Source organism: Brevibacterium sp. CFH 10365 (assembly GCF_009299785.1).
GTDB classification, from domain to species: Bacteria; Actinomycetota; Actinomycetes; order Actinomycetales; family Brevibacteriaceae; genus Brevibacterium; species Brevibacterium limosum.
Map to the genome: position 1 here is coordinate 342640 of NZ_VIGO01000002.1, position 110589 is coordinate 453228.

Sequence of the window (110589 nt, forward strand, 5' to 3'; positions counted from 1 at the left end):
TCGATGCTGCCGACGATCTCGACGAGGTGTGGACCGGCCTGACGCCGATGGCCCGGTGGGAATGGGTGCGATGGATCAAGTCGACGAAGAATGCCGATACGCGTGCGCGCCGAGTGGAAGTGGCGATCTCGAAGCTCGAAGCCGGCAAACGACGTCCCTGCTGCTTCGACCTGTCTTCATGCACGGATCCCGAACTGTCGAAGAGCGGCAAGCTCCTCGGACTGACCTGACCGAAGCCCAGCCTGACCGAAGCCCAGCCCTCGCCGGTGAGCCGGAATCCGTCATTCCGGTTGCGGTGCGCGCAGCACCGCACGTGCAGGGTGAACCGTGAGCGTGAGTCCGGCACCGAGCACAGAGACGACTGAGGCCGCCGCGAAGAGCAGCCAGAACCCGCCGACCAGCGCAACGAGCCCGGCGCCCAGGAGCGGACCGACCAGCTGCCCGAGATTCGCTGAGCTGTTGACGAGGCTGAGATCGCGGGCGTGATCATCAGGGTCGAGCAGCAGATCGGTGGCCAGAGCAAGACTGACCGCCATATACGCCCCGTACCCGGCACCCATGACTCCGGCGGCCACGGCCGTGGTGGTGAAGTTCGGGCTGATGAGGATGATGACCCCGGAACAGGCTTGGACGAGCGCAGACACGACCGTCCAGAGTCGCCGGTTGCCGCGTCTGTCCGTGACCAGACCGACGAGGATCGAGGCGGCCACGACGAAGACCGTGTAGATGACGATGAGGATGAGCAGACGGTTCTCGGCCTCGACGGCGGGGATCATGATTCCATAGAGCAGGAAGAACAGCAGCAGCGAAGTGCCGAAGGCGTTGCCGACGTTGACGATGAATCGGCTGATGAGCAGCCGAGTGAAGCTCGGGTCGACCAGCGAGGACATCCGTGGCCGGATGAGCTCCCGACGGGCGTGGAAATCGAGCACGGCTGCGTGCGGCAGCGGCGGATCCGGCAGCAGGATCGCGGTGACCGTGCCGACGACGAGGATGAAGCCGGCCAGCACAGTGTAGGACGCACCCGTGCTCAGGCCCAGCAGCACGATGGCGGCGACACCGACGACGACTCCGACCGCTTGAGCGGAGCTGGCCGCTGCCGAGGCAGCACCACGCTGGGCATCGAGCTGGTCGGCGATGAGCGCGGTCAGTGCCGCCGATGCCACGGACACGCCGACCGAGGTGACCACCCAGGCAGCGCCGACCAGCAGCGGTCCCTCAGCACTGCCGGTGAGCACGAGCCCGAGCGCGGCGAGCACCGATCCCCCGATCGCCCAGGGACGCCTCCTGCCGTAACGGCACCGGGTGCGGTCGGAGAACCGTCCGGCCAGAGGCGCTGCGATGATTCCGGCCAGGCCTCCGGTCGAGAGCACGAGCCCGGACCAGACGACGCCGTCGATCCAGTGCCCGCTCTGGGTGTCGAGCTGAAGCGGCAGGAGGAGTTGGATCGGTGTCAGCTGCACCGTCCAGATCGCCAACCAGGCGAGCGTGAACCACACCATCCACCCAGGCGAGACTCGTGAGCGAGAAGCGGAGCCGCCTCGGTGAGGTGGAGGGCCGAACGCGCTCATGACCGGGCCGCGGCGATGAGATCCCGGTACCAGCGGTAGGAGGCCTTCGGAGTCCGCGTCCCCGTGTGCATGTCGACGTGGACGAGGCCGAAGCGCTGGCTCCACCCGTCTGCCCATTCGAAGTTGTCCAGCAGCGACCACACGGTATAGCCGTCGATGCGCACGCCGGCCGACTTCGCGTCGATCACCGCGCCGAGGTGATCATTGAGGTAGTCGATGCGGTCGGAATAGTCGATCTCGGTGGTCGTGGTCTCCGGTTCGGGGAACGAGGCCCCGTTCTCGGTGATGACGATCGGAGGCAAGGCGGACCCATAGCGATGGGCCATGTCAATGAGGAAGTCGCGCATCGTATCCGGTCGGATCGGCCACATGGGGCCGAACCCGGTGACGGGTGCTCCGGGCGTGGGCACCATCTCGAACGGCACGGGTCCTGCAGAGGGTCGGACCGTGATCGGGTTGTAGTAGTTGAAGCCGTAGACCTCATTCGGTGCCGAGATGAGGTCCATGTCCCCGTCGACGATGGGCATCTGCACTCCGAAGGCGCTGAGATCGGGGTACCGTCCGGACAGCAGCGGATCGGCGAAGAGCCGGTTCATGATCGTGTCGAGCAGTCCGGCTGCGCCGAGGTCCTCCTCCGCCTCGGTCGCGGGGAGGATGAGGCTGTGATTGAGAGTCGGGGCAGCCTGGACAGCACCATGGTCACGCAGCATCGGAGCGACCAGACCGTGCGCCAGCAGCTGGTGGTGGACCGTGGGCAGCGCTTCGAAGAGCAGACTCCGGCCCGGAGCCAGCTCCCCCAACGCGTAGCCCTGCAGTGAGGTCGAAGCCGGTTCATTGATCGTGTACCAGTGCCGGACACGATCGCCGAGGCGGTCGGCCACCACCTCTGCGTAGTCACCGAAGCGGTGCGCGGTGTCGCGATTGAGCCAACCGCCGGCGGCTTCGAGGGCGACCGGCAGATCCCAGTGATAGAGCGTCGGCTCAGGGGTGACGCCTGCGGCGAGGAGGCCGTCGACGAGGCGTTCGTAGCAGTCGAGGCCGGCCTCGTTGACCGATCCGTTCATGCCGGCTTCGGGAATGACCCGTGTCCAGGAGATCGAGAACCGATATCGGTCGACGCCGAGTCCGGCAAGCAGGGCGATGTCCTCGTCGACGCGGTGGAAGCTGTCGGGTCCGGGTTCGGCTGTGCTGCCGTCGATCACGTTGCGCGGGGTGTCGACGAAGTCGTCCCAGATGCTGCGTCCGCGCCCATCGGCGGTGCGTGCGCCCTCGATCTGGAAGGCGGACGTCGCCGCGGAGAAGTGCAGACTCCGCGCAGTCTCGGCCGTCAACGGCTCCGCCCCATCCATAGTGAGAATATGTCACGGAAAGTGAACCGCCGCAAGGTTCCCACCAGGGTGGATGATACGTCAGTCAGTGTCAGCGGCAATCGCGGCCGAGGCCCACACGAGCGGGATCTGCAGCGGCAGCCTCGCCAAGGCGATGGCCCGGCCCCTGGGATCGTCCCAGTGCTTGATCACTGTGTAGATGTTGGCAGGGAAGACGCCGACCATGAGCGCGGCGGATGCGGCGCCTCCGAGACGACGTGTGCCCGTGTTGGCCAACAGTCCCGCGCAACCGAGTTCAGCGATGCCGCTGGCGTAGGTCCAGAACCGCGGGCTGCCCAACCGAGGCGGGACGATGGAGTCGAAGAGGACGGGCCGGGAGAAGTGGGCAACGCCGGCGAGGCCCAGGATGCCGGTCATGATCGCCGTCTTCGTCTTCATTGCGAGTCCGTCCTGACTGTCCTCACCTCGGCTCATCCCCTGCCGCCGAGTCTGGTTCCGATTGCCTGAGGACCTCATCGCCGCACTCGGCATCGCCCGAGGTGACGGGGAGATGTGTGGAGCTTAGGGGAATCGAACCCCTGACCTTTTCATTGCGAATGGTAGTGGTGGTGCCTAAACCCGCTAGTTATCAAGGGTTACGGTGTGCATCCTGTGCATGACATGCCCACTTTCCTGGCGTGGGGGACCACATGGGGACCACGCCAGGTAGACTCTGTACGACACATCACAACTGAATGAAAGGGGCGGGAGCCTTGACTACTTCCAAAAAGACTCCGGCCATCGACGAGCTCGAGAGGCTTCGCGAGGAGCTGGGTTCGATCAATGCAGTAGCGAAGCACCTGGGCCTTCCACGGTCCACAGTGTATAACGCCTTCTACAAAGAGCAGGACCGCAAGCGCGGGGTCTCTCGCCCGGGCAATGAGTTCATGCCCTGGGCTGTGGAGCGACATCACCTCGACGGGCAGACTGCCCGGATGCTGCGACTCCACAATCGCTTCACCGAGCATGGTGCTGAGGTGCCGGAAGCCATCCGGCCCACCTTCGAGACGAACTTCCTCACGCTGGAATATAACAATTTCGTCGTGTGCTACCACAAGGACAGTCCACCCTACAGGCTCGTACCCGAGGGCGGATTCTTCTTCCGCCCGCGCCGTCCTGACGACAATCTCGGGCTTCTTCAGCAGCCGGCAGACGGTCAGACACCGCCGACTCTGGAGCTACTAGAGGAGTGGGCGTCACAGCTACGATAACGATCGGTTGCGGACTGATAACAACAGATTGCGTGACTGCCCAACAACTCTTATTGTTGATCCGAGCCCTCCGGGACTTTACACCCGGGGGGCCATTTTTATGCCAGAAAAGGATAAGTAAATATGGAGCATGATTTCGTCTTGGCTGATGAGTGCCAGCCAATTGTCGAAGCTGAAGGCATCACGATCTTCGTCGACCCGGAAGGGGTCGACAGGGCCGTGTTCCGCATTGACCAGAACCAGGATCCCCTGCCTGGGTGCGATCCGAGCGAGTACGGGTACGCGCTACTGATGGTCAATTTCATAGACTCCCATGAAGGTGTCGCGATCTGCGAAGTTCTTCATGTGCAGCGATTGGTCGAGTACGGCCGCGACTTCAGCGCGGAGGTGGTACGCAATCTCTGATGTCATTGAGTTGGGACCGACCGTGAAACATCGGTCGGTCTCCCAGCTGACTACATACGCACAGTGTGGGGAATCTTACAGACTCTCCAAGGTAGCAAAAGCTCCAGAGCGGCCCACCGCCTGGAGCATTCATGGTTCTGCGGTCCATTACGGCATCGAGGAGTACGAGCTCTCCCACCGAGACATGACTGTCGAGCAGGTTCAGGAGCTGGCCCTCAGCTATTACGACAAGGGCATCGCCGAAGAGCTTGAGCAGAGCCCCGACTATGCACGCTGGCTCACCGGCGGCAACAAGAAGGGCGAGACGGACATTGCCGATCGCCGCAAGCTCGTCTCTGATCAGACGAAGATCTACATTGACTACGCCGAGGCGCACGACGACGAGTGGCGCGTCTGGCCGGTCGGCCCGAAGGGCATGGCGTGCGAGCTCGAGTTCACAATCGACATCGGCGGCGTCAGGGTCCTCGGATACATCGACCAGATCAGAGAGTACCGCGACGGGCGCATCGCGCCCATCGACATTAAGACCGGCACGAAGGATCCAGGCTCTGCGATGCAGCTAGGCGTGTATGCCAAGGCGATCGAGGAGAACATGGGAGTCCGCCCCGAGTCAGGGGCATTCTTCTTCCCTCGGATCCAGCGCAACGGCACCCTGAAGGGTGAAGTCTGGCACGATCTGACCCTCTGGGACGACGATCTGCTTGCTCGGGAGTTCTCGAACTTCGACAAGGCTGAACGCGCCGGCATCTACATCGCATCTCCGTCCGACTACTGCAGAGTCTGCTCACAGCAGGACAATTGCAGGGTCAAGGGCGTCCCGGGTATCAAGGAACGCTACGCGGAGATCACCGAAAGACCTCAGCGAGCAAGCTAGAGGCACGCACCACCCCATATACGAGACCAGGCAGACCGCTTGGTCTTTTTTGTTGCAAGAAAACGACAGAGAGGGACACACTTGTCCAACGCAACTGAAGCCAACTTCTCGTTCACTACGAAGATCGACGGCGACTTGTTCACCATCCGAGGCAACTCCATCCAGGAGTTCCAGCAGAACCTCGAGGCCGCGAACCAGTCCGGCATCGGTGCAAACATCAAGGCGATGGTCACGTCGGTCAACAACACCGGCGCACTCAACTCCGTCCTCGGCGCCACGCCTGTCGATCCCGCGCAGAACTCGGCTCCGGTACATCAGGAGCAGCAGCAGCAGCCTCAGCAGCAGGGCAACCCCTGGGAGCAGCAGGGACAGCAGCCGCAGGGACAGTGGGGACAGCCGCAGCAGCAGGCTCCCCAGCAGCAGGGCGGATGGGGTGCGCCCCCACAGCAGCAGGGCGGATGGGGTAACGCTCCCCAGGGAGGCGGCGGGGCACCCGCCGGCATGACTCCCCCGACCAACCCGATCACCGGCCAGCCGATGATGTTCAAGGAAGGCGTGAGCAAGAAGACCGGCAAGCCCTACAAGATGTGGGTCGATGAGCGTCCGTGGTCGCAGATCAAGGACCTGCCGGATCACATGAAGGCTCAGTCTCAGTTCATCCGATGATCCACACAGACACTGCGGGGCCGGCCTTCGGGCTGGCCCCCTTCGCGTTAGGCGAGGAGGGAGGTTGACGGCCTAGATGATGACTCTCGGCCAAGGGTTGAGGAGCAATGAGGGGGCTGGCGAGCCCATCCCCTGCCCCTGGCCTCAGATGATCCAGGCGGGGGCGGTCCCCCGCCGAGGGCAGCTCACCCTTATCACGGCAGCGCCCGGTCAGGGCAAGTCCGCAGTCGCTCAGGCGCTCACGCAGCGCGGCAATGACGACGGCGACGTGCTCCCGACGCTGTATTTCAGCGCGGACTCGGACGCATCCACCATGTTCAAGCGTGCCGGCGCTATGGCGACCGGCTATCAGATGCAGGACATCGACAACATGGTGCTCAGCGGCAATGTAGACGGCGTTGCAGCGTCCGTAGCGAACCACGCGGCGCACGTCAGGCTCGACTTCTCTTCGAGCCCGTCCGATCAGGACGTTCTAGACAACATCGACGCATTCGCAGAGGTCTACGGGGCCTACCCGTCGATCATCGTGGTCGACAACCTCTCGAACCTCCACATGGAGGGCTCCGAGGGGGAGTTCGGGCAGCTTGCGGATGCCTGTTCATTCCTGCACGACATCGCCCGGGACTCGGGCGCTGCAGTTATTGCCCTGCATCACACAGTCGGAGAGTACGAGGCCGGCGACAAGCCGATTCCACTCTCCGGGCTGCGCGGGAAGGTGAGCAAGATCCCAGAAATCGTCTGGACCTTGTATCGCTCGGGCGAATACATGCACATCTCGATCCCGAAGAACCGAAACGGGGTGGCCTACGCAGACGGAAGCCACCCCATCAGCATTTACGCAGACCTCAGCCGAATGCGGCTGGGCTAACGAAAGGGAACGCATTGGCCGAAATCATTAAGAGCGAATGGGGCGACCGCACGGTCGCCGGTGCCACTGAAGTCTTCTCCTACATGGACGGCGGATATGAGTGGGACTTCTTCGGAGCCTGGTACGACCCCGAGGCTCGCATCTTCTACTGGATCGAAGACTCAGGGTGCTCGTGCAACTCCCCAATGGATTGGGTCGACTCGACATCCGAGTTGTCGGTCGGATCAAAGGACGAGCTGATCCGTGCATACAAGGAGTTCGCGAAGGGCTCCCACTTCATGTCTTCCGACGACAGGGTTACGGCGGAACGCGACATCAAGCAGGCCATCAAGGAGGCAACCAAGTGACACTCGCAACAGCAATCGTCGTGGGACTGCTCACGATCATCGCCGGCGCAGCACTCACGTCGCTGCTCGGCTTCTTCTTCATCGGCTACGGCAACCACCTCGCCAAGCCGGCCAAGGTCAAGAAGGCGAAAGCCTTCGGCGCCGGGGCGCTACACGTCCTCGGCGTCCTGTTCCTGGCAGCTGGACCGCTCGCTTCGTTGTGGGCTGGCATCAGCCTCGGCGTACTGATTGCGGGGGCCTGAGCATGAACGACAGCTTCATCTTCGTATGGTTCATCGCCATGCTCGTCCTGTTCCTGGTGCTCCTATGAGCGTGACATTCATCGCAGGGATCGCCCTGCTTGTCGGGTTCTTCGTTCTGATGAGAGGACCGCGTGGCCGTCGCTAAACGCTGCAAGGACTGCCTGGAAGAAGGCGTCGAGACAAAGAGGCCGGCCCCGCACCCGGGGCCCCGCTGCGCAACGCACCATCGAGCGCGGCGGCGCCAGACCTCGGAAGGCGCATGGGCCAAGCGCATCGAAGAGACCTACGGCATCACCGCCGAGGAGTACTGGGAGATCTACAAGGCCCAGGGCGGTCGCTGCTACATCTGCCAACGCGCCACTGGCGCGGCGAAGCGATTGAGCGTCGACCACGACCACGCCAACGGACTCGTTCGCGGGTTGCTCTGCACCCGCTGCAACAAGCACACCCTCGGCAATGCCCGAGACGAGATCGAGTACTTCGAGCGTGCGATTGCGTATCTGCAATCACCACCTGCGCAGCAGGTCATCGGTGAGCGGGTCGCACCTATCCACGGCACGGATGCCGAGAAGAGCAAGCCGCGGAAGCGGCGGACACGGAGGAAGAAATCATGAGCGAACGCATCACTACCGCCAACGACAGGTACGCCTACGAGATCGGCGCCGACTATGCACTGGCAGGATCCATTACCCAGGCTGCGTTATTGAACGGCCTCGCGGCTGGACTCTCGAAGGTCACGAGCAGATTCAGGGATGACCTGCAGCTGTGCTTCATTGAGCGCGATCTCACGCCATCGGCTCGACAGCTGGTGATCGAGCTTGCCGAGTTCGCGAAACTCGAGGAGGGTCAGTGATCTTCAGCAGGAAGAAGACTGAGCCGGCGCCGGCCAAGAAGGCCGAGTCGGGCATCGAGTACGACAAGGACACCGGCCTGCCGGTGTTGCCGGACGGCTACACCTGGAAGGTCGAGAAGGCCACCTACACGAAGTACGACCGGTGGGGCTATGACTATCTCACTCGCGGCTACCAGGTGCTGATCGTCAACAAGAAGAAGTCCACGAGGTATCACCGATCGTTCAGCGAACTCACTGACGCGAACGTGAAGCGCGTGGCGTGTGCGGTGTATCGAGATTTCCAGCGGGACCTCGAACTCAAGGACGCCGAAGCTCGACTGCTGGGTGAGTATCCACCGAAGAGTCTGGGGGGAATCTGATGTTCGACAGAGATTGGGTTGAGCCCAATGACCCCGACCTTCCCGCCTGGCCCCTCTACCAGCTCGGGGTGCATCACGACGAGGCATACCGCTGCGACGTAGCCATCGCAAGCACTCGACTCGGCGGGCGTGTGCTCTATGCGGCATCAAAGGTGGGGCCAGCCCTGAGCCTGGACGAGACAAGGGTTCGCTGCGTCACGACGCTACGCGAGGTCGTTGCGGAGTTTGAGGCAGCGGGTTACGGACCGGATGTTTACAGCGAAAAGGACCTGAATAAGTGAGCAGCATCATCATTGACACGACAACAGGGTTGCCTGAACTTCCCGAGGGCGAGGTCTGGCAGGTTGAAGAGAGCCCGGGCTTCACCCTAGATCGCAGTGAGGGCTGGTACGTCAGCATCCTCGGGCCCGAGCGCAAGCCTGAGTGGTCCGACTGGGAAGAGGACTGGCTGCAGGACTACCCAAGCGCAGTACGGCACGAGTCCTCCACTACCCAGGTCCGGCATGTGCCGATCGGCCGTACCTGGTACGGGAGGAAGAAGGCCCGTCGCGAGGTTCGCTACCTGCGCCAGCCCGTATCCCGCACCCGCTGGGTGCAGAGGATCAGGTTTGAGGGCGAGTACCCAACAACTAGGGATGTGAAGGTCGCCGCGATCAAGGCAGTCAGGGATCGGGCGAAGCGAGCCGAGGCGAGTCAACTCATCGGCCTCTACCCACCGAACACAATTGGAGAATCGAATGACTGACATCATCAACCACCCCGCACACTACGCGGATGGCCGTGACCACGAACCGATCGACGTGATCATCGACTGGGATCTCGGCTACCTCGACGGGCAGGTTGTGAAGTACCTGTCCCGCCTGGGCCGCAAGGACAGCGCCCTGCAGGATGCCAAGAAAGCTCAGTTCTACATGAACCGATTGGTCGAGGAGCTGGAGAAGAAGAGCGACGGGCTCGTGATCACCGGCGCAGACATCAAGGCGGGGAGCATCACGATCAACAACTTCAGCGACAAGGCAATGACAGAAGGATCAGGCTGGTCCTGATGAGCGACGAGAAGCCACCCATCTGGCCGATCCTCGAGCACTACGGGCTCGACGGCATCGAGCCGGCAGCGGGCAGGGTCAAGGTGCTCTGCCCATTCCACGACGAGCAAAGGCCCTCGGCATCTGTCGATGTCGACAAGCAGTACTTCAAGTGCTTCGGATGCGAAGCATCGGGCGACGGATACGCCATAGTCATGCGGCAGGAAGGAGTCGACTTTGTTGGTGCCAAGCAATGGATCGAAGAGAATGTTGGCTTCGTCGGCGATTCGGTTCCATCGAGAACTACTCGAGAACCAAGACGGACCAGCCTTCGCATATCTCAACGAGGAACGCGGGCTAAGCCTCGAAACGATCGAGCAGTTCAAGCTCGGCGTCGTAAGCGAATCGGATGATGAGTACGGGCACCTCGCGGGCTACCTCTCCATCCCCTACATAACCCCCACCAGCACCACCGAGTGGTGGCAGAACTACGTGGACCTGCGCTTCAGGCGCGGCCCGGAGATGCCAGACACCGCTCCGAAGTACCGAACACTGCCGGGTCATCCGACCCGGCTCTTTGCTACCACGACGCTGGCGAACCCCAGCGATTACATCGTGATCGTCGAGGGCGAGGTCGACGCCATGACTCTGATCCAGTGCGGGATCCCCGCTGTCGGAGTCCCTGGCGTGAAGTCGTGGAAGCCGTACTACAAGAACATCTTCGCCGGGTTCGGGAGGGTCTACATCCTCGCGGACAAGGACGAGGCGAAGGATGACGCCGAGGTCGGCGTCGGCGAGAGGTTCGCCGAAGAAGTAGCGAGGGCAGTGCCCAACCCCAAAGTCATTGTCGTGCCAGATGGCGGCGACACGAACGGATTCTTTTTGAAACACGGCGCCGCAGAACTGCGGGGCCTGATTGGAGTTTAGATGTACCTGAAGAACGGCGATGCCGTCACATTGCGGCTGGGCCGCGACGAATACGTGGAGGGTGAGGTCATCGAGACGAACTACCCGGATGTCTTCTCTGTTGGGTGGACAATCCTCTGCATCATCACCGAGGGCGGGCATCCCCGCTACGGACAGGTTGCGCCGTTCGCGGCGAGTGAAGTCAGCTACATGGAAGAGGTCAACGTTTGAGCGAGTTGCAGAATATCTTGTCGGAGCCAGAGGACACTCGCTCGATGGTCGAGCAGGCGCTCGACCTGCTGGGCAGCGAAGACCGAGACGCATTCGAGTCCGCCCTCAACTCATCACAGTTCCCCAGCGCACAGTTGGTCGCCGCACTGGCGACAGACGCCGCCGTCCGTGACGCCGGCAAGGTCCCATCCGTGGACACCATGACCAAGTACCGCAAGCGACGGGGGATCCTGTGAGCAACCTTCAGAACATACTGAACCAGGGAGCAATCCCAAACCCACCCAAGAACTGGCGTGCCGGCCTCGAGTTCGACGGCACCGGTGGCGAGGCCACCTCGAAGCCGCTCCTGGCTGACGCCGAGTATGACCCCAATGAGACCCTGCGGGACGCAGGGCTGGATCCGAGCCGGTTCGAGGTATCGAACTTCCGGTTCTCCACCTGGGATGCTCAGACGCGCGAGGGCATCGAGACCTTCCGATCCTACAAGTTCAGCTTCAGAGAGAAGACTGACGAGGTGGACCACGCCGACATCGACGAGCTGGTCGATGTGATCAGCGGATACTTCCGCGGTGGCCTGCCCGACGAGAGCACCGGCAAGTACGGGCCGGCAGTCTTCGCGGTCGGAGACCTGCAGCTCGGCAAGGGAGACGGGGACGGATCCGAAGGGATCGTCCGCCGCTACATGTCATCCCTCGAGGCTGGCGTCAAGCGCTGGTCTGAGTCCGACGCTGACTCCGAGGAGGTGCTGATCGCATTCCTCGGTGACTGCATCGAGGGCGTCGTCTCCCAGGGCGGGAAGAACATCGGCAACAACGACCTGACTCTCACCGAGCAGCTGCGGGTTCTGCGACACCTGATGACGCAGACGATCGCACGCTTCGCCGATGCCGGCGCGGTCGTGACCGTCGCCTCGGTGCCTGGCAATCACGACGAGACGTACCGCTCCCCCGTCAACTCGAAGCCGCACGACTCGTTCGCTGTCGACAGCCTCCGCGCTGTCGAGGAAGCCTTCAACCTCGCAGGCCGGGATGATGTGACGTTCCTGTACCCGAAGGAATCAGAGCTCGCCATCGCCGCAACGGTCGGCGGCGTCGGATTCCTCATGGCTCACGGCCATCAGTGGCGCACCGGCAAGCACTACGCATGGTGGCAGGGGCAGTCCTTCAGCGGCCAGACCGGACACGATGCCGACTGGCTCCTGGCCGGGCACCGCCATCACCTGTTCATCGACACCGAATCGGATCGGTACTTCCTGCAGGTCCCGGCGCTCGAGCAGCGCAGCGACTGGTGGAGGAACAAGACCGGCCAGGTCGGCAACCCCGGCGCCGTCTACCTCGAAGTCGAGCCCAGCGGGGCTCCTCGAGTCATCACCCTCGTTCAGTAAGGAAAGAATTGGAACACGAATACCCGGCTATCGACAACGCCAAGTTGAGCAGCGTCATCAAGAACGTCGCGAAAAAGCAGGCCACCGACGTGATGGATCCCGAAGACCTGGAGCAAGAGCTCTGGGTCTTTTACCTTGAGCACGTCGCCCACCGCGACTACCCCGAGGGTGCGATCGTCGACCTCATCAAGAAGCAGGGGGTTAAGGTCGCCCGAGACGAGCGCATCGACTACATGCAGTTCCGTGGAGCGTTCGTCTACTCCCCCGCCGTCGTTCGCACCATCCTCGAGGATGCCGTGTGGGTTGACTCGGAGGATTGCCCTGACATCGAGGGCCGCATTGACGTGTCACGAGCACTCGGGGAATTGAATGACGATGAACGCCGCGTCCTTCACCAGCGATTTGCGGTGAACCCGGACACTCGACCGCACTTCACCACGCTCGAGACCAGCCGCATCGAACGCGCCATCGACAAGATCAGCATGATCCTCAACCGCGGAGCATCCCGCTCAGAACTCGACATCGACACCGCCAGCGAAGAGCTGGCCTACCCGGCATACGCCTGATCGGAGATCCATTGACCATCACAGTCTTCAGCAAACCAGCCTGCACCCAATGCACCATGACGAAGAAGGCCCTTGGAAACAAGGGCTTTACTTATGTCGAGAAGGAGATCTACGAGCAGCCCGACGAGTGGCTTGACGAGATCAAGTCCGAGAACTTGTTGTCTGCTCCTATCGTCCAGGTCGACTATGCCTCGGGCGGTCAGATCAGGTGGGCCGGCTTCCGGCCCGACCTCATCAACGACCTGCGGGGAGATGATGCAGCTTGATCAAAGCACGCTACGCCAAGCAGATCCGCGCCGGCATCATCTTCTACGAGCTCTGCCAGGAGAACGCGCTGCTCATCGAGTACGCTCGCATGGCGCTGGCGCCGCTCGGCTATGAGGCATTCCTTCATCACATGATCAGGGACGGGCACCGGCCCGTTACCTCCACGCCGATCCTGTAGCACAAACACAAAAGGCCCCCTCGGGAGCACCTTGGCATTACGCCTTGGCGCCCTCGAGGGGGCTTCTTTTTTTGTCTCTGACATATGCACGAATGCTAATATGTCATCAGGTGACTGGGGATTCCCAGATCTTCTTCCAGGTCTTGAGGCCAACGAGGCCGTCGGGCTTCAGGCCCTTTTCCTTCTGGAACGCGACGACGATGCTCTTCGTCTTCGCGCCGAACCGGCCATCAACGGCGATGGTCCAGCCGCGCTTCTTCAGCTGCTTCTGCAGCTTCTTGATGCCAGCGCGATCCTTGGCGTAATGGCCGGAGTGGTTCTTCGCGTTGCGCGACTCAACCCCGTACCAGTGCCCCTTCTTCAGCGGGAACTTCGGGGCCTTCTGCGACTTGCGAGGCTTCTTCGCCTTCACCTTCTTGCCGGCGTTGATCTTCGCCCAGGTCTTGCTGCCGACGATGCCGTCGACACCGAGCTTGTACTTCCGCTGGAAGTCCATGACCGCTGCCTTTGTGGCAGCGCCGAAGTAGCCATCAACCTTGACGCCGACGGCCTTCTGAATCCGCTTGACAGGCTCACCCTTGTTGCCCTGTCGGACAGTCGGGGTCTTGCCGCTCACGGCAGTCCAAGGGGATCCGCCACCACCGCTCGAGGTGGCACCGCCACTCGGGCCGGGCTTCTTGCCTGCGCGAATCTTGTCAGCGAGGGCCGCAACCGCGGCCGTGCCCTTGTCGATCTCGACATGCATCTCGTCCTTGCGGCCGGAGTAGTTCTTGCCGTGACGAAGGACGCCATCGCAATCCGCGAGGATTCGGTTGATGGCAGCAACCTGCTTCGAGGAGAAGGTGCCGACCTTGCCGAGGGGGTGCTGCGGAGCATTGAGGTCGAGGGCGGTGCCCGAGGCGTGGTTCGACAAGGTGGTCGAGTTGCCGCGGATCGTCCGCTCGGCGTACCCCCAGTTGCCGGGCCACTTCAGGGGCTCGACCTCGGAGTGGAATCGCTTCGCGAAATACACAAGGACTGTTGCGACATCGCCCTTGCGGAGGGCGACCTTGCCGCCAGGGATTTCGTAGGACGCGATCAGCGATCGGTCGTTGGCGCGGTATCCGTTCTGAGAGGTAGCCATGCTCAGACCACCTCAGCCAGGTCGAACTCATTCGGGTCCGGGATCTCGGGGTCGTCCTCGATGCCGGCCTCCACGGCCGGGTCGTACATGTCCTCCTCGACAGGCTCCTCGGTCTGCACATAGGTGCCGGACTTGGCCGGCATGAGCCATGCGACGAGGAAGGTGGCGATGTTGCCCAGAAGGCCACCGAGGACAGCCGCGGTTGCAGCATCCATGTCGATGCCGAACAGGGCCAGGGCCCAGACGATGAGCGGGGCGAGGCCCACGCCAGATGCGGTGCCGATCGCACCGGTTGCTCCGGTCTTGCCGGAAATGTTCTTGACCAAGGTTTCTCCTTGTGAATAGGGAGAACCCCTGGCGCCGATGCGCCAGGGGTTCGTGGGGTTGGGTTGTTACAGTCGGTACTCAGGGGGAGGCTCGGGAACGTCTGCTTCGGTATCAAGCTCGCCCGCCTCGAAGCGGCGATTGATCCACTCGAGCACCGAGGCGATGTAGCCCCGGAACGAGAAGAGGGTGGCTTCGAGCTTGGCCGTCTCGGCCAGGTGGTCGCGGCGAACCTTTGCCATCTCTTCGCGCAGGTTCAGGACTTCGGTAGTGCGCTCGATGTTCTCGCGCGTCAGGCGAGAGATGTCCTCTGACTGCTCGTCCAGCTTCTCGTCGATGCGATCAATCTCTGACCTGTACCGATCCACGAGCCCGAGTTCGTTCTGCTCCTTCTGCTGCTCGTTCTGCACCCGGGTCGATCGCCTTGAAACGAGCCAGGTAACTACGGCCGTGATGATCACGCCGAGCAGAGACAGGGCCGGCTGGATCAGTGCTTCCATCAGCTACCCCCTGGCGCATCGCGGCTGCGATGCCTTGGATTGGGCCAGCCTGAGCAGAAGAAGATCAGGGCGACGAAGGTGCCGTACATAACCACGGAGACGATCGCCGTGGGCAGTACAGTGAAGAACGCGATGAGGAACAGGCTCGCCCACAGGGCGGGCGGTGCGATCGCGACAAGGAATCCGATGGTCGTGAACTTCGGGTGCCTCTGTCCGCGCCATGCGCAGAAGAGCAGGAACAGTCCGGCAAGAACCCAGACCCATCCCAGCTCGTTCTCGTTGAGGAGTTCGGGCAGGAACGAGAATGCAGCTGATCGAGTTGGCGTCGAGATGAACACGTAGCTCGCCCCGACAGCCATCCACGGCACGGACAGGATCAGGAGGAATGCACCCCTGAACCCGTCAAGCTTGTTGGCTATCCTCTTCGGGATCACTGGGATACGACCTCGCCCTCCTGGGCGACAGGGCAGCTCTCGCACTTCTGATTGGCTTCAAGCTCGGCAACCTTCGCCTCAAGCTCTTCGATGCGCAGCCGCTGCATGACGCGCTCTTCCTTGAGCTGGATGTTCTCGGTCAGGTTCTCCTGGTAGAGAGCTGCGAGGACTTTGGACTGATCGGTGTTCTGTTCCATGTGAGTCTTCTTTCGTTGTGAATGCAGAAGGGGCCCCGGCTGATTGCCAGGGCCCCGTTGGGGTGGTGATTGTCAGGCTGCGACCTGAGCCTCAAGCTCCTCGATGCGGTCGCGCAGCTCACGAACGATCGGGATAAGGGCTACGCCGAAGCGCTCGTAGTGGAGGCTGTCGGGTCGACCGAATGCGTCGTACTCCACAAGGTGCGTGAGGCCGAGCTCGTCAACCTCCTCGGCGATGGCGCCGAAGTGACGCGCGGGCTCGCTGGTAGCTCCCCCAACCTCGCGTGGCGCCGGCCCGATGGGCACCTCTTCGCGGAACTCGCTGAGAGTCTGGGCTGACGCGACATCGGCCTTGTCAATCCACGTCCGGGGCTGGACATCAAGGACGCTGCTGAGCAGCGGCGCATCCTCCACGTCGGTCTTGTATCGAAGCGAGGACGCTTCGCGATACAGGGTCCCTTCGCCGTTGATCCTCATAACCGAGCCGGAGGTGGAGGTGACGTTGTAGATCGTGCTCGACTGGATTCGGGGGCCATTTGAGGTCTTCGTCCAGAGCATCCGCGCCCCATCGCCGCCCCAGATCTCGGTCTGCCGCTTGAAGCCGGACAGGATGGTCTCGGTCGGATCCATCCACAGACCGCCCACGAGGCTACTGTTGCTGTCGTAGGCGCGGAGGTTGATGGTTCGATCCTCGAGTCTCAGGTACGCACTGCCCGAGTTGGTGGGGTGCGACCAGGTGAAGATGTTCTGGTCGTCGTACATCGACAGCCAGGACCCGCCGTTGGTGCTCGTCGAGCGATTAATATGCGCCCCCTTCCCGGCAGCGGAGTCCATATCCAGGTAGACATAGCGAGTCGACGAGGACTCGCCCCGGAGCTTCGCACTCCCCGACTTGATGTCCAGGTAGTTGCCGCCCTCCCTGGCCCTCATGTACACGCGATTGTCGAAGAGGTTGAGCAGCGAACCATTGCTGCCGGACACCTTGCTGGGCCCCTGCAGCGCTATCACAGTGTCGGTGCCGTTGGTTACGACGCCCAGGGCGGCGCCGGAGCTATGACCTGCAATATTGTCCCAATAGATGCCTGGCGAGGTGGTGGCACTGTCGCCCCACACGGGCCCCACCTGCATCTTCGCGATCGAGTTCTCCTGTTCGAGAACACCGCGCATCACCATCGAACCGGCAATCATCTCAGCAATGACTTCGTTGCTCGCGTTGTACTGCTTCAACCCCTGCGTCGTAATCTCCACACGCGAACCAGAGTTCGCTGTCTTGATCGTCGAGCCGGTGATGGATCCGCCCTGCAGGGTGAACGACCCGGCGGTCATGTCGACGATCGTGGCTCCGAGGCTGTTGTACTGCTTCAGCCCGTTATGGGTGAGCTCGACTCGAGAGCCGCTGGAGGCGGTGCGGATCGTCGCACCGGTGATCGTCTTGCCGTTGATCGCATCGGCATCGAGCTGATTGCCCATGATCTTGCCGACGCTGATGACGTTGGCGTTCAGGGATCCGACGATGCCGGACTCGGCGGTGATAGCCCCGGCGCGGATGTGCTCGGTGGTGATAGCACCGCCCTCGATGAGGGTTGCCCCGACCTGCTCCTCGACCCGAACATCCTTGAGGAAGTATGAACCACCGCTAAGGCCACCCTGCTGCTGAAGTAGAGCCTGGAAGCCATACGCATTGTCCGGGGCTTTTGATGTGAGACTAAACGCCTCGACTCCGGTGTAGCTGCGGGGGCTGAAGTAGTCGCCAGAGACCGCGCTGCCGGAGATGTACGCGCCAGAGCTGTCGTACCAGCGGAGCACCAGACGGGCATTCCCGACGCCAGAGAGGGTTCCCCCGACTCCCATTGTGACGGTGAATGTGTATGAACCGCCCGGAGTCGCCGGAGAAATCTCCTCACTCTGCGAATGACGGAAATAGATGGCCGACTGAAGCGCGGTGCCAGCAGAACCGCCCCCGCGAAGCAAGATGCAATCACCCACGTCACCGTCGGTGGTCGGCCCGGCTGTAAAGCCGTTGAGGACCCTGTGAGGCTCAATGGTTGATACGGAGAACGGCAGAATGCTCTTCTGCTTGCCGATAAGCAACTTGTCGGAATAGATCGACTGCGCCTTGATCCGGGCACCGTCCATCTCACCGACCGTGATCGCGCCGGCATTGATCGACCCGATGATTCCGGACTCGGCGGTAATCGTGCCGGCTCGCATCTTGGCGGCAGTGACTGCCCCCGATAGGATCGCGTTCTCGCCGATAAACGCCTCTGCTGTCGAGGTCTTGGCGACGACGGCCTCGGCGAAGATCTTCTGAGCCACGAGGTCGGCGATTTCAGCCGACCCCGCTGTCAGCTTTCCTACGTCGAGGTTGGCGATAGCTTCCGAGGAGATCTCGGTGCGCTTCCAGGCCCCGCTCACCCGGCTCCACTGTCCAGTGACAGGGCCGGACAAAGAGCTGTCATGCTGGAACCAGACAGACCCATCGGGCGCCGTGCCAGAGGGCCCTGTGGTGCCGTGGAGCACCTTCGACAATCCGTTCGCAGCATTCATTGCCGCCACCGCGGCATTCTGCGCATCCCCTGCCGCGGAGTGAGCGGCCTCAGCCTCAGCCTGCGCGGCCTTGGCTTCGCGCAATGCCGCCATCGAGTCGGTTACGTCAATTACTTTGAAGTCATCAAAGTCATACGGGGTCTCGTTGCGGAGCACATGCGGAGCCACCCTCACTCGCAGAGTACCTACTGGAGTGGTTATGTAGGCGGATACCTTGTTCCACTGGCCCTGCACCAGGCTGTCCTGGTAGAAATACGCCCCTTTGCCGTCAAGATCCTCCCCGTAGTATCCGGTGGTCGAGCCGTCAGCGAGTTCTGACTGAGCGTAGAACGACACCCGACCGCGGTACGTAGGATCTTCGTCGTTGCCGTAGACCCACACCTCGGCGTAGTAGACCCTGCCAGCTGCCGAGTCGCGCCAGTCTGTCAGCGGGTATCGGTTAGCGGTGTCGGTGCCCATCCGCATGACGCGCGTACCCGAGCGAGCGTGAGGCGCCTCAACAACCGCAACGTCGGCCTGGTACGTAGTGTTCGGCCAGATGTGCGGGCTGGGGTTCTCGAAGTCGCCGTTGGGGATGATGCTGTTTCCAGCCGCCAGCAGCGCCTGCACCTTGTCGTCGGCAATGTCTGCCTTCTGCTGTGCTGCAGCCGCCTTCGCCTCAGCCGCCTGCTGGGCGGCGTTGGCCTTGGCCGTGGCATCGGCTGCAGCTGCGTCGATCGCGCCGTTCTTGGCTTCGCTGATCTTGCCGGGGATCGAGGAGAGTTCACCGAACGCATCGTCGAGTCGTTCGTCGGCGTCAGCCAGGTCCTGGACCAGCCCGTCCTGCGCCTGCTCAATGGCCCCGACACGCTGGTCTGCAGCGGACACCCAAGCCCCATCCTGGAAGACGTGCGGCATGTTCTTCCCGTCCGCGGACGAGTCAAACCAGAGGTCGCCCTCAGATGCCTCGTCGGCAGTCGGGGCTGTCGGGCGGAAGAAGTTCTTCGTGCCCGAGCCGTCAGTGATGACGGCATCGAGATCCTGGCGCAGCTCTTCCTGCACGCGCTCAATGGCGGACTGTCGGGCGTCACGGTTCGACACCCAGGTGCCGGTGGATTCGTCGAAGATGTTCGGGATGGATTCGCCATCCTCGTTCATCTCGAACCAGATGTCGCCGTCCTTGAACGGCACATCGGGGTCAGGCTCAGGAGCCTCAGACCCGCGCCAGATCCCGTTCTTCCCGTCCGCTGTGATCGCGGCGGTCGTGCCGGTGATCCACGCATCCGTCAGCGCCTCATCGACATTGGCAATCGCGAGCATCTGCTCAGCCATTGCGGAGGGCTCGGAGAACTTGCCGGCCTTCGACCTGGCGACGAGTCGGACGTAGTAGGTGCCGGTCTCGGTGAGGGGGCCGATGACATGGGACCCGCCATCCAGCGAGGCGTATGCCCCGCCGAATGACTGGACGCGATCGGGGACGAAGTTCTCGTCCATCGACGCATGGATCTCAACGAGGTCCAGGTCCGCGGTGATCAGGGGTTCTTCTTCACCCTCGCTGGGCTCGAACCCGCCATCCCACTCGACGCGGAGCAGGCCGGCATCAGCCGACACCTTGGGCGCCCTGGGCCGGGGAGGCTTCGGGCCTCCCGAGTAGTCGATGACGAATCCGCCATCATCACCGATGCCGATACCGCCGACCCGGTTGCCGTCACCATCACGGATCTCAAGATCCCCGCCATCAACAGAGGCGTTGGCAAGCTGGGGGCTTGTAGCGTGGCCCAGCGCAAGGCGCCGGAGGCCGTTGATCTCCTGTGCAAGCCTCTTAATTGAGGACAAAGGAAGTCTCCTATTCTACGGGGACCACCTTCATCGACACCGTGCCCTTCTCGGGCTCGACGGTGAGGGATGTGATAGTGACCCAGCGTTTGAAGTTGCCGCCCCTACGGGCGAATGTCTGGAGGAAGACCTCATCGCCTACGTCGAACTGACGCATAGGCAGGAGGTCGTGGTCGATGACCGTGAACTCTTCGACCTCGATCGGGTCGTTGTAGAGGGCGAGCATGGATTTGGCTCGGGCCGACATCTGCGAGTTGCGAGTCAGCGTCTTGTCGGCGAACACCTTTGCTCGACGAAGACCAGCAGCACCGCCGGCGGCGCGTGATGCCTGGTAGTACTTCATCTTCGAGCCGTCACCAGCACCGAGGATCCGAGCCGAGGTGAGGCGGTCCTCCCCCTGCTGCGTGACCTTCGGGATCGAGTAGACGTTCTCGCCTTCAATTAGCGACAGGCCGGTATGCCGGACGCCGAGGCGCCCCGGTCGCACGAAGAGCGTGTGGGTGAAGGTGTTCCCCCTGCGCGTGTGATCCACGCGGTAGGAGAACTCATGCTCCTTCGCGAGATCCTGGAACGCCTGCAGAATGTCGTGCGTGGACCAGTAGTTGAACTTGATCCGCGCATCGTCGATCTGCTTCCGACGCTCCTTCGTGTCGGTCTCCCACTTGTTCTTGCGGGTCTCCCACTCGCGCTCGAGCTTGCGGAACTTATCCTCAGCAGCACGCCACGCCTTCTGCGCTGCGGCGTAGTCCTTCTTGTCCTGCTCGTACTTCTTCAGCCGGCGAGCCCATTCCTTCTTCTTCGCCTTCTCCGTGCCCTTCGTGGGGCGGGTCGGATACGACGGGGACTTCGGCTGCTTGCCGTTGCGGTTGACCGGCTTGTTGCCGGGGTGAACCGGGACTGGCAGGAGATCCCAGACGGGATTGCCAACACGCGGCCACTGCCTCGACTCCCCCGCGCTGCTCGCGTGGTTGACCTTGAGGTTGATGTTCGCGCCAGGGGCCTTCTGCAGCTCGAGCCACAGGGTGCCGATGACAGAGTTGAGAGGCCAGTTGCCGACCGAGTAGACGCGGCCCTTGTCGGGCCAAGGCTGATCGGCGCCGTAGCCGAGGAAGCCCACAGCGTCGATGGTGAGTTTGTCGTTATCGTCCGCGGTCTCCACGACAATGAATCCGTCGAAGAGATCGCCGTCGATCTCGACGTAAAGAGAGGTGGCCCAGTCCTTGATGACCGGGCGATTGGCGAAGGCGGTGAGAGTCCCGTACTCGGGGGGAAGGGAGGCGGTGAGCCTCCCTATCCCGTTCATCTCCCGAGTGACCTTGAGATCCTGCAGGGGCAGGTCCGGGTCCATGAGGACTTCAGTACCATCGCCATTCATCCAGTAGGCGAGGTTCTGAACTCTCACGTTTCGTTGAACTCCTCCCAGTCAGCCTTCTCTTCGAGGAAGGTGACTTTCAGGCCAAGGCCGGAGAGTGAGTCCATGTAGACCGAGTTCGTGGGCGAGGTGGCCGTGATTGCGCCCTTGAAGGCGAACGTCACGTCCTTGCCGCGGAGCTTCTTCGCGATCTGCCGGGTATCCATCAGCCGCCAGTTCGTTCGCATATCGTTGCCGGCGGTCGGGGCGTTGAATCGGAACTCCTGGGTGGCGTACTCCCACTGCCGCTTGTTCGGCCAGGTGTGATTCTTGTATTCGTCGCCGTACTCAATCCAGAACCGGCCGAGAACGTTCTCGCCACCGGCGTAGCCGACCGCCATCCAGTCGGCCTCGATGATCACCGAGACGGCCCACTTCGGGACGGTGAGGGTGGCTTCGTTGGAGTACCCGGCGCCGCCGGGGAAGTACTCCCCGCCGTTAGCCTCGCGGCCGTTCAGGTTGTTCTGATTCGAGCTGTCATCGGCAACGCGGGGGCGGGCGAACGTCCATGTCTCGCGCTTCGGGTTGGCAACCTCACGGCGATCCTTGATCATGGCCGAGGTCACGACAGTGGAGTTGGCCGGCTGGTCGATGTACCCGAGATACAGCTCAGGGTGTGTCGACTGCCGGGTGGTGCGGGCTACGAACTTGACGTAGGGGCCCTCCTCCTTGCTCGGAGGCTGGGATCCTGCGTAGGTCGGATCGTTGATCTCGCAGGTGACGTGAAGCCGTCGCGTTGACGTGGTGGTGTTCGCCGGGATTGTCAGCGTTGTCGCTGACGCATTTCGCACCGTGTAGGACTGCTGCAGGGCGCCGGCATAGGTGGACTCGATGATGCCACCGCCAGGCATGATCTGCACGGCACCGCCTGCGGTGCTGAGCTGGCGCACCTGGAGGCTTGTAGGCGTGGCAATTCCCGTCTTACCGCCAGTGGCATTCCATGCCAGGTTTCGGGCCGCAGCGGCGCTATGACGAGCGCCTGAGCCTACGAACCAGGGGACTGGATCAAGGGCCAATTCGTTCTCCTATAAAGTTTTCGGGCAGAGAAAAGGGAGGCCCCGAAGGACCTCCCTCTCTCAGGTGGGTTGGCTCAGTAGCGAGCCGGTCGGTACGCGAACACCGCGTAGGCAGTCAGCGTGGGATCCACCCCGAAGAACGACACCTCAACGGCCTTGCCGGGAGTGAGTCGGATGTTCTTGATCGGGGTCGGGGACTGCATGGTGTGGATCATGTTCGTCGTCCCGTTGCGCCTGACCGTTCCCAGACGGGAATCAATCTCGAGGCGCTGACCTGCTGCCAGTGTCATGTTGAACTGGTATCGCCTGCCGGCGATCGTGAAGCCGGGGTTCGTCATCGGCCCGTAGATCGTTACCTTGAACGGCGTTGGCGCCGTTCCTGCAATGACTCCGAGCTGACCCTGCCTTGTTCCGCCCACCTCGGTGGTGAGCGTGTCCTCGGTCAGGTACTCCTCGAGACCACGAGTATCCGGTGGCACCGCATCCAGCCGGTTCGTTTCCCAGGTCCCCTCATAGTTGAGCGGATCCGAGAGCTTGAACTCGGCAAGCACGGTCAGGAATCCCTGCTGCGCTGTCTGGATATTCGACACCGCGAACCGGCGGGGCCGTCCGTAGACGAGCCGCCGCCTGCCGGCGATGGTGTAGTAGAGCTCGGCGGGGGTGCCGGCCTTCTTCGTGTAGGCCGGATTCCTCCAGACCGCTTTCACACGGTCCAGATTGTCCAGCACTTCACCCTCCGTCTTGCCCTCGATCACGAACTCGAAGGTCCATGTCGGGGCCCGATGGAAGTCGACACCGAGGTAGGTGTCGTCGTAGGCCGGGTTCTCAAGGTCGCTGGTCTCAACGGTCTCGGGCCCCATCTCGAACTCACGTACCCAGAAGTTCGTGAAGTCCTTGAAGGTGAGGCCACCGACCTCAAGCTTCTCAAGCGAAGGCACCAGCCCCACCTCCTCTCTTCAGGTGCTTCAGGTTGAACATGAGCTCCGAGGCAACCTCTTCGCTGTGATTCATCGGCACGTTGTTCATTTCGATGTTGTAGGTATCGCCAGATGCGGAGTTGATCTGGCGGCTTCCGCTGGGGTCGGACCCGTTCGCGTAGCGCTCGAGGCGCATACCGAACTTGTCTGCGACCGTGGCGAGGATCTGCTCTGAGCGGGTGCGCTTCGACTTGGCGAGAGGGATGTACGCCTCTCCCCCGGTCTCGGGCTCGGCCCACACGCGCATGGCCCCTGCCGGGGCGATCTGCGCGATGTGCTTCTCGATGCCGCCGTCAGCGAACTTCTTCACCTCGGGCATGAAGTTGCCGTCAGCCGAGAAGATCTTCTTGACCTTCGTGACCAGGTTCGTCACGATGTTCACGGTCTTGCCCTTGAGGGCGTTGATCTTCCGCTGGACTCCGGAAACGATGTCGGAGGCGTAGTCCAGTGCGCGAAGCACACCGTTGTACTTGCCTCGAGCGAAGTCCTGAGCCTTGCCCTTCGCTGACGCGATCGTGCCCTTGGCGTTGTCCAGGGCCGTCAGGATTCCGCGGTACTTGCCACGCGCCCAGTTCAGCGCCTGATCCTTGACCCGATTGATTGTCGTGCGAGCATTATCAAGGGCAGTCAGGACACCCTGGTACTTGCCTCGGGCCCAGTTCAGGGCCTGGTCCTTCACTCGCGAGATGGTGGTGCGGGCATTGTCGAGCGCGGTAAGGACGCCCTGCCACTTATTCGCAACCCAGTCGCGTGCATAGTTCACGACGCCACTGATCACGCCGGAGGCGTTGTCGATCGCGCCCATGATGATGTCCATGACAATCTCGAACTTGCTCTCACCATCGCCGCCTCCGAAGAGGCCACCGAGCCAGGACTTGAAGCCCTCCCACTTCTCGAAGATCCACGTCTTAGCTGCTTCCAGCTTCTCGCCGAGCTGGTCTCCCCAGCCGTCGATGCCGAAGCTGTCGAATATCGAGGTAGTCCCCTGATTCTCGGCCAGGTCGCCGGAGGCGCTGTTGCCGGAGAAGAGGTCGGACAGCCAGTTCGTGAACGACTCCCAGGTGCTACCGATCCAGTCCATCGCGCCGTTGAACATGTCGGCAATCTCTGCGACCTGCTCGTTCCACCAGGCCACGATGCTGGGCCACCAGTCATCGAGGGCGAAGTTGCCGTCGAAGTTGAACAGGCCCTGCAGCCAGCCGATGAAGCCATTCCAGGCCGAGGAGATGCCGTCCATCGCGCCATCCCACATGCCACCCCAGTCGACGCTGGAGATGGCCTCCCAGATGCCGACGTTCAGCCTGCCGATCCACCCGCCGACGTTCACGATCGCATCAGCGATCCATCCGCCAATGTCGTTCAGCCAGCTAAAGAAGCCGCCGATGACGGGGACACCCTCAAGCCCGGTGACTCGATCTTCCTCAACGCGCTTGCCGGCCTTGTCGCTGGCCTCCTTGTTGAGCTTGTCCAGTCCCTCGAAGTCGCCTTCGTTGAACTTGGAGATAGCCTCCATGCCCATAGCGATACCGTCGAGATCATCCGCAATGACAGCCAGGTTGGCGCCGGCCAGGCGGATGATGTCACCCACGAAGTCGTCGAACCCGGCGTTGTCGAGATGGTCCATCATCGACGAGATCGAGTCCCCGACCTTCTCCAAGTCGGGTGCAATGTCGCTCAGCGCATCAGAGATTTCCGGGCCGAACGTTTCCACCAGCTTGCCGATGACCTTGCCCATGTTCTCTGCCACGGCACCCGCGAGGGTGCCGACCGAACCGAGCAGGTCGGAGATCTCGGGTGCGCGAGCACTGATCTCCCCTACGCCATCGCTGAATCCCTGGAAGAAATCGCGCAGACCGTTCTGGAAGTCGGGGCGCTCGAATGCCTTGAAGAAGTCCTCGAAGGTGTCGCCGACCATATCGCCGACGATCCCGGAGAGATCGTTCAGCAGGTCCGAGCTGTTCCATACGAAGTCGCCTACGGCGCCGAGCGCACGCTTGAAGCCGTCAGAGATCTTGGCCGCGCCCTCGAAGATGTCATCGAGAACTTCCTGCCCCTCCGCGGTCTTGAGTGCTTCATTGAAGCGCTCCATCCCGTTCGCCATCTCGCCCAGGCCGGAGAAGCCTGCACGCTCCGCGGCCGAGCCGAGGAGGTAGATGAACTCGCCGGCCTCGCGGACGATGACACCGAACTCCTTCACCTTCTGGATGCCGGTGTCGATGATCTCGTTGAGCTGGCCGGTCTTCTGCGCGTTCTCGAGCCAGCCGGCGAAGCTGGCATTCACCTCGTTGGCCCACTGGGCCAGGCGCGGAAGATACTCGGAGCCGGTCTGTCCGAGGATGGACATCGACTTCACGAAGTCATCCAGGCCAAGGGATGCGATGTCGATCGACTTGTTCAGGTTGCCGAACATCTTGTCGAACGCGCCCATGTCGAAGTGCTGACCGAACGCCTTCGAGAAGGCGGCAGTCCACTTGCCCAGCGAGGTCGAGGTCTCCTCGACGCCACGCTTGAAGTGAGGGAACGCCTTGTTCCATGCGTCGAGCATCGGAACCCGGGCTTCCTGCCAGAAGTTCGACTCGATCTCTCGAGCCAGATCAGACAGGTCGCTGGTGATCTCAGGCATCTGCCGGCCGAAGTCCTTCAGGGCCACGAACATCACACCGATACCGACGGCGAATCCGCCCAGGATTCCGGGCAGCGCCAGGGCGGCGCCGGACATGCGAACGAGTTCGTTCGCCAGGTGGGCCACGGATCCGACCAGGGCGGCAACGCCGCTGACTGCACCGACTGCTGCGGTGCCGATCATTCCGAGAGCTGGGATGTGCTTGTCGAGATCCCGCATGTAACGACCGAAGTTCTTGATCAGGTCAGCACCCGACCGGAGGCCGGACATGCCGTAGATCGACTTCAGCGTGTTCTCTGCGAGACGCTTCGATGCACCGTTGACATGGACGTAGATCGTCGCGATGCGATCGCGAGCGAGGGTCTTCAGCCGCACCCAGGCGATCCGGTGTGCCGACTCATCAAGCACTGGCTTGATGTCGACCTCGGTGTCATCCATGTCATCGACCGCTCGGTTGAACATGGACTTGACCTTGTTGATCCGATCCCGGAAGTTGTCCAGGTCCAGGTTGAACCCGAGGACGTTCTTGCCGTCCAGCGATCGAATCTGCCGGCGAACATCTGCGATGCTCTGCTTCACTCCGTAATTCAGACCGCCCCACAGGTTCTCGGAGTCCTTGCGGATCTGATCCATCTCGCTCTTGTGAAGCGCGATGCGAGCCTCCGCGGACTCCCGCTCCAGGTCCTGCCGGTTCTGCGCCATCTTCTCGAGAGCCTGCACATGCAGCTGATAATCACGCTCGATGCGCTCATTGTCCAGACGCTGCCGTGTGGCCGCGTCGGTGGTGGTCTCCCACCCGGCCTGCAATCGCTTAACGCGATCCATTCGCCGCTCGAGCTCTTCCTCCGCAGCCTGGAACTGCTCGCGGGTGTAGCCGACCATCTCACCGGTTACTTCATCGAACGTCTCGTTCACGCCGGTCTGGATGATCTTCTTCAGCTGCACCGCAGACGCCTTGGCGGCGTCACTGACGGCACGCTCCCAGTTACGGGAGGTGGCGTCGATGTGCTTGTTCTCCGTCTCCTGGAGGACGCCCTCGAAGTTCTTCGTGATCCACCCGGACTGCCGAGCGCCGATCTCTCGGAGACGCTGCTCGATCTCCTTGCCGGCAGCTTCAATCTGCTCGCGAGAGTGACCGATCATCAGGCCGGTGGTGGAGTCGAAGGCGTCGTTGATGCCAGTCTTCAGAGCATCCTTCAGCTGGACGCCCGACTGCTTGCCGGCCTCGGCGAACGCCTTCTTCATCTTCCGCAGCTGCACGTCGATGCGATCGTTGTCGATCTTCGCTTCGACCTCGACGCTGTTCTTCTTCTCCCAGCCGGAGATTCGCCTAGCGAGTGACTCGAGGCGGCGATCCATCTCGCGCTCAACAGCGCCCATGTGCCGGTCGGAGACGGCGTGCTCCAGGGCGCTCTGCAGCTCATGGGTGGTCAGGTTGCCCAGCTGCGAAACGAAGTCCTGGAAGCGGTTCTCCTGCTCCTCGAGAACATCGTTGTCTTCCAGCTGCAGCTTGACCGCCAGCGCCTTGCGCTGCTCGGGCGGGATCTTGTCCCACTCATGACGGAAGAGCTGAACATCCTTCCACGCCTTGATCAGGTTCGTGTCGATGTTGAGCTTCTTGGCTGCGCCATTGATGCCGACCTCGCGGACGGCCTTGGACACCGACTCGTAGATCGAGCTGACCTGATCGCCCTCATGGGCGAGCTGGCGCAAAGCCTTTGCAGGCTTCTCGAAGTTCGCGTTCTCGATGACCTTGTTGCGATCATGCACCTGGCCGAGGGCATCCCTGGCCTGATTCAGCATGGCGACGTACTTGCGAATAGAGCTGGCCGCTGCGCGGTCAGTGTTCTCCCACGCCCGGGAGACCTGCTCCGCGGCCTTGCGGAACTCCTCAGCCGCAGCGACAATCGCACGACGGCCCTTCAGGCCGGAGGTCGACTCGAAGGACGTGTCGTAGAACCTGGCTTCAGCCTTGAGCCGCTCCTCCACCGACTTCTCGGTGATCTTCTGCAGCTCGTCGTTGACCCTCTTGTGTTCCTTGAGGATCTTCTGCGTGGACTGGGTGAACTTCCCCGACTGGACCTCGGGGATGTCGATCTGCAGATTCTTCGTCATGCCTTCGAGGTCACGACGCATCTGCTGCTTGTGCTTCTCAAGCTCCTGCTTGAGCTTTTCCCGATTCAGCTCGGGCTTGATCTCGGCCGGGATGTCATAGCCGTCCTTCAGCTGGCGCTTGAGCTGACGCTCGGCCTCATCTCTGAAGTCCTCGGCCTCCGGCCTGACCTTGACGCCTACGGCGCCGATAAGTTTTAGTGCCACATATGCCTACCTACCCCCGCCATTGGGCGGCGATTCTTTGGGAGATTTCAGACAGCGACATCTCTTCTGGCTTCTCAGGCTCCTTCGCCGCGTTGCTCGGATCGAGCATGGGCTGGAACTCTGGCGGCTTGTCGCCCCAGTTGAGCGCTCCGATCGCGTGGATCTGCTGCCAGTTGAAGAGGCCGGCGAGCATCTGAGCCTGGAAAGTGCGGGACGCCCACATGCGCCACTCGTGGTAATCGCCTGGCCGCTTGGCCGCGGCGAACCGTGAATCGAGCGAGAGCTCGGAGATTAGAGACAACAAAAGCCGGGGGCTGTAGTACCTCCCCGGTCCATCCTTGGACTCGGGTTCATCCCAATCAGCGATGATCTCAATGAGATTCAATCCATACTCTGAATGGAAATCGGCATACAGCTCCCCGGCATGTTCGTCTATTAGTTCTCCGAGCTGGAGGCTTCCCCCAGCTGCGACTCCTCGCTGAAAGCCTTGAAGATTTCGAGGGCGACTCCGAGGTCGCCGCCGATGGCCTTGATCAGGGCGTCGGCATCGTCCTTCTTGGAGATGACAACGCGGAACGCGGCCTCGATCGTGTCGATCGGATCGTCCGCATCCTCGGCCTTCGTTGCGGCCACGAGCTTCTTCCGCTCATCCTTGGAGAGGCGAACGGGGGTTCGCATCACGACGGTGCGATCGTCGAGCTCGACACCGAGAGGGGCGTACTTCTTGTCGGCTGCTGCCTGTGCGTCTGAAAGTTTCATGTTGGGTCTTCTCCTTGTGTATCCGGGTCTTTGTGGGGTGGAGTCCCCCGCCTCTGAAAGACCCAATGAACAGAGGCGGGGGAGGTATTAGGGGCCGTCAGGCCCGAGGATCAGCCCTCTTCGGGCTCAGCCTTCGGCTTCATGTCACCGACGTAGAACGGAGCGGTGCTCTCGTCCTTGCGCAGAGGCGTGATCGCCAGCGGCAGGGCCGCAAGCGATTCGGTGTCAGCCAGGGAGAGGTCGCCGGAGCCGATGATCTCGGCCTTCGGCAGCACCAGATCCATGTAGTTGTCGCCATCCTCAACGAGGATGTAGACCGCGGTTTCGGTGGGGGTCGGGTTCGCAGCCGGACCCACGCGACCTTCCGAGTCGACCATCGCGTTCGCGCCGAGGAACAGCTTCTTGCCGGGGGTATCCCACTGCAGAAGCGACATGTTCATCGTCGCCGTGCGCGGCGAGCGAGCGGTGCGAAGCTCCGAGTTCTGGAGGGATCCCAGCGTGGTGGCTTCGCCACCCTCGAAGGTGATCGAGAGAATGTCAGAGACGGGGGTGTGGCCCATCTCTTCCCACGGAGTGTTGACGACGCCGCCGGTGGGCAGCGGAGTTCCGACAGGGGCGGTGAAGAAGTGGGCAGTCGATACCTTGACGACTGCATCATTGTTGAGTGCCAAACTAGCTCCTAGCTATCTGGGGTATGAAGGGGTTCGTGAGGGTTGCCTGAGCAGGCGGACGGACGAGGACCTGGTAGATTGCCTCGGTCCTGGCTGCACCCTTCGGGAGGGAGGCGTACTGAACGACGCCGGTGGAGGTTGCGTAGTCGGAGACGAGCGCGGCCTCAGTGGAGGCCACGATCCGCGAGATGCTTCCCGCGTCATCGACGACCTTCTGCTCGCGCCATGCCTGCCAGAAGGCAAGCCGGATCGACTCCTGAATGTCGTAGCCGTCGTTCTCTGCGTTGAGTCCGGTGGTGAATGTCTCGACCGAGATCTTCGTGGCCTTGAGGAATCGCTCATCGCGGGACATCGCCGACTCCATGCCGGAGCGGCGGTCTGCGCGGACCATGACGAACGGCATCTTCTCGCTGAGATCCGAAGGGATCCTCGAGCCGATAGTGACGGGGCGACCCTCATCCTTAACGCCGGCGAACCAGTCGCGGACAATGCCAAGGCCCAGCCGATGGACTGGGCCGAATGCGGGATAAAGCTGGTCGGTCACACGGACCTCCCCAGTACGCCGAAGCGCATCTCGATACCGGCTGCGCCGCCCTTGCCCTCGCCTGCACTGTCGTCCAGGAGGACGTGGTAGTCGAGATCGTGCTTCTCGACCTTGACCTGGGAGGCGCCGGTTCGGATCTTCGGCTCTGAGCTGAGGATTGCCCTGGCGTTCGCAGCGATGCGATGCGCTTCCGCGGAGAGCTTGGCGTCGACCGGGACCGTGTAGGACGCGATCTCGGCCACCTGGCCGGGGCCAGTCCGGGCGTAGTACCACTGGATGTTAACCATCGACCACTCCTCGCGGCATCTTGTTCCTCGAGCGCAGCGAGATCTCGACGTGCTTGATTGCACGCGAGACGCCGTTCGAGAAGTGAGGTGGATTCGCCAGGTCCCACTGCTCACCTCGGAACCAGACCTCCGCATAGGAGTCCAGCCCCGGGGCGTCTCTCAGGGTGAGTCGAACGATCTTGTTCGACACCTGGCCGGGGAGCTCGGCGTCTGACTGCCGATCCTCAGCCACCGTCACGCGCCTGGTGTATGACTCGGTGCCGGCGACCCTGATCGGGTTATCGTCGGAGTCGTGTACCAGGCGGCTCGGGATGATCGTGACTTCCTCACTGCCTCTATCGACAAGGCGTGATCTCGCCATCAGCTACCCCCTTCCATCGGAGTCCCCCACTGGGGGTCCTCTTCGGAGAAGAACTGGAAGGGAGTCTCGTTGCCGTCATTAACGGCCACGGCGGATTCCTGCTGACGACGAGCGAACCCGAAAGGGGAACGACCACGCCCCTTCGATCGAGGAACGAAGCGTTCCTGACCGAGGGTGATCGGGATCGACGAGACGGTCGACACGCCGCCCGCGGCCTGCCTGAGCATCGACTTCTCATTGGGGGTCAGCTCCACGTCCGCGGCATACATGTCTGCACGCTGCAGGGTCACGGAGTCTGACCGCTCCATCGAATAGCCTGATGGGTTCAGGTAGCCGCGAGCGGCTGCTGCGGTGGTGATCACCAGAGCAATGTGCGGGGCGTCGGCCTTGGTCGGCCACGCCTGCCCGTAGAGTCGAACCTGCGCGGAGGCAGCTTCGATCATGGCGTTGGCGAGAGCGACATCCTGCTCGGACTCGATCAGCTCACCCGTCTTAGCGGCAACATCCTCCACCCTTGAAAGGGGTTCTGGATTCATGTAGCTCCTGCCACTAGAGGGGGAGATCAGGCGCCTTCGACGGGAGCCTCAGCGTCGGCCTTCATCACGCCGGGGACGTTCAGAACGCCCGGGAAAGGCTGTCCGACACCGAGGTCGGAAGCGGTGATGTTCTTCTTGTTGTAGGCCAGAGCCAGGTACGACTCGGGGTTGCCGCCCGGGGTGTCGGAGTTGCCGTTGCCCGGGAGCTTGTCGGCGGTGGCCGCGGTGACGAGCTTGAGCTTCACGCCGCGGGTGAAGAACGACTCTTCGGAGACGTGCGGACGACCGAGTTCGTCCTGGATCTCGATGAAGTCCTTCGTGTAGTCGTAGCCAACGAAGGTGTCGAACAGCGAACGGTCAGTCGCGAAGCTGGTGTCGTAGTCCATCAGCCAGCGGAGGGCGAAGCCCCCGGCAGCAGCAGCGGCGCCGTAGGGCACCGAGGACGGGACGATCGGAGCCGCGTTGTAGAAGATGAACGCGGTCTTCGTGAAGATGTGAGCTTCGTCTTCGGGGACCAGCGGATCCTCAACGACGGTCACGCCGGCGATGGTGCCGACAGTCGCAGACGAGAGAGCCGAGTCGCCGTTGCCTTCGGCGGTGACGAGCTTCTGGTTCTTCTGCAGCTCGGCCACGAAGGTCGAGCCGGCGAGGCAGACGTAGCCGGTGCCGGGGGCACGCAGCTTCTTCAGGTCAGCCTTGGCGTCAACGAAGGCGTTGAAGATCGAGTCCCGGTTGAGGCTGATCTGCTTCTTGGTCTCGGTCTCCGAGATGTTGATGTTGCGGACAACCTCGTAGGGAGCGTTGATGACCTGCTGGACGATCTTCGCCTCGTTGTAGTTGACGAGAGCGTCGGTCTGACGCTCGAAGATGTCGCCCCAGGACCCTTCCCAGTCGAAGAGCTTCGCTTCGTCGATGAGCTTCACGCCGTTGTAGTTGCGATCGAGCTCGACCTTGATCGGCACGATCGTGTCCTTGATCGTGTCGGTGATCAGCGGCTGGCTGCGATCGTTGCGCCATGCGTAGTTCCGCACAGGCAGCGAGCCCTTGACGCGCACGTTGATCGTGTCGCCTTCCTGGCCGGTGAACTTCTCGAAGCCCTGGCGGGTGACGAGGTTGGAAGCCACGGAGCGCAGCTTGAGGATTTCGACACCGGTGTCCGCGATGGTCTGCGGCTTGACGGTGGTGTGTTCGATGTAGCCCAAATGAATCTCCTGTTAGAGGGATTGGATGTCAGTCGCGGTAGCGGGAGTAGACGGACTGAGCCGTCTTCTTCGGGTCGGCTTCGACCCGCTGCTCATTGCCGAACCGGCCGGCGGGCGGGCGCCCGGGGCCGAACCGCTTCTCACTGTTGGATGCACCGAGGCGTTCGGCGAGGGCCTTGGCCTTCGTCTCCCATTCCTCGGCGTTCTCACCGGTGACGAACTCGGCCAGGTCCTTATCGAGGCCGTAGTCACGGATGATCAGCTGACGCTCGAGCTCGGCGTTCGCTTCCGCCTGGGCGGTGAGCTTGTCCTGGAGCGGCTTCAGCTGCTCCTCGAGTTCGGCATCGGTCTTCGCGCCCTTGAACTTCTCTTCGACTTCGCGCAGCTGCACGCGGTATGACGCAGCTTCGTCGCGGGCCTTCTTGAGTTGCTTGCGAGCCCAGTCAGGCAGCTCGTCGCTGCCCTCGGGAGCCGACGAAACAGGCTCGGTGGGCTCGTTGCCCACAGGCTTATCGTTGGCGCCTTCCTGGGCGTTCTGGGCACTTGCAGTTTTCTCGTCGACCTGCGGCTCCTGGCCGTTGTTGGTCTCGGTATCTGCCATACGGAAAACCCCTCCTGGAGGTTGTTAAGAGTTGGTCTTGTTTCGCTGGGCAGTGATCCAGCGGCGCCACGCTTTGGCCTTTTCCTGGCCGGTGTGGTCCTTCGTTACGTCGTCCCACATGCGGGCGTAGTATTCGTTTCGCTCGGGCAGCTCGGAGCTGTCGCTCCAGCGCACGATCGCGTAGCAGTGACAGTTCGGATGCCAGCCGGCCAGGGCCATCCGCTCGGAGGCGTAGACGAATCCACGGCTGGCGAGCATGGCGCAGAAGTGGCAGGGCGATCCCCTGGTGCCTCGCGCTACAGCGCGGGCCCGCTTGTCCTTGGCGACCGTGGTGTCGATCAGCTCACGGCCTGAGTCGATACCGGACTTGTCGATGACACCGGCGAGCTTGTCGCGGTTGATCAGGAACTCGTTCGTGATCTCTGCGAGCAGACGATCAGGATCCTCGCCGTAACGGCGCTTGAGGGTCTTGATCTTGTTCTCAAGGTCCGTGATGCCGGCATCTCCGATGACCTTCTTGAATCCCTTGAGCGCATCGTCGATGCTCTGGATTCGGTCGTCGGTCCACTTGTGCTTCTCGCCCTTGACCTTGCCGTCAGATCCTTTGGTCTCCTGCCAGTCCTCGAGGGATTCCTCGAGCTCGGCGGGTTTCCATTGGTCCTTGTCCTTGCCGGCAAGGTTGTTCGCCTCGTCCGCGAAGTACTTCTCCTCCGCGGTCATGTCCTCCCAGTCGAAGTCGAGGTTCATGACCCTGTTGAGGTCGGCCTCGAACTCGTCCCGAAGTTCGTTCAGGGTGGTGGCCTCGCCGTCTTCGTCCAGCGTGTAGCCGGTCTCGATGGCGCGTGCCAGCCTGTAGTAGGACTTCGTGAGGCGGCGGCTGAATGATCGAATCCCGAGGATGATTCGCAGCAGGCGCATCATCATTCCGTAGCTGCCAGAGCTCGGGTTCGCGGGGTTGAGAGTCAGCCATTCATCGCGGGTGATCAGCCCCGCCGCCAGGCCCAGACGGGCCTGAGCGGAGCGGAACGCATTCTCTACTGCTTCAACTTCACTCGCCAACACTCACCTCTCTGGAGGTGGTGGACTGGCGAATCTCCCGCTCGTAGCCGGCAGGATCGTCGGGGTCGATGCCGTAAGCATCGTCCTCGCCCTTGAGCTCGTCCCACTGCTGGAGGATCGAGGCGGTGGTGCCTGGCACCATCTGCCACAGTCCCCGCTTCGGGATGCCGAGGTCGGCGATCTTCGAGATGCCGTCTGCGTAGGACGCGAACGGCTTGATCGTCTTGTCGGCCCAGCGCAGTTCGGAGTCGTAGGCTTCGGCGCCGCCCTCCTCGTTGTTGATGCGCGAGAAGAGGCGAAGCACGGAGCACCAGGACTCTGCCCACTGGTCATGAAGCATCCCAGTCAGGCGCAGGAACTGCGCGTCGATCGCCGCCAGGGCGTCGGCTGAGATGTTGTCGAAGCTGCCCTGATGGAAGATGTACGGGGACATCTGAGCCGTGATCGCGAAGATCTCCAGGGCGTTGCCCAGGGACTCGATCAGGGAGCGGAGGTCGCCGGCCCCGAGGGTGCCGAACTTCGCGCCGGGGTCATCGGAAGTGAGGACTCGGCGGGAGGACACCTGCAGTGGGCGGACTGCCTGCTCACCGGTGTTCTCGTCGATGACGGCCTGGCCGGCCTCATCGAAGACGGGCTCACCCTTGACGCCCGAGGCCGTGTAGACCTGGGATCCGGTGTAAGCCTGACCGGTGAGGAGATCGAGCGCGGACTGGTTTACCCTGTCCTGCCCGGGGATCAGATGCTCGACGAGGCCGGATGCTCGGCCCTCGGAGTCGAGGAAGCAGGGGAAGCGGACGATCGGTGCGCTGCCGAGGTTGTGTGGGATCGCATCGAAGATCTCCCACTCGCCCTTCTTGTTCGTGCGCAGGTCGTACTTCGCTTCTTCATCCCAGCCGTAGGCGAGACCCTGCAGGTCATCGGTCGGATGCTGGATCAGCTCGTAGGCTGCGACAGGGAACTCGTCGGCAGCAGCGTGTTCGTAGATCGCGGTCGTGTTGACCGACGAGAGCAGGCGGAACCGCGGACGGCCGAAGGTGTCCTGGTAGACCTCCACGAATGCCTGACCGTAGGTGCAGGCCGCGTTGTAGATCGGCTTCTCGGTGACGCCGAGGCGCTGCCGCTTGAGGTCCTTCCATTCCTGCGGGAACGGAACCGACTTCGGCTCGCCGTTGTCGTCGTAGTCTTCAACTCGCCGGTAGCCGGCGACAGCCGAGACCTGGGCGACAACGATCGGCGGGATGCGGATGATGTTGGTCTTCGCTCGAGCGACCAGCTCACGGTATTCCTCCGTGTACTCATCGGGTGAGTAGGGGTCGTTCTGCTCGCCCCGAACGTAGTCGTCACAGAGCATTGTGACTTCCTGTTCGGCCTCGAGAGTGTTGCGAAGAAGCTCCAGATGTTCCTCGAGTGTCGAGGTCTCCTCAGTGGATGAGGCAGTCATTGGACTCCTGTGGATTAGTAGGCGTAGACATGGCCGGTGCGGCGCTTGAGCTGACCCGATTCAGAGAGGTCGCGATAGGCGAGCTCGGCCAGGATCATCGCCGCGTAGGCGTCGACCTTGAGTGGGGACTCTCGGGACTCCTTGCCGAAGGTGGTGCCGAATCTGTTCTCCCGGCGCCGCGCATTCAGCGCGTGCTTGCGCAGGACGCGGTTGCCGTTATGGAGGAACGTGCCGGCGAACACCTTGTCCATGACGGACTCGTTCTCCTTCGTGAGGGCCTTCATGCCACCACGCATGTCCCACCCGATCGGGGATTTGGCTGAGGCTTTGACGACCAGGCGATCGCGGTAGATCTTCGTCCAGGAGTCGATATACGACTCCCACAACGCCACGTCGGCGTAGAAGGCGAGGACCTTGAACGTGCGGAACGCGAAGTGGACGTAGGCGTCCACCTCTTCACGGTTGATGATCCAGTCGGGTTCGATCTCTTTCGGCGGTCGCTCCCAGATCATGACCGGGAAGATCGCACCATCAGAGACCCGCTTGGCAATCAGCGCCGTGGCGTCGTCGGTCTTGCCGCCGTCGAAGCCGAGAACGATCTCGGTGTTCGGCGCCAGGTCCTGCTTGTCCTTGTCGCGGATCCTGCACTCGTCCCACTCGGCCTCCTCGAAGAGGGCATCCTCTTTCGCGACGACCTGGTTGTAGAACATGCGTCGGTTCCGGGACACCGCGATCGAGCGGTTCATGAACGAGCCGACGATCGACTCGGGATCCAGCCACACAGAGTCACCTCTGATGTGCTTGGCAACCTCGATGATCGTCTCGGGATCGGTGGGGGTTTTGGGGTCGGCCTCGAGCGAGTCGTAGTAGATCTCGCCGCCGTAGATCGGCATGTCGGGAAACATGCGCTTGAGCTCTTCTTGCTCGTTGTAGGCGAACCGCTGCCTCTCGGCCACGGAGTCTTCGCCAGGCATGTAGGCGTTCGTGATGGACAGCATTCGGGCTGTCCCGTTCGGGGACTTCGTGAGGTTGCCCTCAAGAGTCTCGAACATCAGGATGCCGTGATTACCCTCGACCCAGTGCTGGGTCTCGTTGAGGATGGAGAAGGTGGGACGGTTGCCTTCGACAGCTCGATAGCTGGAGGCGCTGAAGATGATGTGTGCTCGTCCGCCGAGGGCGACTGCCTGCTCGACGCCGATGACGAGATCGAACTCCTTGATGAGCTTCGGGCTTGCCATCCACTTCAGGACGTTCGACGTGTTGCGCGTCTGCGACTGGGAGACGGCGTTGACCGTCACCCAGGGGCTGCGCTGCTGCTTGCCGACAGCTTCACCGTTCGGTCCCCAGTGGGAGAATCGCACCGGGCCCAGCATCTCGACGAGAGCGAGAGCCGCGGCGACGGGATCCTTGCCGAATCCCTTCAGCCGCTGCAGCACGCCGGTTCGGTACGCGAACTTCCCGCGGCAGTCGACGGCGTACCACCAGAGAATGAAGCGGGCTTGCTCGGGCGTGAAGCGCCACTGCTCACCGTCTTCGTTCTTCAGGTAGCTCGAGCACCAGCCGAGGATCCCCCACCCGAGCGTGCGCTCGGGAAGATACCAGGTCCCGTCATCGTTGACTCGCCATGTGTTGCCCAGCACCTTGTGATTCCAGTCGCCAAACTTGAAATCGCGGACCATGACTATCCCACCTGCTTCGCGGGGCCCGAGAGGCCGTCGCGGTACTCCGCAATGTGGGTGACTTGAGCGTCTTCCTCGCGGTTGTCCTCGGGATGCTGCAGCTCGATGTTCGCCTTGCGTCGTGCCGACTCGGAGAATCCGAGGTCGGACAGCAAGGCATTGACGACCTGGAGCATCATGGCGCTCATCGGGCGCCCGGACTTCAGCTGGAGGTCGACCTGCTCGAGGTTGAACCGCAGCTGCTCGATGTCTGTCTGCTGATACCAGTGGGCGTAGCCGGACTTCTTGGCGCTGTCATAGAGTCGCTTCGTCGTGGTCTGCCAGCCCTTCGGGGCTCTCGGCCACTGGACCGGCATCATCTGCCCGTTCGACACAACCTCTAGTTCTGCCTTCGTGCGATGACCGGTGCGCTCCTCGGCACGCTTCTTCTTTGCGGGAATGGCAACCTCCTGGGTTACTCGATCAGGAGGTTGGACCCCCTTCGTTATCGGGGCGCCAGTGGGCTTCAGGCTCCCGGCGCCGCGGATGGCGTATGCGTTCCTTGCGAGCCTGGGCCGATCGCTTGCCGGCGTGGCTGCTCGTCTTGGTCTGGTGATGTCGCTTGCACAGCGACTGGAGATTCGAGTACGAGTCGTCGTCGTTCTCGAGGATGTGATCCACATCCGTTGCATCGGCCGGGCATCGTCGCCCGTCCGGCAGCAGCGCACGGCAGCGATAGCCGTCGCGCTCGAAGATGTACGCTCGCCGGCTGTTCCAGTCGGCGGGGAGTCGTTCGCGTCGGGTGGATCCCGACCAGCCTTGAGCCATGCAACCCCCTCGGTTGTAATTGGCGAATACCTGATTCGCACTTGTATTGCTCCCCGACCTGGATTTGAACCAGGAACCACCCGATTAACAGTCGGGCGCTCTGCCAGTTGAGCTACCAGGGAAAGCGCGGGTTTTACGATGGACCCGCTCCATCAGCCTGGGCAACGTATCCGTCACCAAGGCACGGCCTTTGTCATCCCAGCCGGCCGTCGCCGGTGGCGCCGGGGATGCTTTGTCTCCGTGTAACCCCGACACCCACGAGGTGAGCGCCGGGACAATGTGATCCCCTAGCCATGCATGATCGGTGGCTGCCGCCGTTGACCAGGAGAGGGCTAGGGTGAGAATGAAGTCCAGCCCTGGACGCCGAAGCGCGGAACTGGACGTGATGTGGACCATGAAGGGCTCGAACCTTCGACCCCCCGGTTAAGAGCCGGGTGCTCTAGCCAACTGAGCTAATGGTCCGCGGTGGAAGCCGGGTTATGAGCCCGAGACTGAAGGATCGCTTCATACGCTGAGAACTTCAGTGCCTCGTCCTGCTGCCAAGCTAGACCCACTCACGAGAGCTACCTCGATCGCCGGCGGCGATCCCTCCACCAGATTGGCCTTGGGATCCGTCGACGTTGAGCCGTTGAACGAGCGCATTACCATAGGATGCCCCCACGATCTGGGGCATCCCTGCCGGCACTCTGCCACTTCCTGATGCGGTCGCCCTGGCCGGGGCTTCCGCAACGCTGCTCGAGCAGGGTTCGAACCTGCACTCTCTCGGGTCAGAGCCGAGGATGTTTCCAGTTACACCATCGAGCATCAGACCGGGACCCCATTGTCCCGGTCCTTCTGTCACCATCCGGGCGTAGCGATACCCTGCCGGTGAAGTTGTACCCCGAGTAGCCGACGCGACACTCCGGTCGCCGGCGTAGTGCTCGGGGAAGTCTGCCGCGGAACGCTTAACGACTGTCCGCGGTCAGTCGGGTCCACCTCGGGAGCCAGGGTGGAGAGCGGGGAAACGAAACCCGCGTGACTCAACACCCGTCTCAACCGAGGGGAGAACATGGACGCGCTCTCGCGCGTGCTAAGCAAGCGGCTGAACAGCCGCGCCGCTTGCAGAAGAACCGCGGAGCTGCGCTCCGCGTTGCCTTGACTAGTGATGAATGATCGAGCGCCGGCGGAGCCGGAGCTCTCTTGCCTTGACTCTCACCGTCATTGCCTGTGAGGAAGAACCGACGAGGAACGAGGAGGTTCTGACGAACCTCTTAACCTCTATACGAAAACCCAACACCTGGACTCTCGCCTTCGGCTTCGTCCAGGGCGCAAGCCCTGGCATGTTCGCTGCCGCGAACCGGAGTGAGCTCATCCTTCCTCACCCCCCTTACCCCCCTAGGTTTCCTTCTCACTTATTAGAGAGTGTGATTTGGGCGGGTAGATCACATCCATAAAGTGTGAGCTTTGTCACATGTTCATGATATTCAGGCGAGTATGCTTAGATCGAGTTGAACCACCCCCGAATGGTTTCAGCCGCGAGGGTCGCGAACCCTCGCCAGCATTGACCGCGCCGCGTTTGCTTGATGCGAATCGTTCTCACTACCACGAGCATTTGAAGCGGGAGCGTCCGCTCCTGCTATCCACTACCGGTCTCCCGCGGGCGGGCGGGCGGGGGTGCGCCCCCGGGCACGCGCGTGGCGCGGCCGCGCGTGTGACGCGCGAAGGGTAGCACCGATTCCGTCGAAGTCAAGGCAGGGCAGGGCAACCTAAGCTAGGTGAGCCTAAGTGAGGCAAGCCTAAGCCGAGCGCGGCTCGGAGCCGCACGTCCTGTGCGCCCCGTAGAGCCCCGAACGCGGAGCCGGATGAACGGAATGACCTAAGCGGACCCGTTCGGCCGTTCTAGGCCCCATTCTGTTGCTCTCAGGGCCATCTCCGGCGGTGCTGGCCATACGCGCGGGCATCCGGGCATCCATCCATCCAGTGCAGCTGCACGCCGAGAACGGCAGCTGAAAAGTTTTTTTGGGCCTCTGACCTGGGCAAACGTTGGTTTCGTCGATGTTTTTGAAAATACTTCAGCGGTAGTGGTTCGGACGTTTTCGCAGGTCAGCGGCTTACGGCGCGTGCTACAATGGCTCTGACCTGGGCTTTTACTCGATTGGTGTTCCGTAGCCGGGTTACGTAGAGTGATCCATGTCAGCACGACGGAGTGCGGATAGATCACCCGGTCACTGACTGAGCGCGATACCACGGATGTGTGAGCCAGAACAGTCAGGGAAGCTTCCGCTTCTCGAATCGCTTCGGCGGGATACCGGATAGGGTCACTGAGATACGGCCCATATGCGATGTATGGACTCCCTATTGGCGAGGACACGGCGCGGCTTAGGTCAAGGTTCAACGTCCGCACATAGTCACCACTGGCACCTGCAACACCTGCAACACCTGCAACACCTATGCCGACTAGTTCGGTAGCTGTAACACAAAACTGTATAGTGGGAGCGTGAACAATGACGCTGGGAAAATTGCAGGGAAACTTGCCGCCATTGGCGACAGTACCCTCCAGGCCCGGGATGTATATTTCGCACTAGTCGAGCAGAGAAACGAGCTGATATTTCAGCTGGTCGATCAGGGCTGGACTTATACGGAGGTCGCCGGTATCGCCGGTATCACCCGGGAACAAGTCTCGAAAATGGTCAAACGGCGCGAAACGAGCATGTAAATCCTCACAGTCCGCACGTAACGGACGGTCTACCCGGTCTAAACCACCGGAGCCGCCGCGTTACGGACGGCAGCGGGGTCTACTCGGAGTACCGCAAAACACACCGATTTGACAGACGTAACTCGGCTACGGTACAGTTGGTCACGTAACCACGACGGTTCAAAAAAATCGCCAACCCGATGTGGACGACGAAGCTTCGCTTCCTCGGCTGTCGGTGATTGGTAGAGGTTTGATAATCAAATAGCAATGGGGACTTAGGTAGATGGTCCGAGCTGGAGCCCGCTTCCATTAGGGGTGCCGTAGCGCGAGCTGCGGAACGTCCAGTCGCATACTCCCTGCCTGAACCCCGGATGCTTGCCGCTTGAGTCATAGAGCCGCCAGGGGTGAACCTGGACGTACCCCGCGCCTTAGTCGGTTTCCAAAGTATGGGGTAAGCGTGACGTAACAACGCTAGCGGCGACCTATCTAGACCGTGGAGCAACTGGTAATGCAGGGGCAAACGAGATAGGCGAGCGGTGCGAAGATACACCGCAGGGCCGTTACTAAAGTAGGCTGGTAAACCTCCGATTGTGGTGATCGGAGTTAGGCGGAGAATCCGAAACGGTAGCGGTGGCAACACTTTACGTTGCAAGATACACCAAAAACTTTTAACTGTCCGTAGGGGTGGCCCTATATCGGCTGAGCCGATTACCTCGCCTAGTGGTTCTAGGCAATACCGTTCAACTCGGGAGTTCGGACACGCTAAAATTCTGAGACGTAGCACGGCTACGGAACATTGGAGAGCAGCATGGAAAAGCTCACTAACATAGCAATCTTCGCGGGGCACACCGTCGCCGCGTTCTTCATCGTCGCGGCCATTGTCGGTTGCGTCATCAACTACACCTGAGAACTGGAGATAGACATGGAAACGATGACACCTAGCAACGCGGTGTTCGCAAAGCGTCACGGCTTGAACACCGACCACCTGGACAGGTACACGCCTGAGGGATACTGCCCGGGCCACTACGTGTGGATAGTGCATGTTAACGGCGAGCGGTTCCTCATGGCGGGAGACGAAGAGGGTGGAGTCATCACCCGACTGTTCTTCAACGTATTCGTGGACGGGAAGCGTGTGGACGTTGACCGCCGTTCCCACGATGTGATGATCAAGAAGCTTCACGAGAATCCAGACATGCACGCATGGAAGATTGCTCGCAACTGGGATTGATAGCTCTCCCCTGCTCACGGCTCTGCCGTGGTCGGGCTTGGACTTATCAGTCCCTGCACCACCCAAATTGTCAAACGTAGCACGGCTACGGAACATCGGAGGATGTCATGTCAGAGTTTACGCCCAACTTCAAGACTCGCTTGATCAACAAGATTGACGAGAACGAGCGCACCGACACGGTGTTCTACTCATGCCTGGATAGGCAAGCGGAGGACTACGCCGAGCTGAACCACGGCGACGAGCTGCGCCGAGCGGTGGACGATGTGATCGAGAACATCAAGTCGGACTACTGGGATATTGAGTCCGCCGAGGACGTGCGGAGCGGTCTGGACGAGTGGATGCCGACCGAGGAAGTCTACACCGCAGACCAGGAACGCGCCGTCTGCCGCGCTGGGATTGACGATTGCTTCAACTACATCGCGGACATGTACGGCGAACCGGCATCCAGCCTGAACGAGCTGTATAACGCGGTGTTCTGGGACACCAAACGAGCGGTCGAAGCGGTGTTCATTAACCTGGCCGAAGAGGTCGAGGAAGAGGGAGAAGAGGACGAGTGAAGTACGGGTACTGGAATAACGATTCCTTGTTGACGGCGTAGTGTCCTGCGCCTAGATACCAAGATCGAGAGTTCGACCAAGCAACGTTAGGGGTGAGAGATATGAACCGCTGGCAAGGCAATGAGTTGTTGCCAGTCCCGCATCCAAGTCTGTAGGGGCTCCCTGGGCATCGGTGAGGAATCGGTGCCCGGGATTGCCTGGATAGGCGTTAGAACATGAAGCGTAGCGCGGCTACGGTACACCTGAGAGGACATGAGCAATGGAGTTCTTGCACGGCGACGCATGGAGTGTCGATAACATCCACCGCACGGCGCGGAGGTTTGTCGAAGCGGTCAAGGCCGGGGACGGTGCCACGGCGCACTTCCTCCAGTTCACACATGAGAACGTGAACGGCTACGTGGTCGGCGGTGCCGTCCCGGAGGTGGTCATCCCGGTCGATCAGTTCGATGGGCGCGAAGCGTTCTATGCGATCACGCGACTGCTCAAGTCTGCGGAGGATGCCGGGGTCACTATCGACACGCTGGGCGTGTGGGTAGACGGTGGGCTGGTCTACGTGGACGCGGCGAACATCTGCTACGGCATCCCCTACTCCATCGGAGTAGCAATGGAGCGCGGAGAGCTGGCGATCTATGACCGGGTGAACCGTGAGTGCATCACCGTTCCCCAGCCGAAGCGGGTGGCGGCATGAACCGCGGCTACAGCAACGATGACTACCGGCGCGGCTGGGATGCTGAGCGGCGCGGATCCGAGACGGCACTGGAACGTGCGGATGCCCGGGGAGAGCCGACCGCCTGGTACGACGGCTACATGGACTCGGCCACCGGTCGCCCTAAGTACTTCCTCGCGAACCACCCTGATTGGGACGAGAGCAGGGATGGGGACTGGGTGACATACCTGGACCGCCTGGATACCCGCAAACGTGTGGACGAGCTACTGCAAGAGCTGGTGAAAGACACGCTGGAGTGGGCACAGTTCGACATGCTGGCCCGGGATGAGCCGGTGCCCACCCATGCGGCGGTGGACGAGATGGTGAAGTACGTCCCGGAGATGGTGGCAGATGATGCCGGGGACATTCTGGACCGACTCATGAGAGTCATTGGGGAGGACTGAGGAACATGATGATTGTGAACCTGGAAATTGAGGTTGACGGTGGACCGCACGGTGCTATGGGTGCCGACATGTTCCGCGCCGTGGCGGACCTGGTGGATGAGATCAACAGCAAGAGCGGCATGAGTGTTGCGAACGTGAGGACTGAGCCATGAGCACCTGGATGATTGGGCATCACGACGAGTGGATGCACCACCCGATTGCGGTGGTCGAGTCGAGCAACATCCCGGTACTGGCCGACCCGGTGCATGACTGGGCCATTGAGCTGGACGCGAGCGACCATGCCGCCATGATTGAGCAGCTGCTCACGCCGTGGGAGTACGTGGCAGACCTGGCCGGGGACGGTCAACTATCCGACCGGACTGGCAAGCATGAGCCGTATGAGGACGGCTCACCGAGAGACACCTATGCAGACGAGAACGTCATGCGCATCTGGAACGAGATTGAGAGGGAGAGCAATGCCGATCACCGCTGATCAGCTGAGGGCAGGGATGCACCTGGCATTCGAGAACGTCTACGTCCGAGTCGAGGACGTGGCGCACGGCACGCACGGAATGCTCACCGCCCGGGTGCGGGATGCGTGGGGACACCTGGCACCGGTGCGGTTCCACGGTGCCGAGTGCCTGACGGTGAGCGCATGAGCGGGTACATCGTGGCGCGGCGTGCGCCTGATCGGGTAGCCACCCTGGTTGACGTGTTCGCCTGGATTGACGTGCTGGACGCGGCATGGAGTCTGCGCCCAGGTGGAGCGGACGGGTGGGGTTGCCCGTACCGACTGTAACGAGCGATTGCAGAGCTTTGATCGGGCATCGGTGGCACCTGAGCCGCGCTGGTATCGACCAGCCGACTCCATCCCGGTGCCCGGTCATGGAATTGCAACGAGAGAGACGAGACGAGCGTGGCTAAGGCACCAATCAAGAATCAGATCGCCAAGGACATGGCGACCATGTACGGCCAAGGTGACAGCGAACTATCCAGTGTCGCGTTCCATGCGGCACTGAGCGCGATTGAGTCCTACATGCATCGGACGAGCGAGGACTTCACCGCATGATCGCCGTACTCATGGCCGCTATCGGCGCGTTCGCATTCGACATAGCAATACACCTAACGGAGGACTGAGGGACATGGACACGACAACGTTCCGCCCGGGGCCGAGGTGCCCCGACTGCGCCGCTGGCAAGACGAGCTACTACGTGACGCTGGGTGTTGACCACCCTGAGAACGGGCGCATCACCGCACTCATTGTCGGCGTGCCTGACAGTGCGGTCGAAGCGATCGACCTAGCCCGGATGCTCCAGGGGGCACGCGCTGACATGGCGTACACGTTCGTGGAGAAGTGCCGCCCGGGAGTGACGGTCGAGACGGATGATGTGCCGTTCTACATGCTGTCCGCCTATCACATCGCCGGTGCATCGCTGGAGGAATACACCGACAAGTACGGCACGTCCGATGCCACCGATCTTTACTGAGGAATGAGACATATGAACAAGACCATGACAATCATCGTGAGCGCGGCGGTTGGCACCGTTATCGGAATGAGCGTCGCGGCGGGAGCCGCGAGTGCTGCGCCTGGGCTGGGGTCGGCTAAGCCGAAGTACACACAATCGCAGATGAACAAGTGCGCTGGTGCGGTGCTCCATGCCGACGAGTTCATCAACGGCGGTGAGCGCACCGTCGCGGCGAAGAAGCGGTTCAACAAGGCGCGGAATGCGTGCGCCGCTGTGACTGGAGGGTTCTGAGACATGGCTGTAGCAACTGACACCGAGTTCGATGTGGTCGGGTTCATCATGCGCCTGGAGGGTGAGGCCGATGACCTCACGCAGGACGAGGTGATCGAGGGGTTCCAGTACCTGATCGACACCGGCATGGCGTGGAGCCTGCAAGGGAGCTATGGCCGAGCGGCCATGAGCCTGATCGAGCAGGGCTACTGCACCCCACCGAACGAGAGGGCCGAGTGACGTGCTGAGCTTCATCGAGCTGGGAGACAAGATGCTCGCCGCGCACGGCGAGGATGCGTGCGAAGCGGGGTATGCCACGTCCGACCCGTACTGGGTGGGACGGTTTGCGCTGGACTACGGCGACATTAACGGCGACGGAACACTGAACTGAGGGAGACGAGCATGACCGCAACAACCGAAGCACCGACTGTCCACCGCAACCTGGGCGAGCTGATCGAGCACGGCAAGCCGGGTGATGTGTGCCATGACCTGCCGAGTGGCACCGACCGGAGTGTCGAGACGTTCGTGATGGTGAGCCGCCGAGTGGTAGGCCCGGGTGAGGGGCTGGCTCACCCGGAGGGGAGCATCGTCGGCACGTTCAACGAGGTGCGCACCACGCACCACGGCAAGGCCGAGCTGTGGGGTCGGCCCGAGTACACCTACCGTTCGATCGCGACGGACGCGGTTGAGGCATCGACCGAGCCGGGCGGGATGTTCGTGCGCCGGGTGTTCAGCGTCGGGCACAAACAGTTCCTTGCCGCGCCGGACACACCGGCGAAGCGGTACGGACGGGCGAAGATGATCGCCCTGCATTGCACGGCACTGGAGCGTGAGGGCATCACGACGGAGGGGCTGGAGTGAGCGCGACTGAGTTCTGGGTGGATGGACATTACATCCACGCCCGAGACATGAACGAGGCGCGGAACGTCTGCATCCAGCTGTACGGACACCGACCGGAAGTGGTGCGGCACTGGACGAATGCAGACCAGGACGAGCTTGACCGACTGACCGGCTGATTGGCTTGCGCCCGGTGGCTCACCGCTCATGCGGTGGGCCGTCGAGTACCGATCAATCAGAGAGACGAGAGAGACATGGCATATCAAGTGTGGGCCGGTGACGTGCCGGACGAATCATTCGACAACCTCGCCGCCGCTGAGCGGTACGCGGCGAAGCTCGATGACTACTACCCCGACCGCGACGTGACAGTGCGAGAGATCGAGGGGTCGAGCAAGCTGAGCAACGACCAGGCCATGCAGTTCGGGCACCTGGTTTACGCGCTGATGAACGGCACCGAGTGGAGCAGCGACACGTTCGAAATGATCGCAACCATCGCGAGTGCGGTGGGCCGTGACTTCGACGAAATGGAAGAGGACTGAGGAACATGAGAGCAACTTTTGAGAGTCCCTACGATGAGTACGCCGAGCGGAATGGGCAGAGTTTCACCCATGTTCGGGAGATCAGTGAGCCGGATGATGCGCACGACCCCGAAGTCCTGCCGATGCACGTTATCCGCTTCGATGACGGAGTGGAGATTGAGGCATGGCCCGAAGAGATTGGGGCCTGAGTCGTGACTGTAGATGAACTGAGGGCAGCACTCGAAGACGTGCCCGGAGACGTGCAGGTAATCGTCAACGTCGGCGACCCGTTCGAAGACCTGGGCACCGACACGCTCTACGAGAGCGTCGGAGTGTTCTCATACAACGACGCACTCGATCACATCGAGATCTTCGTGCCGGTGGACGAGCACGGCAACAACATCGGAATGGAGGACTGAGGAACATGTTCAAGCTCGAATTTGAAACCGACAATGCTGCACTAGTAGACGATGACGGGCAGGTGGATGCTGAAGCCGTCGCGGACGTGATAGCCGAAGCTGACCTCGAAGTGATGGTCCGCCTGGGTGCAACTCGCGGACGGGTGTTTGACGCGAACGGCAACACCATCGGTCGCTGGGAACTGAGTCAATGATGTTCGGCATCATCTACACGCTGCTAACCGGTGACTATCCCGGTTACGCGTTAACCGGAATCGAAGAAGATTCCATCATCATCACGGCCATGCTTTCACTGCATGGCCTCTTCTTCTGAGAGGGACGAGAGATATGAGCGTCACCAAGAGACTTAACCGAGCGAATCTCCCCGGGCCACGCCCCGCACCGCCGCAGCCCACCCCGTATGACACGGGTGAACGAGCGCAGCCGATGCCCTGGCAGAAGGACCGCTTCGAGGTGAAAGACACCATGAAGCACGGCGATCCCGATGACATCGGCAAGGTCGATTTCGACAACGACGAGAGTGCCACGGTCGCGACCGTGCATGTCTCCAAAGACCCGGTGACGGGTAGCTACGTGGTGCATGTGATGCCACACAACGATGACGTGCGAGTGGCACGCCACGGCTACGACGAAGAGGTAGTGATCTGACATGAGCAGGACGGTATCCATCAGCATTGACAAGCTGTGGACGCTGATCGACGCGGCCAACGAGTGGTCATGCGAACTTGACGGCCACATCGCCCCGGCATCCCGGGGGTTCGGGGATGACGAATCGGCCGAGAGTCAAGAGCAGCAGGCGGCAGAGATTGATGCCGCTATCACCTATGCCAACACGGCAATCATCGAAGCGCAGAAGGGTTGAGCAGCATGGTCACGATGGACAACGAAGAGAACAGCCTCAACCGATACATCGCAGACTGCGCGAGAGACCTCGCTGCTGCATGGTCGGTGTCGATGCCGTTCGAGCAGACAGAGATCTTCGCAAACATGAGCTGCGGTGAAGCCACTCCCCTGATCGCACTGTTCAGTGCGGTGGGTGCGTTCGATGTGGCTGAGGGTGTCATGGATGCCCACGCCACGAGCGACTTCGAAGAAGACGACGAGCATCACCCGCTGTACCTGGAGCACAAGAGAGCGGAGAGGGTCTAAGACATGAGCAGATCATCGCAGCTCAAAGCCTTTGAGCTGGGCCAAGGCTGGAAGCTGAGCGACGGCGTGCTCGAAATGAGCAGGCTGAAAGAGGTTGTGGACACCACCGACATGAGCGACCGCGAATTTGAGACTCACTGGATCCAGGTCGAGAACGGGATTCAGCACAAGCCGTTCAAGATGATCGAAGAGGACTGAGCATGGGCATGATGTCCGACGCACGCTTATTGATGGACGAGATGCAGGGCTGGTCCAGCGACGAGCTGGTCATCGCCTGGGCATACAGCGACGACAAGGCCGAACGGTACGCGGCGATGATGACGCTGCGCCGCCGAGCCGCCGATGCCATCGAGCTGGAGAACGACCTGCTCCCCCGCTACGGACGGGAGCACCCCGAGAAGATGGTGGAGATCTAGCACCACCACCCACGAACAGCACCACCCGCGCCACGGCAACCGTCGTGGCGTTTGTTGCACCACCCAACAGAAACGAGAAACGAATGACCGCTACATCTACCGCCACGTCCGTCTCCGACATGCCGACCATGACCGAGTTCCTGGACAGCGAGGGCATCGACCTGACCAACCGCGAAGCGAACCTGGTCGCAATCACGACCGCACGCACTCGCGCTGTCACTGCTGCGATGTTCATGGAGTTCTTGATGGAGGACGAGAGCGTCGTGGAAGACCTGCCGGAGGCGATCATCGAGAAGATCGAGCAGTTCGGTTCGGGTGCTGCGATGCAGTACGTCCTCGCCGGAGTCCTGATCGACCGAGTACGCGAGCAGTCTTCCGACGACTGACCTCGACCAGCTATCTGACGCACAGACACCGAGCTGTGCGTCTTTTTGTTGGCCGAATCCAAATCACTTTCAAGGAGAAACATGAAGCGATACCGGTTGCACTGGGTGAACCCAGACAAGCGCACGAGCGGGAGCATGAACAACATCCCCGCCGAGGAACTGTCCTCACGGATGACCGACGCATGGCAGCTCGCCGGCGACGGCGAGGTCATCATGTCCATGCAGCCTGAAGCTGAGGCGCAGGTCGAATACTCGGACGTGAGTGCATGAACGAGCACCGAGAAGCAGTCCTCGACTGGATCGCGGAGCGCCGGGATGCCGACGCGACCGCCAGGAAGCGAAGCAAGCCGCTGGCTGAGTGGACTGAGGAGGAGTGGGAGATTGCCACGTCCGGCAGGGAGACCGTGATGGATGCGGCCCTGATCCTGGACTGCTCCCGGACAACGATCCAACGAGCGCGGAGGCAGGCGAGAGCATGATCAAATACTCGCCCGACCTCGGGTTCTACTTGACCGACTACCGATCATGCGATCGGTGCGGCATCAACATGCAGGTCTCGGCCACGTCGTTCCGCAGGCAGTGCGATGACTGCATCGACTTCGACCTATTCGAGTGGCACTCGTTCGACTGGCTGTTCGGTCGAGCGGTAGCAGCGTAGGAGAAAGGACGCACATGCTCACACTCATCGGTGGCCGCGCCATGCGGCACTGGTTCAACGACGCGAGGGATGATCCGAAAGCGGACTGGGACTACCACTCCCCCATCCCGCACGATGGCAAGCATCCGATTCGTGAGGATCGGCTGGACATCTTCGTCGACCCGCGACTAGCAGCGTGGGACTGGGGGATGATCGCCACCCCCGACGAGCTCTACACCATGAAGATCTCTCACTCGTTCTGGGAGATCAACGGGCCTGAGTCGTGGGACAAGCACGCCGCGGACATCATCTTCCTGGAGCGCAAGGGTGCGAAGTTCATCCGCGAACTCTACGACATCCTGCTGCCGATCTGGAAGGAACGGTACAAGCGGAACCCGACGAACCTGGAGCAGAACGCTTCGATGTTCTTCGATGATGCGGTGGTCAGGAAGTACGACCACGACAGCCTCCACCACTCCGTCGCCTACTACGACCGACCACTGTTCGAGCAGATCCTGCGGGATGGCTCGGACGTAGCGGTGGACAACAAGAAGTTCTGGGCGATGGACTTCGACACACAGATCAAGCTGGTGCGCGAAGAGATCTACGCGACCGCGCTGGAGCGCATCGTCATCCCGCGTGACTACGACGTGTCGCCGCGCTGGGCCTACCACTGGGCAGTGCGCCGCACTGCTACCTCATTGTTCAAAGGCGAGTGGGCACTGTTCCTGATGCGCCACCTCGACCTGCTCATGAAGCCGGACATCAACTATGTCCAGCGCCATCTGGATCACGCCGACCGGCTGATCCCACTCGAAGAAAAGGAAACAGCAGCATGAACCCGATCTACACCGCCGAAGAAGTCCTCGAAGCATTCGAGGCCCACCAGGACAAGCTGGGCGACGGCCTCGACGAGATCTTCTACGACGGCCCGAGCACCTGGAAGTTCAAGGAGGACGAGCAGGGGCGCATGGTACTCAAGGAGAACGCGGCCAACTCCTGGGACTACGAGAAGATCGACGTACCGTTCCTTTTGCGCGGAGTTCCCACCGAGGTGTCGATCGCCGAGCAGACCGGCGGCATGGACGAAGGATCCAACGCCTCGATCACGTTCCAGATCGGCTCGCAGTACTTCCGCAAGGACGGCTACTACGCCTCGCACTACGGCTACGACTGGGACGGCGCGTTCTACGAAGTCCGCCCCAAGCAGGTGACTATCACCCAGTTCGAGCGCATCTGAGCGGAGAGGGACGAATGACCAATATCGAGTTTAGTCCTCACATGGGGGTGGAGCTGATCGAAGCATGGGGATCCGACCGAAAGGTCGCCCAGTCCGCCCGAGTCTCCACCCTCGGCCTCGACAACGACCGGGAGAAGATCGCCGGCCTGGTCAAGGCACTGTGGCGAGACGGGCATTACTCCCCGTTCGAGTCATCGGGCATGACCATTGCGTTCGATGTGCCCATGTTCGTGCGCGACCAGCTGGTGCGGCACAAGAGCTTCAGCTTCAGCGTGAAGAGCCTTCGCTACTCGGAGGCGGCACCGAAGTTCTTCGTCCCGGATCCGCTGCGCCCGCTGGTGCAGGTCGGCAAGGCTCTCGACTACCGACGCGAGGAGGGCACCGCCCTCCAGAGGAAGATCACCGCCGCGATCATCAAGTCGAACGCCAAGCAATCCTGGGACTCATACCAGTACATGATCAACCTCGGCATCTGCGACGAGGTGGCCCGGTCGGTTCTGCCGACCTCGCTGTTCACGCAGCTGTGGATGACGGGATCGCTCCGCTCCTGGCTGCACTTCCTCGACCAGCGGGATGACCCGCACGCGCAGTTCGAGATCCAGGAAGCGGCTGGTGGGGTCAGGAAGATCCTCGGAGAGAACTATCCGGTCACACACGACGCCTGGAAGGCGACGAAAGGGAACTCATGAAGAACAACACTCTGGCCGCTATCGGTGTCATCTGTGGCTTATTGGCCGTGGCGGCGATCGTTGCCGGCATCACGGTCGGCTCGATGCATTCACGCGACGCCGATGAGCGCGAGCGAATCGCCTGCGTTGAAGCCGGCGGGACATACGTCGACAGCTACGGCCCGATCTGCTTCGGGGTGGTCGAGTGACCGACACGCTGAGCGTCGACTACATCCAAGAGAACTTCACCCCCGGCGAAGAGACCAACACCTGGGCTGAAGAGTTCCGCTGGATCATCGACTTCGACAACAATCACACCGGCGCCCTGCTGATCGACATCGAGAAGAACGGCATGAAGCTGCCGATCCTGCTCGGCAATGACGGCCGGGTATGGAACGGGCACCACCGCCTGCTCATCGCTCGGATCCTTGGCATGTCCGAGGTGCCTGTCACCCACGCCGAGGACGGATACACAGACGAAGAGGCCGGATACCCGCCCGAATACAGGGAGGACGGCTCATAAAGGAATAGCCATGAAGAAAATCGCCGCAGCCGCGGTGCTCATAGCAACACTAGCCCTTGCCGGGTGCTCAAGCGTCCCGGTGGAGGGCTTCATCTATAAGAAGACCGTCGAGCCTGCACACAGCACGATCATGTTCATTCCGTGCGGCAAGATGCAGTGCCCGATCACCCAGTACACGCCAGAGTGCTACAAGCTCGAGGTCGACACGCCACGGCAGACCACCGAGGCCCTGTGCGTGGATGAAGAGCTCTGGCATGAGCTCGAGGTCGGCCAGTACTTCAACGAAGCGAATCAACCTACCTGAAAGAGAGATCTTATGTTCATGACGATCCTGATTGGAGCCCTGCTGATCATCGGGCTCCTCGTTCTTGCCGGCAGCAAGCTGACTGACCGCAGCGACGAGAAACGTATCGCCAAGGGTGTCGGAGCGGCCTTATTGGCCGTGGGTGTCATCGTTGGTGCTGTTGGCAGCACCACCGTCGTCCAGCCGCGCACCGTGGGCGTGAAAGTCGCTCTCGGCAAGCCGACCGGCGTGGTCGGCAACGGATTCCACGCGAAAGCACCGTGGGAGAAGGTCGAGAAGCTTGACGGCTCTGTCCAGAACGATGTCTACGCCGGTGACAGCTCCATCTCTGTCCGCCTGGGCAATAACTCCCGCGCCACGGTCGATGCGTCCATTCAGTGGCAGCTGAAGACCGATGAGGCCATGCAGGTGTTCCTCGACTACAAAACGTTCGAGGGAATCCAGTCGAACCTGGTCGACCGCAACTTCCGCACTGCTCTGAACGAGGCGTTCGCCGAGTACGACCCTCTGAACTACTCCAGCCCCGAAGAGGGCGGCAAGGCACTGTCCGACCTGTCCGTCAAGGTGCAGGAGAACATGGAGGCCAAGGTCGGAAAGCAGATCGAGGTTCGCTCGGTGTCCCTGCCCCTGATTGCGTTCGATGAGGCTACGCAGAAGCGCATCGACGATCTCCAGTCCGAGTCTGCCAAGACTCGAGTGGCGAATCAGAAGAAGGAGACCTCCAAGGCTGAGGCCGAGGCGAACGAGACGCTTGAGCGGTCTGTCACCGACAAGACCCTGACCTCGAAGTGCCTGGACATCGTGGCCGAGTCCGGCCAGTCCCCCATCGGCTGCTTCCCCGGCAACTCTGCATCGCCCGTCAAGATCCTGGACGACAAGTGACGCTGAATCAGCACCCCTGGTTTATTGGACGACAAGAGAAGGAACCCATGAGAATCAAGATCGTATCCATCGACAGCAACGGCGACGAGCGTGAAGTCGGAACCGCAAGTCGAGTCGACTTTGAACGCAAAACCTTCCCGGACCCTGACGCTTACCGGCATCCGTTCATCCTGTCGCAGCCCCGGGTTCACGAGGAGCGGATGGTGCTGCAGGACTTCGATCCCACGCCGGAAGCGAAGTTGCATGACGGGATCTATCGGGAGTTGCGCGAGGAGAATGCTCGCCTGAAGGAACAGCTCGAGACGGCGAAGGAGAACTTCGAGTACAACCTCGAGGCTGCTCGCGAGAAGTACCGGCGGAAGCTGTCTAACCTGCAGCAGAACTTCGAGGAGATGTCCGCCGGCAAGGAACGGGCCGCGAAGATGCGCAAGGACGCCGAGAAGAAGCTGGCCGAGGCCCAGCGCCTTAGTCGGCGCACCGGCGGTTTCGAGTTCGTCGTCGACGAGCAGGCCGCTGAGATCAAGGAGCTCGAGAAGAAGGTCATCGCCCGAGAGCTCGAGCGTGACGGCTTCAAGGCATCGCGTGACTACTGGATCGACCGGACGAGGGATTCCGACGCTCGCTACTTCGCCCTCGGGCAGAAGATGCGGGACATCCTCGAGGAGGCTGCATGAGTACCGCTGACGATCGCACGAACAAGCTGCTCGATGCACTGGCCGCGGAGAAGGCACGCAACACCCGGCTGAAGCACGCTGTGCGCAAGCTCAGCTCCTGGCAGGGCATCGACACCATCGAACTGGTCGAAGAAGAACTACTACAGGCGGGAGACCTGACATGAGCACCAAGAAGGACGCCGACTCGGAGCTGAGAGTGCTCCACCAGGTCATCAGCGAGATGGCGAGTGCCATCACCGCCTTCGAGCGGTCGCTGCGAGACGCGGAGCTTACAGCTGACGCACTGGAGGACATCATCGACAACCTGGAGGACGAATGAGCAAAGCGACTGACGTTCGAGAGTTCATGACCGCCTGCGAGCAGCCGGTGCGTGAGCAGCCGACCGTGATCTCCGATGTCGAGAAGTGGGAACGCTTCTGCATGTTGACCGAGGAGTTCTCCGAGCACAAGCAGGCACTGACCGCCCTGAAGCAGGCCAACGAGAACCACTCGCCCTCGGGGATCAAGGATGCCATGACCGAGCTGGCCGACAGCCTGGTCGATATGGTCTACATCATCCTCGGCACCGCTCACGCCTACGGCCTCGACTTCGACGAGCTGTGGGGTGCCGTTCACCGCAACAACCTGACCAAGATCGACCCCGAGACTGGCCTGGTCCTGAAGGTCAACGGCAAAGTGCAGAAGCCGGAAGGCTATGTGCCGGTCGATCTGCGGTCACTGATCTACCCGCCGAAGCACTGAGGTGTGAGCATGAGAACCACCGTCACCATCGACATCGACGCCAGGGGTGCCCAGGTCCGCATCGAGACTGATGCTGAGGATCCTCTGCAATTGGACGAGCAGCACGACACAGACCTCTTCTCGATGTCCGAGAGCGTAGGCAATCGAGTCGCAAACTCCATCGGATTCCACGCCAACCTCGAGCCCGAGGACGGGCGATATGACTAGGATCAAGGAGGCGAATGCCTAGCGCACACATCAACCCGCAGCAGGTCAAGATCGCCCTGCATGATGCCGTCGACATCGGCAAAGAGACCGGATCCAACCCGGTCTTTCCTTATGTCGGGGTGACACTGGCCCCAGATGGGATCCAGGCATACGGCCGATCGCAGTACGCGGTCGGCTGGTCGTTCTCGAGCGGCTTATTGACCGCCGACCACTCCAATACCGTCCTCATCGAGCACGACGAGGCGAAGGAGCTGGGTATGGCGGTCGGCAAGACCTCGGCGGCGAAGGATGCGACCGTCTGGGTCGAAATCACCGACGACCACCGGCTCATCGTGGCCTACGGCAACGACGAGATCGCAGATCTGCCCTCCATCGAGCCCGAACCGGGTGACATCGAGGGAATCAACGAGGATGTAGCGATCCTCGACCAGGCCGGAACGACACCGCGGACACAGTTCGCGATGGGCTTGGAAACCATCAAGAGATTCACGAAAGTCCGGGGCAAGAGCCCCTACATGGACCTTCAGTTCACCGACATCGGCAACACCACGTTCGTCAAGATCGGTGACGGCTTCATCGGGGGCTTCGAGGCCATCGACCGCCCCTCCGTGCAAGACCCCATGCTTTTCGACTGACAAAGGAGCACGCATTGAGCTTGCGTCGTACCAAAGAGCGTCGAACCATCACCCTCGGCGGGTTCTCATTCGCTGATGGGCTGGTTGACCTCATCAATCCCAACGATATGCCCCACAACATCATGCTCGACATCCGCCGGCCTGATGGGAACCTCGATCTCGAGGATTTCCTGACGTTCAACGTCGCCGAAGGCATTCTCGACCCCGACGACTTCATCGTCCTCGATGAGATGACCTCCACAGAGGTCAACGAGTTCATGCAGATCCTCATCAACAACACCAGCTGCGAGTGCCCCGCGCACCGCGACCCCTCCGAGTCCACCACGGACATTCCCCCACTCACACCCGAGCAGGAGGCCGAGGTGCAGGCATTCTCGGACTTCCTTAACGGGCTGACATCGGCCAACGGGCCGGAGCAGAGCGAGGACGACGAGGACGGTGATGATGGGCTCACTGCTGTCTGACTACCCGCCGCTGTTGCTGCGGTCTGAGGTGGCTGAGATTCTGCGCGTCAGCGTCTCAACCCTCTCTCGCTGGGCCCGAGACGGGCTCGGCCCCGAATGCCTCTACCTCTCCGAAGGCTCCCCTCGATACACGAAGGGCAGCGTGATCGACTACCTGACAGGACTGTAATCATGGCGTACACCGAACGACTGCCGAGCAACAAGTTCCGAGGCATTGCCAAGCAGGGCCGATCGGTCCTGGGCAAGAAGACCTTCGCGAAGAAGAGCGATGCTCTCGCCTGGGCGGTGCGTCTGGAGACCGCTGCTGAAGGCGGTCTGGACGTGGCCGGCGGCAGGGCCAAGCTCAAGGACCTCATGAAGGAATGGCTCGAGATCCGTGAGGCCACGGTCATTCCCGGCACCTACCATGTCGACCTGAATGTCGTCGCGAAGATGACGCCCTCGCTCAAGGCGCGATCGGTGGCCACGATCACCCCGGGAGACCTCGAGAAGTGGTACGTCCACCTGCGGAAGAGCCACGGCCTCAGCGACGGATCGCTCAAGCGATACCGTGAGTCGCTGTCGTCGTTCTTCAAGTGGGTCGTCGAGGACAATCGCCGTGCGGACAATCCCGTCCGCCGGTCGAAGCTCCCGGCTGTCATTGATCCACCGGAGGAGATGCACCCCTACTCCAAGGATCAGCTGAAGACGGTCTTCGCTCGCTGCTCGCGATACTCGGAGCACAACGCGAAGATCATCTATGTCCTCGGCTGGACCGGACTGCGGTGGGGTGAGGCCCGGGCGCTGCGCGTGCGAGATGTCAACCTCGAGGGGATGCCTTACATGCGAGTGACGCGATCTCAGTCCGAGACGCGCAAGGTCAAGTCGACGAAGGGCCGCAACGCAAGGACCGTGCCCATCGTGAATGAGGTTCTTCCGTATGTGAAGGATCTCGTTGCCGGCAAGGGGCCTGATGATCTCGTGTTCACCGGCCCGAAGGGCGGGCAGCTGTGGCGCCAGTCGTTCCTGATCTCGACGCACTTCGATCGAGAGGGGATGGATCGGCGCATCCACGATCTGCGGCACACTGCCGCGTGCATCTGGCTGTCCAATGGAGTCGACCTCGCGACGGTGCAGGCGTGGCTCGGCCACGCTTCCGCCTCGACGACGAACCTCTACCTCCACCACCTGGGGACCACGGCAGATCAGGCAGCGCTCGATAAGCTCAATTCGTAGTGGGGGTCCACATGGGGTCCATGTCCTGCGTGGGCCAACCCCCGCTTTCCCTTGTGGAGCTTGGGGGAATCGAACCCCCGACCTTTTCATTGCGAACGAAACGCTCTACCAACTGAGCTAAAGCCCCTTGCCGGCACCAGCTTACGCCTTGATCGGCTCCGGGATCAAAACCGGCGCAGGTCCGCCCTGCACCGTCTCCACCTGCGCTGAGAGTCCCTGGTGAGGGGTGACGGCGACAGGTACAGTCGGGAGCAGATCCGCTCAACGAAAGGATGTGCCATGGCAGAGGAATTCGGAACCGTCGTCATCGGTGCCGGCATCGGCGGAGGCACCGTCGTCGAAGCGCTGCGCGATGCCGGCTATGCCGGTTCGGTCGCACTCGTGGGAGCCGACCCCGCCGCTCCGTACTACCGACCCGACCTGTCGAAGAAGGTCATGCTCGAGCAATCCGATCCCGCCGAGTCCGCCCTGCGCGGTGAAGACTGGTACGCGGCACACGATGTCACTGTGTTCTTCGGCACCGCGGTCACAGCCATCGACCCGGCGGCCCGGTCGGTGACGCTCGACGACGAGCGGCAGCTGAACTACGGCCAGGCGATCCTCGCCACCGGTTCGACTCCCCGCACACTCGATGTGCCAGGTGCTCAGCTGGGCAACATCCACACTCTCCGTGACGCCGGTGATGCCGTGGCGATCCGGTCGCAGTTCGGTGACGGCAAGAAGGTCGCCGTCATCGGCGGCGGCTGGATCGGCCTCGAGGTGGCTGCTGCGGCGCAGTCCCACGGCTGCGATGTCACAGTCATCCTCCACACCGACGCTCCCCCGTTGGCCTCCGTGCTCGGTGATGAGCTCGGCGAATACTTCGAGGAGCTGCATCGGACGAACGGCGTGGAGTTCCTCGACCAGGCAGAGACGGCCTCCTTCACCGGGTCCGACGCGGTCGAATCTGTCGAGACCAGCGCGGGCAGCGTTCCTGTCGATCTCGTCGTCGTCGGAATCGGTGCCGATCCCGCCGTCGATCTTGCCTCCTCGGCGGGGCTGTCCACTGACAACGGCGTGGTCGTCGACGAGCACATGCGCACCTCTGACGGCAGCATCCTGGCCATCGGCGACATCGCGAACGCGCACAACGTCCTCCGCGACGAGCGTCTGCGCGTCGAACATTGGGACAACGCGGTGCGCCAGGCCGAGGTCGCCGCCTCGACGATCACCGAGGGAACCAGGTCCTACGACTGGCAGCCGTACTTCTACACCGACCAGTTCGACCTCGGCATGGAATACGTCGGTCGTGGCGGGCCCGAGGACGAGGTCGTCATCCGCGGCGATAAGTCCAGCGGCGAATTCATCGTGTTCTGGAGCCGCGACGGCAAGGTCGCCGCGGCCATGAACGTCAATGTCTGGGACTATGGCGACGAGCTCCGTGCCCTCATCGGCAAAGAGGTCTCCGCAGATCGTCTCACCGACGAACAGGTGCCTGTCGGAGAGCTCTGAGTCGGCTCTGGCATCCTGGTAGGCATGGATTCGCTCTTCGCCGACGAGGCCTTCGATCGCCGTCCGAGAATCATCGCGCCCGGGGCGGTCTGGGTGCCGGGTCACCTGTCCGCGGAGGCCCAGCAGTGGATCATCGCCCGCTACGCCGATTGGCAGTCCGGGCCGGTTCCGCCGCATGCCACGACGATCGCGGGGCATCCGATGAGTGTCACGACGATCGGTCTCGGATGGCATTGGCAGCCCGGTCGCTACGACCGCCGTGCCGTCGACGTCAACGACAAGGTGGTGCTACCCTTCCCCGATTGGATGACCCGTCTGGGTCGTCAGGTGCTGCAGGCCGCCGTCACGGTCGTGGAAGACTCACCGGATTTTGCCTCGGGCACCGCTGCCACATGGGGTTTCGACCCTGCCGGCTACCACCCGGATGTGGCGCTGGTGAACTACTACGATGAGCACGCGAAGATGGGAATGCACCAGGACAAGGACGAATTCGATCCCGCACCCGTCGTCTCCCTGTCATTGGGCGATACGTGTCTCTTCCGGTTCGGGAACACTGAGACTCGCAACCGTCCCTTCGAGGACCTCCGTCTGGCCTCGGGCGATGCATTCGTCTTCGGCGGACCCGCGCGCTTCGCCTATCACGGGGTCAGGTCGATCCGACCCGGGACGGCACCTGATCACGGTCGACTCGACCACCTCGGCGGGGGCAGGATCAACATCACCATGCGCACAACCGGTCGGGACTGATCTGAGCGACCACGCAGAAGTGACTGCCAACACCGCACCGCGGCAAGGGCTGACGGCAGGAACTGTCTGTGGTGGTCGACCTGCGGATCCAGAGGACGGTCCGGGTCAGGAGCCGTCCGCGTCGGGGTCGACGTCGACGACGCCCTCCGGCGGTGCTGCCAACCGATTCGGGGAGGTCTTGCGGAACACCGGCTGCCCGGACAGCACTGTTGACCTGGCCAGGGTGTTGCTCGCGACCGAGGAGACGATGATCAGGCACAGGACGGCGATGACGGCCATGATCAGTGAGACCCAGGAGAACCCGGACGAATACAGGTCGAAGATGTAGGCCGCGATGACGATGAACGGCATGCCCAGCCCGGTGGCCGGGGAGAACACGTTGATCCGGGACAGTGAGTCGCGGACGCGGAACATCGCCAGGGCGGAGCCCAGCAGCAGCAGGGATCCGGTGATTCCGAAGATTCCGACGAGTGTCGTGGCCAGTGCTTCGTTCATCAGCGGTGCCCCCTCGTGAGGATGCGGGACAGCGCGATCGTGGCGAGGATCCCCACCATGGAGGACAGGAAGATCACGTCGAGGACGATCGATGAGGATACGGCGATTCCGAGCATCGTGACGATCGCGATGGCCGAGAAGTAGATGAGGTCGGAGACCACGGCGCGTGAACCCTGATCGCGGGCGGTGAGCACGCGGACGAGGCCGATGATGATGGCTGCGGCGAGGATGAACGCGCAGATGCTTGCGATGACGATCATGGGCGGTCTCCCTGCGAATCGGCGTGTGGTCCGGGTGCTCGTCCGCGGGTCATGGTGAGCAGACGGGACTCCATGTCGATGAGCCCGTCGAGGGCGGATTCCTCCGACTCCTCGAACAGGGCGTGGACGAAGATCACCGGCGGGGTCGTCGACGTGCCGGCGGCGATCGCAGCGACCAGGGTGCCGGGGGTGATGGTGATCGAGGATGCGAAGAGGGTGACTTCGAGGTCGGTCGCGCAGCGCATCGGCAGTTCGACGATCTTCGGCTGCGCGTAGTCGGCGCGGAAGAGCCGGACGACGATCGTCGCCGAACCCGTGATGACCGCCCACAGGATGAATCCGACGTAGGAGATGCCGTGGATGAGACGCATCAAGGTGTCATCACCGCCTGGATGTAGTCGCTGTGGTCGAGCAGCCCCTCGGCTGCCCGGTGTGTGAGATCGAGCAGAGGCCCCGGCCAGCAGAAGAGCGCGACGGAGACACCGATCATGATCGTGGCGGGCACCAGCAGACGGGCGGGGATGCGAACGCTGCGCATGAGCGGTTCGGCCGGGGCACGACCGGTCTCCGCGGAGTCCGGCCGGTAGGTCTGCATCGGCGGTCCCCAGAAGGTGTTGCGCCAGGTGCGCTGGAGGGCCAGCAGGCTGATCAGGGCGCCTGCGACGATGGCTGCCACGAGAACCCATCCGAAGCCGCCTCCGGTGTCCGTGGAGGCTCTGATGAGCCCCACCTTGCCCCACAGCCCGGAGGTCGGCGGCAGGCCGACGAGGGAGAAGAGTCCGAGGACCATGAGGACGGTCGCCCACCGCTCGCGTGAGGCCAGTCCGGAGAGTCTGCGGAAGGAACCGGTGCCGTAGGTCTGTTCGACGGCGCCCATGATCAGCAGCAGACCGGACATCGTGATCATGTGGTGGATCATATAGAATGCGCCGGCGCCGAGTGCGGCCGAGGTCAGCAGGGTGACGCCGATGAGGATATGCCCGACTCCGGCGGTCATCTGGAATCCGAGGACATTGCGTACTCGCACCTGCCCGAATCCGGAGATCGCACCGATGAGGATGCTCGCCACCACGACGAGGAGCAGGACGGTCGCCCACGGAGCGGGTTCACCGTAGACGGTGGTGTAGATGCGGTAGATCGCGTAGACCCCGACCTTCGAATGCAGACCCGAGAACAGCGACATCATACCCGCCGAGGTGTTCGGATAGCTGCGCACGAGCCAACCGTGGAAGGGAGCGCCGCCGGCCTTGATGAACAGCGAGAGCAGCACCACGCCCAGAGCGATAGCGGCCTGACCGGTCGGGCGGCCCTGATCGGCGAGGACGGCGAGGTTGACGGTGCCGGTGGCGCCGTAGACGAATCCGACGCCGATGAGCAGCATCGTCGAGGTCAGCAGATTGACCATCACGTAGAGGCGTCCGACGCCGAGCCTGCGCCAGGTGCCGGTGACGGCGATGAGCGCATAGGCGGGCAGCATCATCACTTCGACGAAGACGAAGAAGTTGAACAGATCACCGGTCAGCAGGGCACCGTAGACACCGGTGAGCATCATCAGGATGAGCGCCGGAACGAACCGGTACTGGTCCTCGCCGGTGGAGACGAGAAACAGGCTGCTGACCAACGCCACGAGCGAGGTGAGCACGAGCATGAGCGCGGTGAACGTGTCCGAGACGAACACGATCGCCAGACCCGGAACATAGTCGCCGACCGAATGGGCGATCACCGGGGTCGTGCCGTGGACGCCGAGGAGGCCGATGCCGCTGCCGCCGACGAACACCGGAACCGCCAACAGCAGCAGCCGGTCGAAGGTGCGTGAGGTGATGAGCACGCTCGATGCGGAAGCCAGCAGCGGGACGCCGATGAGCAGGAGGAGCAGGGCCGAGTTCATGAGTCGCGCTCCTCTCCTGTCTCGGGATGTCGTTTCTGGTCGTCGTCGTGGCCGAGTACGGCCAGGGCGAGCATGAAGATCGTCACCGCCAAGGTGATGACGATGGCGGTGAGGACGAAGGCCTGGGGCAGCGGGTCGGCTGCCTCGGCGAGGTCTCCGCGTCCGGCCAGTGGTTCGCCTCTCCACGCGCCGACTCCGGCCGAGAGGAGGATGAAGTTCGCGGCATGGGAGATGAGGGTGAGTCCGAAGACTCCCCGGACCATCGACCGCTGCATCATGAGGTAGACCCCGCCGGCGGTGAGGACGCCGATCGTCAGTGCCAGGATCATGCTTCCCCCTCGTCTCCGTCGGCCGGTGGATCCCCGTAGAGGATGTGCGTCGATTTCGCCCGCACCTTCGCCTCCTCGGCCGCTTCCGCACTGAGGCGGCGGCTGCGTTCCGGGCGTTCGCCGCGGATGGCTTCCATCGGGCCGCTCAGCTCTCCGTAGAGCAGCTCATCGGCACGTTCGCGGGTGCGCTCGACGTCGCGGCGGATGATGCCGTTGGTGAGCACATCGTCACCGGCCGGCGTCGCCGCAGAATCGGAGACGCCGAGAAGGTTGAACGAGAGCAGCATGAGGCCGAGCACCGCCAGATAGACGCCGACGTCGAAGAGCATCGAGGTCGTCCAGTGCTGACCGGCGAATTCGGTGTGCATGGGTTTGAGGAACGAACCGGCGAACAGGAGTCCGATGATGCCTGTGACCACCGCCGTGGCGACTCCGGACCCGATGAGGTACAGAGGCGCCCGGGGCGGGCCGATCGCCCGGTCCTTCGGTGTGGACAGGTAGGCCAGTCCGATGACGGCCGACCCGACGAGAGCGGCGATGAATCCGCCTCCGGGAGAATTGTGTCCGCGCCAGAAGATCAGCAGGGAGCTCAGCGCCAGCAGCGGGCCGAGGACCTTGAGCGTCAGCTGCAGCGGGATGACGTTCGGCCACGCCTCGTGGACGGCACGATAGGCGGTGGTCCCCTTGGGGCGGATCGACACCCATGGCGGACGCGGCGGTTCCGGGATGTTCTCGGCCGGAGGGTCGATGAACTTGTCCTTGACCGTCGACATCACCGCGACGATCGCGATTCCGGCCATGCCGAGGACCGTGAGCTCTCCGAGGGTATCGAGGGCACGGAATTCCACGAGGATGGTGTTGACGATGTTCTTCCCGCCGCTGATCTCCGGGGCATTGTCGAGATAGTACTGGCCGAGGTCGGAGCGTTCCCGACGACCGTTGAGCGCCAGCGTCAGCCCGGCCATGCTCGCACCGACGACGATCGCCAGGAGCAGACGCGGGGTCTGCTTGCGCTTCTGGTACCGCCAGAACGAACGGGGCAGCTTCTGGAGCACGAGCATGATGACGATGATCGTCATCGCTTCGACGAGCAGCTGGGTCAGGGTGACGTCGGGAGCTCCGAGAGCCAGGATCTGCACGGTGGCGAGGATGCCGATGGCCGAGAGCGCCACGACCGTGGTCAGACGCGAATGCGAGGTGCACAGGACGAGCACCGCCACGGTGACGAGGACGAGCAGGATGACGTCCACGGGACGGCTGAGGTTCTCCTGCAGCGGAGGCAGATCGTCGAAGACGACGGGAATCGCACCGAATGCGATCAGGCTCAGGCCGCCCAGGGACAGTGCGAGGTAGGGGCCGGAGTTCATCGGGCGGGCGAAGGCGGAGAATCCATGTCCCAGGCGTTTGAGGCCCGTCGTCAGCGAGTCGATGACGTCGGAGCCGTCGAAGGGCAGCGTGGCCTTGTGGAAGAAGACGAAGACGCGTGAACGGCGGAGGATGATGAACACGCCGACGGCGATGATGAGACCCGAGGCGAGCAGCTCGATGTTGAATCCGTGCCACAGCGCCAGGTGCACGTGTTCGGTGGCCTTCGGCACTGCTGCCCGCACCACGCGGTCGAGCGGAGTGTCGAAGAGGAAGAGGACGAAGCTCAGCGGGATCGAGGCCAGGATCGGCAGGGCCGCGGCGACGAGCATGACAGGGGAACCGCGGTGGATGCGACGCGGTTCGGGTTCGCGGCCGTCGATGAAGCTGCCCCAGACGGTCTTCGCGCAGTAGGCGAAGGTGAGCACGGAGGCGCCGACGGCGACGAGCAGAGCCACCCACCCGGCCCAGGGGCCGCCCGGGGCCTCCCTGAGCGCGGTGAACAGCGATTCCTTGGAGACGAATCCCAGCAGCGGCGGAATCCCGGCCATGGACCCGCAGCCGATGATCATCACCGTGAATGCCGCTGGTGCGGTGCGCAGGAGTTTCGGGATCCGTGCCAGATCGCGAGTGCCGGCGAGGTGGTCGACGACTCCGACCATCATGAACAGACCGGATTTGAACAGGGCGTGAGCGATCACGTGGAGAGTGGCGGCGGCGATCGCAGCCTCGGTGCCGACGCCGATGACGGCGGTGATGAGGCCCAGCTGGGACACCGTCGAATACGCCATGAGCTTCTTCACGTCATGCTGATTGAGCGCGAACCAGCCGCCCAGGCAGGCGGTGAGGAGGCCGGCGGTGAGGAGCAGGACGTTCCATGCCGGTGTGGAGTGGAAGGTCGGTGAGAACCGCAGCATCAGGAAGATGCCGGCTTTGACCACTGCGGCGGCGTGCAGATACGCGGAGACCGGGGTGGCGGCGGCCATCGCGTCCGGCAGCCACGGGTGGAAGGGGAACTGAGCGGACTTCGTCATGGCGGCGATGCCGACGAGCAGCGCCACGAGTGTCGTGATCTCCGGCTGGCCGGACCACACCGGGGAGCCGATCGCGTCGGCGAGGTTCGTCGTGCCTGTCACCGCGATGATCACTCCGGTGGCCACGAGCAGGCTGAGGCCGCCGATGAAGGTGAAGAACATCGTCCGCAGGGCCGGTGCCTGCCCGGGAGATCCGGAGCGGGCGATGAGGAAGAACGACGCCAGGGACGTCAGCTCCCAGCACACGAACAGCACGAGCACGTCGTTCGTGAGCACGAGAGCGACCATGGAGAAGGTGAAGATCACCATCAGCCAGTAGAAGCTCGTGTTCCGTCCGGGGCTGAGGTAGCGGGTCGAGTAGACGAAGACGACCGCCCCGATGACCAGGGCGATGTAGGTGAACACGACGCCGATGCCGTCGGCCCGCAGGGCCAGGTCGACACCGAAGCGGGGAATCCACGGGTAGGACACCTCCGGATTCCGCCCGGCCATCACCTCGGCGGCGGTGGGCGTGAACAGCGCTGCCACACCCAGATAGGCGATGGCGAGCGGCCAGCCGCTCTCCCGACCCGCGAAGCGGGTGAGGACCGGGGTGAGAACGACGAGTGCTGCCAGAGCGATCAGCGTTAGGATCATGAGCGGGCCTCAACGGCCGCGGGCACAGGTGATGATTCCTTCACTCACTGATCCTTCATCGCGAAGTGCGCATACTGACAGACACAGACTTTCGAAGATTCAGAATATCGACTCGGAGTTCCATGAGCAAAAGCACAGAGAGCCGTCACTCCTCCCCGAGGCTGTCGGTCTTCTTCGACGCGCGCTTCACACGCACGACCCATCACGACGGGATCTCCCGATACGGTTCGTGTCTGCTCTCGGCCCTGCTCACAGCTGTCGAGGGCACGGAGATCGACGTCACCGTGATCATCAGCGATCGGGTCCAGCTGGCGCTTCTGCCCGGCTGTTCGTGGGTCGAGCTGGGCGACCCCACCTCCCCCACGGAGGTGGCCATCGCCGGGAAGCTCAATGCACTGGGCGCCGATGTCGTGTTCTCCACAATGCAGACGATGGGCTCGTTCGGTCGCCGCTATGGGCTCATCCTGACCGTCCACGACCTCATCTACTACTCCCACCCCAAGCCGCCCGGCGACCTGCCGCTGCCGGTCCGACTGCTGTGGCGGGCGTATCACCTCAGCTACGGTCCGCAGCGGCTGCTGCTCAACCGGGCCGACGCCGTGGCGGCTGTGTCCGAGACGACGAAGGACCTCATCGCCGCCCACCATCTGACGAATCGTCCGGTGCAGGTGGTGTCCAATGCCGCCGAGGTGGCCGCCACCGCAACGCGGACCGTGAACCGTCACAATGCGAAGACGCTCATCTATATGGGCGCCTTCCTGCCGTACAAGAACGTCGAGTCCCTCATTCGCGCCCTGGAACATCTGCCGGGATGGACTCTGCACATCGCCAGTCGCATCGAGGGCCGGCGGGAAGCCCAGCTGCGCGCTCTCATCCCCGACCGCGCGAGGGTCGTCTTCCATCGGGGAGTCAGCGATGAGGAGTATGCGCGTCTGCTCGACGAGTCGACAGCCCTGGTCACAGCCTCACGTGAGGAAGGTTTCGGCCTGCCCGTGATCGAGGCGATGGCTCAGGGCGTGCCCGTGGCCGTATCGGATATCCCGATCTTCAGGGAGATCGCCGCCGAGGCGGCCGAATACTTCGATCCGGAGGATCCGCCGTCGATCGCGCAGGCGATCACCCGGCTCACGGATGAACAGAGGTGGGCGGAGCAGTCCGCAGCCGGTCAGGAGCAGTCACAGGTCTTCGATTGGGCGGCTTCGGCTGCCTCGCTCGTCGAACTCATCCGGTCCGTCGCCGCGAACCGGAAGACAGAGGACTGAGTCAGCGGGAGGACGCACCCCAGCTGCGCAGCACCCAGTTGGTGCCGGTGAAGACGAATTCTCCGTGCCCGCAGTTTCCGAGCACACCGAGGCGGCCCGTCCCGTTCATCTCGACGAGGATCTCGGCGGCTCCGCGCAGCACCGCACCGTGGGCGACGATGGCGATCGTCTCGGCATCGGCGGACCGGACGATCTCGATGATGGCGTCAGCGGCTCGACGGCCCGATCGGGAACGGGATTCTCCGCCGGGCGGTGCGACATCTGCACCGGAGGCCCATTCGGCCAGTTCATCCGGCCAGGTCTCGGCCACCTCGGCGCGGGTGGAGCCTTCCCACTCACCGAAGGAGGCTTCGCGCAGCCGTTCGTCGCGAACGGGCTCGACATCGACGAACGCCGCCAGGCTGTCGGCCGTCTCAGAGGCTCGGGAAAGGTCGGAGCACACGATCAGCCCGGGTCCGAACTCAGCGAGGAGGCGGGCGGCCTGTTTCGCCTGGGCTCGTCCTGTGTCGTTGAGGGGGACGTCGGTCTGTCCCTGGAAGCGACCGGCGACGTTGAAATCCGTCTGTCCGTGACGCCAGAACAGAACGGTCTTCGTCATTCGCCGATGCCGGGCTCGGGCAGCTGCAGGTCGATGACGGGAACGTCCTTCCACAGCCGCTCGAGAGCATAGTATTCGCGCTGTTCGGCCGAGAAGACGTGGACGACGATCTCGCCGAAGTCGAGGAGCACCCAGTCTCCTCCGCGGCCTTCGCGGCGCAGCGGAGTCCGGTCATGCACGAGCTGCACCTCTTGCTCGACGGCGTCGATGATCGCGCCGATCTGGCGTTCGTTGTCGGCGGAGACGATGAGGAACGCGTCGGTGATGTAGAGCGTGGAGCTCACATCGAGACCGATGATGTCTGTTCCGAGCTTCTCGTCCGCGGCTTTGGCGGCGGTTCGAAGCAGGTGGGTGGATTCGGCGATCTCGCTCACAAGATCCTTTCGCATGGATGCGGCTGTGGAGGTGGTGGGAACCGGGTGGTGATCAGAGGAACATGACGAGGGCGACGACGATGAGCGCAAGGGCGACGAATGCGGCGACGCCGAGAACGATATAAGGCATCTTCGAAGGCTCTTCGCCCATGAGGATCTGTCCGTCGTGCCCGGTCACCGAGCTGGCCCGGATTCGTGAGCCGGGAGGGTTCACGGTCTCTTCGTCTTCGTAGTCGGAGTTCGGCAGGGACCAAGCTTCGGGCACTGCGTCCATCGGTCGGGTCTCCGGGTTCGCGGCCAAGGCACGTGCCGCGTCATCGGATCCGGCGTCTCCGGTCGATTCGTCCGTCTGGTCGGTTGTCCCGCCGGGCTGTGAGTCCTCGGCACGACCAGTCTGCGGCGTCTGCTCGGTGCGATCGTCGCTCGCGCGGGTCTCGTCGACCTCGGGGATCTGCGCCGAGGCGGCGGTGACGACACGGACTCCGGAGGTCGAGGGCGGCTGCACGATCGGCATCCGACGAGACCGAGAGGAGGGCTCGGGCTCGTCCGCGGCCTCCGCATCAGGCTGCGCCTCCGCCTTGCTCGCCGGAGCGGGTTCGTCCGCGGCGACCGTGTCGGCGGTTGCGTCCGTGGCTGGTTCGGCCTGTCCGTCCCCGGCGGATTCGTCGGCCGAGTCGGTCCTGTCGACTGTCTCGGTCGGATGGTCCTTCTCGGTCTCGGTGCCGAGTGCCGAAGCGTCATCGTCGAGGGCCGAGTACGGCATGGACAGCGCATCGTAGGGTTCGTTCTCCACGGTCGTGGGGCGCGGAGCCGACGCATCGGTGACAGGTGCTTCGAAGTCGCGGGCGGCGACCTCGTCGGAGTCTCCCCCGAAACCTGCCGTGTCATAGGATTCGTGTTCGGTCTCGGCGGTCTTCGCTTCCGGTGTCGTCGGAGCGCTCGGCTCATCCTGGGAGCTCGAATCATCCGGAGCCTCTGCTGCGGACTCCGAACCGGCGGTGTTCTGGTCCGCGGTGGGCTCCCCATCCGAGATCTCGGGGACCGGGCCGGTCAGACGCCCCTCGGCCGCGGCCTGTCGTTCGGCCAGCTCCTTCTCATCGGCGACGACCGGCATCGCGCCGGTAGACAGATCACCGTACAGGGAGAGTCCGTGTTCGCGCAGGTACCGCTTCTTCTCCGCACGTGTCTGGAAGTGCGGCAGCGGAGTGCGTGTCGGGTCGAGGCGGTCTTCGGCCTGGACCGGGGGCCGCGACTCCTGCGGGTGATCGGATGCCAATGCGCCGCGTTCGTGGCTGGTCTTCGGCGAGGGATCGGGGTCGATACGTGAGGCGGTGTCAGCGGTCGTCTCGGCCGCCGGTTTCGCACCGGGCTTCTTCGGCGGCAGCGGGCTGAGGAGTCCGGCGCGAGAGTTCGGCGCCTCCTTCGGCTGCTCAGGAACCTCTCGTGCTTCGAACGCCTGTTCCGCCGCCAGCCTCTCGGCTTCGCGCCGTGCTCGACGTGACGTGAACTGCTCCTCAGCCATTCTCACTCCTGTACAACTCGTATTTCGCGATGTACTGCACCACGCCGTCCGGCACGAGGTACCAGACGGGTGCACCATCCATCACCCGTTGTCTGCAATCCGTGGACGATATCGCCAGTGCAGGGATCTGCACGAGACTCAGCCGATCGACCGGCAACCCCTCGCCATGGAGTTCGTGCCCGGGCCGACTGACTCCGACGAAGTGGGCCAGGGAAAACAGCTCATCCACATTCTTCCACGTCAAGATCTGAGCCAAAGCGTCCGCGCCGGTGATGAAGAACAACTCGGTGTCGGACCCGTAGCTGCGGGCGAGGTCGCGCAGGGTGTCGATCGTGTAGGTCGGTCCCGGTCGGTCGACATCGGCACGGGATACGGTGAACCGCGGATTCGATGCCGTGGCGATGACGGTCATCAGGTACCGGTGCTCGGCGCTGCTGACCTCTTCGACGTCCTTCTGATACGGCCGTCCGGTGGGGACGAAGACCACCTCGTCGAGGTCGAAGGTCGCCTGGACCTCACTTGCCGCGACGAGGTGGCCGTTGTGGACGGGGTCGAAGGTGCCGCCCATGACACCGACTCTGCGTCTGTACTCTGCCATATCAGTGGCGGTGCGAGATGCCCTTCCACGACCGAGTCACAATGCCCATCGTGATGAAGATCGCCAGGGTGATGAGTCCGTACCAGATCGGATCCATCGGCAGCTCGACGTGGGCTGCGTGCTCCCCGCCTTCGGCTGCGGCCATAATGGCTGCGTTCACGTCATTACTCCTTACTCAGTGATCCGACGCGTGAGAGGCGCATCGGCGTCATTACCTTCCCAGTTTCTCATGAACGACCCGGGAATCCGGCATCGACATGACTTCTCCCGCCTTCGATGTCTCCCCTGGTCGGGCGTTCTGTGCCCTGTCCGCGGAGAATCGATGCCGGAGCGGTTTCAGGAACGGACCTGCCCGTTGCCCATCATCACCCACTTCGTGGTCGTCAGCTGCTCGAGTCCCATGGGGCCGCGAGCGTGCAGCTTCTGTGTGGAGATGCCCACCTCTGCGCCGAAGCCCAGCTCTCCTCCGTCGGTGAACCGCGTGGAGACGTTGACGCCCACCGCTGCGGCGTCGATGGCCGCGACGAAGGTGTCGGCGTTGTCGAGGTCCTTCGTCACGATCACCTCCGTGTGACCGGAGCTGTAGGCGCGGATATGGTCGATGGCCTCTTCGATTCCCGAGACGAGTTTGATCGCGATCTCCAGTCCCAGGTATTCCTTGGCCCAATCGCGTCGTGATACCCGACGGATCTTCATCCCCGCCGGTGCCAGCGCTGAGACGTCGGAGTCCGCATGGACGATGACACCGGCTCCGTCGAGGCGTTCGAGGATCTTCGGCAGCACGCGTTTGGCGGCCTTCTCGTGGACGAGCAGGGTCTCCAGCGAGTTGCACACGCTGGGTCGATGCGTCTTCGAGTTGAGGACGAGATCGACGGAGGTCTTCACCGTCGCGGTGGAATCGATGAACATGTGCACATTGCCCACACCGGTCTCGATGACGGGCACGATCGACTCCTGCACGACCATGTTGATCAGTTCGGCGCCGCCTCGGGGAATGAGCAGATCGACGTAGTCGCGGGCGTGCATGAGCACGTTCGCCCCTTCGCGTCCGTACTGGTCGATGCCGTTGATCGAGTCGACCGGCAGGCCCGCCGATTCGACGGCGCGTCGGAGGATCGAGATGATCTCCGTGTTCGAGTTCTGGGCGGCCGAACCTCCGCGCAGGACCGAGGCGTTGCCGGATTTGAGGGCGAGCACGGCGATGTCGACGGTGACGTTCGGGCGGGCTTCGTAGATCGCGCCGATCACACCCATGGGCACGCGGTTCTGGGTGAGCCGGATGCCGTTGGGCAGGGTGCGGCCGACGACGACGTCACCGACCGGGTCCGACAGATCGATGACGTCGTCGACGGAATCGGCGATCGCTGCGATGCGATCGGCGTCGAGGCGCAGACGGTCGAGCAGCGCTTCGCTCATGCCGTTCTCGGTACCGGCGGCGATGTCGGCGTCGTTGGCTTTGACGATGCGGTCGGTGTTCGCGCGCAGCGCATCGGCAATGGCGCCCAGCGCTGCGTCCTTCCCTGCCGTCGAGGTCGTCGCGAGCAGACTCGAAGCGGTCTTGGCGCTGCGCACTATGCGGGTGACTCCGCGCACGGTCTTCGGGTGGATCTCGGCAGCTGCTGTCATGGGCTATCTCCCCCCGCTCACGTGTGTGAGAACGAGATCGTTTCGATGGATGACCTCTTTACGGTAGTCATTTCCCAGACGGGTGCCAAGTTCCTCGGTCGTGGACCGGAACATCAGCGGCAGCTCGTCCGAGGAGAAGTTCGTCATTCCGCGGGCGATGACGTCGCCGGCGAGGTTGCGGATCTCGACCGGGTCACCTGCTTCGAAGTCGCCGCTGCACGCGGTGACGCCGACGGCGAGCAGGGAGGTCCCGCGGGAGAGCACGGCGGTCTCGGCCCCGTGGTCGATGGTGACCGATCCGAATGTCCGGGCCAGATGGCGCAGCCACAGGAGGCGGGTCCCCCGCCGTCTGTGAGTGACCGCGAAGTACGTGCCCACGGTCTCCCCGGCCAGCGCCGAGGCGGCCCGCGATGCCGAGGTCAGGACGGCTGGGATGCCCGAATCGGCGACCATGATTGCGGCGTCGACCTTCGTGGCCATTCCACCGGTGCCGGTGCCGGCCGTGCCGACACCGCCGATGGCGAGGTCATCGAGTTCACCGGGTCCGTGGACGCGGTCGATCAGCCGAGAGCCCGGCTGGTCAGGAGGACCCGAGTAGAGCGCGTCGACGTCGGACAGCAGCACGAGGGCATCGGCGTGGGCCAAGTGTGCGACGAGAGCCGCCAAGCGGTCGTTGTCCCCGAAGCGGATCTCCTCGGTGGCCACGGCGTCGTTCTCGTTGACGATGGGCAGCGTGCCCAGGGCCAGGAGCTTGTCGAGGGCACGCTGGGCGTTCTTGTACTGGGTGCGGCGGATGAGGTCATCGGCGCTCAGCAGCACCTGGCCGGGGACGAGGTCGTAGCGTCCCAGCGCTCGTGTATAGGCGGCCATGAGCAGGCCCTGGCCCACACCGGCGGCGGCCTGCTGGCTGGCCAGGTCCCGTGGCCGCTTCTTCAGACCCATGGGTTCGAGTCCCGCCGCGATCGCGCCGGAGGACACGAGGATCACTTCGTGACCGGCCGATCGGTGAGCACCGATGACGTCGGTCAGGGCGATGAGTTTGGCCTCGTCGAGTCCGCCGTCGATGGTCGTCAGCGAGGAGGAGCCGACCTTGACGACGATGCGACGGGCCCGGGCGATGTCGTCACGGATGGACGTGGCGGAGGAGTCCGCCTGCACTGCGGCGCTCACTCCTCGCCGGCTCCCTCAGCAGACTCCGTCGCCGGTGCCGGGTGACCGCTCTCACGCCGGGCGCGTTCGGCCAGGCGCTCCTGTTCGAACTCGGCCCGCGTTGCGGCCTTCGCATCCATCTTGTCGTGATAGGCGGCCTTGCGTTCTCTGCGTGTGGCTCGCGATTCCTCTTCGAGCCGGGCGTCGGATCCGCGCGAACCCAGCAGTTCGGCACCGCCCACGGACGTGGGATCCCAGTCGAAGACGACGCCGTCATCTCCGCCGACGACGATCGTGTCACCGGGTTTGGCGCCGGCTTTGAACAGGGCCTCTTCGACGCCGAGGTGTTCGAGGCGGTCGGCGAGGTAGCCGACGGCTTCGTCATTGCCGAAGTCCGTCTGCTGCACCCAGCGGCGAGGTTTGTCGCCGAGGACGCGGAACACCGGTCCCCCGGACGCGCGTTCGGAAAGCACCTCGAAACCACGGTCGTCGACGGCCTTCGGGCGGATGACCACGCGCTGCGGTGTGGCTTCGACCTCGGCCCGACGTGCACGTTCAGCGAGCACGAGTTCGGCCATGGCGAACGAGAGCTCCCGCAGACCCGCATGGCTGACAGCAGAGATCTCGAAGACTCGGTAGCCGGCAGCCTCGAGGTCGGGGCGGACGATATCGGCGAGGTCGCGACCGTCGGGGATGTCGACCTTGTTCAGCGCCACGAGCTTCGGGCGTTCGGACAGCGGGAGGAGACCGCTGCCGTCGTCGAGGTCGACGGCGTAGGCGGCGAGTTCGGATTCGATGATCGTCAGGTCGGAGACAGGATCGCGCCCCGGCTCCCAGGTGGCCATGTCGATGACGTGGACGAGGCCCGCACAGCGTTCGACGTGGCGGAGGAATTCGAGGCCGAGCCCCCTGCCTTCGGATGCACCGGGGATGAGTCCGGGGACATCGGCGACCGTGTAGCGGGTCTCTCCGGCCTGGACGACGCCGAGGTTGGGCACGAGCGTTGTGAATGGGTACTCGGCGATCTTGGGCTTCGCGGCCGAGAGCGCCGCGATCAGGCTCGACTTGCCCGCCGAAGGGTAGCCGACGAGGGCGATATCGGCGATGGTCTTGAGTTCGAGGACGAGGCTGACCGTCTCTCCCGGCTCACCGAGGAGCGCGAACCCGGGGGCCTTGCGCTTCGTCGATGCCAGGGCGGCGTTGCCGAGCCCGCCGCGGCCCCCGGCAGCGGCAGTGAATTCGGTGCCGTCCTCGACGAGGTCGGCGATGACGTCACCGTTGGTGTTCTTGACCACTGTGCCTTCGGGGACGTCGACGACGAGGTTCTTTCCGTCGGCTCCGTGCCGCAGGTCGCCCTTGCCGATCCCGCCGTCATCGGCGCGCACATGCGGACGGTGGTGCAGGGGCAGCAGGGTCGTGGTCTGGCGGTCGACGCGGAAGATGATGTTTCCGCCGTTGCCGCCGTCAGCGCCGTCGGGCCCGCCGAGCGGTTTGAACTTCTCACGCCTGATCGAGGCGCATCCGTTCCCACCTGCGCCGGCGGCGAGGTGAACAGTGACACGATCTACGAACTCGGTGGCCATAATGTCCTTATATCAGATGAAGGGTGAGTCGTTCGACTCACCCTTCATGCTCCCTTCTTCAGGGAGAAATCATATTGACGACGGATCGGATCCGGAGAGGATCAAGCTCCGACGATGTTGACGATCTTGCGACCGTTGCGGGTGCCGAATTCCACGGCGCCGGCAGTCAGAGCGAAGAGGGTATCGTCTCCTCCGCGGCCGACATTGGCTCCGGGGTGGAACTTGGTTCCACGCTGGCGGACGATGATCTCGCCGGCCTTGACGGCCTGGCCGCCGAAGCGCTTCACGCCGAGGTACTGTGGGTTCGAGTCGCGACCGTTGCGGGTCGAGCTGACTCCCTTTTTGCTTGCCATGTGAGAAGTCTCCTCTTACTTGATGTTCGTGATCTTCAGACGGGTGAGGTCCTGGCGGTGGCCCTGACGCTTCTTGTACCCGGTCTTGTTCTTGTACTTCTGGATCACAATCTTGGGACCGCGGAGTTCACCGGCGACCTCAGCGCTGACCGAGACCTTCGCCAGAGCGTCGGGATCGGTCGTGACCGTCTCACCGTCGACAAGAAGCACGGCATCGAGTTCGACGCTGTCTCCAGCCTTCGCCTTCATTCGGTTGACTGTGATGATATCGCCGACGCTCACCTTTTCCTGGTGACCTCCGGCGCGGACGATGGCATAGACCATGGTCGAACCCTCTTTCTGTTAAAACACAAACGAACGGCGGTTGTCCCTTGGCTGTCGCAGAACGGATCCCGCGACATCCCATTGAGAGGAATCACCAGCCGTGGTGCGTCACGCGCACCGACGATCAATTCTAGTCGAACCCGCACAGCGCAGGCAAACCCGTTCAGGAGCCGCCTGGGCCCGAACTGCCCGCTGTGAGGCATCTCTCATTCGCGCGAGTCGGCGATGTGCTCGTGTCGACGAATCACCTCGGCGACGATGAAGGCGAGGAACTTCTCCGCGAGATCCGGGTCGAGCTGTGATTCTTCGGCCAGCACCCGCAGCCGTGCGACCTGGCGGGCCTCTCGGGACTCATCGGCGGGCGGCAGGCCGTGATCGGCCTTGAGCTCGCCCACGCGTTCGGTCAGCTTGAAGCGCTCGGCCAGGAGGTGGACGAGGGAGGCGTCGATGTTGTCGATGCTGCCGCGCAGCTCCGACAGTCGCTCGAGGGCGTATGTCTTGTCGTCATTGTTCTGCTCCACACCCTCAGTCTAACGATGAGTGGACACAGCAGTGCGCCGCGTCCGAACGGGCGCGGCGCACTGTCCTCACGTTGGGCGAATCCACTGTCCCCCACTTCGGGGAGCCGGCTGGTCAGGCGGTCTGCTCGACCGGAACAGCGTCGACGGTGTCCGGATCGCCCAGCGTTCCGGCCTTGCGATCGGCGAGGTACTTCTTCATCTCCTTCTTGACCACCGGCATGAGCAGATAGAGGCCGAGGATGTTGATGAAGGCGCACATGAACAGTGCGGCATCCGCGAACTCGACGACCTTAGAGAAGGTCGCCACGCAGCCGACGACGACGAAGAGGCAGACGAGGGCGCGGAAGACGGTGACGCTGGCCTTGGCGTTGCCGAACAGGTAGCTCCATGCCTGTTCGCCGTAGTACGCCCAGGTGATGAGGGTGGAGAAGGCGAAGAGGGCAACGGCAACGGCCAAGAGCACCGGGTACCAGCTGGCGACCGTGGAGAAGGCATCCGAGGTCAGCGCCACTCCCCCGATCTCGCCGGCGCCCAGGTCCTCCCGGTAGGACGCCTGGTTGGCGACGATGATCGTCAGCGCCGTCATGGTGCAGACGATGACGGTGTCGATGAAGGGCTCGAGGAGCGCGACGAATCCCTCGGAGATCGGTCGGCGGGTCTTGACCGCCGAGTGGGCGATCGGAGCGGATCCGATGCCGGCCTCGTTGGAGAAGGCCGAACGCTGGAAGCCGATGATCATGACGCCGACGACGCCGCCGGCGATGCCCTGCGGGTTGAAGGCTCCGGCGAAGATCTCGCCGATGGCGGCGGGGATATTGGAGAAGTTGAGACCGAGCACGAGCAGACAGGAGATGACGTAGAAGATGGCCATGCCCGGGACCAGCTTGTCCGTGACCTTGGCGATGGAGCGAATGCCGCCGAGGATGACCAGGGCGACGAGCGCTGCGAAGACGATCCCGAAGACGAGGGAGGCGAAGGGACCGGCCAGGAATCCGTCATCGCCGCCGGTGGCGGTGCGCACCTGAGCAAAGGTCTGATTGGCCTGGAACATCCCGCCGCCGACAACGCCGAAGATGAGGATGGCGATGGCGAAGAGACCGGTCAGCGCCGTTGCCACGGGCTTCGAGAAGCGGCGGAAGGCCACGGGGAGGTATTTGAAGGGACCGCCGTGAACCACACCGTTCTCGTCGATCTCGCGGTACTTCACTCCGAGGGTGCATTCGACGAACTTCGTGCACATGCCGAGAAGCCCGGCGACGATCATCCAGAAGGTGGCGCCCGGGCCGCCGAGGGCGATGGCGACACCGACACCGGCGATATTGCCGAGACCGACGGTGCCCGACAGCGCCGAGGCCAGTGCCTGGAAGTGGGTGACCTCGCCCGGATCATCCTTCGAGGAGTGCTTTCCGCGGATGATCTCGAGAGCGAGCTTGGCCCCGCGCGCCTGGATGAAGCCGAAGTAGACGGTGAATGCCAGGGCCGCGAAGATCAACCACAGGACGACGAATGGAAAGGAGATCTCTCCGATCGTGATCGGAAAGAAGATGATGTTGCCGAACCACGTCGCAATCGGATCGAACCAGGAGTTGATGGCATCGTCGACTGGAGAGACCGGCTCTGCTGAGATATGAAGATCGTTCATAGTGTGCAAACATACTGAGACCTACGTCACATTCAAGCGTTCCACGTTGTGGGACCGTTTCAGTTATGAAACCGTTACCGAACAAGGCACTTGCAGTGCTTTTGAGATTGGCGTCTCATCAACTGGCTTAGACTGGGAGCATGACTCAGAACCCTCAGCAGCCAGGTCAGCGGCCGAATCGATCGCCGAACCCATCCCCCGATCGCGGTCCCGTCCCCAGCGGTGATCCGAGCACTCATATCCAAGCCGGCCACAGTCAGCCCGCGGCCTATCCTGGGGCGGAGGCGGTGACGAATCCCAACGGACACTATGGCTCTCAGGGTGCTCAGTCCGGGTCGATCGGCGGTTCGGAGTCGACCGCGCCGTATGGCCCGCCGGCCGGAGCCCAGGCGAACACCGGCGCCCCGCCGCACCACGGCGAAGGCTCACCGCTGCCACCGGCACCACAGCGTCGCCGTACTGCCGGACAGGCCGCCGGTGCAGGTCCGAGCCCGAACTCCGGGTCCGGACCCGCCGCTTCGCAAGCGCCGAACCACGGACCCCGGCGCTCTGCTGTGCAGACGCCGAACTCCGGCCAGGGCCCCTCGGGGCCGGGTCGGCCGAACTCCGCGCCCACACGCATCGTCTCCCCCGACGGTGAGCGTGTACGCGAGAAGCCGGCCGGAGGAGTCTCGGGCTACTTCGCGATCGTCGGTGCCATCATCCTGCTGCTCGGTGCTGTGCTCATGGGCATCATCGGCTTCGTCATGAGCTTCGCCCAAGTCGTCGTCGGCGTCGTCCTCTTCATCGTCGCCGTGCTGTGCTTCATCGCCTCGATGTTCCTGTTCAAGGGGTGCACCTCGGTGGCGCCCGGTCATGCCGTCGTCCTCCAGCTCTACGGCAAGTATGTCGGCACGGTCCGGCAGTCGGGCCTGCGGTTCGTCAATCCCTTCTTCACGAAGGACCAGATCTCGACGCGTATCCGCAATCATGAGACTTCGACGCTGAAGGTCAATGACCTCGACGGCAATCCGATCGAGATCGGCGCCGTGGTCGTCTGGCAGGTCCGGGACACCGCACAGGCGATGTTCGAGGTCGATGACTTCGAAGAGTTCGTTGCGATCCAGGCGGAGACCGCCGTTCGACACATCGCGAACTCCTATGCCTATGATTCCTCGGATCCGCGCCGCATGTCGCTGCGTGACAACGCCGACGAGATCACCTCGCGGCTCTCCGATGAAGTCGCCGCCCGAGTCATGGCTGCGGGGGTCACAGTCATCGAATCGCGCATCACCCAATTGGCCTATGCACCGGAGATCGCCCGAGCCATGCTCCAACGCCAGCAGGCCACAGCGGTCGTCGCTGCTCGGCAGCTCATCGTCGAAGGGGCTGTCGGCATGGTGGAGACGGCGATCGAGGAGATCGAAGGACGTCAGATCGTCAAGCTCGGGCAGACCGAACGCAGCGATCTCGTGTCGAACCTGATGATCGTCCTCTGCGGGGATCAGGCGGCGCAGCCGACGATCAGCACCACCCGCAGCCAGCAGTCCGCGGGCTGACCGACCGGCGCAGGGTCCACCGGAGACGACAGAGCCCCGACGACGGATGACGTCGGCGGGGCTCTGTCGGTCTCAGAGAAGCGGAGGAGCTCAGTCGTCGCCGATGATGACGAACGAGGTCGGCAGCTGTTCCTGGCTGGGCTCGGCAGCCTTCTTCGCCGGTTCGCTCTTCTTCGCCGGGGTGCGCTTGACCGGCGCCGCGACAGCGACCTTGGTCTCGCTGTCCGCACCGATCATCAGCGGCAGGTCCTTCGGCTCGTCGGCGGCAGGCTGAGCTTCGGTTGCGTCCTTCTGCTCGGCCGCAGGATTCTGCTCTGCCGCCGGCGCCTGCTCGCCGCCGGTCGTCTGCTCACCGGATGACTCGGTCTGCGAATCGCCGCTGCGGTTCGAGCGCGACCGGCGCCGACCGCTGCGTGAGCGCGACCGGGACTTTCCACTCTCATCGCTGCTCGCCGAGTCGTCGGTGTGAGGCGGGGTGTCGGACTTCGCCTCGGTCGATTCGCTGCCGTCCTTCTTCAGAGTGGCCTTCGCGATCGCGGCGACGGCTGTCCGGGAAGCATCAGAAGACACGGCTTCCTCGGTCGATTCGGACTCGTTGTACTTGGACTTCGAACCGGAGTCACCGCGACGCTTGCGGTCACGGCGGTTGTCGTGGTTCGACGACCGGTTGCCCCGGTGACCCTTCGATCCGTCTTCTTCCGAACCCGGAAGCAGCAGTCCCCGTCCGGTGAGGTCCTCCCCGGCGCTGACCAGGGATTCGGCGAGTCCGGTGCCGATGCGCTTGCGCGTCATCTGCACGAGTCCCAGCGAAGTCACCTCGGCGACCTGATGCTTCGTCCGGTCGCGGCCGAGGCACTCGACGAGGCGGCGCACCACGAGATCGCGGTTGGATTCGAGCACCATGTCGATGAAGTCGACGACGATGATTCCGCCGATGTCACGCAGGCGGATCTGGCGGATGACCTCCTCGGCGGCTTCGAGGTTGTTGCGGGTCACCGTCTCCTCGAGGTTGCCTCCGGATCCGGTGAACTTGCCGGTGTTGACGTCGACGACCGTCATCGCTTCGGTGCGGTCGATGACGAGCGAACCGCCCGAGGGGAGATTCACCGTGCGCTGCAGCGCCTTCTGGACCTGCTCTTCGATCCGGTAGTGGTCGAAGATGTCCTTGTCCTCGTTGTAGCTGTGGACACGATCGAGCAGGTCCGGGGCCACGGACTCGACGTACTCGTGGATCGTGTTCCACGCACCGTCGCCGTCGATGACGAGCGAGCTGAAGTCCTCGTTGAAGACATCACGAATGATGCGCACGATCATGTCCGGCTCACTGTAGAGCAGCTGCGGCGCCAGCACCTTCGTCGACTTCGACTTCTTCTCGATCGTCTCCCACCGTTTGGCGAGACGTTCGACATCACGCGAGAGGTCGTCATCGGTGGCTCCCTCGGCGGCGGTGCGCACGATGACGCCGTTCGAATCACCGACGAGCTGCTTGAGCAGCTTCTTCAGGCGTGCCCGCTCGTTGTCAGGCAGCTTCCGCGAGATTCCGGTCATCGAATTGCCGGGCACGTAGACGAGGAAACGTCCCGGCAGAGAGATCTGACTGGTCAGACGGGCGCCCTTGTGTCCGATCGGATCCTTCGTCACCTGCACGAGCACGGCATCGCCGGGGCTCAGCGCGGTTTCGATGCGGCGTGCCTTGCCGTCCATGCCGAGGGCGTCCCAATTGACTTCACCGGCATAGAGCACGGCGTTGCGGCCCTTGCCGATGTCGATGAATGCCGCCTCCATGCTCGGCAGCACGTTCTGGACCTTGCCCAGGTAGACGTTGCCGATGAGCGAGGACTGCTGACGGTTCTCCTTGAGGTAGTGCTCGACCGCGATCCCGTCTTCGACGACGACGAGCTGAGTCTGGTCGCCGCTCTCACGCACAAGCATCGTGCGGTCGACGGACTCACGGCGAGCGAGGAATTCGGCCTCGGTGATGATGGGACGGCGACGTCCTGCCTCGCGGCCCTCCTTGCGGCGCTGACGCTTGGCTTCGAGACGAGTCGAACCCTTGAGCGAGGTGACCTCGTCGCGGTCTGTGCTGCGGGTGCGGGAGCGACGACGGCGGCGCCGGCGCGAACCGTCGTCGGAGTCGTCGTCACTGTCGTCGGAATCGGAATCGTCGGAGTCCTTGTGATCCGACTTCGAGTGTGAGTCCTCGGCGTGCGAATCGGCGGTCTGCTTCGATCCTCGATTGCTCGAACGCGATCCCCGCTTCGATGGCTTCGAGTCCTGGCTGTCGGCTGAGTCGGAAGAGTCGTCCTCGGGGTCCTTCGAGTCATCGGCGGAGTCCGAGGACTCGTCATGGGAGTCGTCGCGGTTGCGCGACCGCCGCCCACGGCCGCCCCGACGTCGGCGCGGACCGTTGGAGGACTCGTCCTCGTCGCTGTCGCCCTGGCTGTTCCGCTGAGTCGACGACGTGTCGTCATCGGTCTCTGGGGAATCGTCCCAGGCATCCTCGGAATCGTCGTCCTCGATCGTGACGGCCTCGGCGTGTTCGGCCTTCGGCACCTGAAAGATCAGGCCGCCGTCATAGGGCACCGCCGGGACGGTGCGAGGTTCGGGCGCGGCAGCCGTCGGAGCGGGGGCGGCGAAGGGATTGCGCGGGTCGAAGCTCGGCGCTGACTGCGCAGCCGCCGGGGCGTCATCCGAATCCTCTCCGTCATCGGAATCATCATCGTCGTCCTCGTCCTCTCCGCGGACGAACTCTTCGAAGACCAGCCCCCGATTGGCCACGGCGTCGCGTGCGGATTTCGGTCCGCCTCGGTCAGCGGCGGGTTCGTCGTCCTCGTCCTCGCTGTCATCGGCGTCGCCGATGCGCAGCGATTCGGCCGCCTCGGCGATGTCGTCGAGGCGTGCGCGCACGCTGTCGTCGACATCTTCGGATGCGGCGTCCTTGGCACCTGCCGACTGCTGCAGATTCGCGAGGTCCGCGAGAATGCCTTCGGTCGGATCTGTCGACTCTGTACCGTCGTTCGACGTATCGTTCATCAGTTCTCCCAGTCCGAAGACGCCGTCCACACCGTACGGATCTTCGGATCCTTGCATGGTCCAAAACGGACCGAAACCTGTGGATGGCACGTCCGGCTCGCGCTCAGCGCGTAGGCCTTCCGTGCTGCCTCATCTTGTTGTCGACCTGCGAGGTCATACCCTCGACTCGGTGGAGGCACTTCTCCTGCTCGGTGTGAGAACAGGTATCCGTCAGACCATTATGTCATAGAAGTGCCTCTGCGCTGAGGTTTCGTGAGGCGCGGGGTTTGCCGCGCGGGACGCGGCCAGGCATTCTTGAGGGGTGAACACCACGCTGACTCACTCCGATGACCTCGACACCGCTGATGCCACCTCGTCGTGGGTGCTCAGATCCGCTCCGTTCGGAATCTTCCTCATCATCGCCTCCGTCATCGGCTTCCTCGCTTCGTTCTCCCTGTCGGCGGAGAAGTACGAGAAGCTGGAGAACCCGGATGTCGTGCTCTCCTGTGATCTCAATCCGTTCTTCTCCTGCGGTTCGGTCATGGAGCATGCAGAAGCGGAGCTGCTGGGCTTTCCCAATCAGCTCCTGGGCGTTGCGGCGTTCGTCATCCCTCTGCTTCTCGGTGTGCTCATCCTGTCCGGGACCCGTCTGCCCCGGTGGGTGATGGTGGGGCTGAACATCGGGCTGGGCTGCGGTGTGGCGCTGGTGATGTTCCTGTTCTACGTCTCGATCTACAGGATCGGAGTCGGCTGCCCGTGGTGCATCGTCGTGTGGACCGTGACGATTCCGATGTTCATGGCCGTCACCGCCCGCAATGTGCTCACCGGCGCCTTCGGTCGGCGCGCCGCTGACAACGCCGTGCTGAGGGTCCTGGCGAAGGAGAACATCGCCCTGTCGGTGCTGTGGATGCTCATCATCTTCGCCTGCATCGTCGTTCAGTTCTGGGCATTCTTCTCCAATCTGCTCTGACCATCCGGATGCAGTGAGGGCGCCCCACCGTGTGGCAGGGCGCCCTCACTGATTCGACCGGCGCGGCTCGGTCATCGACTCGGCTCGGCCTTCTGTCGGATCTCAGCCTTCGGCCGGGTACCAGATTCCGATCTCGCGTTGGGCCGATTCGGTGGAATCGGATCCGTGGACGAGGTTCTTCTGCACCTTCTCACCCCAGTCGCGACCGAGATCGCCGCGGATCGTGCCGGGAGCAGCTGCCGTCGGGTCGGTGGCGCCGGCCAGGGACCGGAAGCCGGGGATGACGCCCTGTCCGGAGGCGATGATCGAGACGATCGGCCCTTCGGACATGAAGTCGACGAGCGGCTGGTAGAAGGGCTTGCCTTCGTGCTCGGCGTAATGGGCTGCCAGTTCGGCGGCGGTGGCCGAACGGAGATCCAAGGCGTCGATCGCATAGCCCTTGGCTTCGATTCGGGCCACGATCTGTCCGACGAGTCCGCGAGCGACTCCGTCGGGTTTGATGAGGATGAGCGTACGTTCCATTCCGGTCCTTCCAATGTCGTGTGGACGTCGGTCCACAGTCTACCCGGGCGCCGAAACGGGAACGCCTCGGCGCCGTCGGGGTTCAGCCTCGTGTTGCGACCTCGCGGTCGATGCGGGCCGACCAGTAGACGGCCGCCGCCCACAGGCCGATGAACAGCGCTGCGACGAAGAACATCGAGGTCAGCACGAAGCCGGAGGCCAGCAGCAGCACTTGGACGACCCAGCCGATGATCACACCGGGACGCTTCTCACCGATCCGCCGCGGCAGCAGGATGACGGCGATGATGGCCAACACTGCGATGACCGAGGCGCCGATGAGCAGCTGCGCCAAGGTCAGGGTCTGCGCTGACTTCACCGACAAGCCGAATGTCGTGAGCACGGCGAAGTAGACGACGACGAGTTCGCAGATGAGGATCGATCCGCAGAGCACGGGGTACTTGGATTTCATCCTTCCTCCCCTCGTCCGAGCAGCAGGCGCGCTTCGGCCACTGTGTAGATGGAGCCGGTGACGACGATCCCCGGACTCTTCGCATCGACGCTGTTGGCCAGGTCGATGGCCTTCATCAGTGCGGCATTGAGGTCGGAGGCGACGAGGACGGAATCCTCGTCGACCCACTCCCGGGCCGCCTCGGCGAGGTCCCCTGCCGGCAGCGCTCGGGAGTTGAGATTCTCGCTGACGACGAACACATCGGCGCTGCGATGCAGCTCTTCGATGACGCCGTCGCTGTCTTTGTCGGCAAGCATCGCCAGCACGATGACGACATAGTCGAAGTCGAACGCCTCGGCGAGGGTGTCGGCGAGCACATGCGCGGCGTCCGGGTTGTGGGCGCCGTCGACGACGACGCTCGGTCCCGTGCGCAGGAGTTCCGCGCGGCCCGGTGAGGTCACACGGGCCAGCCCCTCGGCCACCGTCTCCTGGTCGAGCGGCTTGTCTTCGGTTCCGAGGAAGGCTTCGGCCGCGACGATCGCGACCGCGGCATTGTGGGCCTGGTGATTTCCGTGCAGAGGCAGGAACAGGTCGGAGTAGACGTCTCTGCGGCCCTGGACGGTGATGAGCTGACCATCGACGGCACGTTCCCGGTCGAGGAGGCGGAAGTCGCGTTCCTCGGCGGCCAGTGGAACCTCACGGCGCGCCGCTTCCTCGTCGAGGACGGCCTGGGCGGCCTCGTCCTGGACAGCGGACACGGCGACAGGCTCCGGGGCCGGGCTCGGGTCGACGCTGCGATCGAGGATTCCCGCCTTGGTCGCGGCGATCTCCTCGATGGTGTCGCCGAGGAACGCCTGATGATCGAGACCGATCTTCGTGAACACGCACACCTGGGCATCGGCGACGTTCGTCGAATCCCATTGTCCGCCCATGCCGACCTCGGTGACGACCGCATCAACCGGAGCATCGGCGAAGACGGCGAAGGCCAGAACGGTCAGTGCCTCGAAGTAGGTCAGCTTCGCACGGCCTTCGGCTTCGAGCTGGGCATCGACGATATCGAGGTACGGGGCGATCTCGTCATAAATGCGCACGAAGGTGTGTGCGGACACGGGTGCCCCGTCCACGGAGATCCGCTCAGTCACCGAATGCAGGTGCGGACTGGTGAACCGGCCGACCCGCAGCTCATGAGCGGAGATGAGCGAATCGATCATCCGCGCCGTCGACGTCTTCCCGTTCGTGCCCGTGATCGTGATCGTCGGGGCGGCGGTGTGGATGTCGCCGAGGACCTCGCACGCCCGCCGCGTCGCGTCGAGCCGGAGCTCGACCTGCGTCTCCCCCGCCCGCGCCAGCAGCAGGGCGTAGACCCGGGCGAGTTCGGCACGCGTCGCCTCGTCGACGACGGGTTCGGTCACAGCATCATCCGCTGTCTGCGCATCGTCGGCGGAGTCATCGGTGCCGGTCATGCCCGCTTCACCGCCAGACGGGTGCCGCCGGGGAGCTCCTCGGGGCTGAAGACCTCGGCATCGGCCGCGACCGGGCCGAAGTTCAGAGTGGTCGTCAGGGTCTCACCGGCGATGAGGTCGATGTGAGGCTCGAGCGCGGCGACCACGTCGGTGCCGGCTTCGACGGTGACGGCGATCCGGTCGGAGATGTCGAGATCGAGCTGCTTGCGGATGCCCTGGATGGCGCGCACGGCATCACGTGCCATGCCCTCGGCCTCGAGCTCGGGTGTGACCCGCGTGTCGAGGGCAAGGAAACCGGAGTCGAGAGCCGCGAGCTCCATGCCCTCGGTACCGGATTCGGCCACGGATTCGAGGGTGTACTCGCCGTCGACGAGTTCGATTCCGCCGCTGACGACGGTCCCGTCGGTGACGGACCAGTCGCCGGACTTCGAGGCCTTGATGACCTGCTGAACCTGTTTGCCCAGACGGGGTCCGGCGGCACGAGCGTTGACGACGAGATTCTGCGACAGGGAGAATCCGGCGGCCTCCGCCTCGGCGACGTCGAGGACCTCGACGGTACGCACATTGAGCTCATCGGCGATGATCTCGGTGAAGTCGGAGCTCAGGTCCGTGTCGGTGGCGACGGTCAGCTGCGACAGCGGCAGGCGCACCCGCAGTTGGTTGGCCTTGCGCACCGAGGAGGCCGTTGAGCAGATATCGCGGGTGAGATCCATTGCCGCAACGAGGTCGGCGTCGGCAGGGAATGCCTCGGCGTCCGGGTAGTCGGCCAGGTGCACCGACCGCTGCCCGGTCAGTCCGCGGTAGATCTCTTCGACCGTGAACGGCAGCAGGGGTGCGGCCACACGGCAGAATGCCTCCAGACAGGTATAGAACACGTCGAAGGACTCATGCGTGTCGGTGCCGCCGTCCCAGAACCGGCGACGCGAACGACGCACATACCAGTTCGTGATCATATCGAGGTAGCTGCGCACGAGTTCGCATGCCGCCCAGATGTCCAGGCCTTCCATCGCCTCGGCGAACTCGGTGATGAGGTCGTGCGTCTTGGCCAGGAGGTACCGGTCGAGGACCTGGGACGAGTCGTAGCGGGACTGTGCCTGGTAGCCGGTCTTCTCCCCCGCCGGACCATCGGCCGCGTTGGAGTAGGTGGCGAAGAACTGCCATGTGTTCCACAGCGGGAGCACGACCTGACGGACACCGTCGCGGATGCCCTGTTCGGTGACGACGAGGTTGCCGCCGCGCAGGATGGACGAAGCCATGAGGAACCAGCGCATGGCATCCGAGCCGTCGCGGTTGAAGACTTCGTTGACGTCGGGGTAGTTGCGCAGGGACTTCGACATCTTCTGCCCGTCGGAGCCGAGCACGATGCCGTGGGAGATGCAGTTCGTGAATGCGGGACGGTCGAAGATCGCTGTGGCCAGCACGTGCAGCAGGTAGAACCAGCCGCGGGTCTGTCCCACGTATTCGACGATGAAGTCGGCTGGGAAGTGGTTGTCGAACCATTCGGAGTTCTCGAACGGATAGTGCACCTGGGCGTAGCTCATCGACCCGGAGTCGAACCATACGTCGAAGATCTCCGGGATGCGCTGCATCACCGACTTTCCGGTGGGGTCGTCCGGGTTCGGGCGGGTGAGGTCATCGACCCACGGGCGGTGGAGGTCGACGTCTCCGGAGTCGTTGCGCGGCAGACGTCCGAAGTCGGCTTCGATCTCGGCCAGGGAACCGTAGACGTCGGTGCGCGGGTAGGCCGGATCGGAGGAGATCCAGACGGGGATCGGCGACCCCCAGAAGCGGTTGCGCGAGATCGACCAGTCGCGGGCGTTCTCGAGCCATCTGCCGAACTGTCCGTGCTTGACGTTGTCGGGCACCCAGTTGATCTGCTCGTTGAGTTCGACCATGCGGTCCTTGAACTCGGTGACGCGGACGAACCAGGAGGACACCGCACGGTAGATCAGCGGGTTGCGGCAGCGCCAGCAGTGTGGGTAGGAGTGTTCGTAGGATTCGTGGCGGACCAGCAGCGCACTGCGCGATTCCATCGGACCGGTGTGGTTGCGCAGGTCCTTGATGATGGCCTTGTTCGCGTCGAAGACCTGCTGGCCGGCGTAGTCGGGAACGGTCGTGTCGAAGCGACCGGCGTCGTCGACCGGACGGGCGGCGGTGATTCCGTAGGAGTCGGTGAGTTCCTTGTCCTCTTCGCCGAAGGCCGGCGACTGGTGGACGATTCCGGTGCCGTCTTCGACGGTGACGAAGTCCGCGGCGAGGATCGTGTGCATGTTCTCGCCGAATTCCGACTGCGCGCCCTCGAAGTAGGGGAAGGGAGGCTCGTAGGCGGCACCGACGAGTTCGCTGCCGGGGAAGGAGCGCAGGATCTGCGGTTCCGCACCGAGCTCACGGGCGTAGGCGCCCAGGCGCGCCTCCGCGAGGATGAGGGTCTTGCCCTGCAGCTCCTCGGCACCATCGGCGCCGGGAACCACAGCGACCAGCGGGATCTCCGGGTTGACGGCCACGGCCTGGTTCGACGGAACCGTCCACGGGGTCGTCGTCCAGATGAGGACCCACTCGTCGGCGTCCTTGAGTTTGTATCCGAGGGTCACTGCCGGGTCCTGACGCATCTTGTACACGTCGTCGTCCATGCGCAGCTCATGGTTCGACAGTGGCGTCTCGTCCTTCCAGCAGTAGGGAAGGACACGGTAGCCCTCATAGACCAGGCCCTTGTCCCAGAGCTGCTTGAACGCCCAGATGACGCTCTCCATGTATTCGACGTTGAGCGTCTTGTAGTCGTTGTCGAAGTCGACCCACCGGCCCTGACGGGTGACGTACTCTTCCCATTCCTGCGTATAGCGCAGGACCGAGGAGCGGCAGGCGTCGTTGAAGGCGGCCAGACCCATGCGGCCGATCTCGGACTTGTCGGTGATGCCCAGCTGACGCTCGGCTTCGAGCTCGGCGGGCAGACCGTGGGTGTCCCAACCGAACCGGCGGTCGACCTTCTTGCCCCGCATCGTCTGGAAGCGGGGGACGACGTCCTTGACGTAGCCGGTGAGCAGGTGGCCGTAGTGCGGCAGCCCGTTGGCGAAGGGAGGACCGTCGTAGAAGACGAACTCGTTCTCACCGTTCTCGCCTGCCTCCCGCTGGGCGATCGAGGCTTTGAAGGTGTCGTCTTCCTGCCAGTAGCGCAGCACAGCGTCTTCGATGGCAGGGAAGTTCGGGGAACTGGAGAGTCCGAACGTCGAGGTCGAAACCTTGGGATAGAGAGGCTGGGTCATGAGCGTCCTTCTGGGTCACTGCGGTCACTGTCACGAGGACGACAGTCTGCCGCGGTACCACCTCGCTTATCCGCATCCCGACCGGTTCGGGTCAGTCTGCGGATCGCTCATTGACTTAGACGATGACGGATCCACCCGTCCGGGTCTACTGAGAACTCAGCGCTTGGGACGCCTGCTCCGTTCTTCCGGATGCTCCCCGGTGATGGCCGGATCGATGCATGACAATCGTATACCGTCGACTCCGCCCGAGACCACCCGGCAGGCACTCGCCGAGGCGGCCCCGGCAGGAGCCGTGAGTGCTCACAGCCCCCGGTTGCGGGCGACCTTGTGCTGAGCGGCCTGGGCGATGGGCCGGATGACCATGAGATCGACGTTGAAATGGTGGGGCCGGGTGAGCGTGTACACGACGGCGTCGGCGACGTCGCCGGCGGTCAGCGGGTTCTCGACCCCGTCGTAGACCTTCGCGGCTTTCTCCTCGTCTCCGCCGACGCGTTTGTAGGTGAACTCATCGGTGGCGACCATTCCCGGGGCGATCTCGATGACGCGAACGGGTTCGCCGGCGAGTTCGAGTCGCAGGGTCGCCGCCATCGAGTGGGTGCCGTGCTTGGCTGCGACGTAGCCGCCGCCGCCTTCATAGGCCTGATGGCCCGCGGTCGAGGACATGACGACGATGTCCCCGCGACCGGAGTCGATGAGAGCCGGCAGCAGAGCCTTGACGACCCGCAGGACACCGAGGACGTTGATATCGAACATGTCGCGCCATCCGTCGACCGATGCCTCGGCGACGGTGTCGGTTCCGAAGGCGGCACCGGCGTTGGCCACGAGCGAGTGGACGGCTCCCCCGGCCAGCACCTGATCGGCCATGGATGCCACGGCGGCGTCATCGGTGAGGTCAGCGACGATGTAGTCGGCTCCGGTCTCCTCGGCGAGTGCCTTGAGCTTGTCCTCACGGCGGGCCACAGCCACGACGTCCCAGCCCTGTTCACGCAGCTGCCTGACCGTGGCGGCGCCGATTCCGGAACTCGCTCCGGTGACTACTGCTCTGAGAGTGTCCATCTGTGTTCTCCTCTGTCGGGGTTGCCAATCGGGATCGGGTCGCGGGGACGCCCTGTTCGGAATTCAGTCTACGGAGTTCGGCTCGCGACCGGGAGCGGTGTCTTCGCGGTCGAGATCGACGTCGACCGGTCGGCTGCGGTCATGATCGGGCGGGGCGAAGGCGGCCTCGGCCGGAGTCGTCGGCGTGCTCGGCCGGGAGTTCTTCGCGCTCGGTGGGGAGTTCCCCGCACGCGGGCGGGACTCGTCCGCGCTCGGTCGAGGATGCCGATTGCGGGGTCCGCCTTCGCCGAAGACGGCTCGGAAGCCGGGAATCTTCACAGCCAGCCAGGTGATGGCGGCGCAGACGATCGCGTACGCAATCGGCATGATGACGGCGTGGAGGAGGACACCGGGGACGGTGGTCGGCAGACCCATGGCATTGCGCAGCGGGTAGAGCAGCAGCGGATGGAGGAGGAACACACCGAAGGAATACGGGTAGAAGCGATGCAGGAGCCCGAACCCGGACCGCATATGGAAGTGCAGGAGCAGGTAGGCGGACATGGAGGCGAGGACGACTCCGGGGGCGAGGTATTCGTAGGGGAACATCCAGGGTTTCTCACCGGGTCCCAGACCGGCCCACACGGCAGTTCCGGCGATCGCGACGATGAGGCTCGCCCAGGCCAGGACGGCGCCCCTGACAGACAGGACGACATCGCGCAGCACCCAGCCGAGGATGTAGAAACCGGCCATCGGCAGGAACCGAGTGGCGATATTGGCTTCGCCGACATCGAAGATCATCGACACCCATTGGTCGGCCATGCCGATGCCGAGGAAGATCAGGCCGGTCCCCCACTGCAGCCGACGGGAACCGTGGACGCTGAGGAGGCGGAAGAAAGGCGTGAGCAGGGTCAGTCCGGCGAGGACGTAGAGGAAGTAGAGCTGCACGAAGGGGGACCCGGTGAGGATCGCAATGCCCGGATTCCATGTTTCGTCGTCCGGCTGCAGATAGAAGCGACGGAACAGAACGTAGACGACGGTCCAGAACACCAGGGGGATGCCGATGCGCCAGACCCGCTTGGACAGGAACTTCCGCGGTTTGCCGCCCCGGTCGGGATCGAGCGCCAGCGCACCGGAGATCATGATGAATACGGGCACCGACCACCGGCAGGCCGAATCGATGGCGTTGGCCAGCCACCAGTCGGGACCCATGCCCGCGAAGTTCTCTTCGACGACGGTGCCCAGGGAATGGATGGTCACGACGGCGATGATCGCGATCGTCCGAGCCGGATTCATCCACGCGGTCGACGTGGGCGGCGGATTCTCTGTCGGAATTCTGTCCAAGTGCGCCATGCGACCATAATCTCATTGCCTGCGGCGAAAACGTCTCACCACGTCTTCAGAGTGTGACACGGCCCACCTCGTCGACCGAGGCGAACCGAGGCACGAGTGCTCCTTTCACTGTCCGGCGAGGTTTCGCGCGGTCGCGGGTGCGAACCGGTTTGGCCGATCGCGAACCGGGTGAGAAAATCAGCAACTATGAACACACCTGCCTTTTCGGACTCGACGCACGAGTCAGTGAACCTGCCTGAGAAGCCGGCCCTCGAAGGCCTGCGGGACAAATGGGACGCCGCGTGGAGCGAGCAGAACGTCTACGCCTTCGACGTCGACACCGATCGTGAGCAGGTCTACTCGATCGACACTCCCCCGCCGACCGCCTCGGGGTCGCTGCACGTCGGGCACGTGTTCTCGTATACGCAGACCGACATCATCGCCCGCTACCAGCGGATGAGCGGCAAGAACGTGTTCTACCCGCTCGGCTGGGACGACAACGGACTGCCGACCGAACGCCGGGTACAGAACTACTACGGGGTCACCTGCGACCCCAGCAGGCACTACGATCCGGACTTCGTGCCGCCGGAGAAGGCTCCGAAGAATTCGCGCGACTTCGTCAAGGTCTCCCGCCAGAACTTCATCGAACTGTGCGAGAAGCTCTCTGCGGAGGACGAGAAGGTGTTCGAGGATCTCTTCCGCTCCACCGGTCTGTCCGTGGATTGGAAGTACACGTACCGCACGATCGATGATGATTCGCGGGCCGTGAGCCAGCGGGCCTTCCTCACCGATCTCGAAAACGGCCACGCCTACTCCCAGGACGCCCCGACCATGTGGGACGTGACCTTCGGCACCGCAGTGGCTCAGGCCGAACTCGAGGACCGAGAGCGCGAAGGCGCCTATCACAAGGTGAAGTTCTTCCCCGAGGGCACTGACGGCCTGGCCGACACTTCGGCGGAGCCGATCATCATCCTCACCTCCCGCCCGGAGCTCATTCCCGCCGTCGTGGCGCTCGTCGCGCACCCCGACGATGAACGCTATGCCTCCCGGTTCGGGACGAACGTCGTCTCGCCTCTCTTCGGCGTCAGCGTCGAGATCCGAGCGCATGAGCTTGCGAAATCAGACAAGGGCACGGGCATCGCCATGGTCTGCACCTTCGGCGACCTCACCGATGTGACCTGGTGGCGAGAACTCGATCTGCCGACCCGGGCGGTGATCAACCGCGGCGGCCGCCTCAACCTCGAAGTGCCGGAGTGGATCGCCGACTCGCCGAAGTCCGAGGCGAAAGCCAACTACGAGGCGCTGGCCGGAAAGACCACGTTCTCTGCCCGCAAGGACATTGCGCAGATGCTCATCGATTCCGGTGACCTCATCGGTGAGGTCGAGCCGATCACCCACCCCGTCCCGTTCTACGAGAAGGGCGACAAGCCGCTGGAGGTCGTCACCAGCCGCCAGTGGTACATCCGCAACGGCGGTCGTTCGGCCGAGCTGCGGGATGCGCTCATCGCGCGCGGCCGAGAGATCGAATGGCATCCGTCATACATGCGCTCCCGCTATGAGAACTGGGTGGAGAACCTGCACGGCGACTGGCTGGTCTCCCGGCAGCGTTTCTTCGGTGTCCCCATTCCGCTGTGGTACCGCCTCGACGCCGACGGTCAGCCCGATTACGAGAATCCGATCGTTCCCGAATCGCTTCCCTGCGATCCCATCGCCGAGGCTCCTGCCGGCTTCACCGAGGACCAGCGCGATATGCCCGGAGGGTTCACCGCCGACCCGGACGTGCTCGACACCTGGGCGACGTCGTCGCTGACTCCGCAGCTGCTCGGGGGCTGGTCGCGGGATCAGGAGTTCTTCTCAAAGGTCTTCCCGTTCGACCTGCGCCCGCAGGGACACGACATCATCCGCACCTGGCTGTTCTCCACCGTCGTCCGAGCGAACTCGCTCAATGACGCGGCACCGTGGAAGCATGCCGGCCTCTCGGGCTGGATCCTCGATCCGGACCGGAAGAAGATGTCGAAGTCGAAGGGCAACGTCGTGGTGCCTTCGGACATCCTCAGCGAGGCGAAGCCGGGATACGGCCCCGACGCGGTCCGCTACTGGGCTGCCAGTGCGAAGCTCGGTGCCGACACCGCCTATGACGTCACACAGATGCAGATCGGCCGCCGCCTGGCCATGAAGCTGCTCAATGCCTCGAAGTTCGCTCTGGCTCAGGGCGTGCACGCCGGGCTCATCGGTCAGCTCGGCGCCGTCACACACGATCTCGACCGAGCGCTGCTGGCGAAGCTGGCCGACGTCGTCGAACAGGCCGGAACACATATGGCCGCCTACGACTACGCTCATGCTCTGCGTGTCTCCGAGAGCTTCTTCTGGGAGTTCACCGACGATTACGTCGAGCTCGTCAAGGATCGCTCCTATGGCGCTTCGGGCACCGAGGACCAAATGTCCGCGCACGTCACCCTGGCCACGGCCCTCGACGTCCTGCTTCGTCTCTTCGCACCGTTCACACCGTTCGTCACCGAAGAGGTCTGGTCATGGTGGCGCAGAGGTTCGGTCCACCGTGCCGCGTGGCCGGCCGATGAGGCGCTGAGCCACCCGGGCTCGTCCGTCGCTCCCGAACTGCTGGCGTCGGTGGCTGCGGCGCTGACCGAGATCCGCCGCACGAAGACCGAGGCCAAGGTCTCGCAGAAGACGGAGGTCGCCTCGGTGACCATTCAGGCCCCGGCTTCGGTCGTCTCGGCGATCAAGGCCGCCGAGGGAGACCTCAAGGCCGCAGGTCGCATCGATTCCCTGGTGACAGAGGAAGCCGGTGAGGAGATCACCATCGCCGAGATCAGCTTCGTCGAACAGAGCTGAACTGACAACGACAGGGCTGAACTGACAACGAACGGGATCTCCGGGAGAGTCTGAGACCGGGATGGTCCCGGATGAGCCCCACGGCTCCCCTTTCTTCGCATGGTCGGAGGAAGGGCAGCAGTGGGGCTCTTCGCATGTTCCGGAACGGACACACGAATTGTCCGGCTTTCGCGGTCTCTCCCCCGTAATATGGTTGTCGACAAACGAAGAAGCACTGATGTCTTTCCTGATCGAAAGGCCCCCGGGACCGTGAGAAGCGAACTCTTTTCCAAGCGCAATGCCGAGATCCAGAACCAGGAGCGGTGGACCCTCCAGTCGAACAAGATGCTGCGTTCGGTGGTCACGCCGAACGCTCCGATGATCGCCACCAAGGGCGCCATGGTCGCCTACCAGGGAGATGTCCACTTCACCCACCAGGGTTCGAAGTCGGTCGGTCAGTTCATGAAGAAGGCCGCCACCGGCGAGGGCGGCAATGTCATGCGCGTCGAGGGACACGGAGAGGTCTTCTTCGCCCGGGAGGCCTCGAACATCTTCATGATGGCTCTCGAGGGACCACAGGACGCGCTGACCGTCAACACCGCGAATCTGCTCGCCTTCGACGATGCTCTCAACTGGGAGATCAGACGCATCAAGGGCGGTGTCGGTGCGATGGTCAGCGGCTCGGGACTGTTCAACCTCGAGCTTGCCGGACAGGGGACTGCGGCCATCTGCTGCAAGGGCGAGCCCATGCTCCTCGACTGCTCGCAGCAGCCGACCTTCGTCGACCCGCAGGCCGCCGTGTGCTGGTCCTCTGCACTGGCCCCGCAGATCAAGACCGATGTCAGCGTCGGCACGTTCTTCGGCCGCGGTTCCGGCGAGTCCGTGCAGCTGGCCTTCCACGGCCCCGGCTTCGTCGTCGTCCAACCTGCGGAGAACGCCGTCTACTCGGCCGCCACGAGCTGACAGCACTCCTCTGACACGCCCCGCCCTGCTGATGTGACGGCGAGCCGGAGGCGCCGTCGTCTCTGGCCCACCGGCGTCGACGGTGCATCCCGCACCTGCCCTGGCACACTGCCCTGCTGCAACGAGGTGTTTTGGGAGAACCGGTGAGTGATGCCCAGGTACCGGGAGGCTATGCCACCAGCAGGGCGACAAAAGCGCATCGATGAGTGATGCTCAACCAGTCGGGAGTGATGCTCATTCAGACGGTGAGCAGCGGCACGTGATGCTTCGTCACCAGCAAGGTCGAGTCTCGGGTCTTGCCGGCGGTTCAGGCTGTGGGGACGGTATGCTCGCGGCCGCCGCGCTCGACTCGGTACTTACGGAAAGTCGGAAAGATCGCGGCACAGGCGAGTACGAGGACGACGACCGCGATCCCGCCACCCGCCGAGGCGACCGTGGTGTCAGTGACGGCCGCGACGGAGCCGTGGAGAACGTCCGCGATACGAGGTCCGCCGGCCACGACGACGATGAACACGCCCTGCATCCGACCGCGCATCGCATCGGTGGCCGCCTCTTGGAGCATCGTCTGCCGAAACGCTCCGGAGACGATATCGGCTCCGCCACCGAGAGCCAACGCGCTCAAGGCGATGACAAGTGCGGTCAGCCAGAAGCCGGTCGCGAGTTCGAGAGACAGGCCGAAGACCGTCATGGCCGCACCCCAGACAGCGATTGCGACGATGACAGCGAGACCTTGGCGCTGCACTCGTGAGACCCAACCGGAGAAGATTCCCGCGAGGGCGCTGCCGCCGGCCAGTGCGGCAAAGAGCAGTGAGAAGACGATGCCGCCCTCGGGCGGGCCGTCGAAGGTCTCGGCGGCGATCTGCGGGAAGAGTGCCCGCGGCATTCCGAAGACCATCGCAATGATGTCGACAAGCAGCGAGACCAGGACGACGGTGTTCGTCCTCAGATAGCGGAATCCGTCGACGATGCCTTTGAATCCCGATCTCGTGTCGGGCTGTTTCTGCGGAAGCAGCGAAGGCAGCCGAATCACTGCGTAGAGCGTGGCGAACAGGAACACGGCGTCGATGACGTAGAGCATCTGGTACCCGAACAGCGGGATCAGAGCCCCGCCGAGGACGGGCCCGACGACGGCGCCCAATGTCATCACGGTCATATTCAGCGAATTCGCTGCAGGCAGCAGTTCGAGCGGAACGATCGACGGTATCAAGGCGCCCTTCGCAGGCTGATTGAGACCGAAGAACGCCTGCTGCATGGAGAACACCGACAGCAGCAGCCAGACATTGTCGATGCTCAGCACCGCAAGGAGCGCAAGCATCGCACTGGTGACGATCAGACCGGCGGTCGAGATCACGAGCAGCCTGCGCCGATCGATGACATCGGCCAGCGACCCGCCCCACAGCCCGAAGACGATGAGCGGAACCAGACCGAACCCACCGGCGAGGCCGACATAGCCGGAGGACCCGGTGATATGGAAGATCTGCGCGGGAATCGCCACGACCGTCATCTGTGCACCGATGACGGTGACGATATTGGCCACCCACAGCCGCCGGAATGACGCGTAGCGCAGCGGGCGTGTGTCAGCCAGGAGTCTCATGCGTTACGAGACTCAGGCAGATTTCTTGTTCGTCCTGTTCCGTGACTTCGGCACGAGGGTCGGGGCGACATTGGATTCGACGACGTCCTTGGTCACGACCACCTCGGCGATGTCCTCACGTGAGGGCACATCGAACATGACCGGCTGCAGGACCTCTTCCATGATCGACCGCAGGCCGCGTGCACCCGTGCCGCGCAGAAGAGCGAGATCGGCGATGGCTTCGAGCGCCTCGGTCTCGAACGTCAGGGAGACGCTGTCGAACTCGAACATCCGCTGGTACTGCCTGACCAGTGCGTTCTTCGGTTCGGTGAGGATCGACATGAGCGCTGCCCGGTCGAGGTTCGATACGGTGGCCAGCACCGGCAGACGGCCGATGAATTCGGGGATGAGACCGAACTTGAGCAGATCTTCCGGCAGGATGTCCGCGTACAGGTCCTCTTCGTCGTTCTTCGACTGCAGCAGGGCGCCGAAGCCGATGCCGTGCTTGCCCTTGCGACCAGCGACGATCTCTTCCATCCCGGCGAACGCGCCGGCGACGATGAAGAGCACATTGGTCGTATCAATCTGCAGGAAGTCCTGGTGCGGGTGCTTGCGTCCGCCCTGCGGAGGAACCGAGGCCTGAGTGCCTTCGAGGATCTTCAGCAGTGCCTGCTGGACGCCCTCACCGGAGACATCACGGGTGATCGACGGGTTCTCCGATTTGCGGGCGATCTTATCGATCTCGTCGATGTAGATGATTCCGTGCTCGGCGCGCTGGATGTCGAAGTCCGCGGCCTGGATGAGCTTGAGCAGGATGTTCTCGACGTCTTCACCGACGTAGCCGGCTTCTGTCAGCGCGGTGGCATCGGCGACGGCGAAGGGGACGTTGAGCCGCTTGGCCAGAGATTGAGCCAGGTACGTCTTTCCCGAGCCGGTGGGCCCGACGAGCAGAATGTTCGACTTCGCGATCTCGACATCGGAATCGTCGCTGCCCAGCGTCTTCTCGTCGCCCGACTGCAGGGACCGGATGCGCTTGTAATGGTTGTAGACGGCTACCGACAGTGCCTTCTTCGCCGGTTCCTGACCGACGACGTATTCCTGGAGGAAGTCGAAGATCTCACGCGGTTTGGGCAGCTCGAGTTCGGCCTGCTCCGGGCTGGATTCGCTGAGTTCTTCTTCGATGATCTCATTGCACAGTCCGATGCATTCATCGCAGATGTAAACACCAGGTCCGGCGATGAGTTTCCGAACCTGCTTCTGAGACTTCCCACAGAAGTTGCATTTGAGCAGGTCTGCTCCGTCCGCACTGCGAGCCACTGTCACAACCTTTCGCCAGGACGCTTGGCCCCAACTCTACCGCTCGTGTTTCCTGTACCTCAATAGCTTCCCATACGTGGCTGACACGAGCCCCAGCCAAGCCTCGGTGTGTCGGAGGAAGGAACCGAGAACGGGTCCGCGCGATCGCAATCACACGAACCCGTACCCAGCGTTCCCCGGTCCTCCGACAGGTGATCAGTTCGCGTTCTTGCGCGAGGTGAGCACCTGGTCGACGAGACCGTAGTCCTTGGCCTGCTCGGCCGTGAGGAAGAGGTCGCGTTCGATGTCGTTCGAGATCTGCGAGGCCTCCTTGTTCGAGTGCTTGGCCAGAGTGCCCTCGAGCCATTCGCGCATCCGCAGCACCTCAGCGGCCTGGATTTCGAGGTCAGAGGCCTGTCCCTGACCCTGGCCCTGCATCGCCGGCTGGTGGATGAGCACGCGCGCGTTCGGCAGCGCCAGACGCTTGCCGGGGGTTCCGGCGGCCAGCAGCACGGCGGCAGCCGAGGCGGCCTGACCGAGGCAGACGGTCTGGATCTCCGGCTTGACGTACTGCATCGTGTCGTAGATGGCCGTCATCGCGGTGAATGAACCACCGGGCGAGTTGATGTAGAGGGTGATGTCGCGGTCGGGATCCTGCGATTCGAGGACCAGCAGCTGAGCCATGACATCGTCGGCGCTCGTGTCATCGACCTGCGCGCCGAGGAACACCACGCGGTCGTCGAACAGCTTGGTGTAGGGATCCTGGCGTTTGAAGCCGTACGGCGTCCGCTCTTCGAACTGCGGCATGACGTAACGCGCCTCGGGCATGTATCCGGCGGTCGAGCCGGCATTGAAGTTCATCGAGTTCATTCCTTGACTCCCACTCAGTTGTCGTTGACGTCGGACGCGCGGATGACCATCTTGTCGATGAAGCCGTATTCGAGCGCTTCTTCAGCGGTGAACCAGTGGTCACGGTCGTTGTCCTTGAGGATCTGCTCGAGCGACTTGCCGGTCTGCTGAGCGGTCAGTTCCGCCATCTGCTTCTTCATGTGCAGGATCAGCTCGGCCTGGATCTTGATGTCCGTGGCCGTGCCGCCGATCCCACCCAGCGGCTGGTGCATGAGGATGCGGGCGTGCGGGGTGGCATAGCGCTTGCCGGGGGTGCCCGATGACAGCAGGAACTGTCCCATCGAGGCGGCCATGCCCATGGCCACGGTCGAGACATCGGGCTTGATGTACTGCATGGTGTCGTAGATGGCCATTCCGGCGGTGACGGATCCGCCGGGCGAGTTGATGTAGAGCGAGATGTCCGCGTCGGGATCCTCGGCCGCCAGCAGCATCATCTGCGCGCAGATGGCGTTGGCGTTGTCGTCACGCACCTCCGAACCGAGCCAGATGATGCGCTCCTTGAGAAGACGATTGAAGATGTGGTCGTCGAGACCCATTCCCCCACCGGCGTCGAGGCCGACGGGAGCTGTCGTGTCGTATGCGCTCACGTTTCACTCCTGTGTTCTGTGGATGGCTTGTTATGGACTCTAACCGCTCTCCCCCGGGTTTTAGTCCGCGGCGAGGCCTGTGTTCGCCCTCAGCGTGATCGGGACCTGCGGATATGCAGAGACGGTGGGTACGGATCGTGATCCGTACCCACCGTCTCATCAGGATTCCACCGCCGAGGCGGCGCTCCCTCAGTTCTGTTCGGCAGCCTCTGCGGGCGCTTCGTCTGCGGCTTCCGCCGTCTGCTCGTCACCTTCGGCATCCGCGGCCTCGTCGTCACCGGCGGAGGTGAAGGCCTCCATGTCGACGACGTTTCCTGCGGTGTCCTTGACCGTGGCACCGGCGAGGACGGCGGCCAGAGCCTTGCGACGCGAGACCTCGCCGACCAGGGCGTTGACCTGGCCGGAGCTGTCGAGCATCTGGGCGAACTCGTTGGGGTTCATTCCGTACTGCTGCGAAGCGGAGATCAGGTACTCGATGAGCTCGGGCTGGCTGACCTCGACGTTCTCGGCTTCGGAGACGGCATCGAGGATGAACTGGGTGCGCAGGTTGCGCTCGGTCTCCTCGGTGACCTCCTTGCGGTGCTCGTCATCGTCCGAACGGCTCTCGGCTTCGAGGTGACGCTCGACCTCGTCGGTGACGACCTTGGCCGGGACCGGGACGTCGAGAGTCTCGATGAGGTGCTCGAGGACCTTGTCGCGCGCCTGGACGCCCTGCTCGGTCTCCTTGGACTTGGCGGCCTGGACGCGCAGGTCCTCACGCAGTTCGTCGATCGTGTCGAACTCGCTGGCCAGCTGGGCGAAGTCGTCGTCTGCCTCGGGCAGTTCGCGTTCCTTGACAGCACTCAGGGTGATCTTCACCGTGCCCTGTTCGCCGGCGTGGTCTCCGCCTGCGAAGGTGGTCTCGAAGGTGGTGGTCTCACCGGCGGAGAGTCCGTCGAGGGCTTCGTCCATGCCTTCGAGCATCGTTCCGGCGCCGACCTGATAGGAGATGTCGGACGCGGTGTCGATCTCCTCATCGTCGATGGTGGCGACGAGGTCGAGGGTGACGAAGTCGTCCTCGGCCGCGGGGCGGTCGACGGAGACGAGGGTTCCGAAGCGGGTGCGCAGCTGCTCGAGCTCGGCGTCCACATCGGCGTCGCTGACCTCGATCGGGTCGACCTCGATGTTGATCGTGTCGTAGGCAGGCAGTTCGACCGCGGGACGCACGTCGACCTCGACGGTGAAGCCCAGATCGCCGTCTTCGGTTCCGTCGAGACCGGGAACCTCGGAGATCTCGACCTCGGGCTGGCCCATCGGCTTGAGTTCGTGCTCTTCGACCGCGTTGCGGTAGAAATCATCCAGACCGTTGTTGATGGCTTCCTGGATCACAGCAGGACGGCCGATGCGCTGGTCGATGATGCGCGCGGGGACCTTGCCCTTACGGAAACCGGGGACGGTGACCTGGGCACCGATGGTCTTGTATGCCTCGTCGACGCTCGGCTTGAGTTCGGCGTATGGGACTTCCACGCTGATCTTGACCCGGGTGGGGTCGAGTTGCTCGACGGAGCTCTTCACAGTGTGACCTTTCAGATTCGACAGTCATGCATTTTCGGTCATCTCCGACCTGATCATCCGGGTTCGTGACCGCAAACGGCCATCTCACAGCCTGATCGGTCATCTCGTGACCTTAGAGGGAGCGAAAGTCCACGAATAGTTCGCGCACGTCCGCAAGACGCAATCACCTATGTTACGCGAAACCCCGCCCGTTACGCGAAACCGGGGTGATTTCACGAATCGGCTCCACCTCGGTGCCCGTAGAGCTCGTCGAGGGTGATGATGACGTTCGCCGCTGTCCATGACAGCGGGGCCACCGAGGCCGGGGTTCCGTCGTCGCTGATCTTCTCCGGCAGCGATCCCGCTCCGGTGCGGTGGCGCGAGAGCCAGTCGAGGATCGACTCGGCCTTCTCGCGCCGCCCGAGGCGCGCGAAGCCGAGGCCCATGAGCGAGGTCGACGGAGTCCAGCTCGAGCGGTCGATGATCCACCCGTGCCCGGGCTTGATGCCACCAGCCGGCTGTTCGAGCCGGTCCCAGACTCCGGCGAGGATGTCGGACTCGAGCGCATAGATCCCCTCCGTCGCATCCGGCACGAGTCCGGCAGCGGGCAGGTAGGCGATGGACGAATCGCTCCCGCCCGAGGTCGGGTAGCGCTGCATCCCGTTGGCACCGAAGGTCCGGGCGAAGGTGTCACGATAATCCTCGACGGCACGCCGGACCGTTTCCGCTCCCCCACCGAGGCGGCTCCACAGCTGCCCATCCGCCTTCGTCAGCACAGCAAGGGAGTTCATCCCGACCAGGGTCGGTCCGGCCAGGCCGAGAGTGACCTGTGACTCTCCGACCTCCCAATAGTCCGGGCCGACCGGGGGCAGGCTGCGACCGTGGGCGGTGAGGTCGAAGAGACGTCGGCTGGTCCGTCGCAGCAGATCATCGAGTTCGCCGAGGACGAACGGCGCGGCCGCCGTCCCGGAGTCGGCAGTCACTTCGGAGATGGCCCAGAGGACCAGGCCGAGCGAGTCGAACTGCGATTCGCGATCATCCGGCGCCATTCCCGTTCCCGGGTCGACCCGGGCCGCGAACGAACCGTCGACTGCCTGCACGGCCTGCAGGTGCCGAAGATGCCTCCAGGCCATCTCCTGCATGCCGACTCGGGCCAGGGCCACGGACACGAAGGCCGCGTCCCGTGGCCAGATGTAGCGCCAGGCGCCGACCCATCCGGCGACCGCGGCCGGCAGCTCGTCGCTGAGCACCCACAGGTCGAGCAGAGCCGCAACCCCGAGTTCTCGACGGTGCGCGGGCAGCGTTCCCAGCCACGGTTCGCACTGGTCGAGGAATTCCTGCTGCCTCCGCGCGGGGCCGGGATCGGCGAGGTTCGGCATGACTCGCGACCCGGCGGGCAGGTCCCGTGCGGATTCCCCGTCGAGAGCCTCTCTCACTCCGGAGCGAGTGTAGGCGGCCGTGACCGAGCGGACCGGGTCGGGTCGTCCTGCCTCGGCGAGGGCTGAAGCGATCGCCGCGCCGAGACCGATCGCACCGAACCCGGCGGCGGCGCCGGTCAGCAGTGCTCTCCGGCTGGGCCGCGCAGAGGCAGCCGCGGCTCGCGGGCGTCTGCCGCGGCAGGGTGGCCCTTCGGTGGTCATGAGGAGGATCATACCCGTCCGCATACGAGAAAACCGGCCTGATCAGGTGATCAGACCGGCCTGTGGAGGGGATGACGGGAATCGAACCCGCACCATCAGTTTGGAAGACTGAGGCTCTACCATTGAGCTACATCCCCGTGTTGCGAGTTCGACTATAGTCGAGAACTTCCTCGACCGCCAAATCGACATTCGGTGACCTGCGTCACCCTGCGGATCGCGGTGTGAAGTGTGTCGCATCGGCGGGTTTGCTCGATTCGCAAGGTGCAAGTCGCGACCCGGCTGTGGTTAGATAGGAGCCGTCGCGGGATGTGGCGCAGCTTGGTAGCGCATCTGTTTTGGGAACAGAGGGTCGCAGGTTCAAATCCTGTCATCCCGACAGACTCCAGCCGCCCGGGCCAGTTGGTCCGGGCGGCTTCTTCAATCCGCCGCAGGCCGGGCCGACGCCCGAGCTGCGGCTATTCCTCGAAGTCGATGACCTGCCGTATGACCGTTCCGTCGGAGAGCGCATCGAAGGCCGAGTTGAGATCGCGCAGCCTGATCGTGTCCGAGATGAGCTCTTCGACGGGCAGCTTGCCCTCCCGCCACAGCTGGGCATAGACCGGAATGTCTCGGCTGGGCACCGCCGAGCCGAGATAAGAGCCGACGACGGTCCGGGCCTCGGCGGTCAGGGTCACCGGGGTGATGTGGGACCACGCGTCCGGAGCGGGCAGTCCCACGGTCACCGTCGTCCCGCCGACGGCGGTGGCCGTGAACGCTGTCTCGAATGCGCGAGCATGTCCCACGCATTCGATGACGACCGGGGCCTTCCGGTCGCCAAGCTGCTCGGGAGTGAAGACCTCGGCGGCTCCGAGCTCCTTTGCCCGCACGAGCTTCTCGGGGTTCGCGTCGACGCCGATGACGCCGGCGGTCTCGATCGACAGGGCAGTGATGAGTGCGGCCATCCCGACCCCGCCGAGGCCGACGATCATCACTTCGTCGTCCGGTCCGGGTCGGCCGGCGTTGAGGACCGCTCCCCCGCCGGTGAGCACGGCGCAGCCGAGCACAGCGGCGATCGAGGCGGGGACATCGTCGTCGACGGGGACGACGGATGCGCGGTTGAGCACCGCGTGAGTGGCGAACACGGAGGCACCGAGGTGGTGGAGCACCTCGGTGCCGGTGTCGTCGTGGAGACGCACCTTGTGCCCGTCGAACGGCAGCGTCCCGGCGCCGTTCGTCGCACTGCCGGGGGTGCAGGGCAGTTTGCCGTCGGTGCGGCAGTTCGCGCATTCCCCGCACCGGGGCAGGAACACCGTGACGACCTGTTGGCCGATCTCGAGATCATCGACGCCGTCTCCGAGCTTCTCCACAACACCCGCACCTTCGTGTCCGAGCAGCATCGGCAGGGGTCGCGGCCGGTTCCCGTCGATGACAGAGAGGTCCGAGTGGCAGACCCCAGCGGCCCTCATTCGGATGAGCACCTCGCCGGGGCCGGGTTCGTCGAGCTCGAGGTCTTCGACCGACATCGGCTGCGACCGAGCGAACGGCCGGAGCCGGTCCATCTCTCGCAGCACGGCACCTCGGATCTTCACAGTGTTCTCCCCCTCACAGAGCCTGCTGGCCCTGTTCCTCGTAGTCGCCCATGATCTTGATGCGCCGTTCGTGGCGCTCATCGCCGGAGAACGGTTCGGCCAGGAAGGCGTCGACGATGGCGATCGCCTCGTCTTCGGGGTGCTGACGGGCACCGACGGCGACGATCTGGGCGTTGTTGTGCTGACGCGCCAGCTTCGCGATCTCCGGGTTCCAGGCCAGAGCGGTGCGCGCACCCTTGACCAGGTTCGCGGCCATCTGCTCACCGTTGCCCGATCCGCCGATCACGACGCCGAGGGCGTCGACTCCGGCGGCCTGATCATCGACGACGGCCTGGGCCGCGGCGATGCAGAACGCGGGGTAGTCATCCAGGGCGTCGAATTCGTGGGCGCCGTGGTCGACGACTTCGTGGCCGGCCGTCTCAAGGTGAGCTCTGAGGACCTCCTTGAATTCGAATCCGGCGTGGTCGGTGCCGAGGTGAACCTTCATGTGTCTGCCTTTCGCTGATCATCATCGGATCGTTCTGATGCTGTTTGCCGTACGTAGCGGTGAGGGGCCGGTCTCAGTCGAAGTTCGGGTCCTGATCGCGGGTGCGCTTGAGTTCGAAGAATCCCGGCGTCGAGGCGACGGCGAGGACTCCGTCGAAGAGTCGTCCCGCGTCCTCCCCCTTCGGAGCGGGGGTGACGACGGGGCCGAAGAACGCGGTTCCCGCAACTCGGCAGATCGGGGTGCCGACGTCATCGCCGACCAGTGCCAGTGCTTCGTCGTGGGAGGCCCGGAGCTGTGCGTCATAGTCCTCGGTCTCGCCGTACTTCATGAGCTCGGCGGGCAGCTCGAGCTCGTCCAGTGCCTCGGACACAGCCTTGTCGAAGTCCTCCTCCCCACCAGGGTGGATGCGCGTGCCGATCGCCGTGTAGAGCGGTTCGGCGATCTCGTCACCGTGTTCGGCGATCGCGGCGGTGACGATCCGCATGGGGGCCAGAGCCCGGTTCATCAGTGCCCGGTAGTCCTCCGGAATGTCCTTGTCGCGATTGAGGAAGTTCAGGCTCATCGGGCGGAACTTCACGTCGACGTCTCGGACCTTCGCCACTTCGAGTCCCCAGCGTGAGGTCATCCATGCCCATGGGCAGGCCGTATCGAACCACAGGTCGAGTGTTTCTCTGCTCACTGTCTCTCCTCTTCCGTTCGCTTGCGGGCCCCGTACCGGGCACCCATCGTGTCGGTGCTCAATCTACCAAGACCCGTCGAATGCGGGGACAGCGGTCGAATCGCGATCAGTGCCGCCGATATCGCACCAGTCGCGCATGTCCATGAAAGAATGACCGAGTACACCCGGTTCCCGAAGCGAAGGTCACCTCACTGTGCCGCAACACAACCTCACCCGCGACGAAGCACGCGAACGTTCCGCCCTCGTGGACGTCTCGAGCTACGAGCACACCCTGATACTCACGGGAGAGGGTGAGAGTTTCCGCGTCCGTTCGCGTATCCGCTTCACTGCAGCACCGGATTCGATGACGTTCATCGACGCCATCACCGCCAGTGTCGAACGCGTCCGCCTCAACGGCACCGACCTCGACCTCGCCGAGGTGGTCGCACCGGCCCGCATCACCCTGCCCGGTCTCGCCGCTGAGAACGAACTCATCGTCGACGCCCATTTCTCCTATATGAACACCGGAGAGGGCCTGCACCGTTTCGTCGACCCGATCGATGACGAGGTCTACCTCTACTCCCAGTTCGAGGTCCCCGACGCCCGCCGTGTCTTCCCCGTCTTCGAACAGCCCGATATCAAGTCTCCGTACTCCTTCACCGTCGTCGCCCCGGAGAAGTGGACCGTCGTCTCGAACTCTCCCACTCCGACGCCGAGCGATCCGAAGGAGACCTTCGCCGAACTCGAGGAGACTCCGGTCGCGGGCATGGCAGTGTGGCAGTTCGCCCCCACCACGCCGATCTCGTCCTATATCACCGCGATCATCGCCGGTCCCTATGAGTCCGTGCATTCGCAGCTGACGTCCTCCGACGGATCGATCGTGCCTCTGGGCCTGTACTGCCGGGCCTCGCTGCTCGAGCACCTCGATGCGGAGAAGCTGTTTCGGATCACGAAGGCCGGTTTCGAGTTCTTCGAGCGCGAATTCGATGTCGCCTACCCGTTCGAGAAGTACGATCAGCTCTTCGTCCCCGAATTCAATGCCGGGGCGATGGAGAACGCCGGAGCCGTGACGATCCTCGAGAACTATGTGTTCCGCTCCCGTCCCACCGAGGCTCTGGTCGAACGCCGGACGGTGACGATCCTCCACGAACTGGCTCATATGTGGTTCGGCGATCTCGTGACCATGCGCTGGTGGAACGATCTGTGGCTCAACGAGTCCTTCGCCGAGTTCATGTCGACCCTCGCCACAGCCGAGGCCACCGAGTTCGCCGATGCGTGGACGACCTTCGCCACGATCGAGAAGTCCTGGGCCTACCGCCAGGATCAGCTGCCGAGCACGCATCCGATCGTCGCCCCGATCCAGGACCTCGCCGATGTCGAGGTCAACTTCGACGGAATCACCTACGCCAAGGGCGCCTCGGTGCTCAAACAGCTCGTCGCCTGGGTCGGTCGTGACGAATTCTTCTGCGGTCTCAAGAACTACTTCGACAAACATGCGTGGTCGAACACCGAACTCTCCGATCTCCTCACCGAACTCGAGGCCACCTCGGGACGGGACCTGGAGAGCTGGTCGAAGCTGTGGCTCGAAGAGTCCGGAGTCAACCTCCTCGAAGCCGCCGTGACCACCGAAGCCGCCGAAGGGGTCACGGCGGATTCGGAGACGACCGAGCAGACGATCTCGAACCTGCAGGTGACCCAGAAGCCCTGGTCGATTCCGGGACAGCCCACCCCGTCGCTGCGCCCTCACCGGCTGGCCGTCGGCTTCTACTCGGACAACGGGCAGGGACGTCTGGAACGCACCCATTCGTTCCCCCTCGACCTCGACGGAGAATCCGCCGAGGTCACCGAGGCCCAGGGTCTGTCCCTGCCCGATGTCATCGTCGTCAACGACGCGGACCTCAGCTATGCGAAGGTCCGCTTCGACGCTCGCAGCATGGACACGGCGGCGCACAGACTCGGCGACTTCGACGATTCACTCACCCAGCTGCTCGTCCTGGCCACACTGTGGGATGAGGTCCGTGACGGTGAACGCCCCGTCCACGACTACATCGACACGGTGCTCACCCACCTCAACGCCATCACGCATTCCTCCGGACTGCTTACGCAGATGCGTCAGCTCGACACCGCGGTCACCTCCTACCTGCCCCCGCAGGAGCGGGAGACGATGCACGCCGAGGTGGCCGATCGTTTCATCGAACTCCTCGAGACCATCGAGGAAGGTACGGATCAGGCCTTCCAATTCGTGCGCGGATTCATCCGTCACGCGACCACGACCGCACAGCTGGATCGGCTGAGGTCCTGGCTGCGTCCCGAGACGGAACGCGTCTGTGGGATCGCGCTGGACACGGACCTGACGTGGGAGATCATCATCGGACTGTGCTCGAACGACGCCGTCGACGATTCGACAGTGGCGGAGATGAGCCGGAAGGACCCCAGCGCCACCGGCGTCCGCCACGCCGCGACCGCACGTGCCTCCAGGCCCACCTCGGCGTCGAAGTCGCAGACCTTCACCCGCATCGTCGACGATGCGGACCTGCCGAACTCCGAGCTTGGGGCACTCGCGCTGGGCTTCGGAACCGGTCTGCAGACCGCCGCCGGGGAGATCATCGCCGCCGAAGCACCGCTGACGTCCTTCGCCGACGAGTACTTCGCACGAGTGGCCGGATGGTGGGAGACCCGCACCCTGGAGATGGCGCAGACGATGACTCTGCGGCTGTACCCGCCGGTGAGTTCTGCCACAGTCGAGGCCACTTCGCAGTGGCTCGATGAGCATCCCTCGGCGCCGAAGGGCCTGGTGCGGCTGATGCGGGAGAATCTCGCGGACGCCGAAAGAGCCCTGCGGGTTCAGCAGGTGTCCAGCGCTTCCAAGGGATCATTGAACCTCACCCGTTAGTCTCGGAGGCATCATGACTTCTGACGCAATGGAATCCACTGTTCAAGCTGCAAGCGACTTCGACTGGTCCTTCCTCCTCGGTGCCCCGCTGCGGATCACCGTCATCATCGTCGGGGCGATCATCGTCAATCTCATCGTCCGCCTCTTCATCCGCCGTTTCACGACGGCTGTGGCCAAGGGCACGGTCGGCAGCGAGAAGGCCGACGGGGCCGGTTTCGCTAAATTCTCCGCCACTGCGATGGAAGCGCAGCGGACCGGGATCGATCAGCAGACGATCAAGGAACGACGCGCACAGCGAGCCAAGACCGTCGGACGGATGCTCTCGTCGGTGACGACGATCCTCATCAGTGTGATCGCCACGCTGATGATCCTCGATGCGCTCAGCTTCAATATCGCGCCGATCCTCGCTTCGGCCGGTATCGCCGGTGTTGCGATCGCCTTCGGTGCTCAGGAGCTCGTCCGCGACTACCTGTCGGGATTCTTCATCGTCATCGAAGACCAGTACGGCATCGGTGACACCGTCGACCTCGGCGAGGCTGTCGGCGAGGTCGAGGACGTCGGACTGCGTCGCACTCAGGTCCGAGACCTCACCGGCACCCTCTGGCATGTGCGCAACGGCGAGATCCTGCGTGTGGGCAACCTCTCCCAGGGCTGGGCCCGAGCAGTCCTCGACATTCCCATCGACTACCGGACCTCGATGGACGAGTATCGTGAGATGACCGAGGAGATCACCCGCACGCTGCGGAAGGATCCCGAGATCGCCAAGGCGATGATCGAGGCTCCGGAGATCGCCGGTGTCCAGTCGCTGTCGGGCTCACACCGAGTCATCCGCACGATGGTCAAGACCAAGCCGAACCTGCAATGGATGGTCGAGCGCGCCTTCCGAGCGGAGCTCATGACAGAGATGGCCAAGCGCGGCGGACAGATCGGAATGATGCAGGAGACGGTCCTGCGCACCCTGTCGTCGACCGATGCCGAATCGACCGAGACCACAGCAGGCTCGTCGGCGCCGCGTGAGAAGTCAGCCGTCGGCGCCGCACCGACCACACGCTCGCACAAGACTGCCGCCGACGAGAAGCCCTCGCCGCTGCCCAGCGGCGATGAGATCCGCGGTACCGTCCAGGAAGACTCCCCCAGTGAAGGAACGAACGATGACGCAGACGACTGACGGCTCCATCTTCGACGCCGTCGGCGGACATGACACGTTCACCCGCCTCGTCGATGTGTTCTATCAGCATGTCGATGCGGATGCTCAGCTCATCGCGATGTATCCGGACGGTCATGAGCTGGAGGGAGCGAAGCACCGTCTGCAGATGTTCCTCGAACAGTATTTCGGGGGTCCGTCGACATATCAGGAGCAGCGGGGGCATCCGCGACTGCGGATGCGGCATTTCGACTATCCGATCGATTTCGATGCCCGGGATCGCTGGCTGCGCTGCATGCGTGCGGCTCTCGACGATGTGAGTCTGCCGCCGCTGTACGACGAGATGTTCTGGGACTACTTCCAACGGGCGGCGACCGCCATGGTGAACACGAATCCGAACATCCGCTGATGACGATCCGCTGACTGCAGCAGAGCCTGCGGCCGCATTCCTCGGCGAATGCGGCCGCACTCTGCGTCTGAAGGGTTCACTGGTTCGACAGCTGTAGGCTCTTCGGCTGTGCTGTTCGGCTCCGGTCCCGCTGCGCTCAGCCGCGGGCGCGTGTGAGCAGATGACCGCCCGGTGTGATGAGACGCAGCCAGCCCGCGGACTCCATGATGCGCAGCTGCCGGTCATCATCGTGGCCGGCAGGCGGGACGAAGCGCAGAGCGGTGGCACCGAATGCGAGTCCTCCGGGCATGACGGCCCCCTGCTCCCCCGGCATCTCCCGTGACCAGACTCGGGAGCGCAGGGCCTTGACCGCATGACTTCCGGACCCGTCGGGGGCGCCGGAGCTGATCTCAGCGATTCCCGCCGCCGCTGCTTCGTGGAGTCGCCCCACTGAGATGGTGTCGTGTTCCTGCCAGCCTCCGCGCGGCGGCGCGATCCCGGTCCACGATACGAGCACGGAGTTCGGAGGCACGGGCAGGCTTGTGCCGTTCTCATCTCGGGCGAAGCGATCGAGGAGGTTCGACAGCGGCACCGCCTCGTCGAAGCCATCGAGCTCGTGATCGTCCAGACGCAGCGTCCGCATCGCCAAGACCAGCGGCGTCGAATCGCCCAGGCCGTGCGGGAACAGCGGGGCAACGGTCGCGGCGAGGACGTCCGAGGCGACCTGCAGCCGCATCGCCCCGTCGGAATCCACGCGGTGGGCCAGCGAGGTGAAGGCAGAGAGGTCCCTCATCGCCAGCGGGTCGTTGATGTGCAGAACGGTCATCGCCGGGCCCTCCGCAGCGGCACGGGCGTGCCGAGCACCGATTCCATCGCTTCGGTCTCGGCTTCGGTCAGCCGGCGTGGTCGGCCGGTGTCGATGTCGATGAAGACGATGACGGTCTCGGCGACCGTGTATGTGCGCGATCCGTCCGGTTCGCAGACGACATAGCCCACCGTCACCGAGGCGGGTC

136 protein-coding genes, 6 tRNA genes and 1 pseudogene (2 of these 143 cut by a window edge) are annotated in these 110589 nt (G+C 63.3%); 75 read left to right on the forward strand and 68 right to left on the reverse strand.

The window, feature by feature from the left end:
* Positions 1 to 230: the end of a YdeI/OmpD-associated family protein gene (locus FHG09_RS04865; protein WP_152346560.1), read on the forward strand. Its footprint begins 322 nt before the window's first position; 230 of the gene's 552 nt are visible here — the last part of the coding sequence; the start codon falls outside the window, past its left edge; the stop codon is at positions 228 to 230.
* 51 nt (positions 231 to 281) lie between these two features.
* Here the strand turns inward: FHG09_RS04865 and FHG09_RS04870 are convergent, their stop codons facing one another.
* The 3 genes from FHG09_RS04870 to FHG09_RS04880 form a co-directional block, all read right to left on the reverse strand.
* The gene (locus FHG09_RS04870; RefSeq protein WP_152346561.1) at positions 282 to 1502 is read right to left on the reverse strand and encodes an MFS transporter; all 1221 of its coding nucleotides are present in this window, start codon (positions 1500 to 1502) and stop codon (positions 282 to 284) included.
* Between the two features lie 65 nt (positions 1503 to 1567).
* Positions 1568 to 2902 (reverse strand): glycoside hydrolase family 1 protein, encoded by a 1335-nt coding sequence (locus tag FHG09_RS04875; RefSeq protein ID WP_227492548.1) that lies wholly within the window; start codon positions 2900 to 2902, stop codon positions 1568 to 1570.
* Between the two features lie 78 nt (positions 2903 to 2980).
* Complete coding sequence (locus FHG09_RS04880) at positions 2981 to 3337, reverse strand: hypothetical protein (protein WP_227492549.1); 357 nt, start codon at positions 3335 to 3337, stop codon at positions 2981 to 2983.
* Between the two features lie 314 nt (positions 3338 to 3651).
* Between FHG09_RS04880 and FHG09_RS04885 the strand changes: the two genes are divergently transcribed.
* From FHG09_RS04885 to FHG09_RS04975, 20 genes and pseudogenes are all read left to right on the forward strand, one after another.
* Positions 3652 to 4149: a hypothetical protein gene (locus FHG09_RS04885; protein WP_152346563.1), complete on the forward strand. Its 498-nt coding sequence runs from the start codon at positions 3652 to 3654 to the stop codon at positions 4147 to 4149.
* A gap of 123 nt (positions 4150 to 4272) precedes the next feature.
* Complete coding sequence (locus FHG09_RS04890) at positions 4273 to 4554, forward strand: hypothetical protein (RefSeq protein ID WP_152346564.1); 282 nt, start codon at positions 4273 to 4275, stop codon at positions 4552 to 4554.
* Between the two features lie 22 nt (positions 4555 to 4576).
* The gene (locus FHG09_RS04895; protein WP_193627274.1) at positions 4577 to 5428 is read left to right on the forward strand and encodes a RecB family exonuclease; all 852 of its coding nucleotides are present in this window, start codon (positions 4577 to 4579) and stop codon (positions 5426 to 5428) included.
* Positions 5429 to 5509: 81 nt separating this feature from the next.
* Complete coding sequence (locus FHG09_RS04900; RefSeq protein WP_152346566.1) at positions 5510 to 6094, forward strand: hypothetical protein; 585 nt, start codon at positions 5510 to 5512, stop codon at positions 6092 to 6094.
* Between the two features lie 76 nt (positions 6095 to 6170).
* On the forward strand, positions 6171 to 6962 hold the full coding sequence (locus FHG09_RS04905) for a DnaB-like helicase C-terminal domain-containing protein (protein WP_152346567.1): 792 nt from the start codon (positions 6171 to 6173) through the stop codon (positions 6960 to 6962).
* Between the two features lie 14 nt (positions 6963 to 6976).
* On the forward strand, positions 6977 to 7309 hold the full coding sequence (locus tag FHG09_RS04910) for a hypothetical protein (protein WP_152346568.1): 333 nt from the start codon (positions 6977 to 6979) through the stop codon (positions 7307 to 7309).
* Positions 7306 to 7551, forward strand: coding sequence for a hypothetical protein (locus FHG09_RS04915; protein ID WP_152346569.1), 246 nt, complete (start codon positions 7306 to 7308; stop codon positions 7549 to 7551). The genes FHG09_RS04910 and FHG09_RS04915 overlap by 4 nt, the downstream gene beginning before the upstream one ends.
* 131 nt (positions 7552 to 7682) lie before the next feature.
* Positions 7683 to 8165 (forward strand): endonuclease VII domain-containing protein, encoded by a 483-nt coding sequence (locus tag FHG09_RS04920; protein WP_152346570.1) that lies wholly within the window; start codon positions 7683 to 7685, stop codon positions 8163 to 8165.
* Positions 8162 to 8404: a hypothetical protein gene (locus FHG09_RS04925; protein WP_152346571.1), complete on the forward strand. Its 243-nt coding sequence runs from the start codon at positions 8162 to 8164 to the stop codon at positions 8402 to 8404. The genes FHG09_RS04920 and FHG09_RS04925 overlap by 4 nt, the downstream gene beginning before the upstream one ends.
* On the forward strand, positions 8401 to 8763 hold the full coding sequence (locus FHG09_RS04930) for a hypothetical protein (RefSeq protein ID WP_152346572.1): 363 nt from the start codon (positions 8401 to 8403) through the stop codon (positions 8761 to 8763). The genes FHG09_RS04925 and FHG09_RS04930 overlap by 4 nt, the downstream gene beginning before the upstream one ends.
* Positions 8764 to 9040: 277 nt before the next feature.
* Positions 9041 to 9508 (forward strand): hypothetical protein, encoded by a 468-nt coding sequence (locus FHG09_RS04935; protein ID WP_152346573.1) that lies wholly within the window; start codon positions 9041 to 9043, stop codon positions 9506 to 9508.
* A complete protein-coding gene (locus FHG09_RS04940; RefSeq protein ID WP_152346574.1) occupies positions 9501 to 9809 on the forward strand; it encodes a DUF3310 domain-containing protein in 309 nt (102 codons plus the stop codon). The genes FHG09_RS04935 and FHG09_RS04940 overlap by 8 nt, the downstream gene beginning before the upstream one ends.
* Positions 9809 to 10042, forward strand: a pseudogene (locus tag FHG09_RS20325) (CHC2 zinc finger domain-containing protein); the annotation flags it as partial. The gene FHG09_RS04940 and the pseudogene FHG09_RS20325, both read left to right, overlap by 1 nt.
* A 13-nt stretch (positions 10043 to 10055) precedes the next feature.
* Positions 10056 to 10715: a toprim domain-containing protein gene (locus FHG09_RS19950; protein ID WP_227492550.1), complete on the forward strand. Its 660-nt coding sequence runs from the start codon at positions 10056 to 10058 to the stop codon at positions 10713 to 10715.
* Entirely contained in the window at positions 10716 to 10925 is a 210-nt protein-coding gene (locus FHG09_RS04950; protein ID WP_152346576.1) for a hypothetical protein, read from the forward strand.
* Positions 10926 to 10969: 44 nt separating this feature from the next.
* Complete coding sequence (locus FHG09_RS04955; protein ID WP_152346577.1) at positions 10970 to 11161, forward strand: hypothetical protein; 192 nt, start codon at positions 10970 to 10972, stop codon at positions 11159 to 11161.
* A complete protein-coding gene (locus FHG09_RS04960; RefSeq protein ID WP_193627275.1) occupies positions 11158 to 12309 on the forward strand; it encodes a metallophosphoesterase in 1152 nt (383 codons plus the stop codon). Before FHG09_RS04955 ends, FHG09_RS04960 begins: the two co-directional genes overlap by 4 nt.
* A gap of 8 nt (positions 12310 to 12317) precedes the next feature.
* Entirely contained in the window at positions 12318 to 12875 is a 558-nt protein-coding gene (locus tag FHG09_RS04965; protein WP_152346579.1) for a sigma-70 family RNA polymerase sigma factor, read from the forward strand.
* Positions 12876 to 12886: 11 nt separating this feature from the next.
* Positions 12887 to 13141: a glutaredoxin domain-containing protein gene (locus tag FHG09_RS04970; protein ID WP_227492551.1), complete on the forward strand. Its 255-nt coding sequence runs from the start codon at positions 12887 to 12889 to the stop codon at positions 13139 to 13141.
* Positions 13138 to 13320, forward strand: a complete 183-nt coding sequence (locus FHG09_RS04975) for a hypothetical protein (protein WP_152346581.1) — start codon at positions 13138 to 13140, stop codon at positions 13318 to 13320. The genes FHG09_RS04970 and FHG09_RS04975 overlap by 4 nt, the downstream gene beginning before the upstream one ends.
* A 106-nt stretch (positions 13321 to 13426) precedes the next feature.
* Here FHG09_RS04975 and FHG09_RS04980 read toward each other — a convergent pair whose 3' ends face one another.
* The 6 genes from FHG09_RS04980 to FHG09_RS05005 all read right to left on the reverse strand — a co-directional run bounded on the left by FHG09_RS04980 (position 13427) and on the right by FHG09_RS05005 (position 19918).
* A complete protein-coding gene (locus FHG09_RS04980) occupies positions 13427 to 14443 on the reverse strand; it encodes a peptidoglycan-binding protein (RefSeq protein WP_152346582.1) in 1017 nt (338 codons plus the stop codon).
* A 2-nt stretch (positions 14444 to 14445) separates the two neighbouring features.
* Complete coding sequence (locus tag FHG09_RS04985; protein ID WP_152346583.1) at positions 14446 to 14769, reverse strand: hypothetical protein; 324 nt, start codon at positions 14767 to 14769, stop codon at positions 14446 to 14448.
* A 66-nt stretch (positions 14770 to 14835) separates the two neighbouring features.
* On the reverse strand, positions 14836 to 15267 hold the full coding sequence (locus FHG09_RS04990) for a hypothetical protein (RefSeq protein WP_152346584.1): 432 nt from the start codon (positions 15265 to 15267) through the stop codon (positions 14836 to 14838).
* The gene (locus tag FHG09_RS04995) at positions 15267 to 15635 is read right to left on the reverse strand and encodes a hypothetical protein (RefSeq protein WP_152346585.1); all 369 of its coding nucleotides are present in this window, start codon (positions 15633 to 15635) and stop codon (positions 15267 to 15269) included. Before FHG09_RS04995 ends, FHG09_RS04990 begins: the two co-directional genes overlap by 1 nt.
* 62 nt (positions 15636 to 15697) lie before the next feature.
* Positions 15698 to 15898, reverse strand: coding sequence for a hypothetical protein (locus FHG09_RS05000; protein WP_152346586.1), 201 nt, complete (start codon positions 15896 to 15898; stop codon positions 15698 to 15700).
* Positions 15899 to 15970: 72 nt separating this feature from the next.
* Complete coding sequence (locus FHG09_RS05005) at positions 15971 to 19918, reverse strand: hypothetical protein (protein WP_152346587.1); 3948 nt, start codon at positions 19916 to 19918, stop codon at positions 15971 to 15973.
* Between the two features lie 6 nt (positions 19919 to 19924).
* On the opposite strand from FHG09_RS05005, the gene FHG09_RS05010 reads away from it, so the two are divergent.
* Entirely contained in the window at positions 19925 to 20254 is a 330-nt protein-coding gene (locus FHG09_RS05010; protein WP_152346588.1) for a hypothetical protein, read from the forward strand.
* A 16-nt stretch (positions 20255 to 20270) separates the two neighbouring features.
* On the opposite strand, the gene FHG09_RS05015 is transcribed toward FHG09_RS05010, so the two are convergent.
* From FHG09_RS05015 to FHG09_RS05115, 21 genes are all read right to left on the reverse strand, one after another.
* The gene (locus FHG09_RS05015; RefSeq protein ID WP_152346589.1) at positions 20271 to 21662 is read right to left on the reverse strand and encodes a hypothetical protein; all 1392 of its coding nucleotides are present in this window, start codon (positions 21660 to 21662) and stop codon (positions 20271 to 20273) included.
* On the reverse strand, positions 21659 to 22561 hold the full coding sequence (locus FHG09_RS05020) for a hypothetical protein (RefSeq protein ID WP_152346590.1): 903 nt from the start codon (positions 22559 to 22561) through the stop codon (positions 21659 to 21661). Before FHG09_RS05020 ends, FHG09_RS05015 begins: the two co-directional genes overlap by 4 nt.
* Before the next feature lie 200 nt (positions 22562 to 22761).
* Complete coding sequence (locus tag FHG09_RS05025) at positions 22762 to 23625, reverse strand: hypothetical protein (RefSeq protein WP_152346591.1); 864 nt, start codon at positions 23623 to 23625, stop codon at positions 22762 to 22764.
* Positions 23612 to 28606, reverse strand: a complete 4995-nt coding sequence (locus FHG09_RS05030) for a hypothetical protein (protein WP_152346592.1) — start codon at positions 28604 to 28606, stop codon at positions 23612 to 23614. Before FHG09_RS05030 ends, FHG09_RS05025 begins: the two co-directional genes overlap by 14 nt.
* Positions 28607 to 28616: 10 nt before the next feature.
* On the reverse strand, positions 28617 to 28991 hold the full coding sequence (locus FHG09_RS05035; protein WP_152346593.1) for a hypothetical protein: 375 nt from the start codon (positions 28989 to 28991) through the stop codon (positions 28617 to 28619).
* 50 nt (positions 28992 to 29041) lie between these two features.
* A complete protein-coding gene (locus tag FHG09_RS05040; RefSeq protein WP_152346594.1) occupies positions 29042 to 29365 on the reverse strand; it encodes a phage tail assembly protein in 324 nt (107 codons plus the stop codon).
* Positions 29366 to 29475: 110 nt separating this feature from the next.
* Positions 29476 to 30036: a hypothetical protein gene (locus tag FHG09_RS05045; protein ID WP_152346595.1), complete on the reverse strand. Its 561-nt coding sequence runs from the start codon at positions 30034 to 30036 to the stop codon at positions 29476 to 29478.
* A 1-nt stretch (position 30037) separates the two neighbouring features.
* Positions 30038 to 30580: a hypothetical protein gene (locus FHG09_RS05050; RefSeq protein ID WP_152346596.1), complete on the reverse strand. Its 543-nt coding sequence runs from the start codon at positions 30578 to 30580 to the stop codon at positions 30038 to 30040.
* A complete protein-coding gene (locus FHG09_RS05055) occupies positions 30577 to 30867 on the reverse strand; it encodes a hypothetical protein (RefSeq protein WP_152346597.1) in 291 nt (96 codons plus the stop codon). The genes FHG09_RS05050 and FHG09_RS05055 overlap by 4 nt, the downstream gene beginning before the upstream one ends.
* Positions 30860 to 31228 carry a hypothetical protein gene (locus tag FHG09_RS05060; protein ID WP_152346598.1) on the reverse strand — a complete coding sequence of 123 codons (369 nt, stop codon included), beginning with the start codon at positions 31226 to 31228 and terminating at the stop codon, positions 30860 to 30862. Before FHG09_RS05060 ends, FHG09_RS05055 begins: the two co-directional genes overlap by 8 nt.
* On the reverse strand, positions 31228 to 31764 hold the full coding sequence (locus FHG09_RS05065) for a hypothetical protein (protein ID WP_152346599.1): 537 nt from the start codon (positions 31762 to 31764) through the stop codon (positions 31228 to 31230). Before FHG09_RS05065 ends, FHG09_RS05060 begins: the two co-directional genes overlap by 1 nt.
* Positions 31765 to 31790: 26 nt before the next feature.
* Positions 31791 to 32966, reverse strand: coding sequence for a hypothetical protein (locus tag FHG09_RS05070; protein ID WP_152346600.1), 1176 nt, complete (start codon positions 32964 to 32966; stop codon positions 31791 to 31793).
* A gap of 28 nt (positions 32967 to 32994) precedes the next feature.
* Complete coding sequence (locus FHG09_RS05075) at positions 32995 to 33567, reverse strand: hypothetical protein (protein ID WP_152346601.1); 573 nt, start codon at positions 33565 to 33567, stop codon at positions 32995 to 32997.
* 24 nt (positions 33568 to 33591) lie between these two features.
* Entirely contained in the window at positions 33592 to 34626 is a 1035-nt protein-coding gene (locus FHG09_RS05080) for a hypothetical protein (protein ID WP_152346602.1), read from the reverse strand.
* A complete protein-coding gene (locus FHG09_RS05085; protein ID WP_152346603.1) occupies positions 34616 to 36067 on the reverse strand; it encodes a phage portal protein in 1452 nt (483 codons plus the stop codon). The genes FHG09_RS05080 and FHG09_RS05085 overlap by 11 nt, the downstream gene beginning before the upstream one ends.
* A 14-nt stretch (positions 36068 to 36081) precedes the next feature.
* On the reverse strand, positions 36082 to 37746 hold the full coding sequence (locus FHG09_RS05090) for a terminase (RefSeq protein ID WP_152346604.1): 1665 nt from the start codon (positions 37744 to 37746) through the stop codon (positions 36082 to 36084).
* 2 nt (positions 37747 to 37748) lie between these two features.
* Positions 37749 to 38105, reverse strand: a complete 357-nt coding sequence (locus FHG09_RS05095; protein WP_152346605.1) for a hypothetical protein — start codon at positions 38103 to 38105, stop codon at positions 37749 to 37751.
* 103 nt (positions 38106 to 38208) lie between these two features.
* Positions 38209 to 38553: an HNH endonuclease gene (locus tag FHG09_RS05100; RefSeq protein WP_193627276.1), complete on the reverse strand. Its 345-nt coding sequence runs from the start codon at positions 38551 to 38553 to the stop codon at positions 38209 to 38211.
* Positions 38554 to 38602: 49 nt separating this feature from the next.
* Positions 38603 to 38675, reverse strand: a tRNA-Asn gene (locus FHG09_RS05105).
* 266 nt (positions 38676 to 38941) lie between these two features.
* Positions 38942 to 39015, reverse strand: a tRNA-Lys gene (locus FHG09_RS05110).
* Positions 39016 to 39284: 269 nt separating this feature from the next.
* Positions 39285 to 39357, reverse strand: a tRNA-Gln gene (locus tag FHG09_RS05115).
* 1672 nt (positions 39358 to 41029) lie between these two features.
* On the opposite strand from FHG09_RS05115, the gene FHG09_RS05120 reads away from it, so the two are divergent.
* The 42 genes from FHG09_RS05120 (at position 41030) to FHG09_RS05285 (ending at position 57752) form a co-directional block, all read left to right on the forward strand.
* Entirely contained in the window at positions 41030 to 41248 is a 219-nt protein-coding gene (locus tag FHG09_RS05120) for a helix-turn-helix domain-containing protein (RefSeq protein WP_193627277.1), read from the forward strand.
* 901 nt (positions 41249 to 42149) lie between these two features.
* Complete coding sequence (locus FHG09_RS05125; protein ID WP_152346607.1) at positions 42150 to 42455, forward strand: hypothetical protein; 306 nt, start codon at positions 42150 to 42152, stop codon at positions 42453 to 42455.
* Positions 42456 to 42562: 107 nt separating this feature from the next.
* On the forward strand, positions 42563 to 43012 hold the full coding sequence (locus FHG09_RS05130; RefSeq protein WP_152346608.1) for a hypothetical protein: 450 nt from the start codon (positions 42563 to 42565) through the stop codon (positions 43010 to 43012).
* Positions 43013 to 43271: 259 nt separating this feature from the next.
* Positions 43272 to 43700 carry a hypothetical protein gene (locus FHG09_RS05135; protein ID WP_152346609.1) on the forward strand — a complete coding sequence of 143 codons (429 nt, stop codon included), beginning with the start codon at positions 43272 to 43274 and terminating at the stop codon, positions 43698 to 43700.
* On the forward strand, positions 43697 to 44122 hold the full coding sequence (locus FHG09_RS05140) for a hypothetical protein (RefSeq protein WP_152346610.1): 426 nt from the start codon (positions 43697 to 43699) through the stop codon (positions 44120 to 44122). Before FHG09_RS05135 ends, FHG09_RS05140 begins: the two co-directional genes overlap by 4 nt.
* 5 nt (positions 44123 to 44127) lie before the next feature.
* Complete coding sequence (locus FHG09_RS19725) at positions 44128 to 44274, forward strand: hypothetical protein (protein WP_193627278.1); 147 nt, start codon at positions 44128 to 44130, stop codon at positions 44272 to 44274.
* Complete coding sequence (locus tag FHG09_RS05145; RefSeq protein WP_152346611.1) at positions 44271 to 44594, forward strand: hypothetical protein; 324 nt, start codon at positions 44271 to 44273, stop codon at positions 44592 to 44594. The genes FHG09_RS19725 and FHG09_RS05145 overlap by 4 nt, the downstream gene beginning before the upstream one ends.
* Complete coding sequence (locus tag FHG09_RS05150) at positions 44578 to 44760, forward strand: hypothetical protein (protein ID WP_152346612.1); 183 nt, start codon at positions 44578 to 44580, stop codon at positions 44758 to 44760. The genes FHG09_RS05145 and FHG09_RS05150 overlap by 17 nt, the downstream gene beginning before the upstream one ends.
* A gap of 257 nt (positions 44761 to 45017) precedes the next feature.
* Positions 45018 to 45170, forward strand: a complete 153-nt coding sequence (locus FHG09_RS19730; protein ID WP_193627279.1) for a hypothetical protein — start codon at positions 45018 to 45020, stop codon at positions 45168 to 45170.
* Positions 45171 to 45243: 73 nt separating this feature from the next.
* Positions 45244 to 45588 (forward strand): hypothetical protein, encoded by a 345-nt coding sequence (locus tag FHG09_RS05155; protein ID WP_152346613.1) that lies wholly within the window; start codon positions 45244 to 45246, stop codon positions 45586 to 45588.
* 12 nt (positions 45589 to 45600) lie between these two features.
* A complete protein-coding gene (locus FHG09_RS05160; protein WP_152346614.1) occupies positions 45601 to 45858 on the forward strand; it encodes a hypothetical protein in 258 nt (85 codons plus the stop codon).
* Between the two features lie 3 nt (positions 45859 to 45861).
* Positions 45862 to 46077 (forward strand): hypothetical protein, encoded by a 216-nt coding sequence (locus FHG09_RS05165; protein ID WP_152346615.1) that lies wholly within the window; start codon positions 45862 to 45864, stop codon positions 46075 to 46077.
* Position 46078: 1 nt separating this feature from the next.
* Positions 46079 to 46228: a hypothetical protein gene (locus tag FHG09_RS19735; protein WP_193627280.1), complete on the forward strand. Its 150-nt coding sequence runs from the start codon at positions 46079 to 46081 to the stop codon at positions 46226 to 46228.
* Between the two features lie 11 nt (positions 46229 to 46239).
* Entirely contained in the window at positions 46240 to 46698 is a 459-nt protein-coding gene (locus tag FHG09_RS05170) for a hypothetical protein (protein WP_152346616.1), read from the forward strand.
* A gap of 230 nt (positions 46699 to 46928) precedes the next feature.
* Positions 46929 to 47213, forward strand: coding sequence for a hypothetical protein (locus tag FHG09_RS05175; RefSeq protein ID WP_152346617.1), 285 nt, complete (start codon positions 46929 to 46931; stop codon positions 47211 to 47213).
* Positions 47214 to 47218: 5 nt separating this feature from the next.
* Positions 47219 to 47401: a hypothetical protein gene (locus FHG09_RS05180; protein WP_152346618.1), complete on the forward strand. Its 183-nt coding sequence runs from the start codon at positions 47219 to 47221 to the stop codon at positions 47399 to 47401.
* A 3-nt stretch (positions 47402 to 47404) separates the two neighbouring features.
* Positions 47405 to 47611: a hypothetical protein gene (locus tag FHG09_RS05185; RefSeq protein ID WP_152346619.1), complete on the forward strand. Its 207-nt coding sequence runs from the start codon at positions 47405 to 47407 to the stop codon at positions 47609 to 47611.
* A 5-nt stretch (positions 47612 to 47616) separates the two neighbouring features.
* Complete coding sequence (locus tag FHG09_RS05190) at positions 47617 to 47805, forward strand: hypothetical protein (protein ID WP_152346620.1); 189 nt, start codon at positions 47617 to 47619, stop codon at positions 47803 to 47805.
* Positions 47802 to 47924: a hypothetical protein gene (locus FHG09_RS20195; protein WP_264674061.1), complete on the forward strand. Its 123-nt coding sequence runs from the start codon at positions 47802 to 47804 to the stop codon at positions 47922 to 47924. The genes FHG09_RS05190 and FHG09_RS20195 overlap by 4 nt, the downstream gene beginning before the upstream one ends.
* 14 nt (positions 47925 to 47938) lie before the next feature.
* Complete coding sequence (locus FHG09_RS05195; protein WP_152346621.1) at positions 47939 to 48259, forward strand: hypothetical protein; 321 nt, start codon at positions 47939 to 47941, stop codon at positions 48257 to 48259.
* A 1-nt stretch (position 48260) separates the two neighbouring features.
* Positions 48261 to 48473, forward strand: coding sequence for a hypothetical protein (locus FHG09_RS05200; RefSeq protein ID WP_152346622.1), 213 nt, complete (start codon positions 48261 to 48263; stop codon positions 48471 to 48473).
* Positions 48474 to 48487: 14 nt separating this feature from the next.
* Positions 48488 to 48760 (forward strand): hypothetical protein, encoded by a 273-nt coding sequence (locus FHG09_RS05205; protein ID WP_152346623.1) that lies wholly within the window; start codon positions 48488 to 48490, stop codon positions 48758 to 48760.
* Between the two features lie 3 nt (positions 48761 to 48763).
* Positions 48764 to 48958, forward strand: a complete 195-nt coding sequence (locus FHG09_RS05210) for a hypothetical protein (protein ID WP_152346624.1) — start codon at positions 48764 to 48766, stop codon at positions 48956 to 48958.
* Positions 48959 to 48960: 2 nt separating this feature from the next.
* Positions 48961 to 49176, forward strand: coding sequence for a hypothetical protein (locus FHG09_RS05215; protein ID WP_152346625.1), 216 nt, complete (start codon positions 48961 to 48963; stop codon positions 49174 to 49176).
* Between the two features lie 83 nt (positions 49177 to 49259).
* Entirely contained in the window at positions 49260 to 49562 is a 303-nt protein-coding gene (locus tag FHG09_RS05220; protein ID WP_152346626.1) for a hypothetical protein, read from the forward strand.
* 135 nt (positions 49563 to 49697) lie between these two features.
* A complete protein-coding gene (locus tag FHG09_RS20200; protein ID WP_264674062.1) occupies positions 49698 to 49832 on the forward strand; it encodes a hypothetical protein in 135 nt (44 codons plus the stop codon).
* A 402-nt stretch (positions 49833 to 50234) separates the two neighbouring features.
* Positions 50235 to 51038, forward strand: a complete 804-nt coding sequence (locus FHG09_RS05225) for a hypothetical protein (RefSeq protein WP_152346627.1) — start codon at positions 50235 to 50237, stop codon at positions 51036 to 51038.
* Positions 51035 to 51439 (forward strand): hypothetical protein, encoded by a 405-nt coding sequence (locus FHG09_RS05230; protein WP_152346628.1) that lies wholly within the window; start codon positions 51035 to 51037, stop codon positions 51437 to 51439. Before FHG09_RS05225 ends, FHG09_RS05230 begins: the two co-directional genes overlap by 4 nt.
* Positions 51440 to 51480: 41 nt before the next feature.
* A complete protein-coding gene (gene thyX, locus FHG09_RS05235; protein WP_193627281.1) occupies positions 51481 to 52128 on the forward strand; it encodes an FAD-dependent thymidylate synthase in 648 nt (215 codons plus the stop codon).
* A complete protein-coding gene (locus tag FHG09_RS05240) occupies positions 52125 to 52316 on the forward strand; it encodes a hypothetical protein (RefSeq protein WP_152346630.1) in 192 nt (63 codons plus the stop codon). The genes thyX and FHG09_RS05240 overlap by 4 nt, the downstream gene beginning before the upstream one ends.
* A complete protein-coding gene (locus FHG09_RS05245) occupies positions 52313 to 52630 on the forward strand; it encodes a hypothetical protein (RefSeq protein WP_152346631.1) in 318 nt (105 codons plus the stop codon). The genes FHG09_RS05240 and FHG09_RS05245 overlap by 4 nt, the downstream gene beginning before the upstream one ends.
* Positions 52631 to 52640: 10 nt before the next feature.
* The gene (locus FHG09_RS05250) at positions 52641 to 52934 is read left to right on the forward strand and encodes a hypothetical protein (protein WP_152346632.1); all 294 of its coding nucleotides are present in this window, start codon (positions 52641 to 52643) and stop codon (positions 52932 to 52934) included.
* Positions 52935 to 52952: 18 nt separating this feature from the next.
* Positions 52953 to 53816: an SPFH domain-containing protein gene (locus FHG09_RS05255; protein ID WP_227492552.1), complete on the forward strand. Its 864-nt coding sequence runs from the start codon at positions 52953 to 52955 to the stop codon at positions 53814 to 53816.
* A gap of 47 nt (positions 53817 to 53863) precedes the next feature.
* Positions 53864 to 54490, forward strand: coding sequence for a hypothetical protein (locus FHG09_RS05260; protein WP_152346634.1), 627 nt, complete (start codon positions 53864 to 53866; stop codon positions 54488 to 54490).
* On the forward strand, positions 54487 to 54654 hold the full coding sequence (locus FHG09_RS19740; protein ID WP_193627282.1) for a hypothetical protein: 168 nt from the start codon (positions 54487 to 54489) through the stop codon (positions 54652 to 54654). The genes FHG09_RS05260 and FHG09_RS19740 overlap by 4 nt, the downstream gene beginning before the upstream one ends.
* Entirely contained in the window at positions 54651 to 54809 is a 159-nt protein-coding gene (locus tag FHG09_RS19745) for a hypothetical protein (protein WP_193627283.1), read from the forward strand. The genes FHG09_RS19740 and FHG09_RS19745 overlap by 4 nt, the downstream gene beginning before the upstream one ends.
* Complete coding sequence (locus FHG09_RS05265; RefSeq protein WP_152346635.1) at positions 54806 to 55231, forward strand: nucleoside triphosphate pyrophosphohydrolase family protein; 426 nt, start codon at positions 54806 to 54808, stop codon at positions 55229 to 55231. The genes FHG09_RS19745 and FHG09_RS05265 overlap by 4 nt, the downstream gene beginning before the upstream one ends.
* 9 nt (positions 55232 to 55240) lie before the next feature.
* Positions 55241 to 55438, forward strand: coding sequence for a hypothetical protein (locus tag FHG09_RS05270; protein ID WP_152346636.1), 198 nt, complete (start codon positions 55241 to 55243; stop codon positions 55436 to 55438).
* 14 nt (positions 55439 to 55452) lie between these two features.
* Positions 55453 to 56073 carry a hypothetical protein gene (locus FHG09_RS05275; RefSeq protein WP_152346637.1) on the forward strand — a complete coding sequence of 207 codons (621 nt, stop codon included), beginning with the start codon at positions 55453 to 55455 and terminating at the stop codon, positions 56071 to 56073.
* Positions 56074 to 56087: 14 nt separating this feature from the next.
* Entirely contained in the window at positions 56088 to 56537 is a 450-nt protein-coding gene (locus FHG09_RS05280) for a hypothetical protein (RefSeq protein ID WP_152346638.1), read from the forward strand.
* Complete coding sequence (locus tag FHG09_RS19750; protein ID WP_193627284.1) at positions 56515 to 56706, forward strand: helix-turn-helix transcriptional regulator; 192 nt, start codon at positions 56515 to 56517, stop codon at positions 56704 to 56706. Before FHG09_RS05280 ends, FHG09_RS19750 begins: the two co-directional genes overlap by 23 nt.
* Positions 56707 to 56708: 2 nt before the next feature.
* Entirely contained in the window at positions 56709 to 57752 is a 1044-nt protein-coding gene (locus FHG09_RS05285; protein ID WP_193627285.1) for a tyrosine-type recombinase/integrase, read from the forward strand.
* Between the two features lie 54 nt (positions 57753 to 57806).
* On the opposite strand, the gene FHG09_RS05290 is transcribed toward FHG09_RS05285, so the two are convergent.
* A tRNA-Ala gene (locus FHG09_RS05290) sits at positions 57807 to 57879 on the reverse strand.
* 152 nt (positions 57880 to 58031) lie between these two features.
* On the opposite strand from FHG09_RS05290, the gene FHG09_RS05295 reads away from it, so the two are divergent.
* Positions 58032 to 59243 carry an NAD(P)/FAD-dependent oxidoreductase gene (locus tag FHG09_RS05295; RefSeq protein WP_152346640.1) on the forward strand — a complete coding sequence of 404 codons (1212 nt, stop codon included), beginning with the start codon at positions 58032 to 58034 and terminating at the stop codon, positions 59241 to 59243.
* Positions 59244 to 59267: 24 nt separating this feature from the next.
* Positions 59268 to 59990, forward strand: coding sequence for an alpha-ketoglutarate-dependent dioxygenase AlkB family protein (locus FHG09_RS05300; protein WP_152346641.1), 723 nt, complete (start codon positions 59268 to 59270; stop codon positions 59988 to 59990).
* A gap of 105 nt (positions 59991 to 60095) precedes the next feature.
* On the opposite strand, the gene FHG09_RS05305 is transcribed toward FHG09_RS05300, so the two are convergent.
* The 6 genes from FHG09_RS05305 to FHG09_RS05330 are packed head-to-tail and all read right to left on the reverse strand — an operon-like array spanning position 60096 to position 65997.
* Positions 60096 to 60485: a cation:proton antiporter gene (locus FHG09_RS05305; protein WP_152346642.1), complete on the reverse strand. Its 390-nt coding sequence runs from the start codon at positions 60483 to 60485 to the stop codon at positions 60096 to 60098.
* Positions 60485 to 60745, reverse strand: coding sequence for a monovalent cation/H+ antiporter complex subunit F (locus FHG09_RS05310; protein WP_152346643.1), 261 nt, complete (start codon positions 60743 to 60745; stop codon positions 60485 to 60487). The genes FHG09_RS05305 and FHG09_RS05310 overlap by 1 nt, the downstream gene beginning before the upstream one ends.
* Positions 60742 to 61116 carry a Na+/H+ antiporter subunit E gene (locus tag FHG09_RS05315; protein WP_152346644.1) on the reverse strand — a complete coding sequence of 125 codons (375 nt, stop codon included), beginning with the start codon at positions 61114 to 61116 and terminating at the stop codon, positions 60742 to 60744. The genes FHG09_RS05310 and FHG09_RS05315 overlap by 4 nt, the downstream gene beginning before the upstream one ends.
* Complete coding sequence (locus FHG09_RS05320) at positions 61116 to 62633, reverse strand: monovalent cation/H+ antiporter subunit D family protein (protein ID WP_152346645.1); 1518 nt, start codon at positions 62631 to 62633, stop codon at positions 61116 to 61118. Before FHG09_RS05320 ends, FHG09_RS05315 begins: the two co-directional genes overlap by 1 nt.
* Positions 62630 to 62962 carry a sodium:proton antiporter gene (locus FHG09_RS05325; protein WP_135809141.1) on the reverse strand — a complete coding sequence of 111 codons (333 nt, stop codon included), beginning with the start codon at positions 62960 to 62962 and terminating at the stop codon, positions 62630 to 62632. The genes FHG09_RS05320 and FHG09_RS05325 overlap by 4 nt, the downstream gene beginning before the upstream one ends.
* Positions 62959 to 65997, reverse strand: coding sequence for a DUF4040 family protein (locus FHG09_RS05330; protein WP_152346646.1), 3039 nt, complete (start codon positions 65995 to 65997; stop codon positions 62959 to 62961). Before FHG09_RS05330 ends, FHG09_RS05325 begins: the two co-directional genes overlap by 4 nt.
* A gap of 122 nt (positions 65998 to 66119) precedes the next feature.
* On the opposite strand from FHG09_RS05330, the gene FHG09_RS05335 reads away from it, so the two are divergent.
* On the forward strand, positions 66120 to 67259 hold the full coding sequence (locus tag FHG09_RS05335; RefSeq protein WP_193627286.1) for a glycosyltransferase family 4 protein: 1140 nt from the start codon (positions 66120 to 66122) through the stop codon (positions 67257 to 67259).
* 1 nt (position 67260) lies between these two features.
* On the opposite strand, the gene FHG09_RS05340 is transcribed toward FHG09_RS05335, so the two are convergent.
* The 12 genes from FHG09_RS05340 to FHG09_RS05390 form a co-directional block, all read right to left on the reverse strand.
* Entirely contained in the window at positions 67261 to 67857 is a 597-nt protein-coding gene (locus FHG09_RS05340) for a histidine phosphatase family protein (RefSeq protein WP_152346647.1), read from the reverse strand.
* The gene (gene rsfS / locus FHG09_RS05345) at positions 67854 to 68231 is read right to left on the reverse strand and encodes a ribosome silencing factor (protein WP_227492553.1); all 378 of its coding nucleotides are present in this window, start codon (positions 68229 to 68231) and stop codon (positions 67854 to 67856) included. Before rsfS ends, FHG09_RS05340 begins: the two co-directional genes overlap by 4 nt.
* Positions 68232 to 68283: 52 nt before the next feature.
* Positions 68284 to 69753 carry a hypothetical protein gene (locus tag FHG09_RS05350; protein ID WP_152346649.1) on the reverse strand — a complete coding sequence of 490 codons (1470 nt, stop codon included), beginning with the start codon at positions 69751 to 69753 and terminating at the stop codon, positions 68284 to 68286.
* A complete protein-coding gene (gene nadD / locus FHG09_RS05355) occupies positions 69746 to 70351 on the reverse strand; it encodes a nicotinate-nucleotide adenylyltransferase (RefSeq protein WP_152346650.1) in 606 nt (201 codons plus the stop codon). Before nadD ends, FHG09_RS05350 begins: the two co-directional genes overlap by 8 nt.
* A 1-nt stretch (position 70352) precedes the next feature.
* Complete coding sequence (locus tag FHG09_RS19755) at positions 70353 to 70511, reverse strand: hypothetical protein (protein ID WP_166820670.1); 159 nt, start codon at positions 70509 to 70511, stop codon at positions 70353 to 70355.
* Positions 70512 to 70687: 176 nt separating this feature from the next.
* Positions 70688 to 71977: a glutamate-5-semialdehyde dehydrogenase gene (locus FHG09_RS05360; RefSeq protein ID WP_152346651.1), complete on the reverse strand. Its 1290-nt coding sequence runs from the start codon at positions 71975 to 71977 to the stop codon at positions 70688 to 70690.
* 3 nt (positions 71978 to 71980) lie between these two features.
* The gene (proB, locus tag FHG09_RS05365; protein WP_152346652.1) at positions 71981 to 73147 is read right to left on the reverse strand and encodes a glutamate 5-kinase; all 1167 of its coding nucleotides are present in this window, start codon (positions 73145 to 73147) and stop codon (positions 71981 to 71983) included.
* On the reverse strand, positions 73144 to 74709 hold the full coding sequence (gene obgE, locus FHG09_RS05370) for a GTPase ObgE (protein ID WP_152346653.1): 1566 nt from the start codon (positions 74707 to 74709) through the stop codon (positions 73144 to 73146). Before obgE ends, proB begins: the two co-directional genes overlap by 4 nt.
* 101 nt (positions 74710 to 74810) lie before the next feature.
* Positions 74811 to 75062: a 50S ribosomal protein L27 gene (gene rpmA / locus FHG09_RS05375; protein WP_025776788.1), complete on the reverse strand. Its 252-nt coding sequence runs from the start codon at positions 75060 to 75062 to the stop codon at positions 74811 to 74813.
* A gap of 15 nt (positions 75063 to 75077) precedes the next feature.
* Positions 75078 to 75386, reverse strand: coding sequence for a 50S ribosomal protein L21 (rplU, locus tag FHG09_RS05380; RefSeq protein WP_025776790.1), 309 nt, complete (start codon positions 75384 to 75386; stop codon positions 75078 to 75080).
* A 206-nt stretch (positions 75387 to 75592) separates the two neighbouring features.
* Positions 75593 to 75907, reverse strand: coding sequence for a chorismate mutase (locus tag FHG09_RS05385; protein ID WP_152346654.1), 315 nt, complete (start codon positions 75905 to 75907; stop codon positions 75593 to 75595).
* Positions 75908 to 76019: 112 nt separating this feature from the next.
* A complete protein-coding gene (locus FHG09_RS05390; RefSeq protein WP_152346655.1) occupies positions 76020 to 77549 on the reverse strand; it encodes an alanine/glycine:cation symporter family protein in 1530 nt (509 codons plus the stop codon).
* Between the two features lie 140 nt (positions 77550 to 77689).
* Between FHG09_RS05390 and FHG09_RS19955 the strand changes: the two genes are divergently transcribed.
* Entirely contained in the window at positions 77690 to 79087 is a 1398-nt protein-coding gene (locus FHG09_RS19955; protein ID WP_227492554.1) for an SPFH domain-containing protein, read from the forward strand.
* Positions 79088 to 79177: 90 nt separating this feature from the next.
* Here FHG09_RS19955 and FHG09_RS05400 read toward each other — a convergent pair whose 3' ends face one another.
* A complete protein-coding gene (locus tag FHG09_RS05400; RefSeq protein WP_227492555.1) occupies positions 79178 to 82120 on the reverse strand; it encodes an Rne/Rng family ribonuclease in 2943 nt (980 codons plus the stop codon).
* Positions 82121 to 82421: 301 nt separating this feature from the next.
* Between FHG09_RS05400 and FHG09_RS05405 the strand changes: the two genes are divergently transcribed.
* On the forward strand, positions 82422 to 83069 hold the full coding sequence (locus FHG09_RS05405) for a vitamin K epoxide reductase family protein (RefSeq protein WP_152346657.1): 648 nt from the start codon (positions 82422 to 82424) through the stop codon (positions 83067 to 83069).
* 102 nt (positions 83070 to 83171) lie between these two features.
* Here the strand turns inward: FHG09_RS05405 and ndk are convergent, their stop codons facing one another.
* The 6 genes from ndk to FHG09_RS05435 all read right to left on the reverse strand — a co-directional run bounded on the left by ndk (position 83172) and on the right by FHG09_RS05435 (position 91126).
* Entirely contained in the window at positions 83172 to 83591 is a 420-nt protein-coding gene (gene ndk / locus FHG09_RS05410) for a nucleoside-diphosphate kinase (RefSeq protein ID WP_152346658.1), read from the reverse strand.
* 82 nt (positions 83592 to 83673) lie between these two features.
* Positions 83674 to 84039: a DUF4233 domain-containing protein gene (locus FHG09_RS05415; RefSeq protein ID WP_152346659.1), complete on the reverse strand. Its 366-nt coding sequence runs from the start codon at positions 84037 to 84039 to the stop codon at positions 83674 to 83676.
* Positions 84036 to 85481 carry a bifunctional folylpolyglutamate synthase/dihydrofolate synthase gene (locus FHG09_RS05420; RefSeq protein ID WP_152346660.1) on the reverse strand — a complete coding sequence of 482 codons (1446 nt, stop codon included), beginning with the start codon at positions 85479 to 85481 and terminating at the stop codon, positions 84036 to 84038. The genes FHG09_RS05415 and FHG09_RS05420 overlap by 4 nt, the downstream gene beginning before the upstream one ends.
* On the reverse strand, positions 85478 to 88741 hold the full coding sequence (ileS, locus tag FHG09_RS05425; RefSeq protein ID WP_152346661.1) for an isoleucine--tRNA ligase: 3264 nt from the start codon (positions 88739 to 88741) through the stop codon (positions 85478 to 85480). The genes FHG09_RS05420 and ileS overlap by 4 nt, the downstream gene beginning before the upstream one ends.
* Before the next feature lie 300 nt (positions 88742 to 89041).
* The gene (locus FHG09_RS05430; RefSeq protein WP_152346662.1) at positions 89042 to 89797 is read right to left on the reverse strand and encodes an SDR family oxidoreductase; all 756 of its coding nucleotides are present in this window, start codon (positions 89795 to 89797) and stop codon (positions 89042 to 89044) included.
* A 63-nt stretch (positions 89798 to 89860) separates the two neighbouring features.
* Complete coding sequence (locus tag FHG09_RS05435) at positions 89861 to 91126, reverse strand: acyltransferase (protein ID WP_227492556.1); 1266 nt, start codon at positions 91124 to 91126, stop codon at positions 89861 to 89863.
* A gap of 186 nt (positions 91127 to 91312) precedes the next feature.
* Here FHG09_RS05435 and valS point away from each other — a divergent pair, with 186 nt between their 5' ends.
* The gene (gene valS, locus FHG09_RS05440; RefSeq protein ID WP_152346663.1) at positions 91313 to 93958 is read left to right on the forward strand and encodes a valine--tRNA ligase; all 2646 of its coding nucleotides are present in this window, start codon (positions 91313 to 91315) and stop codon (positions 93956 to 93958) included.
* Positions 93959 to 94207: 249 nt separating this feature from the next.
* Complete coding sequence (locus tag FHG09_RS05445; protein ID WP_193627287.1) at positions 94208 to 94900, forward strand: AIM24 family protein; 693 nt, start codon at positions 94208 to 94210, stop codon at positions 94898 to 94900.
* Positions 94901 to 95207: 307 nt separating this feature from the next.
* Here the strand turns inward: FHG09_RS05445 and FHG09_RS05450 are convergent, their stop codons facing one another.
* The 7 genes from FHG09_RS05450 to FHG09_RS05480 all read right to left on the reverse strand — a co-directional run bounded on the left by FHG09_RS05450 (position 95208) and on the right by FHG09_RS05480 (position 102575).
* Entirely contained in the window at positions 95208 to 96494 is a 1287-nt protein-coding gene (locus FHG09_RS05450; RefSeq protein WP_152346665.1) for an MFS transporter, read from the reverse strand.
* A gap of 12 nt (positions 96495 to 96506) precedes the next feature.
* Positions 96507 to 97790, reverse strand: coding sequence for an ATP-dependent Clp protease ATP-binding subunit ClpX (gene clpX, locus FHG09_RS05455; RefSeq protein WP_152346666.1), 1284 nt, complete (start codon positions 97788 to 97790; stop codon positions 96507 to 96509).
* Positions 97791 to 97985: 195 nt separating this feature from the next.
* Complete coding sequence (locus tag FHG09_RS05460) at positions 97986 to 98630, reverse strand: ATP-dependent Clp protease proteolytic subunit (RefSeq protein WP_152346667.1); 645 nt, start codon at positions 98628 to 98630, stop codon at positions 97986 to 97988.
* A 23-nt stretch (positions 98631 to 98653) separates the two neighbouring features.
* Positions 98654 to 99214 (reverse strand): ATP-dependent Clp protease proteolytic subunit, encoded by a 561-nt coding sequence (locus FHG09_RS05465; RefSeq protein ID WP_152346798.1) that lies wholly within the window; start codon positions 99212 to 99214, stop codon positions 98654 to 98656.
* 240 nt (positions 99215 to 99454) lie between these two features.
* Positions 99455 to 100819 carry a trigger factor gene (gene tig, locus FHG09_RS05470; protein ID WP_152346668.1) on the reverse strand — a complete coding sequence of 455 codons (1365 nt, stop codon included), beginning with the start codon at positions 100817 to 100819 and terminating at the stop codon, positions 99455 to 99457.
* A gap of 212 nt (positions 100820 to 101031) precedes the next feature.
* A complete protein-coding gene (locus FHG09_RS05475; RefSeq protein WP_152346669.1) occupies positions 101032 to 102438 on the reverse strand; it encodes a hypothetical protein in 1407 nt (468 codons plus the stop codon).
* 63 nt (positions 102439 to 102501) lie between these two features.
* A tRNA-Gly gene (locus FHG09_RS05480) sits at positions 102502 to 102575 on the reverse strand.
* Between the two features lie 165 nt (positions 102576 to 102740).
* On the opposite strand from FHG09_RS05480, the gene FHG09_RS05485 reads away from it, so the two are divergent.
* Positions 102741 to 102814: transfer RNA gene (locus FHG09_RS05485), tRNA-Pro, on the forward strand.
* 79 nt (positions 102815 to 102893) lie between these two features.
* Here the strand turns inward: FHG09_RS05485 and FHG09_RS05490 are convergent.
* The 3 genes from FHG09_RS05490 to FHG09_RS05500 all read right to left on the reverse strand — a co-directional run bounded on the left by FHG09_RS05490 (position 102894) and on the right by FHG09_RS05500 (position 105172).
* Positions 102894 to 104006: an alcohol dehydrogenase catalytic domain-containing protein gene (locus FHG09_RS05490; protein WP_152346670.1), complete on the reverse strand. Its 1113-nt coding sequence runs from the start codon at positions 104004 to 104006 to the stop codon at positions 102894 to 102896.
* Positions 104007 to 104019: 13 nt separating this feature from the next.
* Complete coding sequence (locus FHG09_RS05495; RefSeq protein WP_152346671.1) at positions 104020 to 104493, reverse strand: ribose-5-phosphate isomerase; 474 nt, start codon at positions 104491 to 104493, stop codon at positions 104020 to 104022.
* Between the two features lie 73 nt (positions 104494 to 104566).
* Positions 104567 to 105172 carry a disulfide bond formation protein DsbA gene (locus tag FHG09_RS05500; RefSeq protein ID WP_152346672.1) on the reverse strand — a complete coding sequence of 202 codons (606 nt, stop codon included), beginning with the start codon at positions 105170 to 105172 and terminating at the stop codon, positions 104567 to 104569.
* A gap of 193 nt (positions 105173 to 105365) precedes the next feature.
* Here FHG09_RS05500 and pepN point away from each other — a divergent pair, with 193 nt between their 5' ends.
* The 3 genes from pepN to FHG09_RS05515 are packed head-to-tail and all read left to right on the forward strand — an operon-like array spanning position 105366 to position 109597.
* On the forward strand, positions 105366 to 108044 hold the full coding sequence (pepN, locus tag FHG09_RS05505) for an aminopeptidase N (protein WP_152346673.1): 2679 nt from the start codon (positions 105366 to 105368) through the stop codon (positions 108042 to 108044).
* Positions 108045 to 108057: 13 nt separating this feature from the next.
* Positions 108058 to 109212: a mechanosensitive ion channel family protein gene (locus FHG09_RS05510; protein ID WP_227492557.1), complete on the forward strand. Its 1155-nt coding sequence runs from the start codon at positions 108058 to 108060 to the stop codon at positions 109210 to 109212.
* Positions 109196 to 109597 carry a globin gene (locus FHG09_RS05515; RefSeq protein ID WP_152346674.1) on the forward strand — a complete coding sequence of 134 codons (402 nt, stop codon included), beginning with the start codon at positions 109196 to 109198 and terminating at the stop codon, positions 109595 to 109597. Before FHG09_RS05510 ends, FHG09_RS05515 begins: the two co-directional genes overlap by 17 nt.
* A 136-nt stretch (positions 109598 to 109733) precedes the next feature.
* Here the strand turns inward: FHG09_RS05515 and FHG09_RS05520 are convergent, their stop codons facing one another.
* Together FHG09_RS05520 and FHG09_RS05525 are read right to left on the reverse strand one after the other, a co-directional pair.
* Entirely contained in the window at positions 109734 to 110402 is a 669-nt protein-coding gene (locus FHG09_RS05520; RefSeq protein ID WP_152346675.1) for a hypothetical protein, read from the reverse strand.
* A protein-coding gene (locus FHG09_RS05525; RefSeq protein WP_227492558.1) for an acyl-CoA thioesterase crosses the window boundary here: on the reverse strand, positions 110399 to 110589 show its 3' end. 364 nt of this gene lie beyond the right edge of the window; only the last 191 of its 555 coding nucleotides appear in the window; the start codon falls outside the window, past its right edge; the stop codon is at positions 110399 to 110401. The genes FHG09_RS05520 and FHG09_RS05525 overlap by 4 nt, the downstream gene beginning before the upstream one ends.

Bases quoted from the DNA above. Each gene is read 5' to 3' on its own strand.
- FHG09_RS04870 (WP_152346561.1), bottom strand. From the start codon at position 1,502: ATGGTGTGGTTCACGCTCGCCTGGTTGGCGATCTGGACGGTGCAGCTG.
- FHG09_RS04880 (WP_227492549.1), bottom strand. From the start codon at position 3,337: ATGAAGACGAAGACGGCGATCATGACCGGCATCCTGGGCCTCGCCGGC.
- FHG09_RS04890 (WP_152346564.1), top strand. From the start codon at position 4,273: ATGGAGCATGATTTCGTCTTGGCTGATGAGTGCCAGCCAATTGTCGAA.
- FHG09_RS04905 (WP_152346567.1), top strand. From the start codon at position 6,171: ATGATGACTCTCGGCCAAGGGTTGAGGAGCAATGAGGGGGCTGGCGAG.
- FHG09_RS04925 (WP_152346571.1), top strand. From the start codon at position 8,162: ATGAGCGAACGCATCACTACCGCCAACGACAGGTACGCCTACGAGATC.
- FHG09_RS04940 (WP_152346574.1), top strand. From the start codon at position 9,501: ATGACTGACATCATCAACCACCCCGCACACTACGCGGATGGCCGTGAC.
- FHG09_RS19950 (WP_227492550.1), top strand. From the start codon at position 10,056: ATGTTGGCTTCGTCGGCGATTCGGTTCCATCGAGAACTACTCGAGAAC.
- FHG09_RS04950 (WP_152346576.1), top strand. From the start codon at position 10,716: ATGTACCTGAAGAACGGCGATGCCGTCACATTGCGGCTGGGCCGCGAC.
- FHG09_RS04955 (WP_152346577.1), top strand. From the start codon at position 10,970: ATGGTCGAGCAGGCGCTCGACCTGCTGGGCAGCGAAGACCGAGACGCA.
- FHG09_RS04980 (WP_152346582.1), bottom strand. From the start codon at position 14,443: ATGGCTACCTCTCAGAACGGATACCGCGCCAACGACCGATCGCTGATC.
- FHG09_RS04990 (WP_152346584.1), bottom strand. From the start codon at position 15,267: ATGGAAGCACTGATCCAGCCGGCCCTGTCTCTGCTCGGCGTGATCATC.
- FHG09_RS05000 (WP_152346586.1), bottom strand. From the start codon at position 15,898: ATGGAACAGAACACCGATCAGTCCAAAGTCCTCGCAGCTCTCTACCAG.
- FHG09_RS05005 (WP_152346587.1), bottom strand. From the start codon at position 19,918: ATGGACGAGAACTTCGTCCCCGATCGCGTCCAGTCATTCGGCGGGGCA.
- FHG09_RS05010 (WP_152346588.1), top strand. From the start codon at position 19,925: ATGGATCTCAACGAGGTCCAGGTCCGCGGTGATCAGGGGTTCTTCTTC.
- FHG09_RS05040 (WP_152346594.1), bottom strand. From the start codon at position 29,365: ATGAAACTTTCAGACGCACAGGCAGCAGCCGACAAGAAGTACGCCCCT.
- FHG09_RS05055 (WP_152346597.1), bottom strand. From the start codon at position 30,867: ATGGTTAACATCCAGTGGTACTACGCCCGGACTGGCCCCGGCCAGGTG.
- FHG09_RS05060 (WP_152346598.1), bottom strand. From the start codon at position 31,228: ATGGCGAGATCACGCCTTGTCGATAGAGGCAGTGAGGAAGTCACGATC.
- FHG09_RS05065 (WP_152346599.1), bottom strand. From the start codon at position 31,764: ATGAATCCAGAACCCCTTTCAAGGGTGGAGGATGTTGCCGCTAAGACG.
- FHG09_RS05075 (WP_152346601.1), bottom strand. From the start codon at position 33,567: ATGGCAGATACCGAGACCAACAACGGCCAGGAGCCGCAGGTCGACGAG.
- FHG09_RS05085 (WP_152346603.1), bottom strand. From the start codon at position 36,067: ATGACTGCCTCATCCACTGAGGAGACCTCGACACTCGAGGAACATCTG.
- FHG09_RS05090 (WP_152346604.1), bottom strand. From the start codon at position 37,746: ATGGTCCGCGATTTCAAGTTTGGCGACTGGAATCACAAGGTGCTGGGC.
- FHG09_RS05095 (WP_152346605.1), bottom strand. From the start codon at position 38,105: ATGATGCCGGTCCAGTGGCCGAGAGCCCCGAAGGGCTGGCAGACCACG.
- FHG09_RS05100 (WP_193627276.1), bottom strand. From the start codon at position 38,553: ATGGCTCAAGGCTGGTCGGGATCCACCCGACGCGAACGACTCCCCGCC.
- FHG09_RS05125 (WP_152346607.1), top strand. From the start codon at position 42,150: ATGGAAACGATGACACCTAGCAACGCGGTGTTCGCAAAGCGTCACGGC.
- FHG09_RS05130 (WP_152346608.1), top strand. From the start codon at position 42,563: ATGTCAGAGTTTACGCCCAACTTCAAGACTCGCTTGATCAACAAGATT.
- FHG09_RS05135 (WP_152346609.1), top strand. From the start codon at position 43,272: ATGGAGTTCTTGCACGGCGACGCATGGAGTGTCGATAACATCCACCGC.
- FHG09_RS05140 (WP_152346610.1), top strand. From the start codon at position 43,697: ATGAACCGCGGCTACAGCAACGATGACTACCGGCGCGGCTGGGATGCT.
- FHG09_RS19725 (WP_193627278.1), top strand. From the start codon at position 44,128: ATGATGATTGTGAACCTGGAAATTGAGGTTGACGGTGGACCGCACGGT.
- FHG09_RS05145 (WP_152346611.1), top strand. From the start codon at position 44,271: ATGAGCACCTGGATGATTGGGCATCACGACGAGTGGATGCACCACCCG.
- FHG09_RS05150 (WP_152346612.1), top strand. From the start codon at position 44,578: ATGCCGATCACCGCTGATCAGCTGAGGGCAGGGATGCACCTGGCATTC.
- FHG09_RS05155 (WP_152346613.1), top strand. From the start codon at position 45,244: ATGGACACGACAACGTTCCGCCCGGGGCCGAGGTGCCCCGACTGCGCC.
- FHG09_RS05160 (WP_152346614.1), top strand. From the start codon at position 45,601: ATGAACAAGACCATGACAATCATCGTGAGCGCGGCGGTTGGCACCGTT.
- FHG09_RS05165 (WP_152346615.1), top strand. From the start codon at position 45,862: ATGGCTGTAGCAACTGACACCGAGTTCGATGTGGTCGGGTTCATCATG.
- FHG09_RS05170 (WP_152346616.1), top strand. From the start codon at position 46,240: ATGACCGCAACAACCGAAGCACCGACTGTCCACCGCAACCTGGGCGAG.
- FHG09_RS05175 (WP_152346617.1), top strand. From the start codon at position 46,929: ATGGCATATCAAGTGTGGGCCGGTGACGTGCCGGACGAATCATTCGAC.
- FHG09_RS05180 (WP_152346618.1), top strand. From the start codon at position 47,219: ATGAGAGCAACTTTTGAGAGTCCCTACGATGAGTACGCCGAGCGGAAT.
- FHG09_RS05190 (WP_152346620.1), top strand. From the start codon at position 47,617: ATGTTCAAGCTCGAATTTGAAACCGACAATGCTGCACTAGTAGACGAT.
- FHG09_RS20195 (WP_264674061.1), top strand. From the start codon at position 47,802: ATGATGTTCGGCATCATCTACACGCTGCTAACCGGTGACTATCCCGGT.
- FHG09_RS05195 (WP_152346621.1), top strand. From the start codon at position 47,939: ATGAGCGTCACCAAGAGACTTAACCGAGCGAATCTCCCCGGGCCACGC.
- FHG09_RS05200 (WP_152346622.1), top strand. From the start codon at position 48,261: ATGAGCAGGACGGTATCCATCAGCATTGACAAGCTGTGGACGCTGATC.
- FHG09_RS05205 (WP_152346623.1), top strand. From the start codon at position 48,488: ATGGACAACGAAGAGAACAGCCTCAACCGATACATCGCAGACTGCGCG.
- FHG09_RS05210 (WP_152346624.1), top strand. From the start codon at position 48,764: ATGAGCAGATCATCGCAGCTCAAAGCCTTTGAGCTGGGCCAAGGCTGG.
- FHG09_RS05215 (WP_152346625.1), top strand. From the start codon at position 48,961: ATGGGCATGATGTCCGACGCACGCTTATTGATGGACGAGATGCAGGGC.
- FHG09_RS05220 (WP_152346626.1), top strand. From the start codon at position 49,260: ATGACCGCTACATCTACCGCCACGTCCGTCTCCGACATGCCGACCATG.
- FHG09_RS20200 (WP_264674062.1), top strand. From the start codon at position 49,698: ATGAACAACATCCCCGCCGAGGAACTGTCCTCACGGATGACCGACGCA.
- FHG09_RS05225 (WP_152346627.1), top strand. From the start codon at position 50,235: ATGCTCACACTCATCGGTGGCCGCGCCATGCGGCACTGGTTCAACGAC.
- FHG09_RS05230 (WP_152346628.1), top strand. From the start codon at position 51,035: ATGAACCCGATCTACACCGCCGAAGAAGTCCTCGAAGCATTCGAGGCC.
- thyX (WP_193627281.1), top strand. From the start codon at position 51,481: ATGGGGGTGGAGCTGATCGAAGCATGGGGATCCGACCGAAAGGTCGCC.
- FHG09_RS05240 (WP_152346630.1), top strand. From the start codon at position 52,125: ATGAAGAACAACACTCTGGCCGCTATCGGTGTCATCTGTGGCTTATTG.
- FHG09_RS05250 (WP_152346632.1), top strand. From the start codon at position 52,641: ATGAAGAAAATCGCCGCAGCCGCGGTGCTCATAGCAACACTAGCCCTT.
- FHG09_RS05255 (WP_227492552.1), top strand. From the start codon at position 52,953: ATGACGATCCTGATTGGAGCCCTGCTGATCATCGGGCTCCTCGTTCTT.
- FHG09_RS05260 (WP_152346634.1), top strand. From the start codon at position 53,864: ATGAGAATCAAGATCGTATCCATCGACAGCAACGGCGACGAGCGTGAA.
- FHG09_RS19740 (WP_193627282.1), top strand. From the start codon at position 54,487: ATGAGTACCGCTGACGATCGCACGAACAAGCTGCTCGATGCACTGGCC.
- FHG09_RS19745 (WP_193627283.1), top strand. From the start codon at position 54,651: ATGAGCACCAAGAAGGACGCCGACTCGGAGCTGAGAGTGCTCCACCAG.
- FHG09_RS05265 (WP_152346635.1), top strand. From the start codon at position 54,806: ATGAGCAAAGCGACTGACGTTCGAGAGTTCATGACCGCCTGCGAGCAG.
- FHG09_RS05270 (WP_152346636.1), top strand. From the start codon at position 55,241: ATGAGAACCACCGTCACCATCGACATCGACGCCAGGGGTGCCCAGGTC.
- FHG09_RS05275 (WP_152346637.1), top strand. From the start codon at position 55,453: ATGCCTAGCGCACACATCAACCCGCAGCAGGTCAAGATCGCCCTGCAT.
- FHG09_RS19750 (WP_193627284.1), top strand. From the start codon at position 56,515: ATGATGGGCTCACTGCTGTCTGACTACCCGCCGCTGTTGCTGCGGTCT.
- FHG09_RS05285 (WP_193627285.1), top strand. From the start codon at position 56,709: ATGGCGTACACCGAACGACTGCCGAGCAACAAGTTCCGAGGCATTGCC.
- FHG09_RS05295 (WP_152346640.1), top strand. From the start codon at position 58,032: ATGGCAGAGGAATTCGGAACCGTCGTCATCGGTGCCGGCATCGGCGGA.
- FHG09_RS05300 (WP_152346641.1), top strand. From the start codon at position 59,268: ATGGATTCGCTCTTCGCCGACGAGGCCTTCGATCGCCGTCCGAGAATC.
- FHG09_RS05305 (WP_152346642.1), bottom strand. From the start codon at position 60,485: ATGAACGAAGCACTGGCCACGACACTCGTCGGAATCTTCGGAATCACC.
- FHG09_RS05310 (WP_152346643.1), bottom strand. From the start codon at position 60,745: ATGATCGTCATCGCAAGCATCTGCGCGTTCATCCTCGCCGCAGCCATC.
- FHG09_RS05315 (WP_152346644.1), bottom strand. From the start codon at position 61,116: ATGCGTCTCATCCACGGCATCTCCTACGTCGGATTCATCCTGTGGGCG.
- FHG09_RS05320 (WP_152346645.1), bottom strand. From the start codon at position 62,633: ATGAACTCGGCCCTGCTCCTCCTGCTCATCGGCGTCCCGCTGCTGGCT.
- FHG09_RS05325 (WP_135809141.1), bottom strand. From the start codon at position 62,962: ATGATCCTGGCACTGACGATCGGCGTCCTCACCGCCGGCGGGGTCTAC.
- FHG09_RS05330 (WP_152346646.1), bottom strand. From the start codon at position 65,997: ATGATCCTAACGCTGATCGCTCTGGCAGCACTCGTCGTTCTCACCCCG.
- FHG09_RS05335 (WP_193627286.1), top strand. From the start codon at position 66,120: ATGAGCAAAAGCACAGAGAGCCGTCACTCCTCCCCGAGGCTGTCGGTC.
- FHG09_RS05340 (WP_152346647.1), bottom strand. From the start codon at position 67,857: ATGACGAAGACCGTTCTGTTCTGGCGTCACGGACAGACGGATTTCAAC.
- FHG09_RS05350 (WP_152346649.1), bottom strand. From the start codon at position 69,753: ATGGCTGAGGAGCAGTTCACGTCACGTCGAGCACGGCGCGAAGCCGAG.
- nadD (WP_152346650.1), bottom strand. From the start codon at position 70,351: ATGGCAGAGTACAGACGCAGAGTCGGTGTCATGGGCGGCACCTTCGAC.
- FHG09_RS05360 (WP_152346651.1), bottom strand. From the start codon at position 71,977: ATGACAGCAGCTGCCGAGATCCACCCGAAGACCGTGCGCGGAGTCACC.
- obgE (WP_152346653.1), bottom strand. From the start codon at position 74,709: ATGGCCACCGAGTTCGTAGATCGTGTCACTGTTCACCTCGCCGCCGGC.
- rpmA (WP_025776788.1), bottom strand. From the start codon at position 75,062: ATGGCAAGCAAAAAGGGAGTCAGCTCGACCCGCAACGGTCGCGACTCG.
- rplU (WP_025776790.1), bottom strand. From the start codon at position 75,386: ATGGTCTATGCCATCGTCCGCGCCGGAGGTCACCAGGAAAAGGTGAGC.
- FHG09_RS05390 (WP_152346655.1), bottom strand. From the start codon at position 77,549: ATGAACGATCTTCATATCTCAGCAGAGCCGGTCTCTCCAGTCGACGAT.
- FHG09_RS19955 (WP_227492554.1), top strand. From the start codon at position 77,690: ATGACTCAGAACCCTCAGCAGCCAGGTCAGCGGCCGAATCGATCGCCG.
- FHG09_RS05400 (WP_227492555.1), bottom strand. From the start codon at position 82,120: ATGAACGATACGTCGAACGACGGTACAGAGTCGACAGATCCGACCGAA.
- ndk (WP_152346658.1), bottom strand. From the start codon at position 83,591: ATGGAACGTACGCTCATCCTCATCAAACCCGACGGAGTCGCTCGCGGA.
- FHG09_RS05415 (WP_152346659.1), bottom strand. From the start codon at position 84,039: ATGAAATCCAAGTACCCCGTGCTCTGCGGATCGATCCTCATCTGCGAA.
- FHG09_RS05420 (WP_152346660.1), bottom strand. From the start codon at position 85,481: ATGACCGGCACCGATGACTCCGCCGACGATGCGCAGACAGCGGATGAT.
- ileS (WP_152346661.1), bottom strand. From the start codon at position 88,741: ATGACCCAGCCTCTCTATCCCAAGGTTTCGACCTCGACGTTCGGACTC.
- FHG09_RS05430 (WP_152346662.1), bottom strand. From the start codon at position 89,797: ATGGACACTCTCAGAGCAGTAGTCACCGGAGCGAGTTCCGGAATCGGC.
- FHG09_RS05435 (WP_227492556.1), bottom strand. From the start codon at position 91,126: ATGGCGCACTTGGACAGAATTCCGACAGAGAATCCGCCGCCCACGTCG.
- valS (WP_152346663.1), top strand. From the start codon at position 91,313: ATGAACACACCTGCCTTTTCGGACTCGACGCACGAGTCAGTGAACCTG.
- FHG09_RS05450 (WP_152346665.1), bottom strand. From the start codon at position 96,494: ATGAGACTCCTGGCTGACACACGCCCGCTGCGCTACGCGTCATTCCGG.
- FHG09_RS05460 (WP_152346667.1), bottom strand. From the start codon at position 98,630: ATGAACTTCAATGCCGGCTCGACCGCCGGATACATGCCCGAGGCGCGT.
- FHG09_RS05465 (WP_152346798.1), bottom strand. From the start codon at position 99,214: ATGGGTCTCGACGACCACATCTTCAATCGTCTTCTCAAGGAGCGCATC.
- FHG09_RS05475 (WP_152346669.1), bottom strand. From the start codon at position 102,438: ATGACCACCGAAGGGCCACCCTGCCGCGGCAGACGCCCGCGAGCCGCG.
- FHG09_RS05495 (WP_152346671.1), bottom strand. From the start codon at position 104,493: ATGAAGGTTCACCTCGGCACCGACCACGCCGGATTCGAATTCAAGGAG.
- FHG09_RS05510 (WP_227492557.1), top strand. From the start codon at position 108,058: ATGACTTCTGACGCAATGGAATCCACTGTTCAAGCTGCAAGCGACTTC.
- FHG09_RS05515 (WP_152346674.1), top strand. From the start codon at position 109,196: ATGACGCAGACGACTGACGGCTCCATCTTCGACGCCGTCGGCGGACAT.
- FHG09_RS05520 (WP_152346675.1), bottom strand. From the start codon at position 110,402: ATGACCGTTCTGCACATCAACGACCCGCTGGCGATGAGGGACCTCTCT.